This window comes from Alkaliphilus metalliredigens QYMF (assembly GCF_000016985.1).
Classification (GTDB): Bacteria; Bacillota; Clostridia; order Peptostreptococcales; family Natronincolaceae; genus Alkaliphilus_A; species Alkaliphilus_A metalliredigens.
The window spans coordinates 57,672-173,014 of record NC_009633.1; the positions used below are offsets into that span (position 1 = coordinate 57,672).

A 115,343-nucleotide genomic window follows, 5' to 3' on the forward strand; every position below is an offset into this window, starting at 1 on the left:
GGAAGGTTCGTCCGCTCAGGGTTAGTCGGGACCTAAGCCGAGGCCGAAAGGCGTAGGCGATGGACAACAGGTTGAGATTCCTGTACCACTTTTAGTCGTTTGAGAAATGGGGGGACACAGTAGGATAAACCATGCGCACCGTTGGTTGTGTGCGTCTAAGCAAGTAGGGAGTTAGGATAGGCAAATCCGTTCTAACATATTCTGAGATGTGATGGGGAGCGAAATATAAGTAGCGAACTGGTTGATTCCACACTGTCGAGAAAAGCCTCTATCGAGACTATAAAGTGCCCGTACCGCAAACCGACACAGGTGGGTGAGGAGAGAATCCTAAGACGATCGGGAGAACTATTGTTAAGGAACTCGGCAAAATGACCCCGTAACTTCGGGAGAAGGGGTGCCGGATTTGGTGAAGGATTTACTCCATAAGCCTTATCCGGCCGCAGAGAATAGGCCCAAGCGACTGTTTACCAAAAACATAGGTCTCTGCTAAGTCGAAAGACGAAGTATAGGGGCTGACGCCTGCCCGGTGCTGGAAGGTTAAGGGGACGTGTTAGCGCAAGCGAAGCACTGAACTTAAGCCCCAGTAAACGGCGGCCGTAACTATAACGGTCCTAAGGTAGCGAAATTCCTTGTCGGGTAAGTTCCGACCCGCACGAAAGGCGTAACGATTTGGGCACTGTCTCAACAATAGACCCGGTGAAATTGTAATACCAGTGAAGATGCTGGTTACCCGCGACAGGACGGAAAGACCCCGTGGAGCTTTACTGTAGCCTGACATTGGATTTTGGTACTATATGTACAGGATAGGTGGGAGACTTTGAAACTAGGACGCCAGTCTTGGTGGAGTCGACCTTGGGATACCACTCTTGTAGTACTGAAATTCTAACCATAGACCGTGAAACCGGTCTTGGGACACTGTCAGGTGGGCAGTTTGACTGGGGCGGTCGCCTCCCAAAAAGTAACGGAGGCGCCCAAAGGTTCCCTCAGCACGGTCGGAAATCGTGCGTAGAGTGCAAAGGCAAAAGGGAGCTTGATTGCGAGACATACAGGTCGAGCAAGGACGAAAGTCGGGCTTAGTGATCCGGTGGTTCCGAGTGGAAGGGCCATCGCTCAACGGATAAAAGCTACCCCGGGGATAACAGGCTTATCTCCCCCAAGAGTCCACATCGACGGGGAGGTTTGGCACCTCGATGTCGGCTCATCACATCCTGGGGCTGTAGTAGGTCCCAAGGGTTGGGCTGTTCGCCCATTAAAGTGGTACGCGAGCTGGGTTCAGAACGTCGTGAGACAGTTCGGTCCCTATCCGTCGCGGGCGCAGGAAATTTGAGAGGAGCTGTCCTTAGTACGAGAGGACCGGGATGGACATACCTCTGGTGTACCAGTTGTTCTGCCAAGAGCATCGCTGGGTAGCTACGTATGGAAGGGATAAGTGCTGAAGGCATCTAAGCACGAAGCCCCCCTCAAGATAAGATTTCCCATCTCGAAAGAGAGTAAGACCCCAGGAAGACTACCTGGTTGATAGGTTGGAGGTGTAAGTGCAGTAATGTACTCAGCTGACCAATACTAATAGGTCGAGGACTTGACCAAAAGAAATAACCATAACATTGTGTAGTTTTGAGAGAACTATATCTCTCTAAATATTGCGTTAGCAATGAGACGTCATAAATCCATTGATTGCCTTGGGTTAATCCGAGGAAGCCAATCAACGTATTTCTGACTAAGCTGCTAACACAAAAGTGAAAACCATACTTTTGGTTATCACCTTATATCGTGACTATAGCGAAGGGGTCACACCTGTTCCCATCCCGAACACAGAAGTTAAGCCCTTCAGCGCTGATGGTACTTGGCGGGCAGCTGCCTGGGAGAGTAGGTCGTCGCGATACAGAAAATCCTCTACGGAAACGTAGAGGATTATTTATTTTTTGTGCCTACTTAATTTCCACAAAACTGTAAAGCGGTTAAGAAATAGACCTCCACAGCCTCAATTAATTCTTTAATGGCAATCTGCTCATTTTTAGTATGGGAATAGCTAATATCTCCTGGCCCATAAACAATGGTTGGGATATTAGCAAAATTATATAACAAAGAAGCATCTGTCCAGCCTCGTTTTGTCGATAGCACAGGCTCTCTTTCTAGCACAGCAGATAAAGCGTTTTTTAGAGCCACAGTGATAGGGTCATCTAAACTTGTTTCTAAAGGTAGATGATCTAGGGTGAGCATATTGTTAGGCATTCTTATAATTTCAGCATCAAAATCTGAATCATGAGCCTTGAGATGATCAATAACCTCTTGGTATTCAGCAATAACCGTTGCAACTGTTTCTCCGGGAATATAACGTCTATCAATCTGTATGATACAATCACCAGCTACGGTGCTAGGCTGTATGCCACCTTTAATATAACCGAAATTCATAACAGAGGGGCCCATCAAAGGATGGCTTCTTTTCTCTAGCTTAGGATAAATTGTATCCTGGATAGCACTAATTAGTTTTCCAGCCTTTTCTATGGCATTGATACCAAGATGGGGAACACCACCATGGGCTGACCTACCTTTTATTTTAATTTCCAGCCACTCTAGACCACGATGGCCAGCGGAGTATTGAGAGCTAGAGGGCTCTCCTACAATTGCACCATCTGCCTTAATACCATTTTTAACAAGATCCTCTGTCCCTTCACTCTGCTCCTCTTCACCAATCACCCCAGTGAATATAATGTCACCTGTTAATTTAAGATCTGAACGTTTTAAAGCGAGCATCATGATAATCATAGAAGCAATAGGACCCTTCATATCTACTGTACCCCGACCTAAGATATGCCCATCGACAATTTCAGCACCATAGGGATCAAAATCCATTTCTCCAGGAGGTACAGTATCTAAATGACCATTTAACAGTAATGTCTTACCTTCACCAGTTCCCTTTAAAGTAACAATGACATTGACCCGCTCATCTACAATGGTTTTTACCTCTACATCAAAGCCCTGCCTTTGACAATAATCAGATAAAAAAATGCCAACCTCCTTTTCTCGACCAGGATAGTTAACATGACTAGGTATTTTGATTAAATCCTGTGTAAGCTTAACGAGTTCTTCTTCGTCGTAATATTGATGAATGAACCCCTTCCAATCAACTAAATTTTTCATAGATTATCCACTCCTATACTTTTTTAGATAAAACTAAATCCCCAGATGACTGAGGATTTAGTTTAAATTAGAAATATTCGATTCACTATTCCTTAGGTGAGTCCGATTATGTTTGACATAGCAACAAATACAGCACCTATTAATAGTAAGATACCAACATAAGGAGCTACCCATTTCACCCATTTTTCATAAGGTATTTTAGAAATGGCAATAACACCCATGATTGTTCCTGAGGTAGGTATAATTAAGTTTGTAATCCCATCACCTAATTGATAGGCTAAAACAGCAGTTTGTCTACTGACACCTATTAAATCAGATAATGGAACCATGATAGGCATGGTTGTTGCAGCCTGACCACTTCCAGAAGGGATAAATAGATTTAATACGATCTGTACCAGATACATAAACAATGCACCTATAGTAGTTCCAAAGGTTGAGATTCCTGCGGCCATTGAATAAACAAGAGAGTCAATAATTTGTCCATCTGACATTACCATTAAAATGGCTCTAGCAATACCCACAACAAGAGCTCCAAAAATCAAATCCTTAGCACCCAGTACAAAGTCACTAGAAGCTTTACTTGGGCTTGATCCTCCAATTAAACTAGCAAATATACCCATCATTAAGAAAAGAGAGGAAAGTTCACGAATATACCAATCATGCTCCATTACACCGTAGATCATGGCTACAAAACCAATAATCACTGTGATAAAAACATAGATATGTTTAGTTGTAAATTTAGGAAGCTCAGATAGATCAATTATCTGATCCTTTTCAGCTATCTCTAACTCACGAACTGCACTGATCTGTGGATCTGCTTTAACCTTTTTAGCATATCTCATCACATATAAAAAGGCAGCAATCTGGAAAACAGCAAAGATGACAACTCGATACATCGCTCCCGAGTAAATAGGTAACTCTGCAATACCTTGGGCCACACCAACTGTAAAGGGGTTAGCGATACCCCCTGAAAACCCTGCGGAAGCCCCTAATGTAATCATGGCCACACCAACGATGGCATCATATCCAAGGGCCCTGGCCAGGGCGATGCCAATTGGAATAAATACAATTGTCTCCTCGGCCATTCCGATAGTAGAACCACCAACACCAAAAATAAACAGCATTACAGGTATAATCATAGATCCTTTATCCTTTAATCCTAAGGCCAGCTTACCGATACCGGCATTGATGGCTCCTGTCCCCTGAATCATGGCAAAGGCGCCACCTACAATAAGAATAAAGAAAATAATATTAGATGCATCTTGCATGCCCCTATGAACCGAGCTGAACAAGTGGTCCTCTGTAAAAGAAAAGAATTTTACTGGATTCTGTGGAACACTGGTAAAGGAATCTGCATCAACAACAGTTCTGCCGTTGGGGTCCTCCACTCTTTGGTATTCTCCTGCAGGCATGATATAAGTTCCAATAAAAGCTAATAAAATAATCATGCAGATAATGACGTAGGTATGAGGCACCTTAAATCGTTTCGTTTTAACTGGATTTGTATCATTACTCAATTAAACAACCTCCTTCTTAATATGAAAATAGACTGTATCGCCATAAATATAGACAAAATATTTATCTATGTATCCACCTCCTTGAAAATATATTTCTACTATGTAGGATAAATGCTAAAAATGTAAAGGCATGTATAAAACTATATTCCACATATTCAAAAAAATTCCTGCATATTTTTTCTGAATTTTCAATGAATAAGTGGGGTATAAATCTTAACAAGATATTTTACAGAGTGCGATTGAGGTGGAACCAGCAAGATGCAGGATGTTCATCGATTTTTGTCCAAAGGTAATAAATTGAAATAAATGATCTTTAATGGTATGATATGTAAAAGATAAATTCATGAGGAGCGTGTTGCTATGTATGATTTAAAAATTATAAATGGCATAATAATTGACTTTGATACGGGACAGAAGAAGGTTTGTGATATAGGGATAAAAAAAGGCAAAATTGATGCCATAGGCAATTGTCCAGAGGATGCCAAACGTGAAATAGACGCAAGTGGAAAAATAATCGCACCTGGATTTATTGATATTCATATGCATGAAGAAAATCTAAAGGAGGGAGGAGCCAACCCCATTGATATATCCAATAGAATGTTGTTAATGGGTGTAACCACTTGTGTGGCAGGAAACTGTGGGAACAATAGACAAAGCTTAGAAGAATTCATCCATTTTATTCACCACAAAGGGATGCCGGTGAACTATCTTTCCTTTATTGGTCATAACTTCCTACGGAATGCGGTGGGAAGCACTGATCGTTATCAAAAAGCTTCAAAGAATGAAGTAGAAGAAATGCAGAAGTTATTAATAAATGCTGTTGATCAAGGGGCATTAGGAGTCTCCTTTGGATTAGAATATGCACCGGGCATAGATTTAGAGGAGGTATTGGACCTCTGTAGCGTGATTGAAGATAGAAAGATGTTGCTTGCAGCTCACTATAGAAAGGACGCAAAGCATAGTATTCCATCCATAAAAGAAATGATGGAGATTTCAAAGCAAACAGGACATCCTATGCAGATTTCCCATATAGGGAGCTCTTGTGCCTATGGCATGATGACCGAAGGGTTAGATACCATACAGAAGGGGATCAACCTAGGCTTAGACATTACAGTAGATTGCTATCCCTATGATGCCTTCAGCACTTACATAGGCTCTGCTGTCTTTGATGAGGGATGCTTTGGGCTGTGGAATAAATCCTATGATGCGATTCTTTTAACTGAGGCCCCCTATAAAGGAATGCGATGTGATGAAGCGCTATTTCATAAAGCAAGAAAAGAACATCCGGATATGCTGGTAGTGGCCTTTGTGATGAATGAAGAGGAGGTTATACAAGCCATTAAAGCACCCTTTGTTATGGTGGCAAGTGATGGTCTATACCGAAAGGGGCAAGGACATCCACGGGGAGCAGGAAGTTTCCCAAGGGTTTTGGGTAAGTATGTAAGAGAAAAACAAGAACTTTCTCTTTTGGAGGCATTGAAAAAAATGACATTAATGCCGGCCAAACGTTTAGGCCTAGAGAGTAAGGGTGAAATAAAAGAAGGCAAGGACGCTGATATTGTGATCTTTGACCAAAATGAGATTTTAGACGGTGCTACATTTGAAGATCCCCAAGCCCTTCCCATAGGAATTGATTATGTGATTCTAAAGGGAGAAGTGGCAGTAGAGAATAATATCATTATCAAGGGGGATCTAGGTAAATATATATCTAATCCACTAGAGAAGACTGTCCAAGTGAACTCGCTTTTGTAAGCTGAAACAGTCAAGATAAAAGCCCCATCGATGCTAAGGAGTAGAGATAGAGGCTGATACAGTGAAAAGAAAATCATAAAAAGAGTAAAAGGGAGATGAAGTGATGCGACAGATAGCAGAAAAGTTGACCCATGGCATAAAGGAAGAGTTGATACAGTTAAGTGAATATATATTCAACAACCCTGAATTAGGCTATGAAGAATTTAAAGCCTGCGAAGCCCACGTGAAACTGTTAAAAAGGCATGGTTTTGTAGTAGAAGAGGGTTTTTTAGATATCAAAACAGCATTTAAAGCTGTATATGATAGTGGGATACCAGGACCAGTCGTGGCTTTTTTATCGGAGTATGATGCCTTACCAGGAATGGGTCATGGATGCGGTCATAATTTATTAGGAGCCACCACCACAGGTGCTGGAATTACAGTGAGTAAGTTAATGAAGGAAATGGGATTAAGAGGAAAGGTAATGGTATTTGGAACTCCTGCGGAGGAAACAAGTGGCGCTAAAGTACAGATGACAAATGAAGGTGCCTTTGAAGATGTGGACGTTGCAATGCAGGCACACCCAGCTAGTCAACACATGAAAAGCGGGAAGTCCTTAGCCCTAGAGGCAATACAGTTTACTTTTACAGGCAAGTCAGCCCATGCTGCAGCTTCTCCAGAAGAAGGGATTAATGCCTTAGATGCTGCCATCAATACCTTTGTGAGTATTAATGCCCTAAGACAGCATATTCTTCCCAGTGCAAGGATTCATGGGATTATATCTGAGGGAGGCAAGGCAGCCAACATTGTTCCTGACTTAGCCATTGCACAATTTTATGTTAGGGCGACGACAAAAACCTATCTCCAGGAATTGGTGGAGAAGGTAAAAAATTGTGCCAGAGCAGGGGCCATGGCAGCAGGCGCAAAGGTAGAATTTTATAATTACGAGGCATCCTATGATAACTTAGTGACAAATGAAACATTATCAGAGGCCTATTCCAGACGGTTAATGGAAGTTGGGGTAGAAAAAATAGAAGGAGCTAAAAAAGGTTATGGTTCGCTAGATTTAGGAAATATAAGCCATGTAGGGCCTACGATTCATCCTTATTTTCGAATATGTGAAGAAAATATTCCAGCACATACCAAGGCGTTTGCAGCAGCCACCCAAACACCCTTTGCCTATGAATCCATGGTGAAGACAATAAATGCCCTTGCATTAACAGCGACAGATGTGTTAGAGGATGAAAAATTATTGAAAAAAATTAAAGAAGAATTTCAAAAGGCAGAGAAGTAAGGACAATAGATAAAAAGTAATCATCTACCCATTGGTAGCGGATTACTTTTTTTTTGAAACCAGCAGTGAATGCTTTTTTTCTGTAGGGCACATGAGAATAAGGGAGAAGTGTGATTTTTTTTGTCATAAAAAAGGGAAATAGCCATTTTTGTTGAATAGTAGAAAATATGGAAAACATAGAAAATTCAATTATTAATCAAACAATCGGGGGATGAAGGGCGATGTTAATGGGAAAAAATAAAGAGATCAAAAAGGTAACATCAAAGCTAGTAGATATTTCTAAAGGAGATTTAACCTCTAAAATAGATGTCAAGTCCCAGGGGACGATTAGAGAGTTAGGAGAATCGATTAATCAGGTTTTATTTCGAGTGAGAAACTTAGTGGGGAAAGTATCTTCATCCAATGAAAAAACCTTGAACTTTGCTAAGGATTTAGAGGGGAATGCAAGGTATATCTACGATGCTTCCCAAGATGTAGCTACAGCCATTACAGATATTGCTTCCGAGGCTTCCATACAAAGTGAAGCGGTGGCCAATGTCAAGGGTTATACAGATAGAATTGAAAAGGATATATTAAATATATTAGACGAAGCTGCTAAAACACAAAATGTATCAGAGGAAATGATTAAAACGGTTCAAAATGGCGTAGGGGGTTTTGAGAAGGTTGTGGAAATGCTACATAGAAATGCCAACTGGAGTATTGATTTATCTCAAAAGATTCAAGTATTAAAAACAGAGGCGGAAAAGGTGCAAAGCATCACATCAGTAGTGACCGATATCAGTAATCACACAAACCTACTGGCATTAAACGCATCTATTGAAGCAGCAAGGGCTGGTGATTCAGGAAGGGGATTTGCTGTTGTGGCCAATGAGGTGAGGAACCTGGCTGAACAATCCACCAATTCAGCTAAAGAAATTGAGGGAATTACCACAAGTATTGTGAAAAAGATAAAGGACATGACTGAAGAGATTGAGCTAGAAACAGTTAAAGTGAAAAATGATATCAGGATAGCCGATGAAAGTAAGGTACAATTACACAGTATTATAGAAGTGACTGAAAGTACCTCTCAAGGAATCGATAATATTGTTTTTTTAGCCCAGGATGAATCAAAATTGGTCCACGAATTAAATAGAGCCATTGAAGAAATTGCCCTTGCTACTGAAAAGGCTGCGGCTTTTTCCCAGGAGGCAGCTGCATCAACAGAAGAGCAAACAGCCTCAGTTCAAGTTATTTTTGAATCCATTAAAAAATTGGGTGTCATGGCAAAGGAAGTACATGAAATTGTTGATGGATTTGTACAGAAGTTTACAATGGATGAAGAGATAAAGAAATTACTTGATCGAGGAATTAAAATTTTAGAAGAAATAACCAATAATAATGACCTAGAGGAACTAAGTCAAGAAAAGCTAAGAGGGTTATTTGGTGAAGTTCTTAATAAAAATGTATATTTTGAATTACTTAGTATACTCGATGACAGCGGCGAGAGCAAAGCAGTTGTATTAAGAGGTTCAAATGAAAAACTTTCTGGAAATGCTTCCCATCGCCCTTATTTTCAGCAGGCCATACAAGGGTCAACATTTATATCAGAACCCTATATCTCCTTATTTTCTAACACCTACTGTGTCACATTAGCCTTACCATTCCGTGATGAACAAGGAAAAATAGTCGGGATTGTAATGGGAGATGTATCAATTGGATAAAATGAGAGGGACAGATCAACTGTCCCTCATTTAGGGGCTTTACATACCCCTAGAGGGTATGGTATGTTATAGGTAGAAGCTAGGAAGGGGTGAGATAGTGGAGAATATAAATAGTGATAAGATATTAGAAGACCTAAGTATTGATAACCAAGAACCCAAAAAACCAAGTAAACAATCCCAGGCAACTCAAAAATCCATCATTAGTCGGTTGAATCGAATAGAGGGACAAATCAGAGGAATTAAGAGCATGATAGAAAAGGGAACCTACTGCGATGATGTTATCAATCAAATAGAAGCATCTCGCTCAGCCCTAAGCTCAATTGAAATTTTATTATTAGAGAGTCATTTTAAGCACTGTGTAGTGGAGCAAATAAAAAGTGGAGATGAAGGCGTCGTAGAAGAAATACTTAAAACCATTAAAAAATTAACTAAGTAACAAAGTATCCCATAAATAAAAGTTATCGAACACTAAGCAGGGAAGGTTATATTTTACATCAACACAATTCAATATAAGGAGGAAAAAAGTATGCAGAAAAAGATTTTCATAGAAGGAATGACCTGTGGTCATTGTGTAGGGCATGTAAAAAGAGGATTAGAGGAAGTGACCGGTGTGAATGAAGTAAAGGTAGACCTAGAAGAAAAGAATGCGGTTGTGGACTTACAAGAAATAGTAACAGAAGAGAGCTTGAAGTCAGCTATTGAAGAAGCAGGGTATAAAGTCGTTAAAATAGAAAGTATATAATGAAGACAAAAAAACAAGGGATGCTTAAATCACATCTCTTGTTTTTGTATTTTCTACTTCAACATTAAAGTATTGCCGTAAGAATGCTACTGAAATATAACTAACTCCCTCATAAATAAAGAATTTAATTTTGGTTAATTCTGCGACGATAAGCATCTACATGCTTAAGATGCTCTTGGTAGGTTTCACTAAACACATGGCCGCCCTCACCTAAAACATAATAAAGATAAGAATGGTCCTCGGGGTAAAGGGTGGCATGGATAGAGGCCTTGCTTGGTGCAGCAATGGGACCAGGTGGTATCCCTGTATTCATATAGGTGTTAAATGGATTGGGGGTCTCAAGGTCAGCATAAAGAACACGATTTCGATGTTCCTTGCCTTCCCCCAAGCCATAAATGACAGTGGCATCAATCTGTAGGGACATTCTGATCCCCAGGCGATTGAAAATCACACCACTAACCGTGGCCCGCTCTTCATCATGATAAGCTTCACGTTCAATGATGGACGCAATTGTCAGCACCTCATGAAGGCTCAGGCCCAGCTCCTCTGCCCGTTTAATATACTCCTCAGAAAAGAACGCGTCTATAGGTGATACGAGAGAGTGAACAATGGCCTTCATATCCTGGTTTTTCTTAAGATGATAGGTATCGGGATAGAGGTATCCTTCCATTTCAAAGTAGAGCTCACTGGTATCAAAAGAGTAGTCACGGGATTTAAAGTAATCCTGTGTAGCCTTGATAAATTCTTCAGCTAAACCAAATCCAAGAGATTCAACCCGCTGGGCAATCTCGTATAGGGTAAATCCTTCTGGTATTGTCATAATAACAGGTTGTTCAGGTACCCCTTTTTGTAATAGGGTAAAGATCTCCTCTAGATCAGTATCTGGTGAGAATGTATAGGCTCCAGGTCTAATATTACGATCTGCTTGAGATATTTTACCTTGATAACGAAACCAAAGCCTACTTCGAATCACGCCCTCATCATAGAGGCGTTCCGATACCTGATACAGGGAAGCTCCCTGTGGAATTGTGATTTCAACATCCTGTGTATTAGCAGCCATAGATAAGTAAGACGGCAGGAAAAACAAAGAGACCAGTCCTAGCAAAAGGACGATACATAAGGTACATATCCATTTTTTCAATTTAAAACCCCCAATAATTCAAGCTACATTTTTCTACAATATATATAATAGTGTATCATTTTATTGCAATGTTTGCATTACTATAATTTTCTATTAGGAATATAATAATAGTGGCGTTTAAAATATAATAACACTGAATACAGAGAGGGCGTTTACCTTCCTTCGGAGATAAGCAAACTGTTGACGAGGATACATTATGAAATAAAGTGCTATTATCCTTAACAAGCCAGAAAATAAGAGGAATTTTGAAATAAATATAGAAACCAGATAAATGAGACTAGAGGGCATTTTGGCCATAAAACCAGCATGAAAGGGAGTTGAAAATATGGAAACAAGATATGAAAAACAAATAAACTTTAGTGGTATTGGATCAGAAGGACAACAGCTTCTACAAAAGGCAAGTGTGTTGATTATAGGATGTGGTGCATTAGGAACCGTTGTTGCCAATAGTCTAGTCAGGACCGGAGTAGGGCATGTGAAGATCGTTGATCGGGATTTTGTTGAAACAGGCAACCTACACAGACAAATTTTATTTGATGAAGAGGATGCTGCAGAAGGCATGCCTAAAGCTGAAGCGGCTAAGAAAAAGCTTGGAAAAATGAATTCAACCATTAGAATCGAAACACTGGTAGCGGATGTGAATAGTATTACCATTTCTCAAATGATTTCTAATGTTGATCTAATCATAGATTGCACAGATAATTTTAAAACAAGATATTTAATTAATGATGTGGCATTTAAAGAGAACATTCCTTGGATTTATGGTGGGGTGATTGGAAGTTCAGGGGTATTACAGAGCTTTATTCCCGGAGAAACAGCTTGTTTAAGATGTATGATGGCAGAGCCACCACCTACAGGATCTCTGCCCACTTGCGATACTGCAGGGGTGATTAACACCATTACTGGAATCATCGGATCATTACAAGCCAATGAAGCAATCAAATATGTCACAAATCAAGTAGAGAAAATGAAAAAGGAAATGCTATATCTTGACTTGTGGGATAATACTGTTGAATCAATAGAGATACAAACAAATATAGACTGCCCCTGCTGCCAAAAAAGATCCTTTATATTTTTAGAAAACAAGTTCCCGGAAGCAGTGCATATTTGTGGAAACAACAGCGTTCAAGTCATGCCTTTTACCAATAAAAAAGTAAACCTAGACCAATTAGCCATAAGGTTACAGGAGGCAAATATTCAAGTCAAACGGACGCCATTCCTATTAAATATAAAAACCGATGCTCATGAAATAACGGTTTTTCCGGATGGGAGGGCCATCATCAAACAGGTGAGTAATGTGAATGAAGCTAAAAGTATCTATGCTAAATATATAGGGTATTAATATGGAATAGGAAGTCAAGGATTCTACCTATAATGGGCTTGTGTTAATCTGTATATTTATATAGAATAAGAATTAATTAAGAGAGGGATTAACTCTCTTTGATTATTGAAGAAACGAATTTAGAGGATAGAGTAAAGAAAGGATTCTGAGAAGTGAATAAGAAAAAGTCATTCATTAAAATAGTAGCGATTGTCATCATACTAGGGATCGTATACACATTGAATAACCAAGGCTTATTTGGCGTATCCCTTGATGTGGATAGGATACAAAAATTTGTACAGGACGCAGGGGTTTGGGGAGTGTTAGTCTATATTTTAATTAACACAATTAGGCCCTTTTTATTTATCCCTACAGCAGCTCTTTTTATTACTGGAGGTATTATTTTTGGAGCTGTACAGGGTAGTATTTATAACTTAATTGGATTAATCTGTGCATGTAGCCTAGCCTATTTCGTCGCCCGTAAGTTCGAAGGCCCCTTTAGAAAACTTGTAGGAGAAAAGTACGTAAGCAAACTATATGGAGTTGAAGGAAGAAAGGCAGTGAAGGCACTGTTTATTATGCGGGTAACACCTGGATTCCCCATTGATCCCATTAGCTTTGGGGCAGGGCTAGTAAATATGAACTATCGTAAATTTTTTCTGGGAACACTTTTAGGAATTGCACCTAAAGCCATCATTTATACTTTTTTGGGGGACCAAATTGATAATTTGTATTCAGTACAAACCATGGTGGCCTTGGGTATTTTAGTTTTACTGGCCACAACTTCGTATTTTGTTGATGTATAAAAAGTATAAAGCGTTCCGATTATATGAAAAGTCATGAGATACTGCTATTCACAGAAGTATCTCATGCTTACCTTTTTAAGCTCATGACTACTAAAGAGAAGATCATAGTCGAAAAAGCCTACTGTTAGGGCTATTTTTTTTGCGATGGTATGACATTCCTCCTTAGAGGTAGCGTGGATCATGGTAAAGAGATTATAGGGCCAATCGGGATAAGTGGGCCGTTCATAGCAATGACTGACTTCAGCAAATTGAGCCATATGATGTCCAACTTCCTTCGAACGGCTAGGGGGAATTTTCCAAACCACCATTGCGTTGGCCTTAAACCCTACCTTTTGATGACGTAGTGTGGCTCCAAACCTGCGCATCATACCTGAGTCCAGAAAGAATTGGACCTTTTTTAGTAACATTTCTTCTTCAATGCCTAAATCCTCAGCCAGTTTCTTAAAGGGTTCTGGAGAAAGGGGAAGGTCCTCCTGCAGTGCTCTAATGATACACTTATCGAGTTCACTAATAGACATCATGATCCCTCCTGTAGTTTAAAATGAACATTAATCTTAAAAAATTGAGTGGCAGGAAGATTCATCAATTGGTCAAGGTTGGTTTTTAACTTAAGTGAAGTTAAGGTATCGACAATCACTTCATTTGAGGGAGCAATTAATGTAAACCACATATTGTACTCATGGTTACGCAAATAATTGTGGGTAACACCAGGGATTTCGTTAATGATTTGTTTTACCTGGTGGATACGGTTTTCAGGCACCTTTAGGGCACAGAGTGTACTGGTATAACCCAGCTTTCTAGAGTCAAACACACCACCTACCCTTCGAATAAAGCCCTGATTCTTTAAATTTGAAATGCGAGTGATAACATCTGCCTCTGAAAGACCTAACTGATCCCCTAAAAAAGCATAGGGACGAGAAGTGACGGGAAAATCTCTTTGGATTAGGGTCAGTAATTGTCCATCGATTTTATCCATGGGCCACCCCCCCTTTTCGTCCATGATGAAGACACCAAGGCTCCTCGGCCATATAATCGCCTTCATGATAATAGGCAGCTCGAGCCCGACAGCCACCACAGGAAATGTGATATTCACAGCTACCACAGCCACCACCATAGGATAATGTCCGTAAGTTACTAAAGACCTCACTATTTTTCCAAATTTCACTGAAGGGGGTTTCTCGTACATTACCAATTTCCATATCCAAATAAGCACAGGGCTGTACCTTGCCATTAGGATTAATAATGCAATAGGAGGTACCGGCTAGGCAACCCCGACCAAAGCGCAGGTTCATCCCCATTTGCTTTGCAATTCTCATGAACTGTGGGGCACAGGTAGGCTTCAACTCAATCCGAACCAGCTGTTGTTTTTTCATAATTCGTTCTAAGGTTCTTTCATATTGCTCTGCCCGTAAAGATTCCTCTTCAATATTATGAGCCCTTCCTGTGGGAACTAAAAAGAAAAAATGATGGGCCACAGCCCCCAGCTCAACGGCCAAATCTGTTATGGCCTCAAGCTCCGGGTTATTCCAATCCATGACCGTAGTATGAATCTGAAAGGGTAGGCCTGCGGATTGACAGTTTCTCATTCCCTGTATAGCCCCATCCCAAGCCCCGTCATAATGACGGAGGCCATCATGTTTATGTGAATCCAGGCTGTCAAGACTAATGCCAACCCCCATGGTTCCAACTCTTTTCAGCTTTTCAGCCACTGCAGGGGTAATAAAAGTGCCATTTGTACCCAAAACAGGGCGCAGGCCACGATCCTTTGCATAGGCTATTAATTCAAAGAGGTCTTCTCTCATCAAAGGTTCTCCGCCGCTGAAAATCATAATCTTAAAACCAGCCAGAACAATTTCATCTATCAAAGCCTTGCCTTCTTCTGTATTTAGCTCACTTGAACCCTTCACGCCGGAGTCTCGATAACAATGATCACAATACATATTACAGTGGTTTGTTGTATTCCAAGAGATAATCACAATTTAGCCCCCCCTCCATTTAGACAATGACTGGATAAACCAATCTCTTCATCGGTTAAATAGCAAGCTGGATCAGAGCCCCAAAAATCTCCAGTTACTGCTTCGGCCCTTGCCCTAAAGTTACCATTACAAAGATCCACCCATTGACATTCACCACAGCGGCCCTTTAGCAACGACTTACGATTTTTCAGACCTCTCAATATAGGATGAGACTCATCAGTCCAAATCTCACTGAAGGGGCGTTCTCGAATGTTACCGATTAGATGATTTTGAGTAAATTGATCGGGGTGAACATTTCCAGTACTGTCAACATTAGCAAAGGCAATACCAGATCGATTGCCACCATTTATTTTCATCAAACGGTAAACTTCATCAGCCCGTGAGGGATCCATTTCCTTTAGTTTTTGATAAATATAAATACCATCCGCATGATTATCTACGGTTAGGATTTCTTTATGGAGTCCTCTACGGTGAAAGTCCAAGGTTCGTTCAATAATCAGGTCCATTGCCTGACGAGATTCTTCATGGGAAATATCCTCCGCCACCATTGTGGATCCACGACCAGTATAGACAAGGTGATAAAAACAAATACGATCGATATTCATCTTCTCCACTAGATCAAATATGTCATTGAGTTGCTTGACATTATGGCGATTGATTGTAAAGCGCAGGCCCACTTTTTGACCCACGGCCACACAGTTTTCAATACCTGTAAGGGCAGCATCAAAGGCACCGGCCTGGGCTCTAAAGCGGTCATTGACATCCTTTAAACCGTCTAAACTAATGCCTACGTACCCAACGCCAATAGACTTTAATGTCTCAGCCACCTTTCTAGAAATGAGCGTACCATTAGTGGAAACCGTAGGTCTAATGTTCAGCTTACTGGCATGCTGGGCCAGGGCAAAAAAATCCTCCCGTATCAGGGGCTCTCCTCCAGAAAAGAGTAGTACTGGCACCTTGAAGCCACCTAGGTCATCTATGAAACCAAGAGCCTCTTCATGGGTTAACTCTCCTTCATATTTTTTGTTTGCTGAATTCATATAGCAATGAATGCAATTAAGATTACAGGTTTGTGTTATATTCCAGGCAACAACAGGTCCATGACCAGGAGAAGTGCCGTGGGGATTTTTTTCTGTACAATGACGATAGCGCAAAGAATCACCGAAGTGGCTTGTGCCTAATAAAAACTTGGTCACACTAATCATTGATTCATTTCTCCTCTCGCTTCAATTGTAGTAAACTTGCTTAAGATTTACTGGGAACCAAAGAGCTCTCAGAATCGCATTTTAATACCATATTATCCTTTTTAATTGTATCCCTTAAAACAACGCTTTATGCTCTGTCATTAGGAAATAACAAACCACAATCCCCTCCTGTAAAAATAGTTCGGCAAAAATGAAAGATAAACCTGCAATTAATTTAAATTAAATAAAACAAAAAATATCCTTTAAAAACCTATTGACAGAATAAATAAAATTACATAGAATAATACCAAGTAATCCGATGGGAAATACAAGGTATTAATTTGATTAACTTTCAAGGTGTTAAGGGGGAGAATGTATTGAAAAAGGAAGTTGACTTGATAACAGTATCTAAAAAGGAAAATTGGTGGACGGAGGCAATGAAACAAGGCATTAATTGGTCATCATTGTGGAAAAAAGAAGATTGGTGGACAGTTTGGTTAGGGTTTTTACTGATTATAGCTTCTATTGCAGGAGTTGTAGCTGTACCAGTATTGCCATTGAGATGGGGACCTGGAAGACAAGGGGCAGAGACGATTATCGGGTCGATACCCGCTGAAATTTTATCCGGGATTCTTGTTACTGGAATAATAAATTTGGCTTTATTTTCTATTGGGATTTTATTTATTAAGAGAGAAGAACTGAAAAAATTCATAGTTGCTTTTCCCTTTGTCTTTATGCTAGCTATTGTGGCGGAGTTAGGAGGCAATTATGCCCCTTGGAGGCATTACGGCTTTAATAGTGTCATCTGGGCTTTAGGAATTGGTTTATTGGTTAGTAATACGATTAAAACACCTGGATTTATGAAGGGTGCTGTTCGTACAGAACTATACATAAAAACTGGGCTAGTACTTTTGGGTGCTTCTATTTTGTTTAATCGTATGTTGGCTTTGGGCGCTATGGGCTTAGGAGTTGCTTGGATTGTTACGCCTATTGTTTTAATAAGTATGTATTGGTTTTCTCAAAAGGTTCTTAAAATGCATGATAGTAAAGGTTTAGCAATAACGATCGCTTCTGCCACCTCGGTTTGTGGTGTATCAGCTGCTATTGCTGCCGGTACAGCGGCCAAGGCAAAAAAAGAAGAAATCAGCCTTGCTATATCGATTACCCTTATCTTTACTGTAGTAATGATGATTGGAATGCCTGCATTGGTTGGGGCTTTAGGAATAGATCCAATTGTTGGAGGCGCTTGGTTGGGAGGAACCATTGATGCTACGGGGGCCGTTGTTGCAGCTGGAGCAATGCTTGGAGAGAATGCCTTGGAAGTTGCATCTGTTATTAAAATGGTTCAGAATATTTTAATTGGTCTGATTGCCTTTGGCATCGCTATTTTCTTTTCCACAGTAGTAGAGAAAAAGCCAGCTTCTGAAGTTACCATAGGTCCTGCTGAAGTTTGGGTGAGAATGCCTAAATTTATCATTGGTTTTATCGCAGCTTCAATATTATTTTCCTTCATTCTTCCGCAAAATGCCATAGACGCTAGTCTACCTTCAATAAATGGATTTCGAGAATTCTTGTTTACTTTGGCTTTTATCAGCATAGGTCTAGAGTCCAATTTTAAGGAAATGGCTAAAATGGTGAAAGGTGGTAAGCCCCTTACGCTTTATTTGGTAGGGCAAGCATTAAATATTATTCTTACATTCATTGCAGCATATATCTTTTTTAGCGGTAGATTTTTTACATTACCATTTTAAGATTATAGTCATAGATCCTTCGACTTCGTTTCACTCCACTCAGGGTAACAAATTATGGCTAAAGGCATTGGAAAGAAAAGATCTTCATCATACTGACTGGTTATTTTCTTGGAGATGCCCAAGTTAACGCTAATGATATTATATTAAGCTTTGGAAAGGAAGCTAGTTATGAAGTATTTTAGAACACTATTATTAATGACAGTTATAGTTGTAGCCACCTATATTGTTTTTACAGATGTAGGGGATTCAATAAATCAATCCAGCGGTGCCGGTGATATCTGGTGGACTGATACTGCTGATATAGATCAAGCTTATAGAAATATGATTGAGAAAAAGCAACAAATACAACTAAATTCAGGTGTAAGTACTATCAATTAAAAGGGGAAAATGTGAAATGAAGATAATGCTCAATGGTCAAGTAAAAGAGGTCCAGGAGAATGTAGTGCAGGTGTATTAGATGTGATAAAACTTGGAGATGTAGAAAGCCTAGAAGCATATGATAGTGAGGTAGCTTATTTAGCTTCAAAAGTAGTTGCAATGTATGAATCATTGAGCCCTCAATTAGAAATTACACTAGAAAAAGAAGCGAATATAAAAGTAACCCCAGAAGAAAGTAAAGTGAAAGATCAAGAGAAGGATTTATTAAACATTGTAGATTTAAAAGGTGTAAAGTGCCCAATGAACTTTGTAAAGGCAAAGGTAGCATTAGGGAAAATTGCTTCAGGAGAAGAAATAGGTTTTTATCTAGATGATGATGCCCCCATCAATAATGTACCCAAGAGTGTAGAAGGAGAAGGACATCAGATTGTAAACATTGATAGAGAATATACAGGCTATAACCTTTTGATAGTAAAGAAAAAATAGAAAATAGGAGGACTACAATCATGATTTATAAAAATATTACGCAAACCATAGGCAATACACCTGTTGTAAAGCTTAACAATTTAGTAGATGAGAATATGGCAGATGTCTATGTAAAGCTAGAAATGTTTAATCCAGGCGGATCTGTGAAGGATAGAATTTCGATTAGTATGATAGAGGAAGCAGAAAAAAAAGGTTTGATTAAGCCGGGGGATACGATTGTAGAGCCCACCAGCGGAAATACAGGTATTGGTTTAGGATTAGTTGCAGCTTCTAAGGGATATAAATTAGTTTTAACCATGCCTGAATCCATGTCACTAGAAAGAAGAAAGTTATTGAAGGCATACGGTGCAGAGTTAGAATTGACAAAGGCTCATTTAGGAATGAAGGGAGCCATTGACAAAGCAAATGAACTTGTTGAGGAAAATGGATATGTGATGCTACAGCAATTCAATAATCTTGCCAATCCGGAAATCCATAGAAATACCACAGCTAAAGAAATTCTAAATGATTTTGGCAATGACCTCGATGCTTTTGTTGTTGGAATCGGTACTGGTGGAACCATCACAGGTGTTGGAGAGGTGCTGAAGAAAAAGATTGATAAAATAACTGTGGTTGCTGTAGAGCCTGAAGACTCTCCGGTGTTGTCAGGAGGAAACCCAGGGCCCCACATGATTCAAGGGATCGGTGCTGGATTTGTGCCAGAGGTATTAAATGTAAAAATATTTGATGAGGTTATTAAAGTTCAAAATGAAGAAGCCCTTGAGACAGCTAGACAACTTGCTAAGCAAGAGGGATTAATGGTTGGTATTTCCTCTGGAGCGGCAGTGTTTGCAGCTATAAAAGTTGCTCAAAAACTAGGTAAAGGAAAAAAAGTATTAACAATTGCACCTGATACTGGTGAAAGATATATTTCAACAGCTTTGTTTGAATAAGATGAGACCTGATAGTCCCAAATCAAAGATTTGGGGCATCTGTTCTTAGGGCATCTATCCACATAGTGAGAGTTTTACCAATGTATTGAAGGAGAGACTAGGGGGGATGTAATGGGTTTAAATACAAAATTAATTCATGGTAATGGAGTAAGCAAAGAAAAGAAAGTAGGAGCTACGAATGTGCCTATTTATTTTTCAAATGCGTATGCCTATAATAAAGCAAAGGATTTAGAAAATATTTTCTCGGGTAGAGATATTGGACATGTCTACACTAGAATTTCAAACCCGAGTATAGAAGCATTAGAAAAAAGAATGGTAGCGGTAGAAGGAGGGGTTTCTGCCATAGCTACTGCTTCTGGGATGTCAGCTATATACCTAGCAGTGATGAATATACTCACTCCTGGAGATGAAATCATCGCTTCCTCAGGCGTATTTGGTGGTACCTATAATTTCTTTAAAAATTTAAAACAGTTAAATATAGAAGTCAAGTTTGTTGATGAGCTAAATGAAGAGAGTTTAACGGAGCATATTACACCTAAGACAAAGATTGTATTTGCTGAAACTATAGGAAATCCTAAGCTGGATGTCTTAGACATAGAAGTAGTTTCTACTATTTGCAAAATAAAAGGAGTGGTTTTCATGGTGGACTCCACTGTGACAACTCCTTATTTAATCAGGCCTTTAGAATATGGCGCTGATGTCGTAATTCATTCTGTTTCTAAATATGTTAATGGCAGTGCCAATTCAATAGGTGGTATGATTATTGATGGAGGAAGTACTAAATTTAATAGTGAAAGGTATGAAAACTTCAAGCATTACACAAAGCGATACAGACAATTTGCCTTCAGTGCAAAATTAAGAAATGAATTAGGGAAAGATTTAGGGGCCGTTATGTCTCCCATGAATAGTTTTTTGAATCTTACAGGGATTGAAACACTAAGTCTTAGAATGAAGAGGCATTGCCATAATGCCTATCAGCTTGCAAAGTATCTTCAAGAAAACCCAAAGGTACTGCATACGAATTATCCAGGTTTAGAAACCTCCGAATATTATCCCTTAACACAAAAATACTATGCTAAAGAGGCTGGGGGGATATTGACTCTTAGGGTTGGTAGTAAAGAAAAGGCATTCCAATTAATTGACAGCTTAAAGCTTATTTCCAATGTAACCAACATTGGTGATACAAAAACCTTAGCGCTACATCCAGCCTCGACGATCTGCAATGGTAACACACCGGAAGAAAAGGAACAAATGGGTGTATATGAGGATCTAATAAGAGTATCGGTGGGCTTAGAAGATATGGAAGATATCATAGAAGATTTGGAAAATGCTTTAGGCGGTCTCTAAGAAGATCATTATGGAAATTATAAAGTCAGATAGTGTAGTTTGATATGATGCTCAAATTAAAAAAAGAAGATACAGAAATTTTATTGAAATATTACAACCCTTCTGATAAGATGGTTTTAAAGTACATAGAATACGTTAGGTGTTTCATATGAAACTTAATTGGGAAAGTGGTGAAAACCCACTGCAGCCCCCGCTACTGTAAGTGCAGATGAACTCGACAAAAGCCACTAGATCAATCTGGGAAGGCGTCGATAGTAAGGTGAAGCACAAGTCAGGAGACCAGCCTAAAGTAAGAATCAGCCTTCGGAGGGAAGGTATATTGAAGTGAGCAATTTTAACTTTAATTTCAAACCAACCCCCGTCATTGACTGGGGTTTTTTGTTTATTTTCTACTGCTCTAAATTGCAGAAACCTATTCAAGGCGTATAAAAGCATGGGGTCTATGATTATACTGACGAAAGGATGATATTTTCTATAAAAGTGTTAAGAACCTACGAAAACAGACCGATACTGGAAAACATGATATTAATAATAAATAGCATTAATGAAAAAGGATGGTTATCCGATGAAAATTATTGTATTTGGCATTACACATAAAAAAGCGACAATTGACCTTCGGGAAAAGGTGGCCTTTTCCCAATCAAAGAAACAGGAGGCCTACTCATTATTGAAGGAGAGTCCATTCATCCATGAGGCTGTGATTCTCTCCACCTGTAACCGCAGTGAGGTTTTTGCGGTTGTTCAAGATACATCAATTGCAAGACGTTGGTTTAAGCGTTTTTATACTGATTTTTTTCAGCTTAAGGAAACCGCATTAGAAGGATGCAATCACTTTGAAAAAGGGAGAGAGGCAGTCCAATACCTATATCATGTCTGTGTTGGTGTAGATTCTCTTGTCATAGGAGAGGATCAGATTTTAGGGCAGGTGAAGGAAGCTCATGCTGAGGCATTGGACTTTGCTGCAACGGGGAAGATTTTAAACAAGCTCTTTCTAGAAGCAGTCACCACAGCAAAGGAAGTAAAAACTGAAACCGCAATTTCAGAAAATGCCCTGTCCATCAGTTCCATTGCCGTGAAGCAAATGGAGAATCACCTCAAGGGTTTAGTTGGTAAAACTGTGTTGGTGGTTGGTTTTGGAAAGATGAGTAGAATCGCTATTGAAAACCTACTCTGTAAGGGGATCAAGAGGCTATACATTTGTAACCGAACAAAGGAAAGTGTACAGGAATTAATTGAAAAGCATCCCCAGATACATTATCTTTCCTATGATCAAAAGTATGAAATGCTTAATGGAGTAGATGCTGTCATCAGTGCAACAGGGGCACCTCATTTCATCTTTTATAAGGAGGATATGGAAAAAATATATCAGAAGCATCGGCCCATGTGTATGATTGATATTGCATTGCCTAGAGACATCGATCCCGCTGTAAAAGAGATAGAAGGAATTGAGCTTTTTCATATTGATGATTTAAAGGAAATTGCCAATGAAAACCTTGCTTATCGAATGGATTGTATCGAAATAATCAAGCAGTCAATTAATGAAGCCATTGAGAAGTATGAAGGATGGTATCAATGCCTACCTATTTATCCTAGGATCCAGGCCATCAAAGCATATAGCGAGACCCTAACGGATCAAGAGCTAGAAAAGCTTTTTAAAAGGTTAGATCATATGGCGGAAGAAGATCGTCAAGTCATTGAAGTTGTGGTGAAGAGCTTGGTCAAAAAGATGTGGAAAACCCCTATTCTACAACTTAAGGATGCAGGAATAAGGGGAAATGGAGAGGCATTTGCCGCCTTCGTAGATGAGTTCCTGGGGTTAGATGCCGGCTGTGGTAAATAGGAGGATGTAACAATGACAAAATACTATCCGATTATGTTAAATATTGAGGAAAAAAAATGTACAGTAGTTGGGGGAGGCAGAGTGGCAGAGCGGAAGGTCAAATCATTATTAGAGCACGGTGCAGTGGTGACTGTCATGAGTCCTACTTTGACAGATGCCTTGCAGGAAATGGTTCGACAGGGTCAACTCCTTCATCATCAAAAGCACTATGAGACAGGGGATTTAAGGGGAAGCTATTTGGTTTATGTTGCCACAGACGATCTACAGGTAAGTCAAGCCTGTCATGAAGAGGCATCTAGGGAAAATATTCTGATGAACGTTGTTGATGTACCAAGGCTTTGTGATTTTACTGTGCCTGCTATTGTCCGGCGGGGCCCATTGACAGTAGCTATTGCCAGTGATGGAAAAAGCCCTATGCTCTCACGTAAAATCAGAGAAGAGCTAGAAAAACGGTTTGGGCAGCATTATGAGGATGTCCTAGAGCTATTAGGTGAGATGCGGGTCCAGGCATTAAATGAAATTAATGAAATTGAGGATCGAAAACAACTATTTCAGCAGTTGATATATGAACATGATGTAGAGAATTTAGGAAAAAAAGGCAAGGAGATCCTATGGCGGGAAGCCTGGCAGTTTTATGAAGCGTTCAAAAAACAATTAAAGGGTTGTGACAAAAATGAGAACAATAAAAATCGGATCAAGAGCCAGTCAGCTGGCCCTAGTTCAAGCAGAAATCATTATTAATATGCTAAAGGAAAAATTCCCTCAATACACCTATGAAATCATTAAGATCACAACATTAGGAGACCGCATACTGGATAAAACATTAGATAAAATTGGCGGTAAGGGACTTTTTGTAAAGGAAATTCAAAAGGCACTAGCTGAAGAAAAAATCGATTTAGCCATTCACAGTATGAAGGACATGCCTGGTGAGACCCCAGAGGAGCTGGTGTTAGGAGCCATTACAAAGAGGGAGGATCCCCGAGATGTGTTGATCACAAGGGAAAATAAATCCCTAGAGGAATTGCCCAAGGGCGCAGTGATTGGAAGCAGTAGCCTAAGAAGACAGGCACAAGTAATGGCACTCAGGGGAGACATCAAAGTGGTTCCCATTCGTGGAAATGTAGGAACGAGACTTGGGAAAATAGAGACAGAATCATTGGATGGTGTGATTCTAGCTGCAGCGGGATTAAACCGCCTGGGGCTGAAAGAGAAAATTTCTAGCTATTTAGAAATAGAGGACTTCACGCCTGCCGTAGGCCAAGGGGCCTTGGGCTGTGAAGCAAGACGAAAGGATATAGAGATGTTGGAGATGCTTTTAGCCATCAATCATGAAGAAACCTATCGATGTGTCATGGCAGAGCGGGCATTCTTAAAGCTATTGGAAGGGGGATGTCATGTTCCCATCGGAGCCTATGGACAGCAGCAGGGACAGGAGTTACATATGACGGGTATGGTAGCCTCTTCCGATGGCAGGAGAGTCATTAAAGAGCAAGTCATGGGAGACATTGCAGATTTTCAAGCCTTAGGAATCCAATTAGGTGAGACCCTGATTGAAAAGGGCGCTAAGGAAATACTGGAGACCGTGAATACAGATAATAGGATAGTCAATACAGAGGGTTCTTAGAAATATGCACAAGAGAGCTCATCGACTGAAGGGAGGGTTTAAGATGTCAAAGGGTTACGTCTATTTAGTAGGGGCAGGTCCAGGAGATGAAGAACTGATCACAGTAAAGGGATTGCGCTGTATCCAAGAGGCTGATGTCATTTTATATGATCGGTTGGCCAATCCAGCCCTTTTAAAGAATAAAAGAGACGAGGCAGAATGCATAGATGTAGGGAAGTCTCCAAAACGCCATGCCTATACCCAAGAGGAAATCAATGAACTATTGGTGCTTCAGGCTCATAAAGGCAAGACGGTGACCCGACTAAAGGGGGGAGATCCCTATGTTTTTGGCAGGGGTGGAGAAGAGGCCCTGGCCCTTAGAAAAGCACGGATTCCCTTTGAAGTGGTGCCGGGTATTACTTCCGCCATTGCTGTACCAAACTATGGTGGGATTCCAGTGACCCACAGAAATGTCAGCACTTCTTTTCATGTCATTACAGGCCATGAAGATCCCCTGAAGGAAAAATCCAGTGTCAATTATGAAGCCCTGGCAAAGCTAGAGGGGACTTTGGTATTTTTAATGGGGGTAGGTAATTTAGAGGAGATTGTTAATCAATTACGGAGATATGGAAAGCCAAAGGAGACACCCATTGCACTGGTTCATCAAGGCACCACAGCAAAACAAAGGACTGTCACAGGCACCCTGGAAAGCATTGTAACAGTGGTCAAGGAAAAGAAAATCACCTCGCCATCGGTCATTGTGATTGGGGAAGTCGTTAGACTTCAGGATGAACTCAATTGGTTTGAGTCCCTACCACTTCACGGTCAAAGAATATTGGTGACCCGAACCCGAGAACAAGCCAGTCAACTTTCCACTAAGCTTAAGGCATTAGGAGGAGATGTGGTAGAATATCCCACAATCGAAATTCGCCCAGCCCAGGATATTGAAGGGGTCAATGCAAAGCTTAAACGAATTCACCAAGGGGATTACATTATTTTTACAAGCGTCAATGGGGTTAAGGCATTTTTTGAAAGACTGAAGGCGCTGAAAATGGACGTAAGAGAAATGGGTCCAGGAAAATTGGTAGCCATTGGACCTGCAACGGCTAAGGCCTTGGAGGAAAAAGGTCTTTTGGTTGAAGTGATTCCCGAAACCTATGTGGCGGAAGGAATTATTGATTGCCTTAAGGAAAGCATTAAAGAAGGAGATAAGGTGTTTTTACCCCGGGCAAACATTGCTCGAAAGGCACTGAATGAGGGGCTAGAGGCACTGGGAGCACAGGTGGAGGAAATCGAAATTTATGAAACTGTCCTACCGGTCCAAGGAGAGCAGCACCTAAGGGAGCTATTAGTAGAGGGGATTGATTGGATTACATTTACAAGTTCTTCTACTGTCCAAAATTTTATGGATTTACTGGGGAAAGAAGACCGACATTTACTTGAGAGTGTTAAAATTGCTTCCATTGGACCCATTACGGGAAAGACCGCAAAAAAACTAGGCTTACCAGTGGATGTACAGGCCAAGGAATATACCATAGCAGGACTGGTTCAAGCCATGATGGAGGTACAATAGATGGATTTAATTCAACGACCAAGACGATTAAGAGGCTTTGAAGCCATCAGAAATATTGTTAGAGAAACAACAGTGAATACTTCAGATTTAATTTATCCCATATTTGTCGTCCATGGAGAGAAGATTAAAAGAGAAATTTCAGCATTACCGGGACAATATCATCTTTCTGTGGACATGCTTGCTGAAGAAATAGAGGAAATAAGCGCATTGGGTATACAGGGAATCATGATTTTTGGGATACCCAAGACAAAGGATGAAGCAGGTTCTGAGGCCTATCATACCAACGGGATTGTACAACAGGCGGTGAAAGAAGTAAAAAAGCATAGACCAAGTCTGTTGGTGATGACGGATGTTTGCCTCTGCCAATATGCTGATCATGGACATTGTGGCATTATTCAAAACGGAAGGATCCTAAATGATAGAACATTGGACGTCTTAGCCAATATTGCACTATCCCATGCAGAGGCAGGAGCTGATGTTGTGGCACCATCAGATATGATGGATGGAAGGGTGAAAAGGATTAGAGAAGTATTGGACCATAACGATTTTGAGCATATTCCCATCCTAAGCTATAGTGTAAAATACGCCTCGGCCTTCTATGGACCCTTTAGAAGTGCAGCTGGATCCAGCCCTCAATTTGGTGACCGTAAAACATATCAAATGGACACAGGAAACCGACGTGAATCCCTTCGAGAAGTAGCTCTAGACATTGAAGAGGGAGCAGATATGGTGATGGTAAAACCCGCACTAGCCTACTTGGATATTATTCGTGAGGTAAAGGACAAATTTCAGGTTCCCCTAGGAGCATATCAAGTCAGCGGAGAATATGCCATGATCAAGCAAGCAGCACAGGCGGGGCTAGCTGACGAAACCCAAATGATGGTTGAAACCCTCACCAGCATCAAACGAGCTGGAGCTGATATCATTTTAACTTATTTTGCAAAGGAGATGGCCAAATGGATAAGAGATCAATAATGAAGTATGAACGCTCACAAAAACTTTTTGAAGCTTCACAGGAAGTCATTCCAGGAGGGGTAAATAGTCCTGTTCGCGCTTTTTCTTCTGTGGGGATGAACCCACCCTTTATCAAGCGAGGCAAGGGCGCCTATATTTATGATGAAGATGGGAACAAGTACATTGATTATGTTGGATCCTGGGGACCATTGATCCTAGGACATTGTCATCCTGAGGTAGTGGAGAACCTAAAGGCGGTATTAGAGACAGGAACTAGCTTTGGAGCTCCCACTGAGATTGAGTTAAAAATAGCCGAATTGATCACTGGAGCCATCCCTTCAGTGGAAATGATCCGAATGGTGAACTCAGGGACAGAAGCCACTATGACGGCCCTAAGATTAGCCAGGGGATACACCGGAAGAAATAAAATTGTTAAGTTTAATGGAAATTATCATGGACACTCTGATGGACTGTTAATTAAGGCGGGATCTGGGGCATTAACCCATGGGGTTCCCAACAGTCCTGGCGTCACACCTGATGTTGCTAAAAATACCATTACTGCAAAATACAATGACATAGAGGGCATTATGGAGATTTTTAAACAGCAGGGAGAAGAGATTGCAGCTGTGATCATTGAGCCTATAGCAGGAAACATGGGCGTTGTCCCCATGACAAATAAATTTGCCCATGCATTAAGAAAAATAACAGAGGATTATGGGGCCCTGCTTATTTTTGATGAAGTCATGACAGGCTTTCGAGTCTCTTTCGGAGGTGCCCAAAGTCTTTATCAAATTAAACCAGATCTAACATGCTTTGGAAAGATCATCGGAGGAGGACTTCCTGTAGGAGCCTTTGGAGGCAAACGTGAAATTATGGAACATTTATCTCCAGTGGGGCCGGTTTATCAGGCGGGTACTTTATCGGGAAATCCATTGGCCATGACGGCGGGTTATACCACCCTAAGTATTTTACATAATAATTCTGGGATCTATGAGGAGTTAGAGAAAAAAGCCCAGAAGCTAGAGAAAGGATTTAAAAAAATCGTTAAGGAGTTACAAATTGATGCCAGCTTTAATCGTGTAGGCTCAATGCTCTGTATGTTCTTCACTAAAGAAAAAGTATCTGACTTAGAAACTGCCAGTACTTCAAACACAGAGATCTATAGCCAATACTTTAGGGCTATGCTGTCAAGGGGTGTGTACTTAGCACCGACGCAGTTTGAAACCATGTTTATCTCCGATGCCCATGGAGATGTAGAGATTAATCGAACCATTGAGGCCGCTTACGAAGGGCTAAAAGAGATTAGAAACAACCCTTCTATTTAAAAAAATGGTTGTGGCAATATAATGGATCATTTTCTTACATGATTTAGAAGAAATAAAACTGAATATATTTTAGGTGTTTCACGTGAAGCTTAATTGGGAAAATGGTGAAAATCCATCACAGCCCCCGCTACTGTAAATGCAGATGAAATCGATGAAGTCCACTGGATTTTTCTGGGAAGGAATCGAGAGTAAAAGGAAGCATAAGTCAGGAGACCAGCCTAAAGACCAGTAACTACCTTCGGAGGGAAGGGATGTTGACAGCAAATCAGGTTTTGAGTCCATTAATGGGACCATGTATTTCAAAAAACCATTTTGTAGCCAACGCCATCCGAAGGGATGGCTTTTTCATGTTTATGTATAGACAAGCAACTTAATATTGTTTATTGATAGCAAATACCAAATGAGACTAGGGAGGAATAAAAATGAAAAGAGGTTTATTTGTATTAGCACATGGAAGTATGGCCCAAGAGGCAGGAGAGATAGTAAAAGAAATCGTGACAATGCTTGAAGGGGATAAGTCAGAAGCCTTTGATTTACTAGGGTTCGGTTCTCTTCAATTTTCACAGCCTGATTTTATGCAGGGCATTGATCAGCTGGTTGAGCAAGGGGCAGAAGAAATTATAATTGTACCGATGTTTTTATTCCAAGGAAACCATGTGAAACATGATATTCCTGAAGAATTAGAGGTACTACAGAAAAAGCATGAGAAGGTAAAATTCACCTTAGGAAGACCAATTGGTGCAGATCGTCGAATCGCAGATATTATTCAGGAAAGAGCCAAAGAAGCTCTTTCGTAAAAGGATAATAAAGGAAACAATCGACGCCTTCACAAAGGAATAAGGGTTCACGGTTGTAGAGCCACAAACTGATCAGGGGGTGAAGCGATGAAAAGGAAAGGTGCCATTTTATTGGCCGGAACCCACAGTGGGGTAGGAAAAACAACGATCTCATTAGGGATTATGGGTGCATTAAAGAAGCGGGGGGAAAAGGTGAAACCCTTTAAGGTTGGACCTGACTATATTGACCCCCAGTTTCATCAATATGTGACTGGAATACCCTCTCGTAATCTTGATAGTCATTTAATTGACCCAAGGGTATTGGAGTCCCTCTTTCATAAAAATGTAGGAGATGATGAAATTGCAGTGATTGAAGGGGTAATGGGACTATACGATGGACTTGGGACCCACAGGGATCAAGGAAGCTCTGCCCATATTTCAAAAATAGTCAAAGCACCAGTCATCTTAATCATTGATGGGAAAGGCATGTCAGCCAGTGCAGCCGCCATGGTATTGGGATATCAAGCCTATGATAAAGAGGTAGACATTCAAGGTGTCATCATCAATAATTTATCTGGAGACAAACATTATGACCTACTACGACAAGCCATTGAAAGAGATACAGGGATCCCTTGTATTGGATATCTCAAGCAGCAAAAACAGATTCAATTGGCCAGCCGACATTTGGGACTCATCCCCTCCATGGAGGTACCGGAATTAAAGGAAAAAGTGGCTCAGATGGTAGAGATGATAGAGGAAACCGTGGATGTGGATCTATTAATAGAGATTGCCCTTAGATGGCAGCCTAGTAGCCCTAAGAGCCCTGAATATTCTCGGGAGTGCAAAGACATGGGAACGGGACTTAATATCGCCTACGCCTATGACCAGGCCTTTCACTTCTACTATGAAGATAACCTGGACCTATTAAGAGAGATGAATGTGACATTGATCCCCTTTAGTCCACTAAAGGATACGGTCCTTCCCAAAGACATACATGCCCTATACATAGGAGGTGGGTTTCCCGAGGTCTTTGCTCCTGAGCTAGAAGCCAATGAAGCGTTAAGAAGGGAAATTAAGAAAAAGTCTGAAGAAGGCCTGCCGATTTATGGTGAGTGCGGTGGCCTCATGTATTTAACTAAGGGAATTAAAACAATAGAGGGTAAGGTTCATCCCATGGTAGGGATTTTCGATGTATATAGTGAGATGACCCAACGTCTGCAGCGATTTGGCTATGCTGAGATTCAAGTCAGTGAAGAAAGTGGGATCCTAAAGGATGTGGGAAAAGTTAAAACCCATGAATTTCATCGATCAAGGCTGGAATCACAGGAACAAAATTACAGCTATACCGTACAAAAAAAGCGGGATGACAAGGTGGTTGACCGGTGGCAATGTGGATTGGAAAAAAACAATACCCTGGGAGCCTATGGGCATATCCACTTTTATAGTAATTTGAATTTTCCCAAGGCATGGATTGAGGCGGCTAAGAGCTATAAAAAGAAATGTAGTTCATAGGATTAAGTACATAACAAAAATCTATGATTTTGTGTGAGTCACTTATTTTGCTTATCAGGAGAAGTCTTTAAATAAAATTTAATTCAGGGAGAGTGGATTATCGTGATATCACGTAATCGAAAAAAACAAATGGACACAAAAATGCTCGTAAAAATGGCCATGCTGATTGCCTTAAGTGGGATTGGTGCAATGATTAAAATACAGGGAAGTATCGCCTTAGATGCAGTACCAGGATTTTATGCAGCCCTTCTTTTAGGCCCTATGGCCGGTGGGATTGTCGCCTTTGCGGGTCATTTGATTTCTGCATTGACCGCAGGCTTTCCAATGACTGTGCCAATGCATCTCGTGGTGGCAGTGGAAATGTTTATCATTGTGGCATTGTTCTCAGTGGTATGGCAAAAAATTAATCCATGGGTCGCAATTATTGTGGGAATTTTACTTAACGGTGTTGGGGCGGGACTTTTGGTTGTCCCCATGTCGATTCTACTTGGACTGCCTTTAAATGGCTGGGCCCTATTTGCTGTGATTTGGATGCCATTATTAATTGGATCCACAGTCAATATCCTCATTGCTGCAAGCCTCTATAAAATCATGGGTAAGGGAAAGTCTGTAAATGGAAATTAAAAGGTGTCGGGATCTAACATTAATTGAAAGGGCAGGACAGCCGAATTTAGTCATTGCCTGTGATTCCTGTGGGGGGATTGGCGAAAAACCCCAAGATCAAATCAAGGTGCCAGCAGAGGTTGTGGGATACTTTACCGCAAGGGTTTCCCTCATGGAGGTTATGTCAGTGGGGGCCAGGGTCATGACGGTTATTAATACCCTGTCTGTGGAAAGAGAACCCACGGGAGAAAAAATGATTAAAGGAATTCAAAAAATGATCGAGGAAGTAAAACTACCTATCACTGCATTAAATGGGAGCACAGAGGAAAATGTGGTTACATGTCAAACTGCCATGGGGATCACTGTGATCGGTGAAGTAGAAAGAGAGAGCATTAAGATTGGTTGTTCAAAGCCTGGAGACCTAATTGTGGCCTTAGGAACACCTAAGGTTGGAAATGAAATCAAGCTTCCCATAGACGATGAAATCTGTAGTATAAAAGACTTTCAAGCTTTAGTTAAAATGAAAAACGTTAAGGATATCCATCCAATTGGGTCCAAGGGAATGTATTATGAAGCACAGCTCTTAGCTTCACTAAATCATTGTGAATTTAAAAGTAGAGAAGCCACAGGAGTTGATTTGAAAAAGTCAGCAGGGCCAGCCACTGCGGTGATATTTTCTGTTTCAAAAGAGCAGCTCCCTACAGTTGAATCCCAACTACAACAACAAGTTAAGGTCATAGGATCTTTAGAGAATTAATAAAAATATGCATCAGTTAAGGTGGCGAGTAAATCGATATGATTGAAGTAATTTGTCCTGGGTCCTGTGGAGAATTGATCCAAGGGATGATCCAAGGAAGTGAAAAATTAATTTCATATGCCATAAATTGTTATTCAAAGGTCACCTTGACGGAAGGAAGAAGCCCCTTCTTAGAGAACTGGAGCAAATCCCAACAAATGATAGAAAAGGTGCTGCTTTATTATGGATATTCCCCAAAAGAGGGGGAGGAAATTGGAATAACAGTGGATAGCCAAATTCCTATGGGAAAGGGTATGGCCAGTAGCACTGCAGATTTAGCCGCCACAGCATTAGCCATGGCAACCTATTTAAATGAAACCATCACCCAGGAAGAAATTGCCATTCTGTGTGTTGAAATTGAACCCACGGATAGCACTGTTTTTTCTCAACTGACCCTTTTTGATCATCTAGAGGGTAAATATAAAAAATCCTATGAAGAACCAATGAAGGCAAATGTACTGATGTTAGAGGGTGTCGGTAGCATTAATACCATCGGTTTTCGAAAAAGTAATCATCATAGACTCTTGAAGGAAAAAGAGAGTGAGCTCAAAGAGGCCTTACACTTTTTTGAAAAAGGAATCAAGGGTGGAGACCTAAAATTGATGGGCAAGGCAGCCACCCTGAGTGCCTTTGCCAATCAGGAAATTCTATATAAAAAAGAGCTAGAGACTCTTTTTAAAATCAGTGAAAAGCTAGGCGCTGCCGGTGTTAATGTAGCCCATAGTGGAACAGTTATGGGAATATTATATGAGGAAAACCAATTTGATCTAGAGGCAATGAAGGTGCTATTAAAGCAAGAGCGGTTTCGACCATATTATCCTGCTAACAAGACCTATGAAATCATCCAAGGAGGGCCTAGGGTAATCACTAAGTAAAAGAGGGGGAAGACAATTGAAATATATTCAATCGCCAAGGGAAATCGAAAGAAAAAGCTTTGAAATTATCACAAGGGAGCTAGAAGTAGAACTGCCAGATCCACAAACGGCACCCATTATTAAAAGGGTGATTCACACAACTGCAGACTTTGAATATGCAAAGCTCATCAAAATCCATCCGGAGGCTGTGGAAGCAGCACAAAAGGCATTGCAAGAAGGCTGTCGTATTTATACCGATACAAATATGGTTTTATCTGGTATCAATAAAAGAATTTTGAAGAAATATGGAGGAGAAGTGTACTGTCTGGTAGGCGATCCTGAAGTGGCAAGAGAAGCCAAGGAGAGGGGCGTTACCCGATCAATGGTGGCAATGGAGAAAGCAATGGCAGATCCAGAAACAAAGCTATTTGTGATCGGTAACGCTCCCACAGCTCTATTCATACTTTGTCAAGGGATTCAGGAGGGGAAAGCAAAACCCAGTGCCATTATTGGAGTACCCGTGGGGTTTGTAGGAGCCCAGGAATCAAAGGAGCTACTGATGGAACAGACAGTCCCTCATATCACAATTCAAGGACGTAAAGGTGGTAGCACCGTGGCTGTGGCAATCGTCAATGCCCTTTTATATATGCTAGAGTAGGAAGTGAATCATAAATGGAAAGGTATATTATAAAAGATGGAAAAAAACTTCGGTATGGATACACCACAGGATCCTGTGCCACTGCAGCATCCAAGGCAGCAGCACAAATGCTCCTGCAGCCGGGAGAAGTCCATGAGGTGGACATCGATACCCCCAAGGGCTGGTCCTTGAAATTAAAGGTAGAAGATATCCAACGAAGCCATGGAGCTGTTTCCTGTGCTATTATTAAGGATGCAGGAGATGATCCTGATGTGACGAATAAATTAGCTATTTATAGTAAGCTAATATGGCGTCAGGATACAAAAATTGAAATTCATGGTGGAGAAGGAGTGGGGACCGTGACCAGGCCAGGGCTGCAAATTCCCGTGGGAAAACCAGCTATTAATCCCATTCCCCTTCAAATGATCGAAAGAGAAGTCCGGGAGGTCATTGGTCCTGGAAGAGGGGTAGACATTGTGATTTCAGTGCCTAAGGGCCAAGAGGTAGCCAAGAAGACATTTAATCCAAAGCTGGGAATCCAAGGGGGGATTTCTATATTAGGCACCTCTGGAATTGTGGAACCCATGTCTGAGGAGGCAATGAAGGACTCCTTGGCCTTAGAGCTCCCCATGGCAAAGGCCGAAAAGATCAAAACATTTGTCTTTGTCCCAGGAAACTATGGGAGAGACATGGCTAGGGAAAAATATAAAATCCATGATAAAAACATGATCAAGATCAGCAACTTTGTTGGTTTTATGATGGACCAAAGTGTCATACAGAATGTAGAGCGAATTTTGATCATTGGACATATCGGAAAGCTTGTTAAGGTGGCAGGGGGGATTTTTCATACCCATAGCAAGGTGGCCGATGGCCGACGGGAGATTTTAGCCGCACATCTGGCAGCATTGGGGGCCTCTCAGCAATTGGTTTTAAGGGTTTTAGAGAGTAATACAACAGAGGAAGCCGTGGGATTGATTCAAGAGAAAGGCTTTGATAGGCTTTTTTCACATTTAGCAGATAAAATTACCGAGAAATGTGTGGAACGAACCCAGGGTAATATTGAAATTGGAACCATCATATTTTCCATGGAACAGGGAGTATTGGCCCATTGTAGCCAGGCAGGAAGACTATTGGAAATCCTTAAGTCGGAGGGTGTAAAAGATGAATAAAATTTATGTCATAGGCTTAGGCCCCGGCCACCAAGATTATGTACTTCCCATTGCTAAAAAAAGAGCACAGGAATGCAATGTATTGGTGGGAGGAAAGCGAAATCTAAATATATTTTCAGACTTTGAAGGAGAAATGATACCTATCCACCAAGACCTACAAGGAATTGTGGTAGAAATCAAAAAAAGAGCTAGAACTCAACAGGTTGGCATTATTGTTTCTGGAGATCCAGGCTTCTATAGTATGTTGACCTATTTATCAAAGCACTTCGAATTAGAAGAGCTGGAAGTCATCCCTGGGATTGGATCCATCCAGTATCTATTCAGTCGTTTAAAGAAGCCTTGGCAAAATACGCCATTTAAGAGTCTTCATGGACGAGGAACAGATTGGGTGGGAATTTTACAGAAGGAAAAATCCATTGCATTGTTGACGGACCCTGAACATAATCCCCAATGGATCGCTGAGCAATGTATTGAATATGGACTTTCTAAGGTAAAAATGGTAGTAGGAGAGAATTTGTCCTACAGTGAAGAGCGAATCATTCAAGGGACACCGGCTGAAATTAAAGAGCATGGGCCCTATCAAATGTCTGTGGTGGTGATTGAAAATGAGTAGACAAAGACAGGTTCCAATGTGGGGGGTACCGGATGAAGCCTTTATACGAGGTAGAGTGCCCATGACCAAGGCAGAGATTCGGGGAATCATTATGAGGAAGCTACGGCTGAGGGAAGAGAGCATTTTAGTAGATGTGGGGGCAGGAACAGGATCTGTCACCATTGAAGCAGCAATGCATGTGAGCCAAGGTAGTGTTTATGCCATTGAATATAAGGAAGAGGCAGTAGAACTCATTAAGAAAAATATAGAAAAGTTTCAACTGGAGAATATCCAAATCATGACCGGCCGTGCAAAGGAGCAGTTGATGGAGATCCAGACATTCGATCGAATGTTTATTGGGGGTAGTGAAGGAGAGCTGCAATGGATGATCCGATATGCAGCTGAGAATCTCCCCAGTAAAGGTAGGATTGTGATGACAGCCGTGACCCTAGAAACAGCCTATGAGGGATTACAGTTTTTAAAGCAAAATGAATTTACAGAAATTGAGACCATTAGTGTAAGTATTGCCAAGGGAAGGGTAGTGGGGAATCGCACATTAATGGAGGCAGAAAATCCAATTACTGTCATCTCAGCAGAAAGGGGAGAACAGCATGAAAGGTAAACTAACAGGGATTGGTGTGGGACCAGGAGAAAAAGATTTATTGACATTAAGGGCTCTAGATCGAATCAAAGAGGCGGATATCATTTTTTGTCCCCAGGTCAAAGTAGGGGAAAGTAGCATTGCATTAGAAATTGTTCAAGAGTATATCCCCCAGGGAACGATAATTCAAGGACTTTGTTTTCCCATGACTCCTTGTCCAAAGACATTAGAGGCCAATTGGCAGCTGAACCTAGAGGCCATAAAAAAGGTATTAGACCAGGGAAAAAAGGCAGTTTTTTTAACACTAGGAGATGCCCTACTTTATAGCACATACAACTATATGGTTAAAGAATTACAGAATAAAAACTATGAAGTCGAGACGGTGCCAGGGATTCCTTCCTATAGTGCCATCGCCAGTAGAATGAATCGGCCCTTAGCGGAGGGAAAGGAAGTGCTATCCATTCTGCCCCTCAATGCCGAGCCAGAGCAAATCAAAAAGGCCTTTGAATATGGAGATAACCTTGTGGTACTAAAGATCTCCCATGATCCCCAGGGCTTAAAAAACATGATTCAAGAGGCGGATCTAGAAGCGTGTCTCATCGTTGCTTCTAACTTTGGCCATGAAAATGAAATCATAACAGAGGATACATCAATATTGGATGGAAAAATACCATATCTTTCAACAGCAATTATTACAAAAAATAGAAAAACCAAAAAGAATAGGGGTGAGTAAGGTGGAAAAAGTATTTTTTGTTGGGGCAGGACCAGGAGATCCAGAGTTATTAACCATGAAGGGCCATCGTGTCATTGGATCCGCCGATGTGATTATTTATGCGGGCTCCCTGGTGAATCCCAAGGTATTGGATCACCGAAAGGAAAGTGCTGAGATACATAACAGTGCAAAACTCACATTGGAGACTGTGATTCAACTGATTAAGAAAGCAGTAGACGAAGGCAAGCAGGTGGCACGGGTGCATACAGGGGATCCTAGCCTTTATGGAGCCATACAAGAACAAATGGACCTATTGGATGGTTATAAAATACCCTATGAGGTAATTCCAGGTGTAAGCTCCTTTATGGCGGCTGCAGCTGCCCTCAAGCGAGAATTAACCCTACCGGATGTAACACAAACTGTTATCTTAACAAGACTTGAAGGGCGAACCCCAGTACCTGAGAAGGAAGCCCTCAAGGAGTTAGCAAGTCACCAAGCCTCCATGGCAATTTTTCTATCTGTTCATATGATGGAAGGTGTGGTGGAACAGTTATTGGAGTCCTATCCAGAGGACACACCCATTGCTGTGGTTCAACGGGCTTCTTGGCCAGATGAAAAAATGGTAATCGGGACATTAAAAGACATTGCAAAAAAGGTACAGGAGGCCAATATTACGAAAACAGCCCAAATTCTTGTGGGCCGATTTTTAAATACAGAGTATGAACGATCTAAGCTTTATGATCCAACATTTTCCCATGAATATCGAGAGGCTACTAAATGAAAATCGCCATCATTGCCTTAACCAAGGGGGGCAAGACATTGGCATTGGTGTTACAGGAATTTCTAGAGGAGAGTCATCTTTATCTTAAGGGGCCGCTGCCCTTAGGAGAAAAAAATGTCTTTGCTGTAGGAGAAGATTTTAAGCGCTGTGTGGCTCAGCTATTTTCAGCCTATGATATCCTTGTGTTTATCATGGCCACAGGGATTGTGGTCCGCAGCATTGCACCCCTACTTCAACATAAGAGTCAGGATCCAGGGGTGCTAGTTATGGATGAGAAGGGACAAAATGTCATTAGTCTTTTGTCGGGACATTGGGGACGGGCCAATGAGATGACCCAAAGAGTTGCCACCATGATCAATGCCAATCCTGTGATTACCACAGCCTCTGACGTTCAGGGAAGGGTGGCAGTGGATTTACTAGCCCAGCAATTGAATTGTGAAATAGCCGACTGGCAGCTGACAAAGACCCTGACAGCTCATATTGTGAATGACGGGATCATTGGCCTTTATTGTGAAGATAATAGAGCGCTGGTATTACCAGAGGGCTATGTGAGGGTGTCAAAGCAAAAGGATCTTGAGGATCATGACTATGGCATTATAATCAGTAATCAAAGCCGACTAGGGAAAAGAGCAAGAGATTTACAGCTTTATCCCCGAAATCTAGTGATCGGTATTGGTTGTCGTAAAAAAGTTTCCCCACAGCTGATGATTGAAAAAATTAAAGCAAGCTTAAAAAACCTCGATAAATCTACCCACAGTATTGAAAAGTTCGTGACCGTAGAGGTAAAAAAAGAAGAAAAGGCCATCATTGAAGCCAGTGCACATTTCAATGTTCCCCTAGAGATCATTGATATTGAAACAATCAAAAAAAGTCAAACCAGCTTACATCAATTTGAAACCTCTGCCTTTGTGGAGAAAACCATCGGTGTGGGGGCCGTCAGTGGACCCTGTGCATACATAGGGAGTCAGGGTGGACACATGCTCATGGAGAAGGAAAAGGGTGACGGAATCACACTATCAATTGCAGAAGTAAAAGTATCTGAGGCATCGGAGAGAAAATAGCACGCCATAGGGGCTCACTAATTTGAGATTCCTTAACATAAGAAAATGACAATAAGGGGTGAAGTAGAGAAATGAAAAAGAATGGAAAAGTTTTTGTAATTGGAATAGGACCAGGAGATGAGGCTTATCGAGCTCCTGCTGCCACCCGTGCTTTAATGAAGTCCGATACCATTATTGGGTATAAAACATATATTGAACTGATCGAGGAAACCCTTGAGGGTAAAGAGGTCATTGACAGCGGCATGCGTAAAGAAGTGGAAAGATGCCAGCTTGCACTGACATTAGCAGAGGAAGGCAAGGTAGTGTCCTTAGTCAGTAGTGGCGATCCTGGTATCTATGGGATGGCAGGAGCGCTTTTGCAGGTGAAGCAACAGAGACAAAGTGATATAGAGGTGGAGGTGATCCCTGGCATTACAGCTGTCAGTGCAGCAGCAGCCCTATTAGGGGCGCCACTGATGCATGATTTTGCTGTCATTAGTCTAAGTGACCTGTTGACCGATTGGGAGCTGATCCAAAAAAGGGTTGCCTTGGCTGGAGAGGGTGATTTTGTCATTGCCCTATATAATCCCAAAAGTAAAGGACGAACAATCCAGATTGAAGAAACACAAAAAATACTATTGAAGTATAGAAGTAAGGAAACGCCCGTGGGAATTGTAAAAAATGGGACGAGACAGGGGGAAGTGGTCATCGTCACAACCCTAGGTGAGATGCTTCTTCATCCCATTGACATGCTAACTGTGGTCATCATTGGAAATAGTCATACCACCATGATGAATGACGTCATGATTACTCCTAGGGGTTATGGAATATGATTTTACTTCTCTGTGGGACCGTGGAGGGACGTCAAGTACTCCATGAATTGCTAAAGAGAAAAATACAGGTACTGGCAACAGTGACAACATCCTATGGAGCGGATCTGCTAAAGCAGGAAGGGCAAGTGACAGTTTTAGAGGAACGATTGGATCAAGAGGGTATGGAGGCATTACTAAAGGGGCATCCCATTCAAGCAGTGGTGGATGTCACCCATCCCTATGCACAGCAGATTTCTAAGCTGGCAATGGGTGTTTGTGCTGAGAAAGACATCCCTTACCTGCGGTATGAACGGGGACAGGTGACCTGTGGGGATCAGGGGCTCAAAATGGTTAAAGATTTTAAAGAAGCTGCCCAAGAGGCAAAGAAATACCAAGGGAGCATTTTTTTAACCATTGGAAGCAAGGAAATTCCAACATTTTTAGAAGAAATCAATGTAGAAAGATTAATTGCAAGGGTTCTTCCTTTGTCTTCAATGGTCAAGGCCTGTGAAGACTATGGATTCACTCCAGATAATCTGATTGCCATGAAGGGACCCTTTAGTGAAGCCATGAACCAAGAACTATTTCGACAATATTGTCCATCTGTCATCATCACCAAGGACAGTGGCATGGCTGGAGGAACACAAGAAAAGATCAGGGCTGCACAGAAGCTAAACATTCCAATCATTGTGGTTCAGAGACCTATCATGAATTATGGACAGACCCATGAAAACACCAAAGAACTAATCCAAGCAGTGCAGAAGGTGATGAAATTTGAAGAAGCAACGACTTAATTATACAAATAGGCCATATTTCCCAAAAAAAACTAGCAGGAATATACAATGAAATGTAGAAATATAACAACAGTGTCACCATAACCAAGAACTTTAGCAAAATTCAGGTGACGATGTCTAGTTATAAGGGGAAGATGTCTATGTTCAACCATATCATTGGAATCGTCTTTTTAACATTGTTGTTGATTCCTATCGGCATCATTTTATTCGCCTTTGTAAATAAGACACTAGAAGATATCAGACCAGTTGCAAGAACAAGAAAGCCCAAACCTGTACCGGTGTATAATCTCTACAAAAGAAATGATCACATCGCATCAGAATATGCCTCCAAGAACATTAGGATTGTTAAATAGCCCTTTTTACTAGAAAATAGTAAAAAGGCTATTTTTTTTTAGTGGGCCATGAGTTGATGTAGCAGCATCAGACAAAGTGTATAATAGGGGTTGAATAGTTAATATTCAGGTGGTATGATAGTTTAGATGTTAATCAGGGGAAACCATTGATAGGAAATACCCTTAGAGGAGTGTTAAAAATGGCAGCAATGATTCGGCATACAGCTAGTGAACCTAAAAAACCTTTTTGGCAGACCATGTTAAAAATAATTGGAGCCTTATTAGTCATTAATTTATTTGTGGAGCTTACAAACTTTATGCCTAAAAACTATGCCAGTATAGCCAGTGTGATGATATTGTTAATATCTACAGGCCTTACATCATATTTGATCAATAGAAATTTAGCCAAGTACACATATATACTCATTGAAGATGACTTGATATTCTACAAAGAAATTGGTTCAAAGGAAAAAAAGGTATTAGATGTGAAGATTTATGACATTCAATGGATTAAGCCCATCCAGGCACTGGATAAACAGGAAAAATGCAACAAAACCTATGGGATCGCCTGCCGCTTAAAAGGAAAAGGTGTTTACGTAGGACAATATGAAAACGATGGGAAAATCAATCGATTTATTTTTCAGCCCAGCGAAGGATTACTTGAGGAATTACAAAAACAGATTACAGTTGCCAATCAGTAGTGAATAAAGGCTCTAGGGAAAGCGTCATAGACGCTTTTTTTATTGCGAAATTGTACGGAACAATGTACGAGAAGTCTGAATAATATGGTAAATATAGGGCGATAATCTGGATAGAATCCTAAATAAGGCTGGTGAGACGTAATGGGTGAAGGGTTAAAGTGTTATGTCTGTAATCGTGAGAACAATACAGGAATTGTTGTCTTAAATGAATACATATGTGGTAGCTGCGAAAAAGAGATGCTCTACATAGAAACAGACCAATTAAAATATGAATTGTTTAAAAAGAAAATAAAAGAAATATGGAAAAAGGGACTACAGGTATCGTAGTCCCTCCTATTTTTTTGTTCGTATTATCTTGCTTTTGCTATGAGGATCAGTTACTATTTCTTGTGATGGATGCTTATTTTGGTTTTAAAGGTATCAAAGGAAAGCTTTCTTCTTTCGCTCTTCACTTGATCGATTGGAGCCTCCAGCATTTCAGCTATCTCAATATCAGACTTTCGACCACCATAAGCGGTTACAAACTCTTTTAAATTTGTAATTCTATCACCATTCACAGAATCACCTTCCTCATATGAAGTTAAGACAAATGTTGTCTTATCCTTAATTATGCCTCAAAATTGATGTTTTAAACCTTTTTATAAAATAAAATAAAAAAGGAATAAGCGATTGTTTCTCGAATTAAAATAGAAAGATTAAATCTGAAGGGAGAAAAAGCTCATGAGTGAAGTGCCTATTTTAGATCGGTTGCTACAGTTGCAAAAGCAGGATATCGTATCCTTTCACGTACCGGGGCATAAAAATGGGAAAATATACCATCAGTTCCCCTATAAAAACTTTACAGATTTTTTAATGCATATCGATACAACTGAGATACCAGGAACCGATAACCTTCACAATCCAAAGGAGATTATTAAAGAGGCACAAGAAAGAGCAAGCCGTGCTTTCCATAGTAAAGAAACTTTTTTTCTAGTTAATGGAAGCACATCAGGGATATACAGTATGGTGATGGCCTGTACAGAGCCTGGAGATAAAATCATTGTGGATCGGAACTGCCATCAATCAGTGATTAATAGTACCATTTTAGGAGATCTTAATCCTGTGTACCTCTACCCCGAGATAGAGATAGAGCAAGGAATTAGTCTAGGGGTATCACCTCAAGCAGTAGAACAAATGATTCAAGAGCATCTGGATGCAAAGGCAATGATTATCACTTATCCCACCTATCATGGAATTACTTCAGATCTAAAAAAAATCGCTGAGATTGTTCATAAATATGATAAAATACTATTAATAGATGAAGCTCACGGAGCACATTTTGGGTTGAGTCAACAACTACCAGCCACAGCACTAGCATGCGGTGCCGACGCTGTTGTACAAAGTACCCATAAAACCCTACCATCCTTTACACAAAGCTCCATGTTACATATACAGGGAGATCGTATTGATCGCAATAAGCTAAAGACCATGCTACGAATTCATCAAAGTAGCAGTCCATCCTATTTATTGTTAGCTTCACTAGACTTAGCAACCATGATCTATGATACCCAAGGAAAGTATTTAATGGAACAGTTGCTACAGCATATTACGTATTTCAAAGCTGAATTAGCAGATATTGAAGGAATTGAGATCTTAGGTGGCGAAAATCATGATGCCACTCGCCTTTGGATTAGTTTGAAACATTTGGGAGTGACTGGGTATCAATTAGAAAAGCGGCTTCGAGATCAATACCAGATCCAAATGGAGCTAGCAAATATTTACGGAGTTCTTGGGGTTGCCACCATAGGCAATCAAAGACGAGACTTTGATCGATTGATAAAGGCATTGAAAAACATCGCCCAGGAAAAAGGAAACCAAAGGATCAAGGAGATGCCTCCCTTTACCTATCGCATTCCAAAACAAGTATTGAGACCTGGGGAAGCATTACACAAAAGAAAAGAAACAATCCCTTTATTAGAAGCCAGGGGACAAATTAGTGGAGAGTATGTGATTCCATATCCTCCTGGAATTCCTATAGTAATCCCTGGAGAAGTAATTGATAAAGAGATGATACAATATATTGACCTCATGGTACAAGAGGGAATGGAAATAGTTGGAATGAAAGACGCCAGCTACAAAACAATTCAAATCATCAAGGCAGATGAAATATAGCGTAGAGAGACAGAATCTAGACATCATAAAAAAATAAACCGTCATACCGACTAGATATTTTTTTGGAGATGCCTTAACGAGGTGATACAATGAAAAATGGCCTTTTTATTTCATTTGAAGGTGTGGATGGAGCAGGCAAAAGTACACAAATCCATTATGCAAAAGATTTTTTTGAAGAAAGAGGATACAAGGTTTCCCTGACAAGGGAGCCCGGTGGGACCAGAATTAGTGAGATAATCCGAGAGGCTATTTTAGATCGCACACACCAGGAGATGACACATAGAACGGAAGCATTATTATATGCGGCTTCTAGGGCACAGCATGTGGAAGAATTCATTTTACCAGCCTTGGCAGAGGGTAGGGTTGTACTTTGCGACCGATTTGTAGATTCAAGCATGGTCTATCAAGGAAGAGGTCGTGGATTAGGATTTGATGCTGTCAGAAATATTAACCAGTTTGCAACCGGTGGATTGGAACCGGATTTAACAATTTTTTTCAATATTCACCCCCAGGTAAGCTTAGGGAGAATCAACGTGAAAGAAAAAGGAGACAGATTAGAGCAAGAAAAGATGGCGTTTCATTATACTGTCTATGAAAGTTATCATGATCTAGCTCAAATGAATTCTAGCCGTATCAAAGTAATTGAAGCCAATCAAGAGGTAGAAAAAATAAAAAGCGAAGTAGAAAAGATTATGACGAATTTACTAAGGAGGGATGAAGCATGAAATTAGTGATTGCCATTGTTCATGATGATGATGTCCATGCACTACTGGATGATTTAACAGCCAATCAATTCCGTGTTACCAAGCTGGCAACAACAGGTGGATTTTTAAAATCAGGGAATACAACCATTTTAGTAGGAGTAGACGATGATAAGGTAGATGAGGTCATCAGTAGTATCAAAGACAATTGTGAGTCTAGAGAACAAATTGCCACATCACCAGCACCGGTTTCAGGAGCCACGGGAGTCTTTATCCCCTATCCGATTGAAGTGAGGGTGGGAGGCGCAACAGTGTTCGTTGTTGACGTTGAAAAATACGCAAAGCTATAGAAAGTGAGGACCAGCTTATATGGCTTTTGAAAATATTGTAGGACAAGCCCATGTGATTAAGCTATTAAAACAATCTATCAAGCAAAATACAGTAGGCCATGGTTATATTTTTGAAGGGATAGAAGGGTTAGGAAAGCACTTAGTGGCGTTTGAGTTGGCCAAAGCCCTTTGCTGTACAGGGACAGGGGATCAGCCCTGCAATCAATGTAATAGCTGTAAAAAGCTAAGCCATCAAAACCACCCCGATGTAATCTGGATTACAGGGGAAGGCTCTATTAAAATAAATACCATTCGAGATTTACAAAAAGATACACAGCAAAAGCCCTATGAAAGTAGAAAAAAAGTATATATTATTGAAAAAGCAGAAAAAATGACAGTACAGGCCCAAAATGCTCTGTTAAAAACCTTAGAGGAGCCACCAAGTTATGTCACATTGATTTTGCTGACAGCTAATAGTCACAGCCTTCTTCCTACCATCACATCTCGCTGCCAAATAATCAAATTTCAGCCAGTCCCACTTGATGTGATTCAAGCTTTTCTAATGCTTGAAAAAAATGTAGACTTAGAAAAGGCTAAGCTCATGGCCACCCTTTCTAATGGTGTAGTTGGAAAGGCATTAAAGCTCCTAGAAGACCCCTCCTTTCAGAACCAGCGGGAAGGATTAATTCAGATATCAAAGGATCTTTTTAAAAAGGATAAGGTGGCAGCATTACAAAAGTTTTCATTCTTTGAAGACCATAAAGAAAGTATCGAAGAAATTTTAGAGTTGTATTTAGTCTGGTATCGTGATTTACTAGTATATAGGGATACACAAAATAAGGTACTGATGTTTAATATAGATCAGGTAGAAGAAATTATATCTCAAAGTAACCGAATAGATTTAAAGAAAATAAGCAATATTATTTCTATAATAGAAAATACAAAGGAAAATGTCAGACGGAATGTTCAATTCCAATTAAATATAGAAGTGATGCTGTTAAACATTCAGGAGGTATTGTCGTCATGGTAACGGTTGTCGGTATTCGGTTCAAAAAAGCAGGGAAAATTTATTACTTTGATCCAACAGAGTTTGAAGTAAGTAAAAATAAAAATGTAATCGTAGAAACAGTTCGAGGAGTAGAGTTTGGAGAGGTTGTCGTAGGACCTAAGGAAGTATTAGAAGAAGATATCATCGCCCCATTAAAAAAGGTGATTCGAATTGCCACAGAAGAAGATGAAAAGATTCATGATGAAAATAAGGCAAAAGAAAAGGAAGCCTTTGAAATTTGTATAGAAAAAGTAGAAAAGCATCAACTGGAAATGAAATTAGTTGATGTGGAATTCACCTTTGATAATAACAAAATTATTTTTTACTTTACAGCTGATGGTAGGGTTGATTTTAGGGAACTAGTCAAAGATCTAGCCTCTGTTTTTCGAACACGGATTGAACTGAGACAAATTGGCGTGAGGGATGAAGCAAAAATGCTTGGGGGAATAGGGCCCTGTGGACGATCACTATGTTGTGCAACCTGGCTAGGGGACTTTGAGCCAGTCTCTATAAAAATGGCCAAAGAGCAAAATCTTTCCCTAAATCCAGCAAAAATTTCAGGGATTTGTGGACGTTTATTCTGTTGCTTGAAATATGAACATGATATGTATCAGCAAATTCTAGCAAAGCTTCCTGGGACAGGATCCATTGTATTAACCCCTGACGGAGAAGGGATTGTGCTAGATACAAATGTATTACTAGAGTTAGTCAAGGTAAAGGTTCGGAATGGTGATAATGGAGCAGAAGAAGTAAAGAGTTACTTCCTACATGATGTGACAAAAATAAAAGTAGTACAAAAGAAAGCCCAGCAGGATGATCTAGAAATTCCTGAGGAGTTGAAGGACGAACTAAAGAATCTAGAACAAAAATAGAAAATATGCCTATCTTTACGCAGTTGTCAGTAAAGGTAGGTTTTTCTTTGGGTATTTGTTATAATAATAGTAAAAGAAGAGAAGAGAAGAGAAGGTATCTGAAAAGAGAACTAGTCAGTATGATGGTCTATTATCTTTCCCATGCCTAAATGAGAAATGGAGCGATATGCCAATGAAAAAAGGATATAAAAAGGTTCAAATAATGATTTTAATAATGGTATTATTGTTGATCATAGCAGGATGCAGAAGGACTATAGGGCCTGAAGAGGTCGAAGACAATCAGCCACCTACAGAGCAAGAGATGACTGAAGAGGAAACTCAGGATATAGAAGAAGCGCCAATAGAAGAGGGTCCATTACAATTTACACTAGAAAACCAACGGCAAGAAGAGGTAACGTTATCTGAACTAAAAGGAAAGCCCATTTTTTTAACTTTTTGGGTTTCATGGGATGAAGATTCGAAGGAACAACTAGAGGTATTACATAATCTACAGAGACTCTTAGAAGAAGATGTTAGCTTTGTAGGCGTGAATGCAACTACCTTTGAAACAGCAGAGCATAAGGATATACTGGCGTATTTAGAAGAACAGGAATATGAATTCCATATTGTATTTGATGATGAAGGCGAAGTTCAAGATGCCTATTATGTAGGGAGTTTTCCCACTACATTTTTGTTAGATGAGTCAGGTGAAGTGGTGCAGCTTTTCACCACCTTGATGAAAGAGGACAAAATGATAGAGGCATTGGAGCCCGTATTAGAAAAGCTCTTACCTTAGGTAAGAGCTTTTTAAATCTTTTTAAATATTTCTTAGAGGATCAAAATAGAGGCTACCTTAAAAAACCAAAGTGCACGAATAAAATAGTGAGGGGGTATATCAGTGACAAAACTCTTCAAAATCTTGAAAAAGAGAAAGACAATTGAGGAACGAATCCGAGACATTCAAGAAGGAAATGAGGAAGAAAAAAATAGCATCATTCAAGAGCACATCCCCTTTATTAAAAAGATCCTGAGCCAGCAGCTAGGAAGGTATATTGAAATAGAGAATGACGATATGTTCAGTATTGGATTAATGGCCTTCAATGAAGCCATCGATAAATACGAAACCAGCAGAGGTAAATTTCTCTCCTTTGCCGCCATTGTCATCAAAAATCGCTCTATTGACCAGCTAAGAAAACAGTCCAGGACTTCAAATGAAGTGATTGTGAGTCAAATGATAGGGGATGATGGTGAGGCATCTAGCACTGATCATATGGCTTCAGTGGAGAGCTTTGAAAATCGTGTAGAAGCAAAGGTGGACATGGGAATTTTCATTAAGAGAATGGCAGAATTTCAAGTAACATTAGATGATTTAATCAATGAAGCACCAAGACATATGGATACACGACTCAATGCCATTAAAATTGGGAGATATGTACATGAAAATCATCAACTTAAAGAAAAGTTACTACGTCGCAAGAAGCTTCCTACAAGTGAGCTCATGAAGGAATTAATGGTGTCTAAAAAGGTGGTTCAGGGGAGTCGTAAGTTTATTATAGCCGTTATCCTCATTTTAGATAGTAATTTAGATACAATGAAAGAATATATTTCCCAAGTTGAAGGGGGGGATTACATTGATGAATAAGGGCTGCGTGATGGAAATAAGAAAGAATACCATGGTGATTATGACCGATGATTGTCTTTTCACAGAGATCAAGAAAAAAAGGCAAGCTGAGGTTGGAACAGAAATTCTGTTTCATTCTACAGAAATAGTAAATCCTAAAAAGGGAAAAATCCAGCCATGGATGCTAATGGCAGCTTCAGTTCTGCTAGTCCTTATCACATCTCTTTATGGAATCAATCTATGGCAGATGAATTATCAAGTCCATGCACTATTAACAGTTGACATTAATCCCAGCATACAAATGGAAGTCAATGCAAATAATAAAGTCATTAAGGTGACTCCATTAAACGAAGATGCGAAGACCTTGCCCCTACAAGAATTAAAGAATCAGTCCGTTGAACTGGCACTAGAAGAGCTTGTAAATCTGTCCAAGGAGCAGGGGTATATTCCTTTTGGAGATGAAAACTATATTCTGGTTGCCAGGATTTTATTAAAAGAAAGTAAAGCAAATTTAACAGGACTGCAAGCATTGATTGAAATCGGGAAAGAAAGAATTGAACAAACAGCAGTGGAACAGGGTGAAAGCATTTCCGTAGTCACAATAGAGGCTGAGGTAGAATCTCTAAAAAAGGCCACAGAGGACAAAATTTCTGTTGGAAAGCTAGAAATGTATGAGAAGGTTAGGGCCACTACTCCTGAGGATATTGACATGGAAGAGATAAAAGAAAAAAGTATTGGTGAAATGATGAAACAAATTGACAAGGCTCACCCGGTTTTTGATGAACATCCAGGAAATCAGAAAAAAAACCAGGATCAATTAAAGGAGCACCCCGTTTTCAATGAGCACCCAGGTAATAGGGAAAAGGATAATAAACAAGAGCAGCTGGATAAAAAAGATAACCAAGATAGACAAGGTAAGCAAGATGAGAAAAATGAGCAAGGTGAAAAAGTACAGAAAGGGCAAAAGAACCACCCTGTATTTGAACAACACCCAGGTAATCAGAATAAATCCAGGGGTAAAGGTACAGGCCCCAATTAAGCATCAAAAAAATTTATCTCCAAAAGAGGCCCTTAAAATGTCTTCAGCTCCGTAATATATAGTAACTTAAAATAATAGGAGGTTATATGTAATGAAAAAATTTCTAGCAGGGGCATTTGCCCTATTGATGTTTGTTTCCTTTGCTGCTACAGCCAGTGCTTTTGTACCACCAGGATTAGCTAAAAAACAGGGATTGCCCCCGGGATTAGAAGAAAAAGCAGGAGAGTTACCTCCTGGGATTCAAAAGAGATTTGGTGATATAGAAGAACTACAGAAGGGTTTAGCCTATGAATACAATAAAACAATTCTACAGATGGATGCTGATAATAGAAGAATTGTAATTGAAGAAGGAACAGCACAACTACATCTGCTTGTAGCTGATAATGCTAAAATTGAGTTGGATGGAAAAATCGTTAGCTTTAAAGACCTATACAAAAATGATGAAGTACAGCTAAAGCTTAATGATGAATTGACTATTATTGAAATTATAGGAAGTAAAGGAAAGGATCGTATTCCAGCAGAAAAATATGAAGAAGTAAAAGGAAAAATAGATGCCATCAATAGTACAAGAAGAGAAATAACTGTGATAAGCGATAATACTAAAAGATTATATGACATAGACAGCAATGCTAAAATTTGGATTGATGATGCCAGCAGCCGATTAACAAGACTTGAAAAAGGGATGGAAGTAACCTTAAAAATTGAAGAGGATAAGGTTGTGGAAATCTATGGATTTTCGGATATTCAAACCCATGAAGGTAGGTTAATGAGTGTAAAGATAACAGAAGAAGAAAACATAATTATTCTAAGGATTGGTGAAGAAAATAGAACCTTTACCGTAGAAAAGAGGATTGATTTATCAGAAATTTCCCTTGGTGCGACGATTCGTATTCAAGTAAAGAATAATGAAGTCTATAGACTGGCAGAAAAATAGAATTTAGCCAAAAGGAGAAATACCCCTTAGTTCACAAACTAAAGGGTATTTCTTTTCTTCGTAATGAAACCCACAAAATAATGCTATACTATAAGGAAGACATCATCATGCAAGATAACATCAATATGAGAGATAATAAAGGAGAAAAACAATGGAAGAATTACTAAAAGAAAACGAAAGAATAGACGACTTACAAATTAATGATTTAAAACTGATCCAAAACCCCCAATGGTTTTGTTTTGGAATAGATGCGGTACTATTAGCTAACTTTGTTACCCTGAAAAAGAATGCCAGAGTAGTAGATCTAGGGACTGGGACAGGCATTATTCCAATTTTACTGGCAGGAAAAAGTGAGAGTAGCCATGTGACCGGCATTGAGATCCAAGAAGAGGTAGCAGAGATGGCCCAAAGAAGTGTAAAACTCAACGGATTAGAATGTCGTATCGATATATTACCAATGGATTTGAAGGAAGCCCCTCAGGTATTACCGGTTAACTCATTTGATGTGGTAACCTCCAATCCGCCCTATATGCATGGTCAAGGGTTAAAGAATCAAGAGGATAAAAAAACAATTTCTCGCCATGAAGTCAAATGTAACCTAGAGGATGTCATTAGAACCGCCTCGAAGCTCTTAAAGCAGCATGGAAAATTATTTTTAATTCATAGACCACAACGAATTGTGGATATTCTTGTGTTTTGTAGACAGTATAAACTAGAGCCAAAACAACTGAGACTGATCCATTCTACATACGATAAAAAACCAAATCTCATGTTATTAGAAGCGAAGAAGGATGCAAATCCGGAATTAAAATTTTTAGATCCTCTTTACGTTTACGATCAAGAGGGAAAGTACACATCGGAAATCCATGAAATCTATGGGAAAAATCATATAGAGAAAGGGGCAAACACAAATGGATAAAGGAAAACTGTACATTTGTCCTACGCCCATTGGCAATCTAGAGGATATCACTTTAAGGGTATTAAACACCTTAAAAGCTGTGGATGTGATTGCGGCAGAGGATACACGACATACCCTAAGGCTTCTCAATCATTTTGAGATTCAAAAACCCCTGACCAGCTATCATGAACACAATCGAATGAGTAAAGGACCCCAGCTTGTGAATAAGCTATTGCAAGGAGAGAAAATTGCACTGGTTTCAGACGCAGGAATGCCTGGCATTTCAGATCCAGGAGAAGATCTCATTAAATTATGTATTGAAGAAGACATTCCAGTAGAAGTACTACCCGGGGCAACCGCAGGGATTTTAGCTCTTGTTGCATCGGGATTAGATGCCAGACGATTTAGCTTTGAAGGATTTTTAGACCGAGATAAAAAGAAAAAGAAGGAACGACTTGAACAGATTAAACATGAGGATCGGACATTGATATTTTATGAAGCTCCCCATCGATTAAAGGAAACATTAAAGAGTTTAAGCGAAGTTTTAGGAAATAGACAAGCTGTTGTGGGAAGAGAGCTCACAAAGAAGTTTGAAGAATTCATAAGAGGTGATTTTGAAACATTATTAGCACATTTTCAAGAAAATCCCCCAAGGGGAGAAATTGTGCTGCTATGTGAAGGAGGCGTCCCCTCGGATCATCAAGAGGAAGCCTTTAAGGATCTGACGATCCAAGAACACTTGATACAATTAATAGAAGCAGGAATGGATAAAAAACAAGCCATTAAAGAAGTGGCAAAGGCTAGAAAAGTTCCTAAAAGGGACGTATACCAGGAATCAATTGAGCTTCCATAGAGAGCAGACAATGAATACGAAAAAAAGAGACCCCCTAGTACTAGGGAGTCTCAAGTATAAAGAGGATCATCACATGAAATAAGTCCATGTGAAATCACAAATGAAGCAAATTTACTTTCTGAACTCTTCTAAACAATCTTCACAAACATTTTTGGTCTTATATACAGTAACATCTTTTGCATTTCCGCAAAAAATACATGCTGGCTCATACTTCTTAAGAATAATGCTTTCACCATCTACATAAATTTCCAAAGAATCCTTCTCTGCAATAGTGAGTGTACGTCTTAACTCGATTGGTAAAACAATTCTACCTAATTCATCTACTTTTCTTACAATACCAGTTGATTTCAAGTGTTTTCCTCCTTTTTTTAATTTGTTTTTAGATAACGCCACTACCTCCAGAGTATTAGGGTGGGCAATCTTAATTGTCGAAATAGATTTTCCTAAAATTCAATAAAAGTAAAATCTCCTGTGAATAAAGTTTCATATTATATTAGTATCAAAAGGAAATGATTTCTACTGAATATTCCATGAAATTACAAGATTCGACATGCTTAATATAGATAGTACCAGATATTCCATAAAAAGTCAACGCGTTTTTATTGACAAATCCAATTGTAATGACATGTTTTTCACCTTATACTAAAAAGAGTAGTGCATTTCATGATAAAACTGGTGGAAGAATAAAATATAGGGTATATTTATACAAACATAGATCACCAATGAGGAGCTGATAAAATGAATAAAATCATTGCCTGTATTCTTGAAACAGGTAAAGTTTCCAATATAGATATTTACTTAGTAGGAGGTAGTATCAGAGACTTTTTACTCAATAGAAATATAAAAGATTTAGACCTTATCATAAAAGAGGATCCAGGACGCTTCGCTGAAAAGATAGCAAAGGAACTACAAGGGAGTTATTTTGTTCTAGATCAGGACCGTGGAATTCATCGGGTAAAAGTAAAGGATGGGATAACCATCGATTTAGCTAAATTCCAAGGTGAAGATATATTAGCAGATTTGGCAAAGAGGGATTACACAATTAATGCCATGGCCTATCCTCTTGAAAGTGGGTGGCCAATTGATGAAAGTCAATTAATTGATCCTTATGGTGGACAACAAGATATTAAAGAAAAGGTCATAAGACAAATTTCAGAGAAGAATTTTCAACAGGACCCCATTAGAATGCTCAGAGGTCCGCGTTTGATGGGGCAACTGGACTTTGAAATGGACGATGAGACTAAGAAAAGCATACAAAGAAATTGTCTGCTTATTAATGAAGCCCCAGGAGAACGGATTGCTACGGAAATTTTCACTTTACTAGGAGAAGAAAATACACATGAGTATTTAGAATTCTTAGATAAAGAACTTCATGTATTGGATAAAATCTTTCCTGAAATTATCAATATGAAGGATGTGGGGCAATGCAAATATCACGTGGTAGATTGTTGGACCCACTCTTTGTATACCATGAGGATTGCTGAGATGGTAATCTATCACCAAGGTTTTTTTGAAAACCATATAAGAGAAGCCTATGAAGTCCATACCAGCAAAAAGGTTGCCGGAGAGCATACACGACTACAGCTCATTAAATTAGGAGCACTATTCCACGACATCGGAAAGCCATCAGCACAGAAGGTAGATGAAACAGGAAGAGTCCGTTTTAGGGGACATGAGATTACCGGAGCAGAGATTGTCAAAGTCTATGGAGAAAAGCTAAAGCTCAGCGTGAAGGAACAGCAAATGCTTTATCGCTACATTGAGCTGCATATGGGACCATTGGTACTATATAAAAGCAATGATGTTAGTGGAAAGGCACTTTATAAGCTCTTTAAAGAGATGGGTGAAGAAACCCTAGATATTCTATTAATTGCCTTTGCTGATATTGTAGCAACAAGGAAGCTATTGGATCCCGAAGAAGAAATGGGCATGTTCAAAATACATATCGAATACATTGCAAACAATTATATAACCCGTTATAAACCAATTGAAAACATTTCCCACATTATATCTGGAAAAGAAATTATGGAGACATTGAACCTTCCAGAAGGGATTTTAGTAGGAGAGATAGTAGAGGAAGTGAAAAAGGCCATTTACTTTGGTAAAATTCCTCCTGAAAAGGAAAGAGTGCTAAAATATATTAAAGAAATATACTAGAAGCTAAAAAGAGACTTAATCAGAAGTGACTGCCATAAAAGTTTGAACGCTAACTTTTATGGCAGTCACTTCGTTTTTTATCCAAGAGGAAAGGTCCCCGCTGAATTAACAATCCTCTTATTCGTCATCTTTCTTATCCTTCTTTAAAGATTGAATCATATTATGCTTTAGGCTCCACAGTTTTTGAGAGAGGTCTACCTTGTAAAGTTGTGGACGGTTTAATCGTTTGTACTCTGGCCAGAGGGTACTCAACTCCTGCCGTACATAAGCCCTAATTTCATTAACGGTTTTTCGAGGATAGACCAGCTTGCCATCCTCATAGATTGGCATAAGCATTTCACGTACCTTGTAATTGGAAAATGTTTTCTTTTTCCAAGTGTATAGTGGATGGAAGATGGTTAGTGGTTTTGTTGTATCTATTTCTTCCTCCTCCAATAAAATAAGGTCGGCCTGGGCTCTATTATTTTCTGCCTCATAAATTCGTATAACCTTTTTATAGCCGGGATTCGTGATTTTACCAGGGTTGTCCGAAAGCTTCATTTTAGGAATAAGTGTCCCTGATTTTTCCACAGCAGAGAGCTTGTACACACCACCTAAAGCGGGACAATCCTTTGATGTAATCAGGTTAGTGCCAACCCCCCAAGAATTAATGGATGCACCCTGAAGTTTTAAGCTATCAATGGTATCCTCATCTAAATCACTAGAAGCAACGATGCCCACCTTTTCATATCCTGCATCATCAAGCATCCTTCTGGCTTGCTTAGAAATGTAAGCTAAATCCCCAGAGTCAATTCGAATTCCCTTTGGTTCATATCCTTTTTCCCGTAATTCATTAAATACAGTTAAGGCATTTGGAATCCCGCTTTTCAATGTATCATAGGTATCCACCAATAAAAGACATTTGTCTGGGTAAGCCTTAGCATAGGCACGGAAGGCCTCAAGCTCAGAATCAAACTTTTGAATCCAGCTATGGGCATGGGTTCCCACTACGGGAAGATCAAACAGTTTTCCTGCTAGTATATTAGAAGTAGCAACACAACCACCAATGACCGCAGCCCGAGCACCATAGATGCCAGCATCGGGACCCTGGGCTCTTCGTAGTCCGAATTCAAAAACAGGGTCACCCTTTGCAGCTTCCACGATCCGTGACGCTTTAGTGGCAATTAAGGATTGAAAATTAATCATATTTAACAAGGCTGTTTCGATAAGCTGTGCTTGTAGAACTGAAGCCTTTACCCTTAAAATAGGTTCATGGGGAAACATAATAGAGCCCTCTTGAACACCATAAATGGTTCCGGTAAAGGTGAATTGTTTCAGCATATCTAAAAAAGCCTCTCCAAATAAATTTAAACTTCTTAGATACTGAATATCCTCTTCTGTAAACCCAAGATTTTCAATGTAATCGATGACCTGTTCAATTCCCGCAATAATTGTAAAGCTATTATTACAAGGATTTTTTCTGAAGAATAAATCAAATATAACCGTATCCTCATGGCTATTATTCTCAAAATATCCATTCATCATCGTCAATTGATACAAATCTGTTAACAGCGTGTGATTTCGCATAATATACCTTCCTTGTCTTTATTATAGTAAAAAGGTTTTCATCTTCAGGAGCCTATTAAAAACTCATCTGATTTAAGTCTCGTTTAGTCGTTATTGTCATTATAACAAAATTCATGAAAATAAACTATAAATAGTTGGGAAAAGCACCCTAGCATAAAAAACAAAGAAAAGAGAAGACGTACAGAGTACATAAGGACAAGAACTACCTTCATATAATGGATTGAGTATGTAAAATTTTCATGAAGGGGTTTTTTGATGAATCATATATGGTTTTTTATGATTATGGTCGCCATGGGTGTGGCGATTTTCACAGGTCGAGGAGAAATAATTAGTGAAGTAATTCTATCGGATTCCCAAGAAGCAGTCATGTTTGCCATTAGTCTGACAGGAATTATGGTGGTGTGGTTGGGGCTCATGAATATTGCCAAAGAGTCAGGGCTCATCAATGGATTTGCTAGGCTGATGACACCTATTACAAGGATATTATTTCCAGACATCCCACCCAATCATCCTGCCATTAGTGCCATGATGATGAATTTTGTTGCCAATCTTTTTGGTGCGGGAAATTCAGCCACAGCATTAGGGTTAAAAGCAATGGAAGAGCTACAAACATTAAATAAAAAGAAGAAAGTCGCCAGCAATGCCATGTGTCTATTTTTAGTGATTAATATGTCTTCAATTCAATTGATTCCCCTAACGGTATTAAAAATTCGGGCAGATGCAGGCTCAGCCATGCCAACGGAAATTATTGGACCCGGAATGATTGCAACAGCTATTTCAACAGTTGTAGGTATCGTGACCTGTAAGCTTTTGGAGAGGGGTGAGGGATAATGGAAGCGATGGCAATGGTTTCAATTTTAGCTATTCCCGCCATGATTACTGTGATATTACTCCACGGTTGGATTAAAAAAGTACCCCTTTATGATAGCTTTGTGGCTGGTGGAAAGGAAGGATTTCAAACTGCTGTCCGGATTATGCCCTATTTAGTAGCTATTTTTCTAGCCATTGGATTGATGCGTAAATCAGGAGCCATGGATTATTTAATTCAATTATTGATGCCATTGGCAAGACTAGTAGGTATTCCTTCAGAGGTACTGCCCCTAACCCTGATGCGTCCTCTATCAGGCAGTGGATCCTTAGTGATTTTAAAGGATATTATAGGTACCTATGGAGCAGACTCCTTTCCTGGGAGGGTAGCAGCCACAATGATGGGATCCGCCGAGACGATTTTTTATACAATGGCAGTCTATTTTGGCGCCATTGGTGTTCAAAGGAGTCGGCATACTGTCCCGGCAGCCTTAATTGCACACTTTGCTTCGGTGATTGCATCTGTGGTGGTTTGGAGTGTATTATTAAGGAGATTATAATAAAGAGGATTTAGAGGGTATAGGTAAAAGAATATAACATATAAAGATGAAAGGGTGAGGACAAATGAAAAGAGGAATTGTAGATGTACCAGGAATCAAGGTGGGACATGCCAGTGATTTTCAGGGACAAACTGGATGCACCGTTGTGATATATGAAGAGGGGGCTGTGGCAGGGGTTGACATTAGGGGTGGTGCCCCGGGAAGTCGAGAAACCGCCCTTTTAGATCCTGTCAACATGATAGAAAAAGTACATAGCATTGTACTGGCGGGTGGGAGTGCCTTTGGATTAGATGCTGCCTCGGGGGTGATGAAATACCTAGAAGAAAGGCAAGTGGGATTTGATGTGGGGGTAACGAAGGTTCCCATTGTCCCTTGCTCAGTTTTATTTGACCTAGCCATTGGAGATTACCGTGCTCGACCTGACCAGGCAATGGGCTATCTGGCAGCTGAAGAAGCTAATCAAGATGAATATAGACAAGGGCTTATTGGGGCAGGAACCGGAGCCACCGTGGGGAAAATATTAGGAAATGACCGGGTCATGAGGGGAGGAATTGGGACATGGAGTATACAGGTAGGTGAATTGATTGTGGGGGCCATTGTGGCGGTTAATGCCTTTGGGGACATTGTTAACCCTGGCACCCAAGAGATCATAGCCGGGGCAAAAGCAGAGGATGGCAAGAGATTTGCAAATACCTGGGAGATCATGAAAAAGGCCATTGGAGGGGTAGGCAACGCCTTTGCTCAGAATACCACCATTGGAATCGTAGCCACCAATGCAATCCTAACAAAGGCCCAGGCTAAAAAAGTAGCCAGCATGGCCCACAATGCCTATGCAAAAACCATTCGACCCGTACATACCCAATATGATGGCGATACCATTTATGCCATGGCAACGGGACAAATCAAAAGTGATGTCAATATCATTGGGATGTTAGCCATCGAGGCCATGGAACAAGCTATTGTAGAAGGAGTTAAGGCAGGTAATGAACGTGATATGCCCCAAATTATTAAAAAAGAACGATAGGATAGAGGTGTAAAGCAGCGTCAATTGGCGAGGGTTTAGGGGTTTGGCAGACGCTGATATCAATTACCTAATCAAAAGAACTGTCCTAAATATTCCCCCCCTATTCCCGCCTAGATATTCTTGAAAAAATGAAATCTTATTTCAATAAATTTTTAGGGCATTTAGATTCTCCCCAAAGTAGTACTGACCCTGAGTGAGCAATTACATCTGAAGCTATAACAAACATAGATGCAACAGAAAATAGAATCATTTTAGATAAAGATGAATTTTTCTTCATTATTTCAACTCCTTTCCTAGCATTAATTGAAATGCTTGCATACAGATTGTCCATATGCCACATTCAAAAAAAGCTTTATTATATGTTAAAGCAAATGTAAACAGAATAAAAGTAGATAGTATTGTAAAGAAAACGGACAAGTATTTTAAAAAACGTTTTCTTTTTTTATCTAAAATAGGTCGAAAGCTAGAAGGTATAGGAGAATAAATATAAATAATTAATATGCTGACAGTTATAAAGATTATAGTTAAGTTTATATTCATAGTAAATAAATTAGGTAAAATAACTACAGATAATAAGAAAAACATGAGACTTGTTACAAAACAAATAAAGCTACTTTTAAAGTGCAGTCCTCCTGAAAAAGTTCTAATTGGTAACAACAAACACAAAGAAAATAAAAATAAATTTCTTTTATCTAATACTGAAAATATGATTAGCAATATGATAAACTTAACTATTTCATTCCAAATAACAGTCATAGCATATTTCATTTTGCGAATATCTGCATGAGATAAAAGCTTTTCTTTATAAATTTTATAAGCAAAAATATCAATAAGACTGTGCATTTATAACTCACCTCTAACTTTACTTGCTTAATATATAATACATTCCAGTTAAATGGAATAATAACATATTAACTAAATCTATACAATCTAATTGTAATGAAATGGGAGTAAACTGTAACGAAAAAGTTTTATATACCATTTCATTACACTTTACTCCCATCTGGTTACAAATAAACCAATTAATAGTAATTATATGCTATGCTGAAGATGCTTTAATAGAAGGACATACAAATAAATAAAACAGAGAAAGGAGGAAAAATTGTGGATAATAATTCTAGAGACTCACCTTACGATAATCTGTGAAAATATTACTAAATAAACTTATTAAATATTTTAGGAGGAGATTATTTTGAAGAATAATTTGAGTAGAATATTTAAAAAATCAGTTTTAGGAGCAGTGGTTATATCATCTTTATTAACAAGTCAAGGTGTTTTTGCTTCATCAAATACGCCTTTAGCAGGAGGAAGTGTTGATTTAGATAAAATTAGTGGTCAACTAATTACCCCATTTTCTGTTCAAGAAGTTGGCGGAGGTCGTTGGGAGTATGGCGTTGGCTCTGTTAATGTATACTCTTACTATCAACATATGACAAAAGAACATTCAGCTACAGTTAAGGGACTAAGGGAAAGGAAAGATAGACAACTTGCTGGAACAGAAGCAAGGGCTACAACTGCTAAAAATCCTTTAGGTGGCAATAGAGCATGGTGGAACACATATTAACAATTTAAGATAGATAGAAAACATTCTTAAATGTTATTGTAGTAGAAGGATGTGCTAAACTGTACATCCTTCTATTGCAACTAAAGGGAGGCACTATGAAAAGAACATATAAAACTTTGTTATTTGTATTTTTTCTTTTATTTACAATTGTATTTACTAAATACTACGGAATATATGAACATTCAAGAATTTTTACAGGTAGATATGACTTTTCCATAAACTTAAGGATAGTAGAGGATATTTCAAAAGAAGATGTATTGAGTATTTTGGAAGAATACGGTGAAAGATATGATATGGATATGGAAAGAACCATAGCTTTTCCTGGAGATGGGAAATATAGAAGGAGCTTAACAGCCTATGTATTTATAAATGATTTTGATTGGTTTAATCGTACGCTAAGGATAGAAGATGGAAAAAAACTTACATCCAATTTAGAGGAAGGAGAATTTTTAAGCAATATAGAAACAACAGATGAAAATCAAGTAGGCAAATTTTCTATATTTGATGATAACTCTCAAGAAATATATATTCGTCCTTTAGCGGATATGAAAAATAGAGTTGTTGAAAGTAATTACAAGGTGCATTTAAATAATGATAAATACACCTTAGAGGAAATAATCAATACCATAAATCAAGAGCAAGAAAGTCTTTATGTAGAAAAAGGTTCTTCAATTCCAATCTATGTAGATATAAATGAATATGATATATATTTTATGTATTACATTGGGATTACATTATTATTCATACTGATTTTAGGAATAATATCATTTATTTATGATATTATTGGAAGAAATAAAAACTTTGGGATCAAAAAACTATACGGACATTCAAATTTCAAAATAATATTTAAAATATTTAAAGAAGATATTTTTAAAGTAATAATCTTTTCTAATATTTCTTCCATTTTAGTGATCACTATTTTGCTTTATTTTAAAAATGGTTTTATAGGATTTGGAAAATATTTTAGTACATATTTTTTAGCACTATGCGCAATAGATCTAATATTGATGATAACATTAACGACAATGACTGTATTTTTTAAGGGAAGAAACAATATACAATTAATGTTAAAAGGAAAAAGAAGAAATATTATATTTTTAAATGCAAATATGAAGATTATTATGTCTACTATTGTCATATTAATGTTGATTGTAAACCTTGTTATTTTTAATAGCTATAACATTAAAAATAACAATTTAAATAATTGGGATAAAGCGAAAAATCTAGGATTCATAGGAGTTAATTTTTCCTATACCATAGATATAAGTGATAATATACAATTTTATCCTTATTCAGTTAAATTAGGTAACTTATGGAATGACATTAATGATAATGGAGGGATAATGGCTGAATATCAGCAATTATTTAGAAGTGATATAATAGAAAAAGAAAAAATGCTATCTAATTTGGCATATGGAATGTTAATAAATGAAAATTATTTGAAAGAAAACATTATATTTGATGAAAATGGAAATAGGATAACTCAAATAGATGATGATAAGGACACACTTACTGTACTTGTGCCCAGTCAATTTAAAGAGAAAGAAGAATTATTAAAGAAGGGACTTCGTTATTTTCATTTGGGTAATTATGATCTTGGATATAAAGAGAGATTAGAACTGGAAACCGGCACAAGAAAAGAGAGTAGAGATCTTCCTGAGTTTATAGAATATATTGAAAAAGAATATTCGTTTTTAAATCAAAAAATTATTTATACAAAAGATAATCAAAAAATGTTTACCTATGATACTGGAGAAATGGAATTATATAGACATGACTTTAAGGAATATTATAATGAAGTTGACAACACTATTACAGACTCAATATTAGTTGTGGTGTCTAATGATAATTTAAAGGAAACCAGAAAATACGCTGCAATTATGTCTGGAACGATGAAATTTAGATTTGAAGATTATAAATATCCTGAAGACGGAATCGTGCCTTTACTTGAGAAAAATGGATTATTAGATGCACTAGCAGAGGTAACTACGGTTTATGATTATGCTGTTGATGAGATTAATAATACAAGAACTATGCTTATACTTTCAGTTGGTATATCTATTATCTGTATTGTAATCATGTTAGGTCTGATTTTTTACGAAAGCTCTAATTATTTATATCGAAATAAGAAAAAAATTGGTGTATTTAAATTATATGGGCTAGGCTTTTTAAAGAGATATAAAAGTCATTTTATTATGATTTCAATTATTAATTTAATAACAATAATACTATCTATTATAATAGGGCCTATATTTTTGGAAAGATTTATTGATTCATCAGTTAAAATATACTATTTAATAATAGTATTAGGAATATTATTTTATTTATTGGAGTTGATTATAACCTATTTATTTTTAAATAAAAGAGAAAATAAATCCATATTAATTGTTCTTAAAGGAGAATTATAATGAGCTTAGTGAGTTTGAAAAATATAAGTAAAAGCTTTGGAAAGAATAAGATTTTAGAGGATTTCAACTTAGAAATAGAGAAGGGAGAATCCATTGCTATAGTAGGGGATAGTGGTTCTGGTAAGAGCACATTATTAAACATAATAGGAATGTTGGACGATTGTGACTCTGGTGAGTTAGTAATAGCAGGAAAAAAGAAACTAACCTCTAGTAGCAAAGACGCAGAAAAGTTAAGAAGGTATGAGATAGGTTATATATTTCAAAACTTTGCACTTATAGATAATATGACTGTAAGTGAAAATTTGGATATTGCTCTAGCCTATAGAAAGAAAAGTGAAAATAAAGAAACTATAAAAGCTAATATGTTAGAGGAAATGGGTTTGAGAGATAAGCTGAATAACAAAGTATATGAATTATCGGGTGGAGAGCAACAGAGAATATCAATTTCAATGGTGTTTTTAAAACCGTGTAGTATAATTTTAGCAGATGAACCGACGGGTTCTTTAGACGATACGAATAAGGAAATTATAATGAATCTTCTACAAAGAGTCCATAAAGATGGAAAAACTATAATTATAGTTACCCACGACAAGGATGTATCTAAAATATGTGAAAGAATAGTAAAGCTTTAATTATTAGAAAAAAATTATATTAAAGTAGATTATATTGTAAATATGTACAATTATGATTATTAATGTTTGATATGGCTTCAGATGTAATTGCACTCAGGGTCAGTACTACTTTGGGGAGAAGCTAAATGCCCTAAAAATCTACTGAAATAAAATTTCAAGTACTTAAAATTTTATTTTAAAAATTGTATAATCATCATCAAAGGAAAGCTCTATGGTTCCGCTATGGCGACTGACTATCTTCTTTACATTATATAATCCATAGCCTCTATGCTTTCCTTTTTTTGTTGAAAAACCTCTGTGGAATATTTTACCAATTTCTTCGTTTTGAAGTGTTCCGCCAGTATTTTTAATTTCTACTACTTTAAAGTCTCCTTCTATACCTAGTATTAGAACTACTTTAGGGGGATATTCATCTTTTCTAGTTTCAGCTGCTTCTATTGCATTATCTAATAAGTTTCCAAAAAGTTCAACGAGTTCATATTTTTCCAATGGATATACAGGTATTTGAGATATAAATTCAACATCAAAACAAATATTTTTTTCATCTGCTAAAACTTTTTTGCTATATATGATCGCACTTAATACTTGATCTTTAATATTTAATAATTTATCTGTAGATTTTATATTTTCAATTAACTTTTCTATATACTCCTTAATTTCCATATTGACTTGTCCAGAATCTTGAATTTGAATTAATCCATAAAGTACATTTAGGTGATTCTTAAAGTCATGTTGTTTTTGTCTTACTTCCTGTACCATACTTTTTAAAAAAGGTGTATACTTTTCATGAATATCAATCACTTTTTGCTGTTCTCTAATACGAATAGACTGATATAAAAAATATAGATTTAATGCTTCCCATATAAAAACTGCTAATAATAGATATGCTATATAGCTTGTTATAAATTCCTTATTGATTTGCCATATATAGATAAGTAATAAAACTGCTCCTGAAATGTTAATCATTATTATTATTATATAATTTCTATATCTTACAAGATATTTATATATTTCATCAAATATAATAAATTTATATATAAGTGCACTTACTACAATAATGCCTATATTAACTACAACTCCATTATTGAATGAAAACACCATGGATTCTGTAACCCAATATAGAATATACGTAAATGTCAATTGAATACTTATCATAATACTTAATACAATAAAAAATTGTAAAATTGTTTCTTTTATTGCTACATTAAATAAGAATATAATCGTAGTACATAATATAAAAAAATTAATTGCAAATCCAATATCAGTCTCATAGATGAAAAACAGTACTGCTATAATTGATATAATAATTACTATAAAAGCACCTTTTTTACTAAATACATTAACTTTTCTATTCAATTTACTCCACACAATTAGTATTGATACAGTTTCTAATATGGAAAGTATAAATATTTCATACCACTGCATCTAACCCCTCCTAGTTACATAACTACCCACAAAATAGTTCTAAAAATTCTTTTTTGCAACTATTACTTACATAAACTGGTAAAAAATAGCCTTCGAAGTATATAATCCAAGAATTTTTCTCGCTTTTTTCTATCTTATGTATATTTTTAAGGTTGACTATATAGGATCTATGTGTTCGCATAAAACACTCTTTAGGTAAAATTTCTATAACTTTTTTTATTGCCATACTTTTAATTGTATAAACCTTTTCCTTAGTATGTATAATACAGTTTCTTTTTTGTGCCTCCACAAATAGAATTTCATCAATATATACTTTTATGATAAAATCTTTCATTTGAAAAGACACTTGCTGTCTATCGAGCTTATTCTGCTGTTTTTCACTTGAAATGCCCCTTGATAGTCTCATAATTATTTTAATTAATTCTTCTTTTTTATATGGCTTTTCAAGAAAATCATAACAATGAATGGTTTTAAAGGCCTCTAACTGTAAATATATATGTGTAGTAATAAAAATAATATATGTAAGCTCATATTTAGATATATTTCTAATTTTTTCTGCTATTTTAACACCTGATATATCAGGTAATTCAATATCTAAAATAAATAAGTCAATATCTGCTTTTTCTATTACTTTAAAACACTCTTCTCCTGTTAATGCTTTATAAATTCTAAATTCTTTAGAAATAGATTGAAGTACCCTTGCTATATTATTTATTTCATATTCATTATCTTCCACAACTAAAATATTCAAGTTGCCACCTCCCGATATCACATTAGATAATAAGCATTTCATATTTTACTCCTTCGACAAAGAAACTTTTTTCCCTTTTTTAATCAAAACATAATATTAAAGGAAGTTGAGAATGTTTAAAAGAATAGATGCTGCAGAAATTGTTTTACTTTTATGGATAATTGTTGCTGTGTATTTAGTTTTCCGTTGAATTTTATGGGTAAAAGCTTTTAAAAAATAAGTGAACTTCAAACAAATAAATCCGCATAAAATATCTGGATTTATTTGTTTGAAGAAAAAGTCACCTGTATAAAAGTGGGTACTTTTATTGAACAAAATTAATTGAAGTTCATGAATCTAAACCAGGATGTTTAATTAATTTTGAGATTAGTCTATATTTACTTATTAACTTTATGATAGTTATTTAATGCTTCATCTAATTTCTGACTAGTATTAATTATTTGAATTGAAGTAAGGTCCTTTGCTCTTAATGTAAGCAGGTTGAGTTCTTGCCTCAAATTTTCTATTTTATTTTTTGAGTTACTTGCATTGCACATATAAACATCACCTCTTTATCTATCTATTTAATTAAGTAAAACCCAGACTTAAAAAGTATATATTAGATAAGGGGTCGAAAAATGTAATTTCTAGTATAAAATAAGAATTTTATAGGAAAATCTTTATATTTAGAGGTTTTTAATTATGTATAACTCACATTCCGCTGAAGTAGATACAAGCTTTTGATAGTTTTTTCTAGGCTTTTTAAAAATAAGTACTACCTCGTATAAAGATATTCTCAGGTATTTCTAAGGGTTTAAGAACGATCCTAATGCTATTGTCTATAGGGTACATAAAATCCCCCTGAGTTTGAGCCCCAGCGTGATAAACAATGGTTTGAACACTGTAAAAAATTTGATGAATGGCCACTAATATCATCTGAGCAAGCACACTGTAGGGAATCTCAGAAGAACGCAGTTTTTGAACGCACAAAAAAAGCCTGAACCTAGTTTTTACAACTAATTTCAAGCTTTTTTTATTCGACAACTGTCAAAGATGGGTATTTATATCATAACTCAATGAATTTTTATCGGCAATATATTAATTTTTAATTGACTCTAAATCAAGATTATCTACGACTCCCATCACTTGTTTAATCATATTTTCGATACTGGAAGGATCAATATTTTTATTGGATGGATTCATACTACTTACAACTTTATTAATAATGCTTTGTATTGAGTTTAAATCCACTTTTCCTTCTTGGGATGACGGATTTAATGTATTCATAAATTGTTTAATTAAATTCTCCACATTATTATCATTTATAGTTAATAAACTCAAAAATGTGTCTATGTTTAAATTTTGTGTTTTAAAAAAGTAAAGACCAAGTACAGCCAATATATTTACGAGATAGTCTATAGGTACCTTAATCCCGAGTACATTGTTACATCTACATGAAGAGTCCCTTTGCTTATATTCAACAGCGTGATTGGAAAAATGTACAGGTCTCTGTTCAATTGGCCTGTAGGAGACTCTATTAGGATTCCCAATATAATATTTTGCCATAGCCTCTCCTCCTTTCTGTACATCATATAACCTTAAGAGAGTATGGTGTATTAAATTTTATTTAATTTTTTTAAATATCAAATAGTCGGTTAAATTTGCATAACACTCCTATAAATAGTTTATTCAATGAGTTCAACAAAATGTTCAACAAAATGTTATAAATTCATATAATTTTAGGAAAAAATACGCTGTGGTATCAAATCTAATTCTTGCAAGTTCGGTAGACGAACTATTAGAAAGTGCAAGGAGTAACCTGTACTGAGTAGTAAACGGAATGTGAGCTCTGTATTCTTTAGAGGATTTATCACATTTTTTTCCTCCAGTGAATAGAATGTAGTGAAAAGCAAAGAATGGAGGGAAGAAAATGGAAAAGCAATCTAACACAAATGCAACAACTTCTAAAGTATGTCCACAATTACCTGGAACGGTATTAAGGGTTTTTATTCCGGCAGGGGCTGTGATCAATCTATTAAACCTGTTAGAAATAACCTCTCCTAGCGGCATCTGTATCATCGTAAGATTACCAATCCTAGGAGCCGGTGGACTGAATATTTCTAGTATAGTCAATACAATTCAACAGGCAGGGGGAACCATAGAGTTCATGAGTGAATAAGAAAATCAGTCAATGATTTTAAAATGGAAAGCAACTCTGATTATAGGAGTGGCTTTTCATTTTATGTCCATAATAAATAAAAATTTTTTTAACTGATTACCTACTAGAGCCTGTTCAAAAGCGTCAATATCACTTCAACAAGACAAAACGATCGACGATTTGGGATTTTAAATTGAGAGATAAACGGATTTACAATGTAGGGTAACCTGCTTGCGGAGAGTTATTTTTCCAAGACTATAATTTAACAACTACCTTAAAAAAGGGGACGTGTTTGATATGAAAATAACAGAATACATTATGCAATATTTAAAAATAAATGGTGTAGATTTTATATTTGGTATGTCTGCAGGGACGGTTAGCGCAATATATGATGCAGTAAATAATGTAGATATCAAACCTATAATAACTAAAAATGAAGCTGGCACTGCATAGTCGCCGCTAAATATGCCAGCATATCTAAGAAGTTGTGAGTATGTATAGCAGCAGGTAGAGTAGGCACAAACAATATGATAAGTGATATTGCTGATGCCATGGGCTCAAAGGTTCCTATGCTAGTAATTACAGGATACATTCATAGGTGGCAGATTGGCAAAGGATGTAGAGGACTATTCAAATAAATCAAAGGATTGAAACCTGTACAATCTAGTAATTTTAAAGCTTCTATTAAGGTTGTAAAGGGATTATCACTTCCTTGCTTGTATAAAAGACCGGTCTTGTGAAAGTTATATCAATCTCCTGTTGATCTTCTTTTATATTAGAAAGAATCAATTCCTTATCATTAGCCATTTCTGAGTTGTTTTCCTCACTAGGGTCGCTATATATAACATTGACACCTTCTACTATATATTTATTTAATTGATTTTCATCTACATCAGCTAAGATATTGTGTAGCTTTAATTCATTTGTCCCAACTAAACTTTTATTAAAATTTAGTTTTACTTTTTGTGCTACTTCTTCTACTAGATGATAATCATTTTGTGGTGTTCTAAAGTTAAAGCGTTCAACATATTGAATCCATTCAAGACTATTGATTACCAAAACATTGTCACCAACTGTTATATTAATTGGAGCTTCATCATCTTTACTTATAGTTACTTTAGATTGCAGCGATTCATCTGTAATTGAAATATAAGGAATAACTAATCTTATACCTGGCTCCAATTTTCTATCAAAATAAAGTATATTTTCTAAATTACTATTTGTAGCATAATACTTTTCCCCTTTATCATTTAATAGATAGATATCACTTAGTGGAAAAGAGATCGTTTTAGCAGGGTTATTAGTTTGTGCTAATAAGTTTACTTCTAACTTATCTTCAACATAGTTAGTTAATACAGCGATATCTATACCAATACCTTCTACAGAAACATAGTTACGATCTTTAGAAAATACTTCTGGTAATTCAGTCATAATTATAGGTATTTCATATTTATCATAAACTAAATAAAATCTCTTAATACTATCGGTAAATGTACAAGTCATTCTACCACTCCATTGCTCAAAGTCGGCATCTCCTATTATATCCCATGACATTGATTCTGCTGCTTTTTTATATTCATCCATTACAATCAACTGATCAAAAGGTATATTCCCTTCTATTATTATTGTTACAGTATTTCCTTCACTATAACTTGAATTAACTTTTATATATTTCTCACCAATAGGCATTTCTATTGAACCAGAAAGGCCATATGCCTGGTGTTCAATATCTGTATAAAACAATTTACTTACGCCCGGTAAGTATCTTAATCCTCTTTGTGTAGCATAGCTTATTTGATCATTAAAAAACAAACATGATATTAAAAGTATAGGTGTAACTATCATAGCTGTATACATCAATTTATTAGATGTATTTTTTCCACTTCTCTTTATTATATTACTCCTAATATCTTCTGTAATTTTTATATTCTCTATATTTTCATTTACATAATCCTTTAAATTTTCAAGATTATTCACAAATCATTCCTCCTATCTTTCTATCTTTTAAATCCTTTCTTGCCCTTGACAACCTAGTAAATGCATTGGATTCAGAAATACCTAAAATCTTTGCTATTTCTTTGACAGTGAACTGTTGATAATAATACATTAATATGATTTCTTTATATTTTGGTTTTAAATCCATTATTAATTTAAATAAATCATTGTTTTCCAGTTTATTAAATAACTCTTTATCTGAAACCGCCTTATCATTTAGCTTTTTATCATTTAATACAATGCTTTTTATCCACGAACTCCGTAAATAATTCTTGCATATATTGATACATATTCTTGTAATCCAAGTCTTTTCTGATGAATCACCCTTGAAATTGTGAAATTTCTTATAAACTTGCAAAAAAGTGTCTTGACATGCATCTTCAGCCAGTTGATAATCTTTTAAATATAAATAACTTAGTCTTAGGATTTCTGTGCCGTATTCATTTATCAAACGGTTGAAATCTTGTTCATTTAGTATTTCTCCACTCATTCATAAACCTCCTTTCAATTATTAGACACATTTTAATTAAAAAAACTTACACTTTTTCTTTATTTTTCATATTTTTTATTTCAAATAAATAAACAGATTTATATTAGGTAGATAAGAAAATATCACCAACCTTTCAATTGGTGATATTTTTCATAGATTTATTTTTATTAATATACTAAACCAGAACCACTTATTCTAGTTCCTCCTGGACTCTCATACTTAAAATAGTGTGCTTTATTTCTAACAGCAAGACCATAAAGAGTTACATCATCCATGGTAAGTGTTCGACCAGATATGTAATCTCCATCTACATCATAGCAAAAGATTGTCATTCTTTGCCTAGAGTTAGGCTCAAACATATGGTAAATGCCAAATCCTGTAGATGATAGAGAATCTCTTGCAGGTAAATACCTATAATTTGAATATATATGTGACATAAAAGAATAAGTAAAGTCTCGTGATCTAACTTTTAAATCCCAAGTGCTAGTAGGTATACTAGTACTTACAATAGAGAAATCACTATTTGAAGTTTGATTTCCTTCTATCTCAAAAGATTTACTTCTTACTCTCGGCACTGACCTAATAATCCCTGCTTCCTCATAAGCTTTTATATTTTCTTCCCCTTTTATTATTATAGCTGTAGAGTCTACTAGACTATCACTTTTTTCGTTACCTTGAGATGCATAAACAACCATAGAGCTTGAAATTAATACAAAGCTTAAACTTAACATTAATAATTTTTTCAAAATATTCGCCTCCTCATAATTAAAATCTTGACCATACTTGTTTAGTGGACACTATAATCTGGAGAACTCTCCTTGTCTTTAACATTTGTTTTCATAGCTAAGGTTATATAATTAAAATTAATTATATAATTTGCAATAAAAAAATTACATTGATTACTGAGATAATAGCTAATTATATTTACAGTAATCATTTTAAAATGTTAATTCTTAATTGCAATCTATATAGTTGGTAATCTTATTCTCATGTTTATCACCCCCTAAATGCTTGTTCTCTAAGCATTTACAAATATTTTCTATAAAATTTTTTTATATCCTTCCGAATAAGAGTATATAGCCACAAAAGAAGACTATATAACCATATTAAGGGCTTCTATAGACACAAAGCACCCAGTACTACCGAAACTGGGACCTTTTGCTCAGGTGCACTTTATTTTTTCCTGAATTTATGGACTTTTTGAACAGGCTCTACTAGTAAATTTTGAAAATGAGAGTGTGAAAACACATTTTAATTGACACTAGATGAATAATATATTATATTATGGTATAATATAAGAAGAATAATAATTAGCAATGAAGGGAAGAGTAGGTTGGTGGCGTTAGTTGAAGAGAGCCGGGTAAGGTGAAAGCCGGTCTGACGAAGCTTACTGAAGATGGCCCCTGAGCTTTGTGGCTGAGAGAAAGAATTTTCTTTAGGTCATGACGGGTTTGCATCCGATAGCAATGCAAAAGTGCAATGGCACTTACAGAGTATATTGTCGCAAGGCAATGTAGAACTAGGGTGGTACCGTGAATATAACCTCGCCCCTATATCATATAGGGATGGGGTTTTTTTGTTTTTTATTATATATTAGTATGATTATTTACCATTTTAAAGTGAAAGTATAGAATATGAGGAGGCTAAACAACAATGAGTAAAGGAACCTATTATTTAACAACACCGATTTACTATCCCAGTGCAAAGCTACATATCGGACATACATATACTACGGTAGCAGCCGATGTGTTAGCCAGGTTTAAGCGAACCAGGGGGTATGATGTACAATTTTTAACAGGAACTGATGAACATGGGGAAAAAATTCAAGAGGCAGCACAAAAGAATGGCATGAATCCCAAGGCATATGTAGATGAAATTGTAGAGGAAATTAAAAAAGTATGGAAGAGCATGGATATATCCTATGATATTTTCATCCGTACCACCGATGAGGAGCATGAAAGAGCAGTTCAAAAGATATTTCAAACCCTATATGAAAAGGGCGATATCTACAAAAGTGAATACGAAGGATGGTATTGTACCCCTTGTGAATCCTTTTGGACAGAGACACAGTTAAAAGAAGACAAGGGCTGTCCCGACTGTGGAAGACCTGCTCATTTAGCCAAGGAAGAAGCTTATTTTTTCAAATTATCTAAGTATCAAGATCGACTTATTGAGCATTTTGAAAAATATCCAGAGATTTGCTATCCAGAGTCTCGGAAAAATGAAATGTTAAATAACTTTTTACGACCAGGGCTAGAGGATCTTTGTGTTTCTAGAACCACATTTGATTGGGGAATTCCAGTACCCTTTGATCCAAAGCATGTGATCTATGTATGGTTTGATGCTGTATGTAACTATATTACGGCCCTTGGATACACTTCAGAAAATGAAGAACAATATAAGAAATACTGGCCTGCCAATGTGCATTTAGTAGCTAAAGAAATTGTGCGATTTCATACCATCATTTGGCCTGCCATATTAATGGCTTTAGAGGTGCCATTACCGAAAATGGTTTATGGACATGGTTGGATTTTATTTGGATCCGATAAGATGTCTAAATCCAAGGGAAATATTGTGTATCCAGAGCCATTGATTGAGCGATATGGCATCGATGCATTGAAGTATTTCTTGCTTCGGGAGTTTACATTTGGACAGGATGGTAACTACACCAATAGAACATTTGTAACTCGATTAAACGCCGACCTAGCCAATGACCTGGGGAACCTTGTCAGTCGTACTGTGGCCATGATTGAAAAATATAATAGTGGTATCATCCCAGAGCCAAAGGTGGCAGGAGAGTTCGATGAAGATCTAAGGACAGTGGCAACAGGTGCTGCAGCTAAGGTAGAGAAGGCCATCGATCAACTTCAGTTTCATGAAGCCCTAGAGGAAATTTGGAAGGTTGTCCGACGAACAAATAAATACATTGATGAAACCACACCTTGGATTTTGGCCAAGGATGAAGAGAATAAAGAGCGACTCAATACTGTACTTTATCATTTAGCTGATACACTTCGTATTGTTTCTGTTCTTATCCAACCATTTATGGAAGCAACAACAAATAAAATTTGGGAACAGCTGGGAATCGATGCAAACCAAGGAACAACATGGGAAGATGCATCACTATTTAATCAAATTCCTTCAGGCGTCAAGGTAAGAAAGGGAGAGTCCCTATTCCCAAGACTAGATGTAGAGAAGGAAGTAGCGGAATTAGAGGAAATTAATGCCCAATATGCAAAGTCAATGAACAGTGGCCAAGAGGATAAGAAGGAGGAAGAAGTCGTGCTTGAAACAAAGGAGCAAATTACGATTGATGACTTTGATAAAGTGGACTTAAAGGTTGCTAAGATACTAGCGGTAGAAAAGCACCCAAAGGCTGATCGACTATTGGTATTACAGCTTCAGGTTGGTAATGAGAAGCGACAGGTTGTATCAGGCATCGCAGAACATTATACAGCAGAAGCATTAATAGGAAAGCAAGTCATTTTAGTAGCAAATCTAAAGCCTGTTAAGCTAAGGGGAATCGAATCCCATGGAATGATTTTAGCCGCTGTAACAGGAGAAAAATTAGTCTTAGGAACAATAGACGGTGAAATTGAAGCAGGAACAACCATAAGCTAATTGGGGGATTTTATATGTTATTTGATAGTCATGCCCATATAGATGGGGGACGATTTGATCAAGACCGGCATCAGATGATTGAAAATGCAAAGACCAATGGAGTCAGCTATATTTTAAATCCAGGGGCAGATCTCAGCACATCAGTAAAGGCTGTGAATCTGGCAGAGAAGTATGATTGCGTCTATGCAGCTGTAGGGGTTCATCCCCATGACGTAAAGGATATGGACGAGGACACAATTGAAATACTTCGTTCTCTTACCAATAATAAAAATGTTAAGGCCATTGGTGAGATTGGATTAGACTTTCATTATGATCATTCACCACGGGATGTGCAACGAAAATGGTTTAAAAAACAGGTGGAACTGGCAAAGGAACTACAGTTGCCTATGATTATCCACGACCGCGATGCCCATGGTGAAGTTTTTGAGATTCTAAAGGAGCACAACGCAGGGGAATTTGGTTGCGTTATGCATTGCTACTCAGGAAGCATTGAGTTAGCCCAGGAATACATTAAGCTGGGAATTTATATTTCACTGGCAGGGCCGGTTACATTTAATAATGCCAAGAAAACTTATGAAGTGGCCCAAGGAATCCCATTGGAATGGCTTTTAGTGGAAACCGACAGTCCCTATCTAACACCAGTACCCTATCGAGGAAAAAGAAATGAACCAGCCTATGTCAAGCATGTAGCCGATAAAATTGCCGAGGCAAAGGGTATATCATTTGAAGAAGTAGCAAGACAGACAACGAAAAATGCTAAGAGGCTTTTTGGTATTAAATAGTTATTACAATGAAAAACCTACTGAGGAACTGTATAAAAAAGGTGCTGATGAAATTTATCAGCACCTTTTTACACTAAAGTCTCATGAGTCTCATGGCGTACGCAGTTGAAAACGTGTGAAGCTGGTAGTTAAAAGGGTATAGAAAAGTCATAGGGCTATCAGGGATTAATATAGCACAAATAAAGAGATTGCCAAAAGATCAAGATCAAAGGGATAAGATAATTAGAGAGGCTAAATGTATAGAGGGTGTAAAGCAGCGTCAATTGGCGAGGATATTAGGGGTTTCGCAGACGTTGATATCAATTACCCAATCAAAAGAACCGCCCCAAGTATCGCCATATTTTCCTAGTAATGTTAATATATACACATAGCAATTTATTTCATAAATTCTCAGCAAGGAATTTATGAGCACTAAAGTAATTCTGTGTAAATCAAAGTAAGGAGAGGGGATTTAATGAGTATTAAAAAAATGCAAATTTTAATCTTTATTGGAGCGTTAATACATATAACACTTTCTTTATTAAAATTCAACAACCCACTTGAAAAATACAAAACCGAAAGTGAGATAGGTATATTCCTTTTAGTTGTATATTTAATTATTATATTTTTTGCATATAAAACAAAAACAAAAGTTAAAAGTTAACCGACCGGAAATAATAGGTGGAAAGAAATAATAGGGACGGTTCTTTTGATTAAGCAATGATAAAGTAGTATAATTAGGAAAAAAGGTAAAGGAGCAATCAATATGCCACGAACTGCCAGAGAGAAAAGCAAAAGCGGTATATATCATGTGATGATTAGAGGAGCAAATAGACAGGAGATATTTCATGATGAGCAGGACTGTCTAAGATTTCTTGAAATATTAGACAGATATAAAGTGAAGACAGAAATTAAGATATATGGTTGGTGCTTGATGAATAATCACATGCATTTACTCATTCAAGAAGGTAAAGAGGAACTTGCGACAACTATGAAGAGAATAGGTGTAAGCTTTGTAGGGTATTACCATCAGAAATATGATACAACAGGGCATTTGTTTCAAGACAGGTTTAGAAGTGAGAATGTGGAAAATGATGAATATCTGATAACAGTAATCCGGTATATACATCAAAATCCAGTAAAAGCTGGACTTGTAAGTAAGCCTGTAGATTGGAAGTGGAGTAGTTGTTCAGGATACTATGGAAAGAAAGAATATCTCCAAGGACTATTAGATAGTGAGAGAATACTAGGACTATTTTCAAATGATAGAGAGAGTGCAATAAAAGAATTTAGGAAATTTAATGAACAAGAAAATAAAGATAATTGTCTGGATGATGTTATCATTACAAGTCTTAGAGATGAAGAAGCAAGGTTAGAAATTGAGAAGATACTATCAGGAATTAATATAGGGCAAATAAAGAGTTTGCCAAAAGATCAAAGAGATAAGATAATTAGAGAGGCTAAATGTATAGAGGGTGTAAAGCAGCGTCAATTGGCGAGGCTTTTAGGGGTTTCACAGTAAGCGTAAAGCCTAGTACACATTTTCTCTCACAAAAAGTTTTGATATAATCATCTCATAAATTGTGAAATGAGGTGATGACAATGAAGTCTAGTGAGAATAAAGAAAAATGGCAGTTACATATAAACTCGCAACTTTCTAGCGGACAGACACAAATTCAGTGGTGTGAAGAACAAGGTGTAAAAATCCATAGCTTCAGATACTGGAAGAACCGCTTACAGATTAAGCCTGAGCAAGCTAAAGAAAGTACTGGATTTGTAGCCATTAAACCAGTGACGCTACAGAAGGTATCAAAAATGCGTATTCGTATAGGTAAAGCCACCGTGGAAATCGATGATGATGTAGACCCTATACTTCTCACCTCAGTGATAAGGGTACTTACAGATTATGTTTAAGTCCCATTCATCTTACCAGGTATATCTGGCTGTAGGCTCTACGGATCTTCGTAATTATGAGAAGTATTTAATTATGGGAAGCTTCCCATAATCGAAAAGCCATTGATGGCTTGTCACTCATCGTTCAAGAGAAATTTAAGCTGGACCCATTTTCTCGGAGTCTGTTTGTATTTTGTAACAAAAAACGAGATAAGATTAAAGTTCTTGAATGGGATACAACCGGTTTCTGGCTTCACTATAAGCGACTTGAAAAAGATGTTTTCCAGTGGCCAGAAGTGACAGATAACACTCATGTGGAAGTCGATGAACGAGCTTTTAGATGGCTACTTGATGGGCTGAGTATCAGAGAACGCCATGCACATAAAACCATAGAAGAACGACAAATTATATGAGCCTTAAAACATTGATTTTACTGTGTTTTAGGGCTTTCTTTAGTGGTAAAATCTCACGAAAAATGATATAATACTATTATGAAAACTATTGAAAATTCAACTCATAGCATAACAAGTACAACTGAAGATAGATTAGCTTTCTTTGAGAATGAACTTGCCCAAAAAGAACAAAAAATAGAAGAACTTGAAGCAAAAGTGAAATTCTACGAAGAGCAGTTCCGCTTAAGTCAGGCGCAAAAATATGGATCGTCCAGTGAAAAAACGGACCCTGATCAGATGTCGATTTTTAATGAAGCCGAAAAATTCTCGGTTAAACTCGATGAAGAACCTGAAGCTGAAGAGGTATTAACAAAGCGACGAACTGGTAAATCTAAAAGTAAAAAGAAGTATGAGGATCTTCCTATTGAAGAAGTTCATTATACTCTTTCGGATGAAGAACGCCAGTGTCCTAAGTGTGATCATACTTTGCACGAGATGAAAACTGAAGTTCGAAAAGAACTGAAAATCATCCCAGCACAGGTAAAAGTGGTCCACCACATCAAACAGGTCTATGCTTGTAGGGGGTGTGATGCCATTGATAGTGATAATGGTGGTACCATCATTACTGCACCTATGCCCAAACCTGTCCTTCCTGGCAGCATGGTATCGCCATCAGTGCTTGCATTTATCATGGAAAACAAGTACAACCAGGCCCTTCCCCTTTATAGACAGGAAGCTTCTTTTGTAAACTATGGAATTGATCTATCTCGTCAAAATATGGCCAGTTGGATTATTCAAGGTGCTGAAAAATGGTTGAGTCCCTTGTATGATAGAATGCATACGCATTTAAAACAATCACCAGTAATACATGCTGATGAAAGCCCCCTAAAAGTGCTTGATGAAAAGGATAAAAGTCAAAGCTATATGTGGCTTTATGCAACGGCTGAAACCAGTGAATATCCAATATATCTTTATGAATACCAGCCTTCGAGAGCTAAGAAACATCCAAAGCAATTTTTAGAAGGATTCACAGGTTTCCTTCAGACCGATGGCTACGCTGGATATAACGGTGTTGAAAATGTGGTTCAGGTTGGGTGCCTTGCTCATGCTCGGCGGAAATACACCGACGCCATTAAAGCGCTTCCCGAAGGGTCGGATGTAAGCTTAACCAAAGCCAACGAAGGGCTCTCGCTTTTAAGAAAGATTTACAGGCTTGAGAAATCCTTTAAAGAGATGGAGCCAGAGGTGCGTTATGAAGCGAGAATCGAGCAAACTCAACCAGTTTTAGATGCTTATAAAACCTGGCTTGAAGTCGAGGAAAAAAGAACGCTTCCTAAAAGCAAGCTAGGCCAAGCCATAAGCTATTCTCTAAAACAGTGGGATAAGCTAGCTGCTTTTATGAAAGATGGACGCATTGCCATCGATAATAATTTAGCCGAACGAGGAATTAAACCCTTCGTCCTAGGAAGAAAAAACTACCTTTTTGCTAAGTCACCGAAAGGTGCAACGGCTAGTGCCCTCTGCTATTCTATTATTGAAACGGCAAAAGCCAACAAACTGATTCCTTTTCAGTATTTAACATATTTGTTTGAACAGCTTCCAAACCTGGATATTGAAGATCCAGAGGCCTTGGACGCTATGTTGCCATGGGCAGAATCCTTACCTAATGAGGTCAGACATAAAACAGAAAAGAATGATTAAAGATAAGCCGTTTACCTTAACTGGGTAAGCGGTATTTTTATGGTATCAAACTTTACTGGACTTAACCATGTGTGTTGGCTTTTACGCTTACGAACAAATAATGCGGCGTATTGCAGGAAGTTATGTCTATTCCTGACTTCAGAACATAAATTCAGAACAAATGATGAGTAAATGTTTAAATTTGAACATTTCTCATTATTTTTTTGTTTATTTACGCCCACGACTTGTCGTGGTGAATAATATGATGTATAATGTAGTTAGAGGGATTTTATGGAGGGATTGTGCATGTATATTAGTAAATCTAAAAGACCAAATGGTAAGTATTTCATATCAATTGCTAAGGGGATTAGAGATCCTGAAACTAAGAAATCAAAAAAAATTCAGATTAAAGGTTTTGGTACTCATGATTTGGATTCTAAATCAGGTAAGAAAGCTCTTGTGCAAGCTGAAGCTGAGCTAAAAGAAATGATTAGACTAGATGAAGCTTCTCGAGGATTTGAAAACTTTGAAGATTTTATTGTATCCATGTCAAAAGATAAGCTTTCTCTTAAGCATAAAAATATTGGCTATCTACCATACTTAGAAATCTTTAACCAATTGGAATTACAAAGTTTCTTTTCTAAGATGGTCAAAGACTCTAAACTTGATTATTCTTTTAGCGATATGATGTTCTATCAAGTACTTGGTAGATTATTCAATCCTTCTAGTAAGCTTGAAGTAGCTACTAGAAAGGATGATTTCCTGTATGATTTTAATTTTGTAAATAACGATAATATTTATTCCTCTTTGGATGTTTTTTCTGGATTTAATAAACATAAATCTAAAGCGTTACAAGATGGCATTCAAGTCATAAACGATATGGAGATTCTCTTAGATACCGTTGATTCAGAGGCTAAAAAAATATTAGAAACTAACATAAACAATACCTCTCACGAATTAGAAGAACTAATAACGTCTTATGATAGTAATTTTGAAATGAATGAAAACAAACTTTTCAAACATCTCAATAAACATATGGAAAAGATTGTTCCAGAAAGAAATATATCTTTAGCCTTTTATGACTGCACAACCTATTACTTTGAGTCTTTTGATGAAGACGGTTTTAGAGAAAGAGGCATGAGTAAGGATAATAAAAGAAATGAAACACAAGTGGTTATGGGTTTATTAATAGACACAAATGGCATCCCTATTTCCTATAGGCTTTTCAAAGGCAACAAACATGAATTACATACCATGGAAGAGGTCATTGACGATATATTAAATAATTACACCATAAAAGAAATTATTATCGTTGCTGACAGAGGCTTAAATTCAAGGGCTAACTTAGAAATGATCCGTGGCAAAGGGCTTAACTACATTGTAGGTTCTAAGGGCAGTGCAGTGCCTAAAGATCTAAAAGAGAAGAAATTCAATTCATCTTGGAACATCACTTCTAAAGCCGAGGCTAAATATAAAAGCGGCTATATCACCAGTAAAAGAAAAGTGAGTCACAATGATGAAACCTATGATGAATTAATCATAAAAAAATATTCAGATGTCTACAAAGAACGGGAGATGTTTAAACAAGATAAAATGCTTGAAAGAGCGAAAAAAAATATAAAAGATTTTACAATTAATTCAACAACTAAATCTAAAAGCAAGTATTACAAAGCTGTTGATAATCCTAAAGAGAAAATAAACATTGAGATCGATGAAGAAAAAATTAAACAAGAACAAGAGAATTTCGGATATTTTTACATCGTTACCAATAAAGTAGAGATGAATCCAGCAGATATAATGGTGGCTTATAAATCCCTGTATAAAATTGAAGAGTCCTTCAGAATATTAAAAACAAATTTAAAAGCAAGACCTGTGTATCACTTTAAAGAACGAAGAATCCGGTCACATTTTTTAATTTGTTATTTGGCCTTAGTCATCCAGAGAGTATTAGAGTATAAATTAGAAGAGAAAAACGTTGAAATATCTACCCATGAAATAATCAATGGTCTAGAAGGGTTTGTTATAGATGAGATTGATTACAAAGTAGACAAATTATATATGATCTCAGACAAATTATTTAAGAGCAAAATAAACCAAGACATATTTAAAATTGAAAAGAATGTTCTACTGAGTAATGAAATCTCCAATATAATTAAAAAGATGTAGTGAGTGCAAAACAAAAATAAAAAGTACTGAAACCTCTGTAAACAGATGGCTTCAGCACTTTTTATTATGAATGATGTTCCGAAGTCAGGTTTTATGGTATCAAACTTTACTGGACTTAACCATGTGTGTTGGCTTTTACGCTTACGAACAAATAATGCGGCGTATTGCAGGAAGTTATGTCTATTGGTACAACTGGAAATATGACCGAATAGGTAATTTGTTTCAGGATAGATTTAAAAGTGAACCTGTAGAAGATAATACATATTTTTTAACTGTATTGAGATATAGTCATCAAAATCCAATAAAAGCAGGTGTAACAAAAGACATTAAGAATTACAAATGGAGCAGTTATAAAGAATATCTGGAAGGAAAAGGGCTAACAGACAGAGAATATGTATTGGAATTCTTTCATAAAGATCCTTCAATCGCTCTTGGTGAACTTGTAAAGTATTCAGATACATTAAATGAGGATAAGTGCTTAGAAATTGATGAGAACCAAAAAAGTTAAAGGATGATGATTTAAGAGAAGTTATTGATAATACATATAAAATAAAAGCAGCCATGATTGGAAACGAGCCTAGAGAAATGATGGAGAGAATATTAAAGGAAATATTGAGCATTGAGGGTGTATCTACAAGGCAGCTTTCGAGAGTTACGGGGGTATCTGCAAATATTATCTGGAGGCTATGAAGCGATAACCCCGTCCCCTCGTCTTTCCCCTCGTCTTACATCCCCGCTAATTCATTCGTTCTTATATTTATCATTGGAATTACTCCTAGAGCTCTGTATATAACAATCGTCCTCGTTGGCAATTTTATATTTTCTTCGCTAATAACAAATGTCATAGTTGTTGCAATACTACTATCTCGGATGTCTCTAGTATATCTACTGTTTATCTCGTGTTTTTCCAAACCTTTAGCACCAATTGGGATCACTTTTATTACTGAAATTGGTGAATTCATTCTGCCTGTCATATAAAACGTATATCTTACCTTTGTCCCAGCTTTTTGTTCTTTATTCATTTCATAATCTATATGCTCAGCATTATATCTAATAAACATTGCCCCTATGATTAAATAAATGATACTTAAAGAGACTATTAATATACTCTTATAGAAAAGTTTTTTGTTGTTAATAAACGGCAAACAAATTTTGCTAATTAATAAAAAAAGTATTAATATAGTAATCCATATCATGTATTCATTAGGGCTTTCAATAAGAAGTTTTATATTCTTAGATAAAGCACTTACAAAGATAACAATTGATAATATAGTGAACTTATTTTGTTTAATGATTTCTATATCTAAGATTGTAATCATCTCCTCTATTGATATATTTTATTTACATAATTTTTAATACAAAAATTACAATAGCAAATTGAACTGATTTACAAACTGTAATAATTTGGATATTTAGTTATATAGAACTTCTCTTAATTGATCTTCAAATGATTCATCAGGAGTTAGGTAGCCTAAGATTTTTCTTGGTAAAGTGGTCTTCTGTCAAGAAAACGGACAATAAAAACTTGATATATTCTTGAATCGATTGGATAAGATTTAAAACAAGGGCTCCAGCACAGTTGCCTCAGTAAAAACTAAAGGAGTTCAAAGAAAATAGGAGAAGCCGCTCCATTTTTGTGTCTATTTTATTGGGGAAGATTAGACCACACTGATATCAGTGTGGTCTTTAACTATTTTTATACTAACGATCGAAATAAAAATAAGAAGTTACCAAAAGCTTGTCGTATTCTAATACAACAGCCTTTTGTATAAAATGATCTTTCTCCCACAGAAGATCTTTTGTAGTATACATGCCTTCAGTAAAACACATATTGCTTAAGTTGTTTTCGTCTAATTCTCTAGAAGATGCTTCTATGCTTACATAAGGATCTAAATTGTACGTACCATTTGTATTATGGTAAGCTAAATCAACTGTATTAGAATCTTTCACATCAACAAAAGTATTCAATTGAAACCCTGTCAACCCTAGGTTTATAGTATAACTTGTCTCTGTTCTTATAGGACTTCTAGTCGGTATACTAAAATTCTCAATAACATATGTTTTGGAACGATCTGCTGAATTCATTGAAATATCAAGTAGAGTTGCCTCAAGAATCTTATCATTAAATGTATCAGTGAACTTCATACTCTCAATGATAAAACTGCTATCAGAATAAATATAGATAGTTGAATATGTATCATCAATAATTAAGCCGTCTATAATATTTATTAACTCAATACTATCTGCTGATTTGACGCTAAAATCTGACTTATTATTTGTATGTTCCCGTATATACATCTCATATTCTGAAGTCCTAAAATCACTTAGCCCTTCCATAGTTTTATTCTCTAAAATATATTTAAGCGCTTGATTATTTGCCTCTTTATAATGTTGATAAAGTAAATTATACTCATCAATATTATTCTGCTTTAGCTCTTTTATTGGATATTGTGATGTGCTTGCCGCTCCTACAGTTGAAATACTCAATAATATCCCAAGTATGATTATTAAGCTCATTATTCTTTTCATTTACTAACCCTCCTTTAAATTACTGATCAAAATAAAGATAAGAAGTTACTAAAAGGCGGCTATTTTCTAATACAATTGCCTTTTGTATATAACTGTCACTTAAGCTGTTAAAACCACCTCTTAAAGTGTACAGTCCTTCAGTAAAGCACACGTTACTTAAATTATTATCATTTAATTCTCTAGAAGATTGTTCCACCAAGTCCAGAGTAGGCGAAGCACTATATGACCCATTTGTATTGTGATACGCTACATTAACCGTGCTTACATCTTCTACATCGATAAAAGTATTTAATTGGAACTTGACTAGTCCTAGGTTCACCGTATACCATGCTTCTGCCCTAATTGGAGTTCTATTGGGGATATCAAAATCTTCAACAACATATGTGTATGAAGAATCTGCTGAATTCACAGAAATATCGGCTACAGTTGCTTCAATGATTTTATCGTTAGATGTGTCTATAAACTTCATACTTTCAATTATAAAACTACTATCAGAGTAAATGTATATAGTAGAATATGCACTATCAATAAATATATCATCTATAACTTCTACTAACTCGATGCTATCTGTCGTTACTCCATTTATATGAATCTCATTATTTTTAACCCCTTGTACATACAGATCATATTCTGAAGTTCTAAAAGTGTTTATTCCTTCTATCGTTTTATTTTCTAAAATATATTCAAGTGCTTTATTGTTTGACCTTTCATAATGTTCTTGAAGCAAATTATAGTCATACACAACATCCTGACTTATTTCTTTGGTAGAGTCTTGTATTGCACTTACCGATCCGATAGTTAAAATACTAAATAGCGTTACAAGCATCATGATTAAAACAGGCGTTTTTTTCATTTGTTGACACTCCTCTCAAATTATTAACTTATGCAAGAATTGCTTTTAAATATCTAAAAAAGCTACTTGCTGTGTAGTAATAGATATCCAATAACTTTTACCAAGTAAATTCACCCTATTCTTTCTTTTGCGGAAACTTCGGCTGATACAAAAATCCAATACAATTGATATTACTGCCAACTTCAGCGAATGCAACTACAATAACAGCTAACCAACTCATTGCAATACCAGTAAACTTCAATCCAAACACCTCCACTTTCTTATTTTTAGTTTATAAAGTCTTCTTTGAAATGCTGGCACCAAAGTAATGCCTTCGCAGAAGAAACCTAATGAAAAAATCAATCCATACATCGAATGATAAGGACTTATCCAACTTATTGTTAAAGTAATTACGATTCCAATTAATACTATAAAACAACTTCTATCTTTGTATATCCTCTTTTCATGAGATGTCAAAGGCTTGTTAGGAGATTCAACAGGAGCATAATAGAGAACTAACAGTATAGAAAAAAACGAAAAAAAAGCTTGAAAAGTCAGCATAGAGTTACTAGGTATTAAATATACTAAATAAATAGCGGTAAATGTAATCATATCTGTTAACAAGAAACATTTCCAAAAAGAATTAGCATGGATTCCTCCTGCTTGAATCCTCAAAATACTAAAGGCTAAAATAAATATTAGAGCTTCTGTCAATAATCCAAGAATCGAGGCGATTAAAATTAATCCTATACCTTTTATTAATGTAATTATAAATAACTCAGTTCCATAGATATAAAAATCTATTTTTTCCTTGTCAATGGTAATTGTCTCATTCATTTTATTCACGGTGTATGTGGCAAGTTTATTAATCATTTTCATCTTCCTTAACTTTTAAACACAATATAGCATGTAAGCAGTTTTAAAAGCAATACATATAGCATAAGTGGTGGGAAAAACGGCCTAAATAGCAAAAGATGACCTAGATAGGTCATCTTTTGCTATTTAGGTATTGCTATTTGTATCTCCACAGTATCCCCTTGATCTTTTAAGTTTATCAATCCATCATATTGCGCAATTGTTGTTTGGATATTTTTTAAACCCAAACCATGATTTTCTTTATCTTTCTTAGTTGTGAAGGACTCATCTATACTTTCATTGCTTAGCGTATATGTGGTAGGCTTAGCATTTAATATTTTTATAATAAGATATACTTCGTTAACATACATCTTTAAATCAATTGCTAGGTTTGTTGAGTTTGAGGCAGTACATGCTTCAATGGCATTATCAAGTGAATTACCAAGAATGATTGATAAGTCAACATCATCTATTGAAAGAGTATTAGGGACATCTATATCAATACTAAAGTCTATTTTTTCTCTGAATACCCTCTCTCTTTTGACATTAATTAATGCAGCAATGATTGGGTGCCTGAGAATAACAGGGACGGTTCTTTTGATTACTCAATGATTAAAGTAGTATAATTAGGAAAAAAGGTAAAGGAGCAATCGATATGCCACGAACTGCCAGAGAGAAAAATAAAAGTGGTATATATCATGTGATGATTAGAGGAGCAAATAGACAAGAGATCTTTCATGATGAGCAGGACTGTCTAAGATTCCTTGAAATATTAGAAATATATAAAGTGAAGACAGAAATTAAGATATATGATTGCTGCTTGATGAATAATCAGGCGAATAATAGGGACGGTTCTTTTGATTAAGCAATGATAAAGTAGTATAATTAGGAAAAAAGGTAAAGGAGCAATCAATATGCCACGAACTGCCAGAGAGAAAAGCAAAAGCGGTATATATCATGTGATGATTAGAGGAGCAAATAGACAGGAGATATTTCATGATGAGCAGGACTGTCTAAGATTTCTTGAAATATTAGACAGATATAAAGTGAAGACAGAAATTAAGATATATGGTTGGTGCTTGATGAATAATCACATGCATTTACTCATTCAAGAAGGTAAAGAGGAACTTGCGACAACTATGAAGAGAATAGGTGTAAGCTTTGTAGGGTATTACCATCAGAAATATGATACAACAGGGCATTTGTTTCAAGACAGGTTTAGAAGTGAGAATGTGGAAAGTGATGAATATCTGATAACAGTAATCCGGTATATACATCAAAATCCAGTAAAAGCTGGACTTGTAAGTAAGCCTGTAGATTGGAAGTGGAGTAGTTGTTCAGGATACTATGGAAAGAAAGAATATCTCCAAGGACTATTAGATAGTGAGAGAATACTAGGACTATTTTCAAATGATAGAGAGAGTGCAATAAAAGAATTTAGGAAATTTAATGAACAAGAAAATAAAGATAATTGTCTGGATGATGTTATCATTACAAGTCTTAGAGATGAAGAAGCAAGGTTAGAAATTGAGAAGATACTATCAGGAATTAATATAGCGCAAATAAAGAGTTTGCCAAAAGATCAAAGAGATAAGATAATTAGAGAGGCTAAATGTATAGAGGGTGTAAAGCAGCGTCAATTGGCGAGGCTTTTAGGGGTTTCACAGACAATGATATCAATTGCGTAATCAAAAGAACCGTCCCGAATATTCCCGAATATTCCATCAATTGCGTAATCAAAAGAACCGTCCCGAATATTCCACCGTCCCGAATATTCCATGAACTGGAGGAATTGTATGTATAAAAGAATAATTTTAATAATAGCGGCATTATTTATCTTTGCTGCTTGTGGTGAAAAACTTCAATATTCTGTACCAAGCTTAGAACAGGTGAATGAATTTATATCTGACAATTCAGTTAATGCATTAGCGATTAAAGAAGCAGAGGATTTTACTATTGTGTTATATGAAAACGAGAATGGATTTGGACACTATGTATTGCATAGAGATCAGAATAATAAATTATATGATGGAAAAGTCATAGCAATGAGACATAAAGATTATCAACAAAACACACTTTCATTAGGAGGAGTAGCATCGGGTAAAAATCCATTCGTTACAGTAATTATCAATGACGATAACGTTTTAGATAAAGCAACTGAATTGGAAATTTTATTTACTGATGGGGTAAAGGTAAAAGAACCTATAGATAATAAGGGGATAATTATAATACATACAAATAATGAAAGTGACAAGATAATAAACTATCTAAAAGTAACGATTTATGATTCCGATATGAACATTTTATATGAAAAATAAATAGTCATTATAAATAAAAAGCTACTGGAGAACGCTATAAAAAAGATGCTGATGAATTCTATCAGCATCTTTTTACACTGATGTCTCAGAACCATTCCCCCTTGTCTCGTCTGTTTTTTTGCTCTTTTAAAAAAATTTAGTTGAAAAATAAATGAGATAAGAGTATAATAAAATCAAACATATGAACACATGAGCATATGTACAAAAAAGGGAGCTGATTTGATGGAAAAAGAAAGAATAACAATGGATACTTGCAACTGCACCATCATTCATGAGGATATTGTCAATAGAGTAAAAGAATCTATGCCTCAGGAAGAAAAACTCTATGATCTCGCTGAACTATTTAAGGTATTTGGAGATACCACTAGAATTAAGATTATTTATGCTTTATTTGAGTCAGAAATGTGTGTGTGTGATATTGCTGCACTTCTTGGCATGAACCAATCTGCCATATCACATCAACTAAGGGTGTTGAAGCAAGCGGGATTAGCCAAGTATAGAAGAGAAGGGAAAGTAGTCTACTACTCCTTGGACGATGAGCACGTTAAAAATATTTTTGATCAAGGATATACTCATATTGCTCATAAATAAAGGGGGAAATGACATGAGTTATGTAAGCCATGTAATCAAAAAAGAATTGATTCTAGAAGGTATGGACTGCGCTGGTTGTACTTCTAAAATAGAAGTAGCCATAGCTAAATTAGTAGGTGTTAAAGAGGTGTCTTTAAATTTTGTTACGAAGACGTTGACAATTGAAATAGATGATGAGAGTAAAATGGAGTCTGTTGTCTCAGCTGCAAAGGATATCGTCAATCAATTTGAACCCCATGTCATCGTAAAAGAAAAGATGATTGATAAAGTATCGAAGAAAGCTTTAGTGCTAAAGGGATTATCCTGTGTAAGCTGCGCTACAAAAATTGAGGATAAAGTAAAAGAATTAAAGGGCGTCCATAGTGTCTATATGGATTTTACATCGGAGAAATTAGTAATTGAGGCAAAGACACATGATTGGCACAGAATTACCAAGGAAGTAACGGCTATTGTAAAACATATAGAGTCTGATGTTGAAGTCATTGATGAAAGTAGAAAGAAAGATGAACAGGGTCATAGTCACGGCGGCGGAGACAATAAGATGGAGCTTATACGATTGGGCATTGGGGCTATATTATATGCCATAGCACTTGCTTTTCAAATGTCAGATTCCATTGAATTTGTATTGTACTTCATAAGCTATCTACTTATAGGTGGAGAAGTATTACTGAAGGCAGGTAGAAATATACGAAGAGGTCAAATTTTCGATGAAAACTTCCTAATGAGTATTGCAACAATAGGAGCCTTTGCTATCGGAGAATTCCCTGAAGGCGTAGCGGTAATGCTCTTCTACCAAATAGGTGAGTTCTTCCAGGGGTTAGCGGTGAATCGTTCTAGAAAATCCATCGGAGCGCTGATGGATATTCGACCTGATTATGCTAATCTTAAGGTTGGAAATGATGTAAAGAAGGTTTCTCCAGAAGAAGTAACTGTAGGTGACCACATTCTAGTGAAACCAGGAGAAAAAGTACCTCTTGATGGTGTTGTGATAGAAGGACAATCCATGGTAGATACTTCGGCTTTAACAGGTGAATCTGTGCCAAGGGAAGTGGAAGTAGATAGCAATGTATTAGGCGGATTTATTAATAAAAACGGTGTATTAACAATTAAAGTGAGTAAAGAATTTGGGGAATCCACGGTATCTAAGATTTTAGAGTTAGTAGAGAATGCAAGCAGTAAAAAGGCCCCAACAGAAAACTTTATCACTAAATTTGCAAGATATTATACACCGGTAGTTGTATTTGTAGCCCTAGCCTTAGCAATCATACCACCCCTTGTGATTGACGGTGCTACTTTTTCAGAATGGATTTATAGAGCCTTGGTATTTCTTGTAATCTCCTGCCCTTGTGCATTGGTAATCTCTATACCACTAGGGTTCTTTGGGGGTATTGGAGGTGCATCGAAAAACGGAATTCTCATAAAGGGTGGAAACTATCTGGAAGCCCTAAACAGTGTTGATATAGTAGTCTTTGATAAAACAGGTACATTGACAAAGGGCGTATTCAAGGTAATGGAGATAAATGTAGAGCAAAATATCTCAAAGGAAGAACTGCTAGAATATGCGGCTTATGCCGAAAGTTATTCTAACCATCCTATCTCCACATCTATCTTAAAGGCCTATGGAAAAGAAGTAAATAAAGAAGAAATTGAAAGTTATAATGAAATATCAGGGCATGGTATTAAAATAAAGGTCAAAGATAAGGAAATTTTAGCAGGTAACATTAAATTGATGGATAGCGAAAAAATTGCATATGAACCAGTAGAAGCTATAGGAACCATAGTATATGTAGCAATTAACGGAAAACTTGCTGGTTCTATCATTATTTCAGATGAGATAAAGGAAGATTCTCAGCGTGCAATTAAAGAATTAAAGGCTATTGGTGTTAAAAAGATTGTGATGCTTACAGGAGACAACAAGCAAGTAGGAATAAAAGTGGCGAAGCAATTAGGCATAGATGAGGTACACACAGAACTGCTACCTGATGAAAAAGTTGAGAAGCTGGAGCAATTAGATAGACAGAAATCACCAAAAGGGAAATTGGTCTTTGTTGGAGATGGGATCAATGATGCCCCGGTTTTAGCTAGAGCAGATATTGGTGTAGCCATGGGTGGATTGGGATCTGATGCAGCTATTGAAGCGGCTGATGTTGTCCTAATGACTGATGAACCAATGAAACTAGTCAGCGCCATAAAGATAGCAAAAAGAACAAAGCGTATTGTATGGCAAAACATTATCTTTGCTTTTGGAGTAAAAGGGATTGTTCTACTGCTAGGAGCTGGTGGTCTTGCAACCATGTGGGAAGCCGTATTTGCCGATGTAGGTGTAGCACTAATCGCAGTATTTAACGCCATGAGGGTTTTAAATGTAAAAAATCTATAAAATTTTGTTGATACAGAAGGAGGGTGCCTGCATATCATTTTGCAAGCACCCTCACCGTATCTATTGCGTGTATATAGATTCTGATTAACAGAGGAAAGGAGGCAAAAATGAGTATAGGATATGCGTGTTTAACGGTTGGGGTTGAAAATACCGATCAGAAAAGCTGTATGCTTAAAAATGCAAGTGAAAGCAGATTGTCAGAAATAGTCGCCTACAATTTATCTGCTCTTGAAAATATCATTGATTATAATATCAAAAACCAAATAAAACTCTTTAGGATTAGCTCGGATTTAATCCCCTTTGGTTCAAGTCCGATGAACACACTCCATTGGTGGGATGTGTATAGATCTGATTTTTCAAAAATAGGTGAAAAAATTAAAAAGAGCGGTATGAGGGTTTCCATGCACCCGGGGCAATATACCGTATTAAACTCACCAAGAGAAGAAGTTGTGGAGAGGGCAATTCAAGACTTAAATTATCATGCAAGAGTACTGGACTGTCTAGGAGTAGGTCCTGAGCATAAGATAGTATTACATATCGGAGGCATCTATGATGATAAAAAGGAAGCGATGGATAGATTTATAAGGAATTACCAAAGCCTAGAGGAAGCAGTTAAAAAGAGGCTTGTGATAGAAAACGATGATAAATCCTATACCATAAGTGATGTATTGGAAATCGGAGCAATACTTAATATACCGGTTATTTTTGATAACCTCCATAATGAAATTAACCCCAGTGACCAGGAAAGAGATGAACTTTATTGGATCGGGGCGTGTAGAAAAACATGGGAGGAAAAGGATGGGAATCAAAAAATCCATTACTCACAGCAGAATCCAGAAAAAAGAGCTGGATCTCATTCTGAAAGTATTGGGATTAATGAGTTTATGGTCTTTTATCAAAAGATCAAAAGAGATGATCTTGATATGATGCTAGAAGTAAAAGACAAAAACCTCTCAGCAGTAAAATGTATTAATAGCACGTCAACACAGAAAAAAATTAAGGCACTTGAGCTTGAGTGGAGTAAGTATAAATACACAATTTTAGAAACCTCACCAGTAAACTATTTGGAGATTCGTAAAATACTCAAGGATAAGGATGGGTACCCTGCAATTTCTTTTTATACCTTAGTTGAAGAAGCTTTACAAAAAGAGCGGACCATTGAAAATGCAGTCAATGCCGCACAGCATGTTTGGGGATATTTCAAAGATGTAGCAAGTGAAAAAGAAAAACAAGCATTTCTAAAGAACATGGATAAATTTATAAAAAAAGAAACTTCAATTAGATCCATTAAGCGAAATCTATGGAAGTTAGCTGTTAAATACAAGGAAGAATATCTTTTAAGTTCATATTATTTTGTGTTATAAAAAAGGTGCTGATGAATTTGATCAGCGCCTTTTTTATATAGCAGGAAAGTTTTCCTTTCCTACTATATAAAAAACAGGGGTTGAAAGGGGAAGTATTCCCCTTCCGTAGTCAGAAGGGTGCTCAGACGACTTTGTCGTCGTCGAAGTGAAACTAGGTTTCCATAGCGAAAGCGTCGAAGACGCTCTTCTTTTAATCCAAAAAAAATTCAAAAAACCCTTGACAGACAAGGGTATAAATATTATGATAATAGTGCACTATAAAACTAGTGCGCTAGATGTGTAATGAGAGGTGGAACTAGGATGGAATTTAACAATTCAAAGCCAATCTATTTACAAATTATCGATTATATTAAAAAGCAGTTAATTCGGGGTGAATTAAAGGGTGGAGACAAGATTTCTTCCCAGCGAGAATTTGCTCAACAAATGAAGGTCAACCCCAATACAGTTCAAAGGGCTTACCGAGAGATGGAAAGTATGCAACTGGTAGAAACCATTCGAGGGCAAGGGACCTTTATTTGTAACCAGGAAGAAATGCTAGCAGTCATTCAAGAAGAAATGGCAGGAGATCTACTAAGACACTTTATAGAGGAAATGTATTCATTGGGCTATAGCAAAGAAGCAATGGTTCAACTAATAGAGAAATGGAAAACAGAAGTAAGGGAGGAAGAAAAATGATTGAATTTAAGGGTGTAACGAAGAAATTCGGCAGTACAATAGCCGTAGATAATGTGACCATGACATTTCCTAAGGGGAAGATTATTGGATTACTAGGGCCTAATGGTTCCGGGAAGTCAACCACTTTAAAAATGATCGCCTCATTAAATAAGCCAGATCAGGGAGAAATCACTATTGATGGCAAGAGTCCTTCTAAAGAAACAAGGGAAACCTTAGCCTATCTACCGGAAATTGACTATCTTTATCCCTGGATGACCATTGAAGGAGCAGGAAAGTTCATGAAAAGCTTCTATGATGATTGGAATGAGGAAAAGTTTCAATCCCTGATGAAGTTTTTAAATCTGGAACCTCAAATGATTATAAAAAAAATCTCAAAAGGGATGAGGGCAAAGGCCAAGCTCCTATTGGTGTTCTCACGAAATGCCAAGCTGGTTTTACTGGATGAACCATTATCGGGCATTGATATATTCACCCGAGATCAAATTATCGATACAATTATTCAGGATTATTGCGAAGGAGAGCAAACCATTATTCTTTCAACCCATGAGATTCATGAAGTAGAAAGTCTCCTAGACTATGTGGTTTTTATGCACCAAGGAACAATCCTTCGTCAAGGAGAAGCGGAAGACCTTCGGAGCGAAGAAAATAAATCCTTGGTAGAGTTGATGAAGGAGGTTTATCGAAATGAAAACATCTAGAGTAGGCATGATTTATAGCTTATATAAAAAAGAATTAGTAGCAGCTAAAAACGAGCTCCTAATGATTATGACTTTCATTTTAGGAGCCAATGCGTTTCTATTTTATAAACACCAAACAGGATGGCCCGTAGAAGCCAGCTTTATCTTTAGTTTATTCTTATTGTTATTTGTTGTAGCCACTACTTTCTTTAGAGCCTTCTCCGTCGTTAGGAATGAGTGGAAGGAAAACACGGTGTACTTAGTGATGTCTTTACCCATTACGGGGGTAGATGTTTTTTTATCCAAGTTATTAGCCCTATTAACACAATTGATAGGACTTAGTATCATTGCCCTAATAGGCGCTTCCCTCTTTATTCCCATTATCCCGGAGGTATCCTATGTCCTGGAACAAATACAAATGGAATTCACAAGCGTCAGGTTAATTTGGAATGCATTGAAAATAGGTCTACTTGGCATCTTAGGCATGAACCAGGCCATTATATTCGCATTCTTCAGTGCTGTTGTTGGTAAGCTCTTTAAGAAATTCTCAGGGCTCATCACCTTAATTACATTTATCGGCATATCAATGATTAATTCAAAATTCATTGATTGGATAGGCAACTTCTTCATTGACCAGGGTATGGGGGAGCGAATAGAGAGTCAGCTGATGGGACTGGACGTCACAATGATGACAGCCATGGAAACAATGTTAAACGTCTATACATTACTATTTACAATCATAACTGTGGTCACTTCAGCAGGGGTATTCTTTGCCACAGCAGCCCTCTATGATCGTAAGGTAGAACTGTAGTATCAAGGTTTCCTATTTCTAAGGGAGTGGAACTAAAGCTTGATTTGATACAATAAACAAAATGATTTGTTATAGATAAAATGAAAAAAGCGATGGGGTATCGAGCCTCATCGCTTTTTTCTGTATATAAGTCTCCGTTAATGCTATGAAACTGTGAAAGTTTCTAGGGTAAATAAAATCATTGCGATAAAAAGTTTTGTGTATAATAGGCGTCTAATGGCCCCCCTAAGTGGACGCCAACTCCTAGGGAATTAAAATCCCCTAAAATCGCCTGGCGATGGCCTAGTGAATTCATCCAACCCTCATGGGCAAAAATTGAATTTTGCTGTCCTGCAGCAATATTTTCTCCTGCCCTACGATACATGATGCCTTGGGCGGCCATTCGGTCGAAGGGGTCTTCTCCTTGTGGGTTACGGTGATCAAAGAAATTTTGTACTGCCATATCCTTACTATGGCCTAGGGCCGTAACAGCAGCTCCCTCATGCCAAGTCAGTAAGGGTAGATCATGACGAACCCGAATGGCATTTGTTAAATAAAAGACCTGTTCTTTGTAAGCTTCGGCTAAGGCTATATCTGGGTCAAGGGGTGCGTGATATTTATTCTCTATTTCCTGATCTATTAAAAGAAAGGAAGTCACTTGGTTATTGTTATGGATATCAAAAAAAACAGTTAAATAAAAACGTTCTACTTCAAAAAGAAGATAATGGCGATCCTCCGGAAGGAGATAGATGATATTATCTTTTTGAATACGATCAAGGGAATTGCCTAAAACTGATTCCACTGTGGTGGAGAGGGTGTTGAAATCAAAGGCCCATGGATTTTGCCATTGGGCATCATTACTATAAAGCGCAACCACATGACCATTAGCAATGCCTACCTGAACATATTGTTGATAGTCCTCATGAAAAATATACCATTGGAAGGGATATTCACTAGGAAGGATACTGTGGGGCGCTCCTAGGATAGAGTGGACCTTGTCTAGGGAAGTACCAAGGGAAATTCCTCTATAGGAAAAGGCAAAGTCCTCTCCAGGGGCAGCTAACTCTATTTCCTCTGGTCCTGGTGCATGGGGAAAAGAAGGTTCTTCCGAAGGAGTAGCCTGAGGTTCGACAATAAAGTCCAAAGAAAACTCTATGGGAAGGTCAAAAAACTGAAGAAAACCAAAACTAAGAATGACAATACATAGCAAAAATAAGAAAAACTTCATGTGACCAACTCCTATTGTTCTATTATACTATAATTATTGACCAGGGAATCATGACGTTACGGTTACAACTTTTTTGCTTTGAAATCCCCTGCCTGTCGTGGTTTCTAAATTCTCCTATGAGGGGCAATAAAAGACAAAATCATAACAATAGGATGAAATTTCCCGGGAAATCGACTTGGGAAACAAGAAAAAGATCATATTGTCGAATGGTTTAGTGTATGTTAAGGGAAGTTCCCCCATAGAATAGAGTATTGCTTCGTGAAAAGTATAAAAAGAGAAAAAGAGGAAATAATGGAAAAAGTAGAAGTGCTCTACACATTCGACACATAGGGCAAAAATTTGACAAAAACAACCAAGTAGAATAAAATTGGTGGAGTTTCATCCGAACAACCCAAAGGCCCAATAAAATTTGAACAGGAGGAAGATGAATGGAGAGTCATCAGAGCAGTAAAAGACTTTTAAATTCGAAGGTCATTATTGCAGCGATTGTAGGATCACTTTTGTTGATCTTAGTAGGAACGATTAGCCTACATAAAACAGTAGTGGTTGCTATTGAAGGACAGGAAATTCAGGTTTCAACCTTGGCGTCAACCGTAGAAGGCGTTTTGAGAAAAGAAGGAATTGAGATTGGAGAAGCAGATAGAACTGTACCCGAGCTAAATCAGAGGGTTAAGGATGGAGAAAGAATTGTAATTCATAGGGCCTATGAAATTCAATTGATAGAATCAGGGAATACACAGTCTATTATAACAGCAGTAGAGACGGTCAAAAGTTTACTACAATCACTCAATATAGAGCTTCAAGACATGGACATCGTTGAACCACCCTTAGGCGTAAGCATAGGGGAAGGGGATACAGTTAAAATCACAAGGGTAACAGAAGAGCTCACGGCAGAAACCCAGGAAATTCCATATCAAACCGTAATAAAACATAATAATGAAATGGATTATGGGAAGATGAATCAACTGCAAGAAGGAAAGCCGGGTTTGCAGGAAGTGAAGATTGCGATTCGATATGAGGATGGAGAAGAAGTAGAACGATCCATCATAGAAGAATATGTGACCACAGAAGCTGTTAATGAAATCATGGAAAGAGGAACAGCCAACTTGATTGCTACCTCTCGGGGAAATAGTAGATATACAAAAGCACTCACCATGACAGCAACGGCATATGATGCAGGCTATGAGAGTACAGGAAAAAGACCCGGGGACCAGTATTACGGAGTGACCCGTAGTGGAACTCAGGTAAGACCAGGGGTTGTGGCTGTTGATCCCAATGTCATTCCATTAGGAACAAAGTTGTATATTGAATCAACCGACGGGACTGGTAATTACGGATATGCCAGTGCAGAGGATACCGGCGGTGCCATTAAAGGAAATAAAATTGATTTGTATTATGAAAGTCGTAGTGAAGCCCTACGTTTTGGGCGTAGAACTGTGAAGGTTTATGTGTTAGAATAAGGTGGAAGAAAAAAAGACCAGACATGATGCTGGTCTTTTTTCTGTAAAAACGAACCAACTAAGAAAAATGTTCAAGGAGATAATCAAGAAAATGAGTAGATGGAATCTCTGTAAAAGGGTATAATATAACGAGTTTTATTTCGGAAAATAAAGAACAATAATTTTGAGGTGAAGAGATGATAAAGGAAATCATTGTAGTAGAAGGCAAGGATGATGTATCAGCCATTAAAAAGGCAGTGGAAGCAGAAACCATTATCACGGGTGGTTTTTCCTTACCTGAAAGAGTGATGAAACAAATTGAAACAGCGGCCAAAAGAAGAGGTGTCATTATTTTCACTGATCCGGATTTTGCAGGAGACAAGATACGTAAAAGAATCGCTAACCGGGTGCCTGGTTGTAAGCATGCCTTTCTACCAAAGGAAGAAGCCATGAAGGATGGTGATATCGGAATTGAAAATGCCACTCCCAAAAGCATTTGTGCAGCCCTAGCAAAGGCTAGAAGTGAATCAATGGAAAAAAGAGAGGTCTTCACAAGGGTGGATCTCATCGGAAATGGTCTGATGGGAGATAACCAAGCCTCCTACCGGCGAGATGAAATTGGGAAAACACTAGGAATTGGCTATGGAAATGCAAAGCAATTCCTGAACCGCCTCAATCATTATGGCGTGACAAGGGAAGAATATATAGAAGCCTTAAAAAATTTAGATGAAGTAGGGATGAAAAATGGATAAGATCGTCTCACCAAGCAAAACGAAGGCAATCGTAGAAAAATATAAGTTCAGATTTTCAAAGAGTTTGGGTCAAAACTTTTTGATTGATCAAAACATACTAGAAGACATTGTGGATGGCGCAGATATACAGCCAGATGACTGTGTCATTGAAATCGGTCCTGGAATTGGAACCCTAACACAATTCATTGCAGAGAAGGCACATAAAGTAGTGGCCATTGAAATTGATCGAAATTTGATTCCAATCTTAAAGCACACCCTAGCAGATTATCAAAATGTTGAAGTCATCAATCAAGACGTTTTGAAGGTAGATTTACATCAACTAATTGCTGATAAATTTGAAGGAAAGCCAGTAAAAGTCATTGCTAACCTTCCTTATTACGTGACAACACCAATTGTGATGCGGTTCCTAGAAGAAAAGGTACCAGTGGATTCTCTGGTGATTATGATTCAAAAAGAAGTAGCAGTTCGGATGCAGGCAGGACCTGGAACAAAGGACTATGGGGCCTTGTCTATTGCGGTGCAATATTATTGCAATCCTGAAATACTATTAAAAGTGCCACCATCAGTGTTTATTCCACAGCCAAAGGTAGAGTCAATCGTGATCAAGCTACAGGTCTATCCAGAACCAAAGGTGAAGGTAGAAAGAGATGATTTGATGTTCGCCTTGGTGAAAGACGCCTTTGGTAAGCGTAGAAAGACATTACTTAACGCATTAAGCTCAGGACTACTACAGTTATCGAAAGAGATTGTAAGAGAATCCTTAGAAGCAGCAAACATAGATGAAAACCGCAGGGGCGAAACCCTAACAATAGAAGAGTACGCAACATTAACCAAAGAAGTCGCCGCTAGACAATAAAGAAAATTCTTTTCACGATTCTCCTACCCCCTACATATATATAACTATAAGAGCAAAATTCTTATAAGGGGAGGGTCATTATTGTGAGTAGAAGATATAAACGATACTTTGTGATGTTAGAAGGGGAAGACAGAGGTTTTGAACTAAGCAAATCCCAAGAACCAAAGGGCTATGGCAAAATAGAAGTGAGAAATGAACAGGGAACCTTGTCCTTGCATTGTCAAAACTTGAAAAAGGTTGACCCGATTGGGGCAAGATATCGATGGTACTTAGTAAACACAAGAAAAACCGGGGAGCCTATTATCGTGGATATAGGACCAATGGAAGTAGATGTGAATGGTAAAGGTGAATTGGTATGGGAATTTAATGGAGAAAATGTTAAGGGCTCCAACTCAAAAATCGATGGATTTAACATTCTTGCACTTGTTGTAGAGGAAAAGGGTGAAAAAAAAGAATTCTCAGCACCCTTAGTAGGGTATATTGATAAAGAAAAAACTGGGTGGAAAGACTACTTGGCAAAACACTTATCTGTACCCGCAAAGAAATCCTTTGAACCCATAAAGGAATCAAAGCGAGATTCCCCTAAAAAAGACGTAGCCTTAGACCCTAAAGAAAAACCAAAGCCTACTTTAGAATCCAAAAAAGAGGAAACGAAAAAATTAAAACCTACTTTAGAGCCTAAAGAAAAACCATTAGATCTTAAAGAAAAGCCATTAAAAAAAGTACCCGAAAAAACACCCGAAAAAACACCTGAAAAGGCACAAGAAAAACCAACGCCAACACTAGAGTCTAAGGATCCTAAAGAAAAGGGCCAGAGCCCACAGGAAAACCCAGTAAAGGACCAAGGGCCAAGGGCTCCTCAGGTCAAACAAGAAACACCTAAAATTAAAGTAGAGAAAAAAGAAGCAGAAGCAGTGCCTCATCCTAAATTAAAGGAAGAAAAGGAAGAAAACATTGAAGCTCAGAAAAAAAACATTGAGTCCCAAAACAAAGGACTGCAGGTTTATGTGGAAAGCACATTAAAGGGCTTCCCTAAGGCAGATCCATTTACCAAACGATTTGATGACTATCAGTGGTGGCAAATTCAATATGATCAACAGACGATGTATCGCTCGGCAATGCCTTTTATCGGGTATATTGAGGGGCAGCACCATCCATATTACTATTACTATCCCTCGGAGTATCAGCGGCTAATTTATACCTATCAACACTATTTATTTGGAATGAGCTACGATGGGGATCAAGGTGTAAAGTATTATGTATATGGAATCCCAGGCTCAAAGCTACCGAAGGATCAGCCTTATCGTGGAAGCACAGGATTTACTAACTGGTATTCTTGTAATGGGGATCATACCAACCCTAATACCAGTGGCTATTGGCTATTGCATATAGATGCTAAAACAGGGGAAATTGCAACTGCGTTAAAATAACCAATAAAAAGGAATGGCCCACTAGTTAGAAACAAGACCGGTGGTGATTGACCTCATTAAAATGATATGCTATATTTAGTGGTAACAGTTAACGAAAGTTAAAGGGGAGTAGCTCACCGCAGTGATCGCGGTTTTATTGTTCGCCATACCCGATGAGTACTCATCCGGACAATAATAAAGAATGGAGCAAGACCTTTATCCTACACAAATCGTGTATAGGGTAAAGGTCTTTTTTGTAAAGAATTATAGTATAGCAGGCATCAAAAAAGCAAAGAAAACACAACATAAGGATGAATAGGAAAGAGAGGGGTCTAATTTGTTTAATACATATGCATTATTTCTATTTAGTGCTGTTTTAGTCATTATATCCGGCATGAAGCTATCTAAATATGGAGATGTGATTGCTAATAACACCTCACTAGGACATGGGATCGTTGGAGGCGTACTAATTGCCGCAGCCACAAGTTTACCAGAGCTTGTCACAAGTGTGTCTGCATCTCTGATGGGGGCGCCGGACATTGCCATTGGGAATGTCTATGGAAGCAATATATTTAACCTAATGATTTTAGCTGTGGCAGATATTTTACATGGACAAGGTCGATTTTTGCAGACAGTGAAGATGAATCATATATTAGCAGGTCTATTTGGTGTTTTATTATCAGCATTAGGAGCCTTGTCCATTTTAATCAATCAAATTGGAGGGCTAGACCTAGAAATTGGATGGGTGAGTATCAATAGCTTAATTATTTTTATAACCTATAGTCTGGGATCAATATTGATTATACGATATGAAAATAAATTAAGCAGAATGACCCCTCCCAAGGAAATAGAAGAGGTAGCAGAAGTCCAAGATACTTCTATCAAACATGCCATTATTGGATTTGGCCTAGCGGCGGCCATTATTATATGGGCTGGAATGACATTAGCACAAGCGGGAGACCAAATAGCCATGGTAACTGGACTGGGACATACATTTGTGGGTACATTATTGATTGCTGGGACCACCTCTTTACCAGAGCTAGTGGCGACCATAGCAGCCATAAAAATAGGAGCCCACGATATGGCCGTGGGCAATGTTTTTGGAAGCAATATTTTCAATATGATTATTATTACCGTGGCAGATTTAGCATACTCTCCAGGCTCTATTTTTTCTGATATCAATATTGATCATACCATAACAGCCATGGCGGGAATCGTACTGAGTGCCATTGCATTAATCGGATTATTCTATCGGACACAACGGACCATTTTAAACATCGGATGGGACTCGGTGTTTATTCTTGTCGTCTACTTAACCACAGTGTATTTAATATTGATTACTTAAGAAAAGTATCACCATAATCTATTGTGATACTTTAGTAATGCCATAGGGCCATTTATGATAGCCTCCTACCAATGTGAAAACCCTAGGAAATCCAGACTCTGATAGGAGCTTAGCAGCCTTAGTACTTTCTTTACCGCTTTGGGAATAGACGAGGTAGGTATTTTCCTGGGCAAACTCATCCAATTGACCTTTTAACTCCTTATAAGGAACAGAAAGGGCATTATGTAAATGCCCTTGGGTATAGTCCTCTGGGGAGCGTACGTCCAAAATCAGTACATGAGGATTGTTGGTAATCAGGTCATTGGCTTCCTCAGGTAGAAGATTCCGATAGGCATATTTTAGATGCTGACTACTGACCGTTCGATCCCTTGTTACTGCTGTAAAAAAGATAGCTCCGATGATAAGAGCAATGATGACACCTACAGCAATATAGAGGTTCCGCTTTTTAATGAGAAAAATGCGCATTTTTTCACCCCTTATCTATTTTCCATTGCTACTACTAATATATTGAAGAACTTGTAACAATATGCAAACTCTCTACGTAGATCGGAGACTTAATTTATAAGTATGAGTAGATAACCAGAATCTATGATTTTGTGTTAGTCACTTCCTTTGTCTATTCAGAGAATCTTTACTTATCCAGCACTGTGGCCTTGACCCCAATCTGTATTTTTTCTTCAATAATAATATACTTCATTTCCAACAGAATTTGTCGTTCTCCAATATGTAAGATACGATCCTGTACAATCTTATAGATCATTTCCCCATCTATTCGCGAAAGCTCTCTCCCCACTAAATCAGACAAGTAAAAGCGAATGTTATTCTCAATTTCATCCTGAACCAGAGGATTGCCATCAAAGTCTACCACAATGGATAGATCCTTGACGACGAAGACCTGCTGGCTTTTTAAATTTTCATTCAAGCGCTCTAGCTTAAGCTCTTGATCTAACAACTGACTGGTTAGTTGGTTTTGCGTGCGATAAAGACGGTCTAGGGTATGCATTTGAAATAAATTCATTATTCCAAGACCCATTAAAAAACCAATTAAAAACACAGACAAATAAAAAGTCCATCCCTTCATAATCTGCCACTGCCCTCTAGATAAACCATTAACTTATAGGCAACATGGGCACCCACCAAGGCACTGACAATATAAAGCATCTGTTTGATCAAACCACGGAATTCCCCATTAAAGATGCCTATTTCGATTATTTTCAGAGAAGGAAATGTGCCACCTAGGGCCACAACAGCAGCCCAAATCTTAATCTTATCCCCAAGGTCTAACATTGTTTTCAATGGTGGATGTCCATTTAAAGTAGCAGCAACGCCTCCAAATAGGCAAGCACCTAACATGACTCCTAAAGCAATAAAAAAGTTATATACCATATTTTGCGAGAATACCAACATACGAGTCCTCCCTCCCCAACGAAGATAAAATGTCATGTTTTAAATATATGAATCCTATGGATAAATATTATGAAATCCTAAAAATAAAAGCGTGACATCCTATGGCTTTGTTGCATAAGATGTATCGAAAGAAGGGAGGTATAAGCATGCCATATCATTATGATGACTATTGTGGAATGCCACCACAGCACATGGATCTATACGAAGACCGAAGAAGGTTAATGGCAATGTATCCGGATTCATATCACAGGCTATATCCTAGGGTACAGGAGATATGTGGGCGCATGGATATTCCAAGCAATCCAAGAATGTACCCATACGTAGATCCTACCTTATTGGATGAGATGGTGGAAGAAATATATCGTCAAGAAATTTCAGAAGTACAATCAGAGCAGTTTACAAGAGGACCCTTTAGAGATTTAATTACTATTTTGCTCATTCAACAGCTATTGGGCAGAAGAGGCAGAAGGGCACCTATTAGACCTCCTGTGAGACCGCCTTATAGGCCCCCATATGGACCTTGGTACTAAACCACATCACAAGTGAACTCGTTTCAGTAAACTGAATCATCGGGGAATCAGATGGGGAGCCTACCCCACCTGATTATAAAGCCCACCTACGCTAACGCTTAGAGGTGGGGGCCTTAACCCAAAAGATATAATTTTGATAAAAATAAGGATGGTTGATTGACTCAACCATCCTTATTTTCAAGTTGTTTTTTTGTATTTTCAACTAGCAAAAAAATTTTGCTTAGATTTTTTTCAATTCCTTTCAGTAGACACCTGTGTCCTAGCTTGCGAAATAGATTTCTCTTATATAGATTAAATCCCAGGAGATTATAAACAGTAACAAAGGAAGTTGTATCAACTAATAAGTATTGGGTAGACCTCAGCTGTAAAATTTCAAAGACAGACTTAAATCCTGGCAATACAATGGTTTCAGACTGGGCCACATTCATTAAAAACACATCATGAGACAAAGAATCGGTACCCAGATAATAGAGATGTCCTAAGGATTGCTGCTCCAGAAGCCAGAACTCATTGATTTTCCTGACAAGCTCTTTCTGAAACGCTTCTGGATTTGTGAGATCAGATAGATGAATCGAGGCAGCCACAGAGGTTGTAAGTGCAGTACCTGTTCCATAATAAATGATGTACATGGACTTTCTCCTTTAACCGAATTTGTTCTAATCAATACAAGAGGGTAAAATCATTACGTATCTAAAAAACTGAGAACTAGTTTATATAGAAAGTTGTTAATTATATGTCAATAAAGTGGGATTAGGGGTGTTGTTTTTTAAAAATTAAGACTATTTCGAATCAATTCTCATGGCATATAGTATTTCTTAAAGTAAAATATTTATTCGAAAGATTGCAACGATTTTCAAAAGTAGAACTTTTTACCAAAGACTAAATTGTTGTAGAATTATGTCAGAATAGGTGATATACTAAGTTCTGTCACTAGATAGGGCTATACGCGTAGGTCTATGCAATGAGTAAATATTCATTTTGTATTTGGAGGTTACCCGAGGGATTTTATGGAAAACAGACTTTGTTATTATTTTATCATTTTACTAAAAAAGGAGGTAACAGCATGAGCGCAAAAATACAATCAAGCAACAAAAAAGGACTATTTACTAAATTTCTAGACGTTATTGAAGTGGTTGGTAATAAATTACCACATCCAGTTACATTATTTGCAATCTTCAGTTTAGCTGTTGTGATTATTTCAGCTATGGCAGCCGCTGCAGGAACAACTGTTGATTTTGACAGAGTTGACATGGCAACAGGTGAAACTGAATTGACAACAGTTGTGGCTATTAGCTTGTTAACAGCTGAAGGAATTAGAAGGATTTTCTCAGAGGCAGTAACGAACTTTACTGGATTTGCGCCACTGGGAACCGTACTTGTAGCCATGCTAGGGGTAGGGGTTGCAGAAGGAACAGGATTAGTACAAGCAGCTCTAAGAAAACTAGTTTTAGCAACACCAAAGAAATTAATCACAGCAGTGGTGATCTTTGCTGGTATTATGTCAAATGTGGCTTCCGATGCAGGTTATGTTGTATTGGTACCATTAGGCGCATTGATCTTCTTAAGCTTTGGACGTCATCCATTGGCGGGTCTAGCAGCAGCCTTTGCCGGGGTATCTGGTGGATTTAGTGCCAATCTAATAGTGGGAACAATTGATCCACTATTAGGAGGAATTAGTCAACAGGCAGCACAAATGTACTCACCGGGATATACAGTTGACCCAACAGCTAACTGGTACTTCATGATTGTCTCTACTTTTGTGATTACAATCATTGGTACAATCATTACCGAAAAAATCGTTGAACCAAGATTAGGAGCATACACAGGTGGCGAAAAAGCAAGCATTGAGAAAGTAAGTGACCATGAAACAAAAGGCTTAAAATGGGCTGGGATTTCATTACTTGGTTTATTACTTGTTATGTTAGCCTTAACACTACCAGCTAATGCAGTATTAAGAAGTGATTCTGGATCCTTAATGTCAGGGTCAGCTTTCATGGCAGGACTTGTTCCAATCATTGCATTATTCTTTCTTGTACCAGGTATTGCCTACGGTATGGCAGCTGGAACAGTAAAGAGCGATAAGGACATTGCAGGATTCATGGGTAAAGCCATGTCAACCATGGGTGGATACCTTGTACTTGCCTTCGTAGCATCTCAATTCGTAGCTTACTTTAACTGGTCAAATCTAGGTACAATTTTAGCTGTTAAAGGTGCCGATGTTTTACAGGCAACAGGAATGACAGGAATTCCAATGTTAATTGGATTTATCCTAGTATCAGGATTCATTAACCTATTTATCGGAAGTGCTTCTGCTAAATGGGCGATTATGGCACCGATATTTGTACCGATGCTAATGAGATTAGGATACTCACCAGAATTTACACAAATTGCTTACAGAATTGGTGACTCTACAACAAATATTATCTCACCATTAATGTCATATTTTGCAGTCATCATTGCCTTTGCACAAAAATATGATAAGAAGACAGGAATTGGTACATTGATTTCTACAATGATTCCATACTCACTGGTATTCTTAGCAGCTTGGATCATACTATTTGTTGCATGGTTTGCATTGGGATTACCATTGGGACCAGGAGCATATATTAGATTATAATTAGCATCATGTCATGTTTTATTTAATGGAGTAGAAACACCCTTTGTTTAAAAGCAAAGGGTGTTTTTGTGTGTGCCCAGCATGGGGGCTTACTCATCGGTGAAAGTCAAACTTCAACAAATTAGAATAAAAGACGAAGGAAATGGCGAAATATTACAAAAACTTAAAAACTGAAATTTCATGCAATCGTTTTCAAATAAATACCGTTGTAAGGAATGAACATATAAGCACCACAAAGCTTGAAATTAAAAGCAAAGGAGACTTCGTAGGGTAAAAAAGGTGTGAAGAAGTCCTTTTAAAGCATGATGTTGATGTTTAATCAGTATAGGCTTCAAATCCACTAATAAGCCAATTGATAAATGTGACGAATTTGTTAACATTGTATATCACTAAATTTTTGTAATCTTTGAAATAAATTGACAAGGTTTTTTTGTGAAGTTATACTAAAAAAGGAAATGCTAGTTAGTAGCAGATAAACCAAAAAAAGGAGGGAATTTTCATGAGTGTAAAGACACAAGATGTAAAAAAGGGTGGGCTGTTTAATAAGTTTCTTGACGTAGTTGAACGAGTTGGAAACAAGCTGCCTCATCCAGTGACATTATTCGTAATTTTTAGTTTAGCAGTTATCATCATTTCTGCCTTGGCGGCAGGTTCGGAGGTTTCAGTAAACTTCGACAGAATTAACATGGAAACAGGCGAAACAGAAGCTTCTACAGTAGCGGCAGTAAGCTTACTTACTGTAGAAGGAATTAGAAGGATTTTCTCAGAGGCGGTAACGAACTTTACTGGATTTGCGCCACTGGGAACCGTACTTGTAGCCATGCTAGGGGTAGGGGTTGCAGAAGGAACAGGACTAGTGCAAGCAGCCCTAAGAAAATTAGTATTATCAACACCTAAAAGACTAATCACAGCGGTAGTTGTATTCGCTGGTATTATGTCAAACGTAGCTTCCGATGCTGGATACGTTGTATTGGTACCATTGGGTGCATTGATCTTCTTAAGCTTTGGACGTCATCCATTGGCAGGTCTAGCAGCAGCCTTTGCAGGGGTATCCGGTGGATTTAGTGCTAACCTAATGATTAGTACATTGGATCCATTGCTTGGAGGATTGAGTCAGGCAGCAGCGCAAATGTACCAACCAGGGTATACAGTTGACCCAACTGCTAACTGGTTCTTCATGATTGCATCGACCTTTATCATTACATTGGTGGGTACAGTTGTGACAGAGCGTATTGTTGAGCCGAGACTTGGCGCCTATGAGGGCGAAAGCGATGGCGCAATTCAAGGAATAGGCACACATGAAGCCAAGGGTCTAAAATGGGCTGGATTCTCGTTGTTAGGATTCTTTTTAATCATGTTAGCCTTAACATTACCAAGCAATGCAGTTTTAAGATCTGATGCCGGCACATTATTATCTGGGTCAGCCTTCATGGGAGGACTTGTGCCTATTATCGCAATGGCATTTTTAATCCCTGGTGTATTTTATGGTATTGCATCTGGAACTGTTAAAAATGACAAGGACGTTGCAGGATTCATGGGTAAAGCGATGTCTTCCATGGGTGGATACCTTGTACTTGCCTTCGTAGCATCCCAATTCGTAGCGTACTTTGGCTGGAGTAATCTTGGGACGATCTTAGCGGTTAAAGGGGCAGACGTTTTAGAGGCAACAGGAATGACAGGAATCCCAATGCTAATTGGATTTATCCTAGTGGCAGGATTTATTAACCTATTTATCGGAAGTGCTTCTGCTAAATGGGCCATTATGGCACCGGTATTTGTCCCAATGTTAATGCGTGTTGGATACACACCAGAATTCACCCAATTGGCTTACAGAATTGGAGATTCTACAACAAACATTATCACACCATTAATGTCTTATTTCGCAGTCATCATTGCCTTTGCACAAAAATATGATAAAAAGACAGGAATTGGTACATTGATTTCTACAATGATTCCATATTCACTGATGTTCTTAGCGGCATGGATTATCTTATTTGTAATATGGTTTGCATTTGGCTTACCACTAGGGCCAGGAGCATACATCAGAATGTAATTAATCATCTACTAAAGAGTGCCCAAGTGGCACTCTTTTTTTAGATATAAAACGGAAAATTTTAGGCAGGTGAATGCGAAGTTTTTGTCATATTATCCTGCTTTCATGGACATCATAGAGGGTAAACATTATAATGAAGTAGAATACAATAACCTTTACATAGGAGGGAAATAAATGGTTAATCAAGATCGATTGGTAAATGAATTTTTAGAGTTGATTCAAATTGATAGTCTTTCTAGCAAGGAAGGGCAAGTTGCCAAGGTACTTATTCAGAAGCTAAAAGACTTAGGGTTAGAAGTGACAGTAGATAACGCTGGTGAAAAGATCGGCGGAGAAACGGGAAACGTCATTGCAAGAAAAAAGGGAACCAAGTCAGGAAAGACCATACTATTTAGTTGTCATATGGACACAGTAACACCTGGAGAAGGCATAAAGCCAATCATTAAAGAAGGTGTGATTTACAGTGACGGAACAACGATTTTAGGTGGCGATAATAAGGCCGGAATCGCTGCTGTACTAGAGGGACTTCGAATCATCAAGGAAAACAACATTGAGCATGGAGATATTGAAGTGGTATTTAGTATATGGGAAGAGGGCGGACTCTTTGGAGCTAAAAACCTAGACTACAGTCTTCTTAAGGCTGATTATGGCTTCGTTTTAGATAGTGGTGGTTCCCCTGGAGAAATCATCATCACAGGACCCGCACAAGACAAGGTAAACGCAACAATTAAAGGAAAGTCAGCCCATGCTGGGGTGGCACCAGAAGAGGGCGTCAGTGCCATTATGATTGCTGCTAGAGCCATTAATAATATGAACCTTTTAAGAATTGATGAAGAAACCACAGCAAATGTGGGTGTCATCAGTGGTGGAACAGCTACAAATATTGTGACACCAGAGGTACAAGTGAAGGCAGAATCTAGAAGTATTAACGAAGCGAAGCTAGATGCACAAACAAAGCATATGATGGAAGTGTTCCAAAAAGCTGCTGAAGAATTAGGCGGATCCGTGGAACTAGACATCGAGCGAATGTACCCACCATTTAATATTGGTGAAGACGAGGAAATCGTAATCAAGGTAAAGGAAGTCTTCACAGCCCTTGGAATCGAAAGCTATACAAAGGCAACCGGTGGTGGAAGTGATACCAATATTCTTAATGGCAATGGCATTAAGTCCGTTAACCTAGGAATCGGAGAGAAAAAACCACATACACTAGAAGAACATTTACACATCGTAGATTTAGTTAATAGTGCTCGAATGGTGTCACAGATTATACAAACATTTGCTAACTAAAGAGTAACCACCAATAAACGAGGGTACCCTAATGATAAATTAGGGTACCCTTTTATTTAAGCACTTGAAATTTTTAACAAAGCCCGTTTAAAATTTAAGTGCGCTATGAGTCGATGCGATAGCATCAGACGAATTTTTATCTAAATAAAAAAGGATTGCATTATTATGAAAAATCATGTTTAATATATCTATTGTGCAAAATTTTTTGAAAGGGGCGATCAAATGTCCTACTATTTAAATCAAAATCAAACACCCTTATTTACAGCTCTAAAGGAGCACAGTCAAAAAAAAGTGATTCCCTTCGACGTACCGGGTCATAAACAAGGTAGAGGATTAAAGGAATTCACAGATTTTGTTGGAACCACTGTGATGGAGCTAGATGTCAATTCAATGAAATCCGTCGATAATATATGTAATCCCATAGGCGTTATTAAAGAGGCTAAAGAATTGGCAGCCTATGCCTTTGGTTCTGATCATGCATACTTCCTGGTTAATGGCACAACCTCAGGGGTACAGGCCATGATCATGAGTGCCTGTGAGCCAGGAGATAAAATCATTTTACCCCGTAATGCTCATAAGTCTGCCATTGCAGGATTGATATTAGCCGGTGCCCTACCCATATACATTCAACCGGAAATCGACGAGAATCTTGGAATTGCCATGGGGGTATCCGTAGAAAGCGTTGTGAACATAATTGGTAGACATCCCGATGCCAAGGCCATTTTCTTAATTAACCCAACCTATTATGGCGCCACCTCAGACATTAAAGAAATCATTCATATTGCCCGCCGCAATGGAATCGCTGTATTAGTAGATGAAGCCCACGGTGCCCACCTAAACTTCCATGAAGGGTTTCCAATGAGTGCCATGGAGTTAGGGGCGGATATGAGTGCTGTCAGTACCCATAAGACCGGGGGGTCCTTAACCCAAAGCTCTATTTTACTACTTAAGGAAGGTGCCATCGATCCTTATACTGTTAAAAAAAACCTAAACCTCATGCAAACAACCAGCGGGTCCTATTTGCTCATGGCAAGTATAGATGTAGCAAGAAAGCAACTGGCCACAGAAGGAGAAGAAATCTTTACCAGGGTATTAAAGCTTGTACGAAATGCCAGAGCACAAATCAACAAAGTAGATGGATTATATGCCTTTGGAACTGAGCTTGTGGGTAATCCAGGTGTCTATGATTTTGATGAAAGTAAGCTTGGGGTTAATGTGAGAAAGCTGGGGTTAACAGGATTTGAGGTCTATGATATTTTAATAGATGAGTATAATATTCAAGTAGAACTGGCGGATTATTACAATATTTTAGCCATTGTCAGTGTGGGAGATGAAGAAGAACAAGTGACAGCTTTGGTAGAGGCACTAAAGGATATCGCAGAAAAACACCGACGTCCTGAGGAAATCAAAGTCATCAGCAATGTATTGAAGAACCCTGATGCCATTGTGTCCCCCAGGGATGCCTACTATAGTAGTAAAAAAGTAGTCAACATTGAGGACGCCGAAGGAGAAATTAGCGGAGAGTCCATCATGGCTTATCCCCCTGGAATTCCCATTGTCTCTCCAGGAGAACGGATTACAAAGGATATGATTGATCACATTAAGCTTTTAAAAGAGGAAGAAACCTTGATCCAAGGAACTGAGGATCCCTATGCAGAACAGGTAAGAGTACTGGGACAGGGAAATGGTAAAGGATAGCAATTTTCAATAAAGTAACAAAATAGACACAAAGTTATTTCGGAAAATTAATTTTAAAAATTCGGAATTTTGCAGGAATTCACTCACCTTATCATGTATATAAAATGAGACTTAATTTAGCGGGGGTTTGTATAAGTCACCCAGGTTAAATGAGATTCAAATTACATGATGAGGTGATTTTTATGTATATAAGAGAAAAAGCACTGACCATTTTAGAAAATATGAACGCAATGATCCTGGGTAAGGAAGCTGCCATGGAGGAAGGAGAAATATCCACAGAAACCGAGACCCTTACCCTAGAAAAGCCCTTCATGGTTTTAGCCACTCAAAACCCAGTAGAATATCAAGGGACATTCCCATTACTCGAAGCCCAGCTGGATCGCTTTTTAATGAAATTTTGCAAATGCAGAGGGAAGTAGAGGCAGTTTATGTAGAGGAAGACATTATTGGCTATATCGTAGAGTGGGTCAATGATCTACTGTTTCAGAATCAAACACATATATCGGATCTGCGACCCTACCAAATAGGAGATTCTATGAAGCGGATTCACTGGGAGGCTTCATCAAAGTCAAGAGGTGGTTTACGGGATCACATTGCCCTATGAAAAAGCCCAGGCAATTGAAAATTACTTGCAAAGTAACTATCCTTATTCCCTATCAGCTACCATCGTTCCCCAGTATGAGGACTTTGTGGACCATTTTTTATTTGAGACCCAAACAGGGTATTGTACCTATTATGCCACGGCAATGACGGTGATGCTCAGAACCCAAGGGATTCCTGCCCGATATATAGAGGGGTATCGAATGCCCAAGAAAAATGAAGCAGGTAGATAAAAAGCTTCGTTACCACCTGGGACTTTGGAAGTATCTATATGTGAAGTATATCAAGTCAGGACATTATCAGTGAATGGATCCCCCTCAACAGAGGATTGTGAGACACAAGAAAGGAAGGTTAATTTTGTAATCTTTTCATCTTCGAGGATTTTGTAGTATTTTGCAAAAAAATTTGCTATAATGATTACAGATTATTAAAGTTAGGGAAGTGATATAGCATGAAGGTATTTTTAAAAGTGTTTGCCATCTCTTTTATTATATTCGTACTTGTTTTTAGTGTAGGAGTCATGGCATTTAATACATTGATGAAGGAAGATAGCGCAGATTTTGATGAAGTTGTTGCCAGAGTAGAAGAAGATGATCATTATGATAAAGATGTAGAAGAAATAGATGAATTGCTGAGATTAGTTCAGGAGAGCAACCGTATCAACTTTATTGTACTTGGATTAGACGATACCAGAAGTGACATGATGATGTTTGTTTCCTTTGATCCCGATGAAAAGCGAATGGATGGCATTTCCATTCCAAGAGACACCTACTACCCAAGACAGGGATATACGGGTCCTGGTAAAAAGAAAATCAATGCGGCACATGGTGATCATGGTGCCAATGGTGTTAAAACCGTTGTAACAGACATATTATTTGATGTACCAGTGGATTACTATATCACAATGACCTATCAAGGGGTAGGTGCCATTGTCAACTCCCTAGGAGGCGTACCGGTTCATATTTCAAAACCGATGATCTACGATGATCCCTATGATAACCCCCCATTACACATTAACTTTGCAGCGGGGAATCATGTACTAAAGGGTCCAGATGCAGTGAAATTTTTAAGATATAGACAACCAAACCCAGGATCAGGCGCATTAGATCGTCATGGAGATATTGGAAGAATTGATGCACAGCAAGAGTTTATCCAATCGGCCATCAGTAAAGCAATGGGACCACGACTTCCCAGTGTCGCCGGCCAGGCCTTTCGACATGTCCGTACAGATATAGATCTACAGGATGTCATGAGATTGGCAACTGCTGCAGTGGGAATGGATATGGCAAATGTACAAATTGCCACACTACCCGGTGAAGCATCTTATCAAGGGGGCGTATCCTACTATTTCCATGATCCTGAAGCAACAAGGGATCGATTAATGGAAATTTATAAAGGATCAACAGAAGAATAATGTAAAGTACAACATAGAAAGAGAGTAGGAATCGAATTCCTACTCTCTTTCATTTATAGTGGTGACTGGATAAGGGGGTGGGGGACTAACTTATTATTAAATTACCCCTCTATTTTTCCGTTAAACAACAAAAAGCTATTTTTTTTGACATTTTACATCAATTAAATTTAAAAGTTACTTTTCAGCTAATAGCATTTGGGCAATTAGATAAACATCTCCTGCACCCATGGTGAGTACGATGTCTCCAGCCTCAATATGATCATAAAGGTAGCGACTAATTTCTTCAAATCCTCCAATATATTGAGCAGGGTGCTCTTGTACGATGAGGTTCACTAGGCCTTGGCTGTTGACAATACCCTCATCTTTTTCTCTAGCCGCATAAATATCTGTGATAATAACATGATCAGCCAAATAAAATGATTTTGCAAAATCCTTCAATAGGGCTTGGGTACGGCTATAGGTATGGGGTTGAAAAACACACCAAATCTTTTTATGGGGATATTTTTTAGCCGCTTCTAGGGTCGCCCGGATTTCAACTGGGTGATGGGCATAATCATCAATCACCTTGGCTCCTTTTACCTCACCTAAGAGGTCAAACCGTCGGTGAATTCCCTTGAATCGTGTAATGTGCTTTGAAATAGCCACGGGGTCCACTCCTAGCACATAGGTGGTGGCAATGGCCGCCAAAGAATTATAAACATTATGTAGACCAGGAATATTTAATGAAAAAGACCCGATGGTCTTGCCTTCAAAGGATACGTCAAAGGAAGGTAGTCCTTCGAAACTAAATTCGATGTTATGGGCCATGAACTGACTTTTGGTTTTAATACCGTAGGTGATCACATGACAGTCTAAATCCCTAGAAATTTCCCTAACATGAGCATCGTCATAGGAGGCAATTAAGAAGCCTTCCTTTGGGATGCGTTGGGCAAATTTTTTAAAGGCAGACTTGATATGTTCAATGTCTTTGAAGTAGTCTAAATGATCTTCGTCAATATTGAGTATAATACCGATAAAGGGATAAAATTTCAGAAAGCTTTCTACATACTCACAGGCCTCTGTAATAAAATGCTGGCTTTGGCCAATCTTAATATTGCCTCCAATTTCATCGAGCTCTCCCCCCACTAAAATGGTGGGATCTAAATTAGAATATTCCATCAGTAGAGAAATAAGAGAAGTCGTTGTTGTTTTACCATGACTTCCAGCCACGGCAATGGCCTTTTCATATTTCTTCATGATTTGGCCTAACATTTCGGCTCGATCCGCCAGGGGGATTCCTAACTCCTCTGCCCGAATACGCTCCGGGTTATCAGCCTTAACAGCGGCGGTGTAAACCACCAAATCAGGGTTTTGTATATTTTCACTGGCATGACCAATAAAAATTTCCGCCCCATGATCTCTCAATTTATGTGTAAGATTTGATTCCTTCATATCAGAACCAGAAATATGGTATCCATTTTCTAACAAAATTTCTGCAATCGCACTCATGCTAATACCGCCAATGCCAATTAAATGAATATGCTTTAGTTGATGTTCATCCATATTAAAAGCAATCATGAATTTCACTCCTTCCATTGGTTCTTTCATTTAAAATGTCTCATAAGATATCTTTTTGTATTCTTGCCTTAAATATATATTTTAATTAATTTATAATATGAAACTCTAATATGTATGATAACATAAAAAAAGCTTGAAATATACTATCTAGGTAGTACTTTATTGATTTTCTCTGTAAAAACGAATAAAATGGAAAATATAAATACGAACATTCGCCTTACAAGGAGGGAAAAAATGACTAAGTTAAAACGTAATGAAAGAATTGCCGCCATGGTTAAGATTTTAGGAGATCATCCAAATCATATTTTTACATTAAATTATTTCACTGAAAAGTTTAATGCTGCAAAATCAACAATTAGTGAAGACATTGTCGTGGTTAAGGGAGCCATGGAAAAGATGGATTTAGGGAAAATAAAAACGATTTCAGGGGCTGCAGGGGGCGTTAAATACATTCCCATAACAGGTGCTAAAAAAAGTCAGCAGATTCTGCAGAATATTTGTGAAAAGATGAATTCATCCCACCGAATTTTACCCGGGGGTTTTTTATACATGACAGATATTATATACCATCCACAGACCATCCATAACCTGGGAGAGCTTTTTGCCACCCAATTTAATTACGAAAATGTAGATGCCATTATTACCGTAGAGACAAAGGGAATTCCCCTTGCATTGATGGTTGCAAAGGCCATGAACCTGCCCCTGGTTATTTTGAGAAGAGATAATAAAGTAACCGAGGGATCCACAGTGAGTATTAACTACATTTCTGGATCTAGTGACAAAATTTCAAGGATGTCCCTATCCAGAAGGGCCCTAAAGCCAGGGGCAAGGGTGATCATTATTGATGACTTTATGAAAGCAGGGGGAACTGCCAAGGGAATGATCGACATGATGAAGGAATTTGAAGTAGAGGTAGAGGGAATTGGTGTTTTGATCGCCACCAAGGAGCCGCGTAAAAAGTTAGTCGACGAATATGTGCCACTATTGATCTTAGAGGATATCGGGGAGAGCCAAGGAAAGATTGATGTGGTCCCAAATCCCATTATTATTGAATAAAATGAGAACTGAAAAAAATTCAGAAAATTATAATTACAGAAAGAAGGAAATTGGAAAACCATGGAGAATAACAAAGGATAAGTAAATTTTTTTGTTCACACAGTTCAGCAAGACATAAGGAAGGTGGTGAAGGACGATGAAGGTAACAGATGTACGTATTAGAAAAGTGGCAGCGGAAGGTAAAATGAAGGCCATCGTTTCTGTAACATTTGATGAGGAATTTGTTGTACATGACATTAAAATCATTGAAGGACAGAACGGGTTATTTATTGCCATGCCAAGTCGAAAAATGGGTGAAGGGGATTTTAGGGACATAGCTCATCCAATTAATTCCGACACAAGATCCAAGATCCAAGACGCAATTTTCGCAGAATATGCAATTATGAATGAAGAAGTACAAGTTCAAGTGCAAGTGACCGAAGAGGCCCTGTAAAAAGGGTCTTTTTCTTTTTTGGTAGGCATCTTCAAGAAAATAACCAGTCAGTTATCTAAATTTCAAAAAAGGGTTCATTAATTGCCTGAAATGTAATAAACTATTAAGGAGACATAAATGGACATAAATCGTGGCTACTCTCTCGTCTTATCTAAGGGGAGAGTTTTAGTAATGCACTGAGAATCAAATCCGTTAAAAGAGGGAATGGTAAATTAAAAATAGAGAGATGGAAGGTGAAAGAATGAAACTGAAGGCAATCATATTGGCGGCAGGAACAGGAACAAGAATGAAGTCGAAAATGCCTAAGGTACTTCACAAGGTATGTGGACAAACAATGTTAGGACATGTCATCGATGTGTCAAAGGATTCTAAGGCTGAAGAATGCATTGTTGTTGTGGGACATGGGGCTGAGGAAGTTCAGAAAACCTTACCTGAGGGAGTCAAGACAGTGTTACAGGCAGAGCAACTAGGAACCGGTCATGCGGTGATGGTGGCAGAGGAACATATTGAGACCCAAGGAACAGTATTGGTGCTCTACGGAGATGGACCATTAATTACAGAAGAAACATTAAATGCATTGATGACCTATCACCAAGAAGGGAAGTATAGTGCCACTGTGTTAACAGCAGAACTTGAAAATCCAACTGGGTACGGTAGAATTATCCGAGATGATGATGATCGGTTAAAAACCATTGTAGAGGAGAAGGATACCACGGTAGGAGAAAAGGAAGTCAGAGAAA

124 protein-coding genes, 2 rRNA genes, 2 riboswitches and 1 other annotated feature (2 of these 129 cut by a window edge) are annotated in these 115,343 nt (G+C 37.7%); of the genes, 95 read left to right on the top strand and 31 right to left on the bottom strand.

Annotated features, from left to right (window positions below; genetic code table 11):
• Both AMET_RS00265 and rrf read left to right on the top strand, forming a co-directional pair.
• Positions 1 to 1,587 (top strand): 23S ribosomal RNA (locus tag AMET_RS00265); it begins 1,349 nt to the left of the window's first position.
• Positions 1,588 to 1,766: 179 nt separating this feature from the next.
• Positions 1,767 to 1,883: ribosomal RNA gene (gene rrf / locus AMET_RS00270) — 5S ribosomal RNA — on the top strand.
• A gap of 49 nt (positions 1,884 to 1,932) precedes the next feature.
• On the opposite strand, the gene AMET_RS00275 is transcribed toward rrf, so the two are convergent.
• A complete protein-coding gene (locus tag AMET_RS00275; RefSeq protein ID WP_011971191.1) occupies positions 1,933 to 3,141 on the bottom strand; it encodes a M20 family metallopeptidase in 1,209 nt (402 codons plus the stop codon).
• A gap of 92 nt (positions 3,142 to 3,233) precedes the next feature.
• Positions 3,234 to 4,658, bottom strand: a complete 1,425-nt coding sequence (locus AMET_RS00280) for a YfcC family protein (RefSeq protein WP_011971192.1) — start codon at positions 4,656 to 4,658, stop codon at positions 3,234 to 3,236.
• Positions 4,659 to 5,018: 360 nt separating this feature from the next.
• Between AMET_RS00280 and AMET_RS00285 the strand changes: the two genes are divergently transcribed.
• From AMET_RS00285 to AMET_RS00305, 5 genes are all read left to right on the top strand, one after another.
• Positions 5,019 to 6,410, top strand: coding sequence for an N-acyl-D-amino-acid deacylase family protein (locus tag AMET_RS00285; protein ID WP_011971193.1), 1,392 nt, complete (start codon positions 5,019 to 5,021; stop codon positions 6,408 to 6,410).
• Positions 6,411 to 6,513: 103 nt separating this feature from the next.
• Entirely contained in the window at positions 6,514 to 7,683 is a 1,170-nt protein-coding gene (locus AMET_RS00290; RefSeq protein ID WP_011971194.1) for a M20 family metallopeptidase, read from the top strand.
• A 221-nt stretch (positions 7,684 to 7,904) separates the two neighbouring features.
• Entirely contained in the window at positions 7,905 to 9,383 is a 1,479-nt protein-coding gene (locus tag AMET_RS00295) for a methyl-accepting chemotaxis protein (RefSeq protein ID WP_011971195.1), read from the top strand.
• A gap of 97 nt (positions 9,384 to 9,480) precedes the next feature.
• Complete coding sequence (locus AMET_RS00300) at positions 9,481 to 9,819, top strand: metal-sensitive transcriptional regulator (protein ID WP_011971196.1); 339 nt, start codon at positions 9,481 to 9,483, stop codon at positions 9,817 to 9,819.
• Between the two features lie 90 nt (positions 9,820 to 9,909).
• A complete protein-coding gene (locus tag AMET_RS00305) occupies positions 9,910 to 10,125 on the top strand; it encodes a heavy-metal-associated domain-containing protein (protein WP_011971197.1) in 216 nt (71 codons plus the stop codon).
• Positions 10,126 to 10,249: 124 nt separating this feature from the next.
• Here the strand turns inward: AMET_RS00305 and mltG are convergent, their stop codons facing one another.
• Positions 10,250 to 11,266, bottom strand: coding sequence for an endolytic transglycosylase MltG (mltG, locus tag AMET_RS00310; protein ID WP_011971198.1), 1,017 nt, complete (start codon positions 11,264 to 11,266; stop codon positions 10,250 to 10,252).
• A 325-nt stretch (positions 11,267 to 11,591) separates the two neighbouring features.
• Between mltG and AMET_RS00315 the strand changes: the two genes are divergently transcribed.
• Both AMET_RS00315 and AMET_RS00320 read left to right on the top strand, forming a co-directional pair.
• Entirely contained in the window at positions 11,592 to 12,608 is a 1,017-nt protein-coding gene (locus AMET_RS00315; RefSeq protein WP_011971199.1) for a ThiF family adenylyltransferase, read from the top strand.
• A 152-nt stretch (positions 12,609 to 12,760) separates the two neighbouring features.
• Positions 12,761 to 13,393 (top strand): TVP38/TMEM64 family protein, encoded by a 633-nt coding sequence (locus AMET_RS00320; protein ID WP_011971200.1) that lies wholly within the window; start codon positions 12,761 to 12,763, stop codon positions 13,391 to 13,393.
• A gap of 44 nt (positions 13,394 to 13,437) precedes the next feature.
• Here AMET_RS00320 and ahbB read toward each other — a convergent pair whose 3' ends face one another.
• From ahbB to nirJ1, 4 genes are read right to left on the bottom strand one after another with little or no spacing between them, the layout of a single operon-like run.
• Positions 13,438 to 13,914 (bottom strand): siroheme decarboxylase subunit beta, encoded by a 477-nt coding sequence (gene ahbB, locus AMET_RS26100; RefSeq protein ID WP_011971201.1) that lies wholly within the window; start codon positions 13,912 to 13,914, stop codon positions 13,438 to 13,440.
• Positions 13,911 to 14,369 carry a siroheme decarboxylase subunit alpha gene (ahbA, locus tag AMET_RS26105; RefSeq protein WP_011971202.1) on the bottom strand — a complete coding sequence of 153 codons (459 nt, stop codon included), beginning with the start codon at positions 14,367 to 14,369 and terminating at the stop codon, positions 13,911 to 13,913. The genes ahbB and ahbA overlap by 4 nt, the downstream gene beginning before the upstream one ends.
• Positions 14,362 to 15,369, bottom strand: a complete 1,008-nt coding sequence (gene nirJ2, locus AMET_RS00335; protein WP_011971203.1) for a putative heme d1 biosynthesis radical SAM protein NirJ2 — start codon at positions 15,367 to 15,369, stop codon at positions 14,362 to 14,364. The genes ahbA and nirJ2 overlap by 8 nt, the downstream gene beginning before the upstream one ends.
• Positions 15,366 to 16,574: a putative heme d1 biosynthesis radical SAM protein NirJ1 gene (nirJ1, locus tag AMET_RS00340; protein WP_011971204.1), complete on the bottom strand. Its 1,209-nt coding sequence runs from the start codon at positions 16,572 to 16,574 to the stop codon at positions 15,366 to 15,368. Before nirJ1 ends, nirJ2 begins: the two co-directional genes overlap by 4 nt.
• Before the next feature lie 356 nt (positions 16,575 to 16,930).
• Between nirJ1 and AMET_RS00345 the strand changes: the two genes are divergently transcribed.
• The 29 genes from AMET_RS00345 (at position 16,931) to AMET_RS00480 (ending at position 41,781) form a co-directional block, all read left to right on the top strand.
• The gene (locus tag AMET_RS00345; protein ID WP_242661362.1) at positions 16,931 to 18,304 is read left to right on the top strand and encodes a YeiH family protein; all 1,374 of its coding nucleotides are present in this window, start codon (positions 16,931 to 16,933) and stop codon (positions 18,302 to 18,304) included.
• 150 nt (positions 18,305 to 18,454) lie between these two features.
• Positions 18,455 to 18,682, top strand: coding sequence for a hypothetical protein (locus AMET_RS00350; RefSeq protein WP_011971206.1), 228 nt, complete (start codon positions 18,455 to 18,457; stop codon positions 18,680 to 18,682).
• Between the two features lie 81 nt (positions 18,683 to 18,763).
• Complete coding sequence (locus tag AMET_RS00355; RefSeq protein WP_011971207.1) at positions 18,764 to 19,168, top strand: sulfurtransferase TusA family protein; 405 nt, start codon at positions 18,764 to 18,766, stop codon at positions 19,166 to 19,168.
• A 20-nt stretch (positions 19,169 to 19,188) separates the two neighbouring features.
• Positions 19,189 to 20,100 (top strand): cysteine synthase A, encoded by a 912-nt coding sequence (gene cysK / locus AMET_RS00360; protein WP_011971208.1) that lies wholly within the window; start codon positions 19,189 to 19,191, stop codon positions 20,098 to 20,100.
• A gap of 111 nt (positions 20,101 to 20,211) precedes the next feature.
• On the top strand, positions 20,212 to 21,447 hold the full coding sequence (locus tag AMET_RS00365; protein ID WP_011971209.1) for an O-acetylhomoserine aminocarboxypropyltransferase/cysteine synthase family protein: 1,236 nt from the start codon (positions 20,212 to 20,214) through the stop codon (positions 21,445 to 21,447).
• 120 nt (positions 21,448 to 21,567) lie between these two features.
• A riboswitch (cobalamin riboswitch) is annotated at positions 21,568 to 21,749 on the top strand.
• A 263-nt stretch (positions 21,750 to 22,012) separates the two neighbouring features.
• The gene (gene hemA / locus AMET_RS00370; protein WP_011971210.1) at positions 22,013 to 23,287 is read left to right on the top strand and encodes a glutamyl-tRNA reductase; all 1,275 of its coding nucleotides are present in this window, start codon (positions 22,013 to 22,015) and stop codon (positions 23,285 to 23,287) included.
• A gap of 12 nt (positions 23,288 to 23,299) precedes the next feature.
• Positions 23,300 to 24,028 (top strand): precorrin-2 dehydrogenase/sirohydrochlorin ferrochelatase family protein, encoded by a 729-nt coding sequence (locus tag AMET_RS00375; RefSeq protein ID WP_011971211.1) that lies wholly within the window; start codon positions 23,300 to 23,302, stop codon positions 24,026 to 24,028.
• Positions 23,961 to 24,911, top strand: coding sequence for a hydroxymethylbilane synthase (gene hemC / locus AMET_RS00380; protein ID WP_011971212.1), 951 nt, complete (start codon positions 23,961 to 23,963; stop codon positions 24,909 to 24,911). The genes AMET_RS00375 and hemC overlap by 68 nt, the downstream gene beginning before the upstream one ends.
• Before the next feature lie 43 nt (positions 24,912 to 24,954).
• Entirely contained in the window at positions 24,955 to 26,463 is a 1,509-nt protein-coding gene (cobA, locus tag AMET_RS00385) for a uroporphyrinogen-III C-methyltransferase (protein ID WP_011971213.1), read from the top strand.
• Positions 26,464 to 27,438: a porphobilinogen synthase gene (gene hemB, locus AMET_RS00390; RefSeq protein ID WP_011971214.1), complete on the top strand. Its 975-nt coding sequence runs from the start codon at positions 26,464 to 26,466 to the stop codon at positions 27,436 to 27,438.
• Positions 27,420 to 28,742 carry a glutamate-1-semialdehyde 2,1-aminomutase gene (gene hemL / locus AMET_RS00395; protein WP_011971215.1) on the top strand — a complete coding sequence of 441 codons (1,323 nt, stop codon included), beginning with the start codon at positions 27,420 to 27,422 and terminating at the stop codon, positions 28,740 to 28,742. The genes hemB and hemL overlap by 19 nt, the downstream gene beginning before the upstream one ends.
• 54 nt (positions 28,743 to 28,796) lie before the next feature.
• A riboswitch (cobalamin riboswitch) is annotated at positions 28,797 to 28,978 on the top strand.
• 15 nt (positions 28,979 to 28,993) lie between these two features.
• Positions 28,994 to 29,116 (top strand): hypothetical protein, encoded by a 123-nt coding sequence (locus AMET_RS26770; RefSeq protein ID WP_278184231.1) that lies wholly within the window; start codon positions 28,994 to 28,996, stop codon positions 29,114 to 29,116.
• A gap of 48 nt (positions 29,117 to 29,164) precedes the next feature.
• Positions 29,165 to 29,539, top strand: coding sequence for a sirohydrochlorin chelatase (locus tag AMET_RS00400; RefSeq protein ID WP_011971216.1), 375 nt, complete (start codon positions 29,165 to 29,167; stop codon positions 29,537 to 29,539).
• A gap of 87 nt (positions 29,540 to 29,626) precedes the next feature.
• Positions 29,627 to 31,030, top strand: a complete 1,404-nt coding sequence (locus tag AMET_RS00405) for a cobyrinate a,c-diamide synthase (RefSeq protein ID WP_011971217.1) — start codon at positions 29,627 to 29,629, stop codon at positions 31,028 to 31,030.
• A gap of 129 nt (positions 31,031 to 31,159) precedes the next feature.
• Positions 31,160 to 31,654, top strand: a complete 495-nt coding sequence (locus AMET_RS00410; protein WP_041721269.1) for an ECF transporter S component — start codon at positions 31,160 to 31,162, stop codon at positions 31,652 to 31,654.
• Entirely contained in the window at positions 31,644 to 32,390 is a 747-nt protein-coding gene (locus tag AMET_RS00415) for an AIR synthase related protein (protein WP_011971219.1), read from the top strand. The genes AMET_RS00410 and AMET_RS00415 overlap by 11 nt, the downstream gene beginning before the upstream one ends.
• A 38-nt stretch (positions 32,391 to 32,428) precedes the next feature.
• Complete coding sequence (locus AMET_RS00420; protein WP_011971220.1) at positions 32,429 to 33,304, top strand: GHMP family kinase ATP-binding protein; 876 nt, start codon at positions 32,429 to 32,431, stop codon at positions 33,302 to 33,304.
• A gap of 16 nt (positions 33,305 to 33,320) precedes the next feature.
• Positions 33,321 to 33,941, top strand: a complete 621-nt coding sequence (locus AMET_RS00425) for a precorrin-8X methylmutase (RefSeq protein WP_011971221.1) — start codon at positions 33,321 to 33,323, stop codon at positions 33,939 to 33,941.
• Positions 33,942 to 33,955: 14 nt separating this feature from the next.
• Positions 33,956 to 35,089: a cobalt-precorrin-5B (C(1))-methyltransferase CbiD gene (cbiD, locus tag AMET_RS00430; RefSeq protein ID WP_011971222.1), complete on the top strand. Its 1,134-nt coding sequence runs from the start codon at positions 33,956 to 33,958 to the stop codon at positions 35,087 to 35,089.
• Positions 35,082 to 35,702: a precorrin-6y C5,15-methyltransferase (decarboxylating) subunit CbiE gene (gene cbiE, locus AMET_RS00435; RefSeq protein ID WP_011971223.1), complete on the top strand. Its 621-nt coding sequence runs from the start codon at positions 35,082 to 35,084 to the stop codon at positions 35,700 to 35,702. The genes cbiD and cbiE overlap by 8 nt, the downstream gene beginning before the upstream one ends.
• On the top strand, positions 35,695 to 36,303 hold the full coding sequence (cbiT, locus tag AMET_RS00440; protein ID WP_011971224.1) for a precorrin-6Y C5,15-methyltransferase (decarboxylating) subunit CbiT: 609 nt from the start codon (positions 35,695 to 35,697) through the stop codon (positions 36,301 to 36,303). Before cbiE ends, cbiT begins: the two co-directional genes overlap by 8 nt.
• Entirely contained in the window at positions 36,293 to 37,015 is a 723-nt protein-coding gene (gene cobI / locus AMET_RS00445) for a precorrin-2 C(20)-methyltransferase (protein WP_011971225.1), read from the top strand. Before cbiT ends, cobI begins: the two co-directional genes overlap by 11 nt.
• Before the next feature lies 1 nt (position 37,016).
• On the top strand, positions 37,017 to 37,775 hold the full coding sequence (gene cobM, locus AMET_RS00450; RefSeq protein WP_041720164.1) for a precorrin-4 C(11)-methyltransferase: 759 nt from the start codon (positions 37,017 to 37,019) through the stop codon (positions 37,773 to 37,775).
• Positions 37,772 to 38,836 (top strand): cobalt-precorrin 5A hydrolase, encoded by a 1,065-nt coding sequence (gene cbiG / locus AMET_RS00455; RefSeq protein ID WP_011971227.1) that lies wholly within the window; start codon positions 37,772 to 37,774, stop codon positions 38,834 to 38,836. Before cobM ends, cbiG begins: the two co-directional genes overlap by 4 nt.
• A 71-nt stretch (positions 38,837 to 38,907) precedes the next feature.
• Positions 38,908 to 39,648 (top strand): precorrin-3B C(17)-methyltransferase, encoded by a 741-nt coding sequence (gene cobJ / locus AMET_RS00460; RefSeq protein WP_011971228.1) that lies wholly within the window; start codon positions 38,908 to 38,910, stop codon positions 39,646 to 39,648.
• Complete coding sequence (locus AMET_RS00465; protein ID WP_011971229.1) at positions 39,645 to 40,421, top strand: cobalt-precorrin-6A reductase; 777 nt, start codon at positions 39,645 to 39,647, stop codon at positions 40,419 to 40,421. Before cobJ ends, AMET_RS00465 begins: the two co-directional genes overlap by 4 nt.
• Before the next feature lie 140 nt (positions 40,422 to 40,561).
• The gene (locus tag AMET_RS00470) at positions 40,562 to 40,774 is read left to right on the top strand and encodes a hypothetical protein (protein WP_041720167.1); all 213 of its coding nucleotides are present in this window, start codon (positions 40,562 to 40,564) and stop codon (positions 40,772 to 40,774) included.
• 179 nt (positions 40,775 to 40,953) lie between these two features.
• A complete protein-coding gene (locus AMET_RS00475) occupies positions 40,954 to 41,454 on the top strand; it encodes a hypothetical protein (protein ID WP_011971230.1) in 501 nt (166 codons plus the stop codon).
• Positions 41,455 to 41,595: 141 nt separating this feature from the next.
• Positions 41,596 to 41,781, top strand: a complete 186-nt coding sequence (locus AMET_RS00480) for a sigma factor G inhibitor Gin (RefSeq protein ID WP_011971231.1) — start codon at positions 41,596 to 41,598, stop codon at positions 41,779 to 41,781.
• Positions 41,782 to 41,834: 53 nt separating this feature from the next.
• On the opposite strand, the gene AMET_RS25435 is transcribed toward AMET_RS00480, so the two are convergent.
• On the bottom strand, positions 41,835 to 42,011 hold the full coding sequence (locus tag AMET_RS25435; protein ID WP_011971232.1) for a hypothetical protein: 177 nt from the start codon (positions 42,009 to 42,011) through the stop codon (positions 41,835 to 41,837).
• Positions 42,012 to 42,174: 163 nt separating this feature from the next.
• Between AMET_RS25435 and AMET_RS00485 the strand changes: the two genes are divergently transcribed.
• The 12 genes from AMET_RS00485 to rsmI all read left to right on the top strand — a co-directional run bounded on the left by AMET_RS00485 (position 42,175) and on the right by rsmI (position 51,879).
• Positions 42,175 to 43,605: an aminotransferase class I/II-fold pyridoxal phosphate-dependent enzyme gene (locus AMET_RS00485; RefSeq protein WP_011971233.1), complete on the top strand. Its 1,431-nt coding sequence runs from the start codon at positions 42,175 to 42,177 to the stop codon at positions 43,603 to 43,605.
• An 89-nt stretch (positions 43,606 to 43,694) separates the two neighbouring features.
• Positions 43,695 to 44,330: a dTMP kinase gene (gene tmk, locus AMET_RS00490; protein WP_011971234.1), complete on the top strand. Its 636-nt coding sequence runs from the start codon at positions 43,695 to 43,697 to the stop codon at positions 44,328 to 44,330.
• The gene (locus tag AMET_RS00495; protein ID WP_011971235.1) at positions 44,327 to 44,656 is read left to right on the top strand and encodes a cyclic-di-AMP receptor; all 330 of its coding nucleotides are present in this window, start codon (positions 44,327 to 44,329) and stop codon (positions 44,654 to 44,656) included. Before tmk ends, AMET_RS00495 begins: the two co-directional genes overlap by 4 nt.
• A 19-nt stretch (positions 44,657 to 44,675) precedes the next feature.
• Positions 44,676 to 45,665: a DNA polymerase III subunit delta' gene (holB, locus tag AMET_RS00500; RefSeq protein ID WP_011971236.1), complete on the top strand. Its 990-nt coding sequence runs from the start codon at positions 44,676 to 44,678 to the stop codon at positions 45,663 to 45,665.
• On the top strand, positions 45,659 to 46,555 hold the full coding sequence (locus tag AMET_RS00505) for a PSP1 domain-containing protein (RefSeq protein WP_011971237.1): 897 nt from the start codon (positions 45,659 to 45,661) through the stop codon (positions 46,553 to 46,555). Before holB ends, AMET_RS00505 begins: the two co-directional genes overlap by 7 nt.
• Before the next feature lie 5 nt (positions 46,556 to 46,560).
• Positions 46,561 to 46,704 carry a hypothetical protein gene (locus AMET_RS26110; protein ID WP_198135374.1) on the top strand — a complete coding sequence of 48 codons (144 nt, stop codon included), beginning with the start codon at positions 46,561 to 46,563 and terminating at the stop codon, positions 46,702 to 46,704.
• Positions 46,705 to 46,727: 23 nt separating this feature from the next.
• Complete coding sequence (locus AMET_RS00510) at positions 46,728 to 47,330, top strand: TlpA disulfide reductase family protein (RefSeq protein WP_041720170.1); 603 nt, start codon at positions 46,728 to 46,730, stop codon at positions 47,328 to 47,330.
• A 102-nt stretch (positions 47,331 to 47,432) separates the two neighbouring features.
• The gene (sigI, locus tag AMET_RS00515) at positions 47,433 to 48,176 is read left to right on the top strand and encodes an RNA polymerase sigma factor SigI (protein ID WP_011971239.1); all 744 of its coding nucleotides are present in this window, start codon (positions 47,433 to 47,435) and stop codon (positions 48,174 to 48,176) included.
• Positions 48,169 to 49,194, top strand: a complete 1,026-nt coding sequence (locus tag AMET_RS00520) for an anti-sigma factor domain-containing protein (RefSeq protein WP_011971240.1) — start codon at positions 48,169 to 48,171, stop codon at positions 49,192 to 49,194. Before sigI ends, AMET_RS00520 begins: the two co-directional genes overlap by 8 nt.
• Before the next feature lie 91 nt (positions 49,195 to 49,285).
• Positions 49,286 to 50,128 carry a hypothetical protein gene (locus AMET_RS00525; RefSeq protein WP_011971241.1) on the top strand — a complete coding sequence of 281 codons (843 nt, stop codon included), beginning with the start codon at positions 49,286 to 49,288 and terminating at the stop codon, positions 50,126 to 50,128.
• A gap of 151 nt (positions 50,129 to 50,279) precedes the next feature.
• The gene (locus tag AMET_RS00530; protein WP_011971242.1) at positions 50,280 to 51,047 is read left to right on the top strand and encodes a tRNA1(Val) (adenine(37)-N6)-methyltransferase; all 768 of its coding nucleotides are present in this window, start codon (positions 50,280 to 50,282) and stop codon (positions 51,045 to 51,047) included.
• The gene (gene rsmI, locus AMET_RS00535; RefSeq protein WP_011971243.1) at positions 51,040 to 51,879 is read left to right on the top strand and encodes a 16S rRNA (cytidine(1402)-2'-O)-methyltransferase; all 840 of its coding nucleotides are present in this window, start codon (positions 51,040 to 51,042) and stop codon (positions 51,877 to 51,879) included. Before AMET_RS00530 ends, rsmI begins: the two co-directional genes overlap by 8 nt.
• A gap of 111 nt (positions 51,880 to 51,990) precedes the next feature.
• Here the strand turns inward: rsmI and AMET_RS00540 are convergent, their stop codons facing one another.
• On the bottom strand, positions 51,991 to 52,230 hold the full coding sequence (locus AMET_RS00540; protein ID WP_011971244.1) for an AbrB/MazE/SpoVT family DNA-binding domain-containing protein: 240 nt from the start codon (positions 52,228 to 52,230) through the stop codon (positions 51,991 to 51,993).
• A gap of 387 nt (positions 52,231 to 52,617) precedes the next feature.
• Between AMET_RS00540 and AMET_RS00545 the strand changes: the two genes are divergently transcribed.
• Complete coding sequence (locus tag AMET_RS00545; RefSeq protein WP_011971245.1) at positions 52,618 to 54,036, top strand: HDIG domain-containing metalloprotein; 1,419 nt, start codon at positions 52,618 to 52,620, stop codon at positions 54,034 to 54,036.
• Between the two features lie 117 nt (positions 54,037 to 54,153).
• On the opposite strand, the gene AMET_RS00550 is transcribed toward AMET_RS00545, so the two are convergent.
• Positions 54,154 to 55,602 (bottom strand): nicotinate phosphoribosyltransferase, encoded by a 1,449-nt coding sequence (locus AMET_RS00550; RefSeq protein WP_011971246.1) that lies wholly within the window; start codon positions 55,600 to 55,602, stop codon positions 54,154 to 54,156.
• 255 nt (positions 55,603 to 55,857) lie between these two features.
• Between AMET_RS00550 and AMET_RS00555 the strand changes: the two genes are divergently transcribed.
• The 3 genes from AMET_RS00555 (at position 55,858) to AMET_RS00565 (ending at position 57,993) form a co-directional block, all read left to right on the top strand.
• Positions 55,858 to 56,433, top strand: coding sequence for a nucleoside recognition domain-containing protein (locus tag AMET_RS00555; RefSeq protein ID WP_011971247.1), 576 nt, complete (start codon positions 55,858 to 55,860; stop codon positions 56,431 to 56,433).
• Complete coding sequence (locus AMET_RS00560) at positions 56,433 to 56,969, top strand: spore maturation protein (protein ID WP_011971248.1); 537 nt, start codon at positions 56,433 to 56,435, stop codon at positions 56,967 to 56,969. The genes AMET_RS00555 and AMET_RS00560 overlap by 1 nt, the downstream gene beginning before the upstream one ends.
• A gap of 64 nt (positions 56,970 to 57,033) precedes the next feature.
• Positions 57,034 to 57,993 (top strand): P1 family peptidase, encoded by a 960-nt coding sequence (locus tag AMET_RS00565; protein WP_011971249.1) that lies wholly within the window; start codon positions 57,034 to 57,036, stop codon positions 57,991 to 57,993.
• Positions 57,994 to 58,129: 136 nt separating this feature from the next.
• On the opposite strand, the gene AMET_RS25440 is transcribed toward AMET_RS00565, so the two are convergent.
• Both AMET_RS25440 and AMET_RS00570 read right to left on the bottom strand, forming a co-directional pair.
• Positions 58,130 to 58,270, bottom strand: a complete 141-nt coding sequence (locus AMET_RS25440; protein WP_157047120.1) for an AgrD family cyclic lactone autoinducer peptide — start codon at positions 58,268 to 58,270, stop codon at positions 58,130 to 58,132.
• Positions 58,270 to 58,836: an accessory gene regulator ArgB-like protein gene (locus AMET_RS00570; RefSeq protein WP_011971250.1), complete on the bottom strand. Its 567-nt coding sequence runs from the start codon at positions 58,834 to 58,836 to the stop codon at positions 58,270 to 58,272. The genes AMET_RS25440 and AMET_RS00570 overlap by 1 nt, the downstream gene beginning before the upstream one ends.
• 349 nt (positions 58,837 to 59,185) lie before the next feature.
• On the opposite strand from AMET_RS00570, the gene AMET_RS24005 reads away from it, so the two are divergent.
• From AMET_RS24005 to AMET_RS00585, 3 genes are all read left to right on the top strand, one after another.
• Positions 59,186 to 59,557 carry a lactococcin 972 family bacteriocin gene (locus AMET_RS24005; protein WP_011971251.1) on the top strand — a complete coding sequence of 124 codons (372 nt, stop codon included), beginning with the start codon at positions 59,186 to 59,188 and terminating at the stop codon, positions 59,555 to 59,557.
• Positions 59,558 to 59,652: 95 nt separating this feature from the next.
• Positions 59,653 to 61,965: a bacteriocin-associated integral membrane family protein gene (locus AMET_RS00580; protein ID WP_011971252.1), complete on the top strand. Its 2,313-nt coding sequence runs from the start codon at positions 59,653 to 59,655 to the stop codon at positions 61,963 to 61,965.
• The gene (locus tag AMET_RS00585; protein ID WP_011971253.1) at positions 61,965 to 62,597 is read left to right on the top strand and encodes a putative bacteriocin export ABC transporter; all 633 of its coding nucleotides are present in this window, start codon (positions 61,965 to 61,967) and stop codon (positions 62,595 to 62,597) included. The genes AMET_RS00580 and AMET_RS00585 overlap by 1 nt, the downstream gene beginning before the upstream one ends.
• A gap of 162 nt (positions 62,598 to 62,759) precedes the next feature.
• On the opposite strand, the gene AMET_RS00590 is transcribed toward AMET_RS00585, so the two are convergent.
• From AMET_RS00590 to AMET_RS00600, 4 genes are all read right to left on the bottom strand, one after another.
• Complete coding sequence (locus tag AMET_RS00590) at positions 62,760 to 64,022, bottom strand: sensor histidine kinase (protein ID WP_011971254.1); 1,263 nt, start codon at positions 64,020 to 64,022, stop codon at positions 62,760 to 62,762.
• 22 nt (positions 64,023 to 64,044) lie between these two features.
• Entirely contained in the window at positions 64,045 to 64,773 is a 729-nt protein-coding gene (locus tag AMET_RS00595; protein WP_041721275.1) for a LytR/AlgR family response regulator transcription factor, read from the bottom strand.
• A 377-nt stretch (positions 64,774 to 65,150) separates the two neighbouring features.
• Entirely contained in the window at positions 65,151 to 65,309 is a 159-nt protein-coding gene (locus AMET_RS27215; protein WP_083760768.1) for an aspartyl-phosphate phosphatase Spo0E family protein, read from the bottom strand.
• A 541-nt stretch (positions 65,310 to 65,850) separates the two neighbouring features.
• Positions 65,851 to 66,318 carry a hypothetical protein gene (locus AMET_RS00600; RefSeq protein ID WP_011971256.1) on the bottom strand — a complete coding sequence of 156 codons (468 nt, stop codon included), beginning with the start codon at positions 66,316 to 66,318 and terminating at the stop codon, positions 65,851 to 65,853.
• 364 nt (positions 66,319 to 66,682) lie between these two features.
• On the opposite strand from AMET_RS00600, the gene AMET_RS00605 reads away from it, so the two are divergent.
• Together AMET_RS00605 and AMET_RS25445 are read left to right on the top strand one after the other, a co-directional pair.
• A complete protein-coding gene (locus AMET_RS00605; protein WP_011971257.1) occupies positions 66,683 to 66,931 on the top strand; it encodes a hypothetical protein in 249 nt (82 codons plus the stop codon).
• Positions 66,932 to 67,207: 276 nt separating this feature from the next.
• Positions 67,208 to 67,363 carry a thiamine pyrophosphate-binding protein gene (locus AMET_RS25445; RefSeq protein WP_157047121.1) on the top strand — a complete coding sequence of 52 codons (156 nt, stop codon included), beginning with the start codon at positions 67,208 to 67,210 and terminating at the stop codon, positions 67,361 to 67,363.
• Between the two features lie 231 nt (positions 67,364 to 67,594).
• Here the strand turns inward: AMET_RS25445 and AMET_RS00610 are convergent, their stop codons facing one another.
• The 3 genes from AMET_RS00610 to AMET_RS00620 all read right to left on the bottom strand — a co-directional run bounded on the left by AMET_RS00610 (position 67,595) and on the right by AMET_RS00620 (position 70,141).
• Complete coding sequence (locus AMET_RS00610) at positions 67,595 to 68,887, bottom strand: hypothetical protein (protein ID WP_011971258.1); 1,293 nt, start codon at positions 68,885 to 68,887, stop codon at positions 67,595 to 67,597.
• A complete protein-coding gene (locus AMET_RS00615; protein WP_011971259.1) occupies positions 68,880 to 69,395 on the bottom strand; it encodes an RNA polymerase sigma factor in 516 nt (171 codons plus the stop codon). Before AMET_RS00615 ends, AMET_RS00610 begins: the two co-directional genes overlap by 8 nt.
• Before the next feature lie 167 nt (positions 69,396 to 69,562).
• Positions 69,563 to 70,141, bottom strand: coding sequence for a hypothetical protein (locus AMET_RS00620; RefSeq protein ID WP_011971260.1), 579 nt, complete (start codon positions 70,139 to 70,141; stop codon positions 69,563 to 69,565).
• Between the two features lie 561 nt (positions 70,142 to 70,702).
• Positions 70,703 to 70,950: a binding site (T-box leader), on the top strand.
• A 98-nt stretch (positions 70,951 to 71,048) separates the two neighbouring features.
• On the opposite strand from AMET_RS00620, the gene metG reads away from it, so the two are divergent.
• The 9 genes from metG (at position 71,049) to AMET_RS00665 (ending at position 80,416) form a co-directional block, all read left to right on the top strand.
• Positions 71,049 to 73,016, top strand: a complete 1,968-nt coding sequence (gene metG, locus AMET_RS00625) for a methionine--tRNA ligase (RefSeq protein WP_011971261.1) — start codon at positions 71,049 to 71,051, stop codon at positions 73,014 to 73,016.
• 14 nt (positions 73,017 to 73,030) lie between these two features.
• On the top strand, positions 73,031 to 73,798 hold the full coding sequence (locus AMET_RS00630; RefSeq protein WP_011971262.1) for a TatD family hydrolase: 768 nt from the start codon (positions 73,031 to 73,033) through the stop codon (positions 73,796 to 73,798).
• Positions 73,799 to 74,252: 454 nt separating this feature from the next.
• On the top strand, positions 74,253 to 74,441 hold the full coding sequence (locus AMET_RS00635; RefSeq protein WP_011971263.1) for a hypothetical protein: 189 nt from the start codon (positions 74,253 to 74,255) through the stop codon (positions 74,439 to 74,441).
• A 102-nt stretch (positions 74,442 to 74,543) separates the two neighbouring features.
• Complete coding sequence (locus AMET_RS00640; protein ID WP_011971264.1) at positions 74,544 to 75,299, top strand: REP-associated tyrosine transposase; 756 nt, start codon at positions 74,544 to 74,546, stop codon at positions 75,297 to 75,299.
• Between the two features lie 80 nt (positions 75,300 to 75,379).
• Complete coding sequence (gene tnpA, locus AMET_RS00645; protein ID WP_011971265.1) at positions 75,380 to 75,691, top strand: IS66 family insertion sequence element accessory protein TnpA; 312 nt, start codon at positions 75,380 to 75,382, stop codon at positions 75,689 to 75,691.
• A gap of 101 nt (positions 75,692 to 75,792) precedes the next feature.
• A complete protein-coding gene (gene tnpB, locus AMET_RS00650) occupies positions 75,793 to 76,083 on the top strand; it encodes an IS66 family insertion sequence element accessory protein TnpB (RefSeq protein ID WP_083760770.1) in 291 nt (96 codons plus the stop codon).
• Positions 76,084 to 76,161: 78 nt separating this feature from the next.
• Positions 76,162 to 77,763, top strand: coding sequence for an IS66 family transposase (gene tnpC / locus AMET_RS00655; protein ID WP_011971267.1), 1,602 nt, complete (start codon positions 76,162 to 76,164; stop codon positions 77,761 to 77,763).
• A gap of 285 nt (positions 77,764 to 78,048) precedes the next feature.
• Complete coding sequence (locus AMET_RS00660; protein ID WP_041720173.1) at positions 78,049 to 79,908, top strand: IS1634 family transposase; 1,860 nt, start codon at positions 78,049 to 78,051, stop codon at positions 79,906 to 79,908.
• Positions 79,909 to 79,978: 70 nt separating this feature from the next.
• Positions 79,979 to 80,416: a hypothetical protein gene (locus AMET_RS00665; protein WP_011971269.1), complete on the top strand. Its 438-nt coding sequence runs from the start codon at positions 79,979 to 79,981 to the stop codon at positions 80,414 to 80,416.
• A gap of 217 nt (positions 80,417 to 80,633) precedes the next feature.
• Here AMET_RS00665 and AMET_RS00670 read toward each other — a convergent pair whose 3' ends face one another.
• From AMET_RS00670 to AMET_RS26385, 6 genes are all read right to left on the bottom strand, one after another.
• Positions 80,634 to 81,227 (bottom strand): hypothetical protein, encoded by a 594-nt coding sequence (locus AMET_RS00670; RefSeq protein ID WP_011971270.1) that lies wholly within the window; start codon positions 81,225 to 81,227, stop codon positions 80,634 to 80,636.
• 382 nt (positions 81,228 to 81,609) lie between these two features.
• The gene (locus AMET_RS00675) at positions 81,610 to 82,437 is read right to left on the bottom strand and encodes a hypothetical protein (protein WP_011971271.1); all 828 of its coding nucleotides are present in this window, start codon (positions 82,435 to 82,437) and stop codon (positions 81,610 to 81,612) included.
• 19 nt (positions 82,438 to 82,456) lie between these two features.
• Positions 82,457 to 83,290 (bottom strand): hypothetical protein, encoded by an 834-nt coding sequence (locus AMET_RS00680; protein ID WP_011971272.1) that lies wholly within the window; start codon positions 83,288 to 83,290, stop codon positions 82,457 to 82,459.
• A gap of 115 nt (positions 83,291 to 83,405) precedes the next feature.
• Complete coding sequence (locus AMET_RS24700; protein WP_157047122.1) at positions 83,406 to 83,546, bottom strand: cyclic lactone autoinducer peptide; 141 nt, start codon at positions 83,544 to 83,546, stop codon at positions 83,406 to 83,408.
• Complete coding sequence (locus tag AMET_RS00685; RefSeq protein WP_041720175.1) at positions 83,528 to 84,142, bottom strand: accessory gene regulator ArgB-like protein; 615 nt, start codon at positions 84,140 to 84,142, stop codon at positions 83,528 to 83,530. The genes AMET_RS24700 and AMET_RS00685 overlap by 19 nt, the downstream gene beginning before the upstream one ends.
• Positions 84,143 to 84,267: 125 nt before the next feature.
• On the bottom strand, positions 84,268 to 84,627 hold the full coding sequence (locus tag AMET_RS26385) for a GHKL domain-containing protein (RefSeq protein ID WP_330368755.1): 360 nt from the start codon (positions 84,625 to 84,627) through the stop codon (positions 84,268 to 84,270).
• On the opposite strand from AMET_RS26385, the gene AMET_RS26390 reads away from it, so the two are divergent.
• The 10 genes from AMET_RS26390 to AMET_RS00735 all read left to right on the top strand — a co-directional run bounded on the left by AMET_RS26390 (position 84,545) and on the right by AMET_RS00735 (position 92,940).
• Positions 84,545 to 84,736 (top strand): hypothetical protein, encoded by a 192-nt coding sequence (locus tag AMET_RS26390; protein ID WP_242661364.1) that lies wholly within the window; start codon positions 84,545 to 84,547, stop codon positions 84,734 to 84,736. The two genes, AMET_RS26385 and AMET_RS26390, sit on opposite strands and share 83 nt — an antisense overlap.
• 43 nt (positions 84,737 to 84,779) lie before the next feature.
• Positions 84,780 to 84,989, top strand: a complete 210-nt coding sequence (locus AMET_RS00695; protein WP_011971274.1) for a hypothetical protein — start codon at positions 84,780 to 84,782, stop codon at positions 84,987 to 84,989.
• A gap of 49 nt (positions 84,990 to 85,038) precedes the next feature.
• Entirely contained in the window at positions 85,039 to 85,812 is a 774-nt protein-coding gene (locus AMET_RS00700) for an REP-associated tyrosine transposase (protein WP_011971275.1), read from the top strand.
• A 108-nt stretch (positions 85,813 to 85,920) separates the two neighbouring features.
• Complete coding sequence (locus AMET_RS00705; protein ID WP_011971276.1) at positions 85,921 to 86,442, top strand: hypothetical protein; 522 nt, start codon at positions 85,921 to 85,923, stop codon at positions 86,440 to 86,442.
• Positions 86,443 to 86,664: 222 nt separating this feature from the next.
• The gene (locus tag AMET_RS00710; protein ID WP_011971277.1) at positions 86,665 to 87,033 is read left to right on the top strand and encodes an ArsR/SmtB family transcription factor; all 369 of its coding nucleotides are present in this window, start codon (positions 86,665 to 86,667) and stop codon (positions 87,031 to 87,033) included.
• A 13-nt stretch (positions 87,034 to 87,046) separates the two neighbouring features.
• The gene (locus tag AMET_RS00715; RefSeq protein WP_011971278.1) at positions 87,047 to 89,413 is read left to right on the top strand and encodes a heavy metal translocating P-type ATPase; all 2,367 of its coding nucleotides are present in this window, start codon (positions 87,047 to 87,049) and stop codon (positions 89,411 to 89,413) included.
• A 107-nt stretch (positions 89,414 to 89,520) separates the two neighbouring features.
• Positions 89,521 to 90,777 (top strand): UV DNA damage repair endonuclease UvsE, encoded by a 1,257-nt coding sequence (gene uvsE, locus AMET_RS00720; RefSeq protein WP_011971279.1) that lies wholly within the window; start codon positions 89,521 to 89,523, stop codon positions 90,775 to 90,777.
• A 300-nt stretch (positions 90,778 to 91,077) separates the two neighbouring features.
• Entirely contained in the window at positions 91,078 to 91,452 is a 375-nt protein-coding gene (locus AMET_RS00725; RefSeq protein WP_011971280.1) for a GntR family transcriptional regulator, read from the top strand.
• A complete protein-coding gene (locus tag AMET_RS00730) occupies positions 91,449 to 92,150 on the top strand; it encodes an ABC transporter ATP-binding protein (protein WP_011971281.1) in 702 nt (233 codons plus the stop codon). Before AMET_RS00725 ends, AMET_RS00730 begins: the two co-directional genes overlap by 4 nt.
• On the top strand, positions 92,137 to 92,940 hold the full coding sequence (locus AMET_RS00735) for a hypothetical protein (RefSeq protein ID WP_011971282.1): 804 nt from the start codon (positions 92,137 to 92,139) through the stop codon (positions 92,938 to 92,940). The genes AMET_RS00730 and AMET_RS00735 overlap by 14 nt, the downstream gene beginning before the upstream one ends.
• Before the next feature lie 178 nt (positions 92,941 to 93,118).
• Here AMET_RS00735 and AMET_RS00740 read toward each other — a convergent pair whose 3' ends face one another.
• The gene (locus AMET_RS00740; RefSeq protein WP_011971283.1) at positions 93,119 to 94,147 is read right to left on the bottom strand and encodes a CAP domain-containing protein; all 1,029 of its coding nucleotides are present in this window, start codon (positions 94,145 to 94,147) and stop codon (positions 93,119 to 93,121) included.
• Positions 94,148 to 94,575: 428 nt separating this feature from the next.
• Here AMET_RS00740 and AMET_RS00745 point away from each other — a divergent pair, with 428 nt between their 5' ends.
• From AMET_RS00745 to AMET_RS00765, 5 genes are all read left to right on the top strand, one after another.
• Entirely contained in the window at positions 94,576 to 95,607 is a 1,032-nt protein-coding gene (locus tag AMET_RS00745) for a 3D domain-containing protein (RefSeq protein ID WP_011971284.1), read from the top strand.
• A gap of 176 nt (positions 95,608 to 95,783) precedes the next feature.
• The gene (gene rnmV, locus AMET_RS00750) at positions 95,784 to 96,338 is read left to right on the top strand and encodes a ribonuclease M5 (RefSeq protein WP_011971285.1); all 555 of its coding nucleotides are present in this window, start codon (positions 95,784 to 95,786) and stop codon (positions 96,336 to 96,338) included.
• A complete protein-coding gene (gene rsmA, locus AMET_RS00755) occupies positions 96,331 to 97,194 on the top strand; it encodes a 16S rRNA (adenine(1518)-N(6)/adenine(1519)-N(6))-dimethyltransferase RsmA (RefSeq protein WP_011971286.1) in 864 nt (287 codons plus the stop codon). Before rnmV ends, rsmA begins: the two co-directional genes overlap by 8 nt.
• 83 nt (positions 97,195 to 97,277) lie before the next feature.
• Complete coding sequence (locus AMET_RS00760; RefSeq protein ID WP_011971287.1) at positions 97,278 to 98,624, top strand: hypothetical protein; 1,347 nt, start codon at positions 97,278 to 97,280, stop codon at positions 98,622 to 98,624.
• A 316-nt stretch (positions 98,625 to 98,940) separates the two neighbouring features.
• The gene (locus AMET_RS00765) at positions 98,941 to 99,948 is read left to right on the top strand and encodes a sodium:calcium antiporter (RefSeq protein WP_011971288.1); all 1,008 of its coding nucleotides are present in this window, start codon (positions 98,941 to 98,943) and stop codon (positions 99,946 to 99,948) included.
• 18 nt (positions 99,949 to 99,966) lie between these two features.
• Here the strand turns inward: AMET_RS00765 and AMET_RS24010 are convergent, their stop codons facing one another.
• From AMET_RS24010 to AMET_RS00780, 3 genes are all read right to left on the bottom strand, one after another.
• Entirely contained in the window at positions 99,967 to 100,413 is a 447-nt protein-coding gene (locus AMET_RS24010; protein ID WP_011971289.1) for a rhodanese-like domain-containing protein, read from the bottom strand.
• Between the two features lie 166 nt (positions 100,414 to 100,579).
• Positions 100,580 to 101,029 carry a hypothetical protein gene (locus tag AMET_RS00775; protein WP_011971290.1) on the bottom strand — a complete coding sequence of 150 codons (450 nt, stop codon included), beginning with the start codon at positions 101,027 to 101,029 and terminating at the stop codon, positions 100,580 to 100,582.
• Positions 101,026 to 101,355, bottom strand: coding sequence for a YtrH family sporulation protein (locus AMET_RS00780; protein WP_011971291.1), 330 nt, complete (start codon positions 101,353 to 101,355; stop codon positions 101,026 to 101,028). Before AMET_RS00780 ends, AMET_RS00775 begins: the two co-directional genes overlap by 4 nt.
• 146 nt (positions 101,356 to 101,501) lie before the next feature.
• On the opposite strand from AMET_RS00780, the gene AMET_RS00785 reads away from it, so the two are divergent.
• Entirely contained in the window at positions 101,502 to 101,885 is a 384-nt protein-coding gene (locus AMET_RS00785; RefSeq protein WP_041720180.1) for a hypothetical protein, read from the top strand.
• 161 nt (positions 101,886 to 102,046) lie between these two features.
• Here AMET_RS00785 and AMET_RS00790 read toward each other — a convergent pair whose 3' ends face one another.
• Positions 102,047 to 102,514: a DUF3189 family protein gene (locus AMET_RS00790; RefSeq protein WP_011971293.1), complete on the bottom strand. Its 468-nt coding sequence runs from the start codon at positions 102,512 to 102,514 to the stop codon at positions 102,047 to 102,049.
• A 434-nt stretch (positions 102,515 to 102,948) separates the two neighbouring features.
• Between AMET_RS00790 and AMET_RS00795 the strand changes: the two genes are divergently transcribed.
• From AMET_RS00795 to AMET_RS00830, 8 genes are all read left to right on the top strand, one after another.
• Positions 102,949 to 104,502 carry an AbgT family transporter gene (locus AMET_RS00795; RefSeq protein WP_011971294.1) on the top strand — a complete coding sequence of 518 codons (1,554 nt, stop codon included), beginning with the start codon at positions 102,949 to 102,951 and terminating at the stop codon, positions 104,500 to 104,502.
• 499 nt (positions 104,503 to 105,001) lie between these two features.
• Positions 105,002 to 106,555, top strand: a complete 1,554-nt coding sequence (locus tag AMET_RS00800; RefSeq protein WP_011971295.1) for an AbgT family transporter — start codon at positions 105,002 to 105,004, stop codon at positions 106,553 to 106,555.
• Positions 106,556 to 106,729: 174 nt separating this feature from the next.
• A complete protein-coding gene (locus AMET_RS00805) occupies positions 106,730 to 107,845 on the top strand; it encodes a M20/M25/M40 family metallo-hydrolase (RefSeq protein ID WP_011971296.1) in 1,116 nt (371 codons plus the stop codon).
• Between the two features lie 222 nt (positions 107,846 to 108,067).
• Positions 108,068 to 109,543, top strand: coding sequence for an aminotransferase class I/II-fold pyridoxal phosphate-dependent enzyme (locus tag AMET_RS00810; protein ID WP_011971297.1), 1,476 nt, complete (start codon positions 108,068 to 108,070; stop codon positions 109,541 to 109,543).
• Between the two features lie 149 nt (positions 109,544 to 109,692).
• Positions 109,693 to 109,962, top strand: a complete 270-nt coding sequence (locus AMET_RS27470) for an AAA family ATPase (protein ID WP_083760776.1) — start codon at positions 109,693 to 109,695, stop codon at positions 109,960 to 109,962.
• Positions 109,947 to 110,147, top strand: a complete 201-nt coding sequence (locus AMET_RS00820) for a DUF58 domain-containing protein (protein ID WP_041720186.1) — start codon at positions 109,947 to 109,949, stop codon at positions 110,145 to 110,147. The genes AMET_RS27470 and AMET_RS00820 overlap by 16 nt, the downstream gene beginning before the upstream one ends.
• Positions 110,119 to 110,376 (top strand): transglutaminase-like domain-containing protein, encoded by a 258-nt coding sequence (locus AMET_RS00825; protein ID WP_083760778.1) that lies wholly within the window; start codon positions 110,119 to 110,121, stop codon positions 110,374 to 110,376. The genes AMET_RS00820 and AMET_RS00825 overlap by 29 nt, the downstream gene beginning before the upstream one ends.
• A gap of 218 nt (positions 110,377 to 110,594) precedes the next feature.
• Complete coding sequence (locus AMET_RS00830; protein ID WP_011971298.1) at positions 110,595 to 111,557, top strand: LCP family protein; 963 nt, start codon at positions 110,595 to 110,597, stop codon at positions 111,555 to 111,557.
• A 174-nt stretch (positions 111,558 to 111,731) separates the two neighbouring features.
• Here AMET_RS00830 and murC read toward each other — a convergent pair whose 3' ends face one another.
• On the bottom strand, positions 111,732 to 113,114 hold the full coding sequence (gene murC / locus AMET_RS00835) for a UDP-N-acetylmuramate--L-alanine ligase (protein ID WP_011971299.1): 1,383 nt from the start codon (positions 113,112 to 113,114) through the stop codon (positions 111,732 to 111,734).
• 234 nt (positions 113,115 to 113,348) lie between these two features.
• Here murC and purR point away from each other — a divergent pair, with 234 nt between their 5' ends.
• The 3 genes from purR to glmU all read left to right on the top strand — a co-directional run.
• Positions 113,349 to 114,170, top strand: a complete 822-nt coding sequence (gene purR, locus AMET_RS00840) for a pur operon repressor (protein ID WP_011971300.1) — start codon at positions 113,349 to 113,351, stop codon at positions 114,168 to 114,170.
• A 136-nt stretch (positions 114,171 to 114,306) separates the two neighbouring features.
• On the top strand, positions 114,307 to 114,603 hold the full coding sequence (spoVG, locus tag AMET_RS00845; protein ID WP_011971301.1) for a septation regulator SpoVG: 297 nt from the start codon (positions 114,307 to 114,309) through the stop codon (positions 114,601 to 114,603).
• A gap of 241 nt (positions 114,604 to 114,844) precedes the next feature.
• Positions 114,845 to 115,343, top strand: the start of a protein-coding gene (glmU, locus tag AMET_RS00850; RefSeq protein WP_011971302.1) for a bifunctional UDP-N-acetylglucosamine diphosphorylase/glucosamine-1-phosphate N-acetyltransferase GlmU. It continues 872 nt past the right edge of the window; only the first 499 of its 1,371 coding nucleotides appear in the window; the start codon lies at positions 114,845 to 114,847; its stop codon lies off the right edge, out of view.

What these genes read in the sequence shown, in the direction of transcription:
- AMET_RS00820 (WP_041720186.1), top strand. Translation starts at nt 109,947, where the DNA reads ATGCAGAGGGAAGTAGAGGCAGTTTATGTAGAGGAAGACATTATTGGC.
- AMET_RS00465 (WP_011971229.1), top strand. Translation starts at nt 39,645, where the DNA reads ATGATTTTACTTCTCTGTGGGACCGTGGAGGGACGTCAAGTACTCCAT.
- AMET_RS00485 (WP_011971233.1), top strand. Translation starts at nt 42,175, where the DNA reads ATGAGTGAAGTGCCTATTTTAGATCGGTTGCTACAGTTGCAAAAGCAG.
- AMET_RS00735 (WP_011971282.1), top strand. Translation starts at nt 92,137, where the DNA reads ATGAAAACATCTAGAGTAGGCATGATTTATAGCTTATATAAAAAAGAA.
- AMET_RS00635 (WP_011971263.1), top strand. Translation starts at nt 74,253, where the DNA reads ATGAGTATTAAAAAAATGCAAATTTTAATCTTTATTGGAGCGTTAATA.
- AMET_RS00710 (WP_011971277.1), top strand. Translation starts at nt 86,665, where the DNA reads ATGGAAAAAGAAAGAATAACAATGGATACTTGCAACTGCACCATCATT.
- hemC (WP_011971212.1), top strand. Translation starts at nt 23,961, where the DNA reads ATGAGAACAATAAAAATCGGATCAAGAGCCAGTCAGCTGGCCCTAGTT.
- AMET_RS26770 (WP_278184231.1), top strand. Translation starts at nt 28,994, where the DNA reads ATGTTGACAGCAAATCAGGTTTTGAGTCCATTAATGGGACCATGTATT.
- AMET_RS00785 (WP_041720180.1), top strand. Translation starts at nt 101,502, where the DNA reads ATGCCATATCATTATGATGACTATTGTGGAATGCCACCACAGCACATG.
- rsmA (WP_011971286.1), top strand. Translation starts at nt 96,331, where the DNA reads ATGGATAAGATCGTCTCACCAAGCAAAACGAAGGCAATCGTAGAAAAA.
- hemB (WP_011971214.1), top strand. Translation starts at nt 26,464, where the DNA reads ATGGATTTAATTCAACGACCAAGACGATTAAGAGGCTTTGAAGCCATC.
- AMET_RS00745 (WP_011971284.1), top strand. Translation starts at nt 94,576, where the DNA reads ATGGAGAGTCATCAGAGCAGTAAAAGACTTTTAAATTCGAAGGTCATT.
- AMET_RS00510 (WP_041720170.1), top strand. Translation starts at nt 46,728, where the DNA reads ATGAAAAAAGGATATAAAAAGGTTCAAATAATGATTTTAATAATGGTA.
- cobJ (WP_011971228.1), top strand. Translation starts at nt 38,908, where the DNA reads ATGAAAAAGAATGGAAAAGTTTTTGTAATTGGAATAGGACCAGGAGAT.
- AMET_RS00480 (WP_011971231.1), top strand. Translation starts at nt 41,596, where the DNA reads ATGGGTGAAGGGTTAAAGTGTTATGTCTGTAATCGTGAGAACAATACA.
- AMET_RS00400 (WP_011971216.1), top strand. Translation starts at nt 29,165, where the DNA reads ATGAAAAGAGGTTTATTTGTATTAGCACATGGAAGTATGGCCCAAGAG.
- AMET_RS00375 (WP_011971211.1), top strand. Translation starts at nt 23,300, where the DNA reads ATGACAAAATACTATCCGATTATGTTAAATATTGAGGAAAAAAAATGT.
- AMET_RS00715 (WP_011971278.1), top strand. Translation starts at nt 87,047, where the DNA reads ATGAGTTATGTAAGCCATGTAATCAAAAAAGAATTGATTCTAGAAGGT.
- cbiD (WP_011971222.1), top strand. Translation starts at nt 33,956, where the DNA reads ATGGAAAGGTATATTATAAAAGATGGAAAAAAACTTCGGTATGGATAC.
- AMET_RS00605 (WP_011971257.1), top strand. Translation starts at nt 66,683, where the DNA reads ATGGAAAAGCAATCTAACACAAATGCAACAACTTCTAAAGTATGTCCA.
- AMET_RS00570 (WP_011971250.1), bottom strand. Translation starts at nt 58,836, where the DNA reads ATGCACAGTCTTATTGATATTTTTGCTTATAAAATTTATAAAGAAAAG.
- AMET_RS00565 (WP_011971249.1), top strand. Translation starts at nt 57,034, where the DNA reads ATGAAAAGAGGAATTGTAGATGTACCAGGAATCAAGGTGGGACATGCC.
- AMET_RS00295 (WP_011971195.1), top strand. Translation starts at nt 7,905, where the DNA reads ATGTTAATGGGAAAAAATAAAGAGATCAAAAAGGTAACATCAAAGCTA.
- AMET_RS00275 (WP_011971191.1), bottom strand. Translation starts at nt 3,141, where the DNA reads ATGAAAAATTTAGTTGATTGGAAGGGGTTCATTCATCAATATTACGAC.
- murC (WP_011971299.1), bottom strand. Translation starts at nt 113,114, where the DNA reads ATGATTGCTTTTAATATGGATGAACATCAACTAAAGCATATTCATTTA.
- AMET_RS00680 (WP_011971272.1), bottom strand. Translation starts at nt 83,290, where the DNA reads ATGAAAAAAACGCCTGTTTTAATCATGATGCTTGTAACGCTATTTAGT.
- AMET_RS27470 (WP_083760776.1), top strand. Translation starts at nt 109,693, where the DNA reads ATGAGATTCAAATTACATGATGAGGTGATTTTTATGTATATAAGAGAA.
- AMET_RS00590 (WP_011971254.1), bottom strand. Translation starts at nt 64,022, where the DNA reads ATGCAGTGGTATGAAATATTTATACTTTCCATATTAGAAACTGTATCA.
- AMET_RS25440 (WP_157047120.1), bottom strand. Translation starts at nt 58,270, where the DNA reads ATGAAGAAAAATTCATCTTTATCTAAAATGATTCTATTTTCTGTTGCA.
- AMET_RS27215 (WP_083760768.1), bottom strand. Translation starts at nt 65,309, where the DNA reads ATGTGCAATGCAAGTAACTCAAAAAATAAAATAGAAAATTTGAGGCAA.
- AMET_RS00630 (WP_011971262.1), top strand. Translation starts at nt 73,031, where the DNA reads ATGTTATTTGATAGTCATGCCCATATAGATGGGGGACGATTTGATCAA.
- AMET_RS26110 (WP_198135374.1), top strand. Translation starts at nt 46,561, where the DNA reads ATGCCTATCTTTACGCAGTTGTCAGTAAAGGTAGGTTTTTCTTTGGGT.
- AMET_RS00600 (WP_011971256.1), bottom strand. Translation starts at nt 66,318, where the DNA reads ATGGCAAAATATTATATTGGGAATCCTAATAGAGTCTCCTACAGGCCA.
- metG (WP_011971261.1), top strand. Translation starts at nt 71,049, where the DNA reads ATGAGTAAAGGAACCTATTATTTAACAACACCGATTTACTATCCCAGT.
- AMET_RS00640 (WP_011971264.1), top strand. Translation starts at nt 74,544, where the DNA reads ATGCCACGAACTGCCAGAGAGAAAAGCAAAAGCGGTATATATCATGTG.
- cbiG (WP_011971227.1), top strand. Translation starts at nt 37,772, where the DNA reads ATGAAAATCGCCATCATTGCCTTAACCAAGGGGGGCAAGACATTGGCA.
- cbiT (WP_011971224.1), top strand. Translation starts at nt 35,695, where the DNA reads ATGAGTAGACAAAGACAGGTTCCAATGTGGGGGGTACCGGATGAAGCC.
- AMET_RS00285 (WP_011971193.1), top strand. Translation starts at nt 5,019, where the DNA reads ATGTATGATTTAAAAATTATAAATGGCATAATAATTGACTTTGATACG.
- AMET_RS00705 (WP_011971276.1), top strand. Translation starts at nt 85,921, where the DNA reads ATGTATAAAAGAATAATTTTAATAATAGCGGCATTATTTATCTTTGCT.
- AMET_RS00365 (WP_011971209.1), top strand. Translation starts at nt 20,212, where the DNA reads ATGGGTTTAAATACAAAATTAATTCATGGTAATGGAGTAAGCAAAGAA.
- cobI (WP_011971225.1), top strand. Translation starts at nt 36,293, where the DNA reads ATGAAAGGTAAACTAACAGGGATTGGTGTGGGACCAGGAGAAAAAGAT.
- ahbB (WP_011971201.1), bottom strand. Translation starts at nt 13,914, where the DNA reads ATGATGTCTATTAGTGAACTCGATAAGTGTATCATTAGAGCACTGCAG.
- AMET_RS00550 (WP_011971246.1), bottom strand. Translation starts at nt 55,602, where the DNA reads ATGCGAAATCACACGCTGTTAACAGATTTGTATCAATTGACGATGATG.
- AMET_RS00585 (WP_011971253.1), top strand. Translation starts at nt 61,965, where the DNA reads ATGAGCTTAGTGAGTTTGAAAAATATAAGTAAAAGCTTTGGAAAGAAT.
- AMET_RS00675 (WP_011971271.1), bottom strand. Translation starts at nt 82,437, where the DNA reads ATGAAAAGAATAATGAGCTTAATAATCATACTTGGGATATTATTGAGT.
- AMET_RS00800 (WP_011971295.1), top strand. Translation starts at nt 105,002, where the DNA reads ATGAGTGTAAAGACACAAGATGTAAAAAAGGGTGGGCTGTTTAATAAG.
- AMET_RS00740 (WP_011971283.1), bottom strand. Translation starts at nt 94,147, where the DNA reads ATGAAGTTTTTCTTATTTTTGCTATGTATTGTCATTCTTAGTTTTGGT.
- tnpA (WP_011971265.1), top strand. Translation starts at nt 75,380, where the DNA reads ATGAAGTCTAGTGAGAATAAAGAAAAATGGCAGTTACATATAAACTCG.
- tmk (WP_011971234.1), top strand. Translation starts at nt 43,695, where the DNA reads ATGAAAAATGGCCTTTTTATTTCATTTGAAGGTGTGGATGGAGCAGGC.
- AMET_RS00805 (WP_011971296.1), top strand. Translation starts at nt 106,730, where the DNA reads ATGGTTAATCAAGATCGATTGGTAAATGAATTTTTAGAGTTGATTCAA.
- AMET_RS00790 (WP_011971293.1), bottom strand. Translation starts at nt 102,514, where the DNA reads ATGTACATCATTTATTATGGAACAGGTACTGCACTTACAACCTCTGTG.
- AMET_RS00555 (WP_011971247.1), top strand. Translation starts at nt 55,858, where the DNA reads ATGAATCATATATGGTTTTTTATGATTATGGTCGCCATGGGTGTGGCG.
- AMET_RS00545 (WP_011971245.1), top strand. Translation starts at nt 52,618, where the DNA reads ATGAATAAAATCATTGCCTGTATTCTTGAAACAGGTAAAGTTTCCAAT.
- AMET_RS00505 (WP_011971237.1), top strand. Translation starts at nt 45,659, where the DNA reads ATGGTAACGGTTGTCGGTATTCGGTTCAAAAAAGCAGGGAAAATTTAT.
- AMET_RS00410 (WP_041721269.1), top strand. Translation starts at nt 31,160, where the DNA reads ATGGACACAAAAATGCTCGTAAAAATGGCCATGCTGATTGCCTTAAGT.
- rnmV (WP_011971285.1), top strand. Translation starts at nt 95,784, where the DNA reads ATGATAAAGGAAATCATTGTAGTAGAAGGCAAGGATGATGTATCAGCC.
- spoVG (WP_011971301.1), top strand. Translation starts at nt 114,307, where the DNA reads ATGAAGGTAACAGATGTACGTATTAGAAAAGTGGCAGCGGAAGGTAAA.
- AMET_RS00415 (WP_011971219.1), top strand. Translation starts at nt 31,644, where the DNA reads ATGGAAATTAAAAGGTGTCGGGATCTAACATTAATTGAAAGGGCAGGA.
- cysK (WP_011971208.1), top strand. Translation starts at nt 19,189, where the DNA reads ATGATTTATAAAAATATTACGCAAACCATAGGCAATACACCTGTTGTA.
- AMET_RS00470 (WP_041720167.1), top strand. Translation starts at nt 40,562, where the DNA reads ATGTTCAACCATATCATTGGAATCGTCTTTTTAACATTGTTGTTGATT.
- AMET_RS00530 (WP_011971242.1), top strand. Translation starts at nt 50,280, where the DNA reads ATGGAAGAATTACTAAAAGAAAACGAAAGAATAGACGACTTACAAATT.
- AMET_RS24010 (WP_011971289.1), bottom strand. Translation starts at nt 100,413, where the DNA reads ATGCGCATTTTTCTCATTAAAAAGCGGAACCTCTATATTGCTGTAGGT.
- AMET_RS00560 (WP_011971248.1), top strand. Translation starts at nt 56,433, where the DNA reads ATGGAAGCGATGGCAATGGTTTCAATTTTAGCTATTCCCGCCATGATT.
- AMET_RS00315 (WP_011971199.1), top strand. Translation starts at nt 11,592, where the DNA reads ATGGAAACAAGATATGAAAAACAAATAAACTTTAGTGGTATTGGATCA.
- AMET_RS00525 (WP_011971241.1), top strand. Translation starts at nt 49,286, where the DNA reads ATGAAAAAATTTCTAGCAGGGGCATTTGCCCTATTGATGTTTGTTTCC.
- AMET_RS00520 (WP_011971240.1), top strand. Translation starts at nt 48,169, where the DNA reads ATGAATAAGGGCTGCGTGATGGAAATAAGAAAGAATACCATGGTGATT.
- AMET_RS00725 (WP_011971280.1), top strand. Translation starts at nt 91,078, where the DNA reads ATGGAATTTAACAATTCAAAGCCAATCTATTTACAAATTATCGATTAT.
- AMET_RS00495 (WP_011971235.1), top strand. Translation starts at nt 44,327, where the DNA reads ATGAAATTAGTGATTGCCATTGTTCATGATGATGATGTCCATGCACTA.
- rsmI (WP_011971243.1), top strand. Translation starts at nt 51,040, where the DNA reads ATGGATAAAGGAAAACTGTACATTTGTCCTACGCCCATTGGCAATCTA.
- AMET_RS00660 (WP_041720173.1), top strand. Translation starts at nt 78,049, where the DNA reads ATGTATATTAGTAAATCTAAAAGACCAAATGGTAAGTATTTCATATCA.
- AMET_RS00830 (WP_011971298.1), top strand. Translation starts at nt 110,595, where the DNA reads ATGAAGGTATTTTTAAAAGTGTTTGCCATCTCTTTTATTATATTCGTA.
- uvsE (WP_011971279.1), top strand. Translation starts at nt 89,521, where the DNA reads ATGAGTATAGGATATGCGTGTTTAACGGTTGGGGTTGAAAATACCGAT.
- ahbA (WP_011971202.1), bottom strand. Translation starts at nt 14,369, where the DNA reads ATGGATAAAATCGATGGACAATTACTGACCCTAATCCAAAGAGATTTT.
- AMET_RS00700 (WP_011971275.1), top strand. Translation starts at nt 85,039, where the DNA reads ATGCCACGAACTGCCAGAGAGAAAAGCAAAAGCGGTATATATCATGTG.
- holB (WP_011971236.1), top strand. Translation starts at nt 44,676, where the DNA reads ATGGCTTTTGAAAATATTGTAGGACAAGCCCATGTGATTAAGCTATTA.
- AMET_RS00305 (WP_011971197.1), top strand. Translation starts at nt 9,910, where the DNA reads ATGCAGAAAAAGATTTTCATAGAAGGAATGACCTGTGGTCATTGTGTA.
- AMET_RS00670 (WP_011971270.1), bottom strand. Translation starts at nt 81,227, where the DNA reads ATGATTACAATCTTAGATATAGAAATCATTAAACAAAATAAGTTCACT.
- AMET_RS00290 (WP_011971194.1), top strand. Translation starts at nt 6,514, where the DNA reads ATGCGACAGATAGCAGAAAAGTTGACCCATGGCATAAAGGAAGAGTTG.
- purR (WP_011971300.1), top strand. Translation starts at nt 113,349, where the DNA reads ATGACTAAGTTAAAACGTAATGAAAGAATTGCCGCCATGGTTAAGATT.
- cbiE (WP_011971223.1), top strand. Translation starts at nt 35,082, where the DNA reads ATGAATAAAATTTATGTCATAGGCTTAGGCCCCGGCCACCAAGATTAT.
- AMET_RS00580 (WP_011971252.1), top strand. Translation starts at nt 59,653, where the DNA reads ATGAAAAGAACATATAAAACTTTGTTATTTGTATTTTTTCTTTTATTT.
- AMET_RS00685 (WP_041720175.1), bottom strand. Translation starts at nt 84,142, where the DNA reads ATGATTAATAAACTTGCCACATACACCGTGAATAAAATGAATGAGACA.
- cobA (WP_011971213.1), top strand. Translation starts at nt 24,955, where the DNA reads ATGTCAAAGGGTTACGTCTATTTAGTAGGGGCAGGTCCAGGAGATGAA.
- AMET_RS00475 (WP_011971230.1), top strand. Translation starts at nt 40,954, where the DNA reads ATGGCAGCAATGATTCGGCATACAGCTAGTGAACCTAAAAAACCTTTT.
- AMET_RS26390 (WP_242661364.1), top strand. Translation starts at nt 84,545, where the DNA reads ATGGCATTATCAAGTGAATTACCAAGAATGATTGATAAGTCAACATCA.
- AMET_RS00810 (WP_011971297.1), top strand. Translation starts at nt 108,068, where the DNA reads ATGTCCTACTATTTAAATCAAAATCAAACACCCTTATTTACAGCTCTA.
- AMET_RS00420 (WP_011971220.1), top strand. Translation starts at nt 32,429, where the DNA reads ATGATTGAAGTAATTTGTCCTGGGTCCTGTGGAGAATTGATCCAAGGG.
- AMET_RS00665 (WP_011971269.1), top strand. Translation starts at nt 79,979, where the DNA reads ATGATGTTCCGAAGTCAGGTTTTATGGTATCAAACTTTACTGGACTTA.
- AMET_RS00795 (WP_011971294.1), top strand. Translation starts at nt 102,949, where the DNA reads ATGAGCGCAAAAATACAATCAAGCAACAAAAAAGGACTATTTACTAAA.
- AMET_RS25445 (WP_157047121.1), top strand. Translation starts at nt 67,208, where the DNA reads ATGAAAATAACAGAATACATTATGCAATATTTAAAAATAAATGGTGTA.
- AMET_RS00730 (WP_011971281.1), top strand. Translation starts at nt 91,449, where the DNA reads ATGATTGAATTTAAGGGTGTAACGAAGAAATTCGGCAGTACAATAGCC.
- hemL (WP_011971215.1), top strand. Translation starts at nt 27,420, where the DNA reads ATGGATAAGAGATCAATAATGAAGTATGAACGCTCACAAAAACTTTTT.
- hemA (WP_011971210.1), top strand. Translation starts at nt 22,013, where the DNA reads ATGAAAATTATTGTATTTGGCATTACACATAAAAAAGCGACAATTGAC.
- AMET_RS00615 (WP_011971259.1), bottom strand. Translation starts at nt 69,395, where the DNA reads ATGAGTGGAGAAATACTAAATGAACAAGATTTCAACCGTTTGATAAAT.
- AMET_RS00775 (WP_011971290.1), bottom strand. Translation starts at nt 101,029, where the DNA reads ATGAAGGGATGGACTTTTTATTTGTCTGTGTTTTTAATTGGTTTTTTA.
- AMET_RS00695 (WP_011971274.1), top strand. Translation starts at nt 84,780, where the DNA reads ATGCCACGAACTGCCAGAGAGAAAAATAAAAGTGGTATATATCATGTG.
- nirJ1 (WP_011971204.1), bottom strand. Translation starts at nt 16,574, where the DNA reads ATGATTAGTGTGACCAAGTTTTTATTAGGCACAAGCCACTTCGGTGAT.
- tnpC (WP_011971267.1), top strand. Translation starts at nt 76,162, where the DNA reads ATGAAAACTATTGAAAATTCAACTCATAGCATAACAAGTACAACTGAA.
- AMET_RS00780 (WP_011971291.1), bottom strand. Translation starts at nt 101,355, where the DNA reads ATGTTGGTATTCTCGCAAAATATGGTATATAACTTTTTTATTGCTTTA.
- AMET_RS00405 (WP_011971217.1), top strand. Translation starts at nt 29,627, where the DNA reads ATGAAAAGGAAAGGTGCCATTTTATTGGCCGGAACCCACAGTGGGGTA.